General features: G+C 64.7%; 106 protein-coding genes and 1 other RNA gene (1 of these 107 running past the window's edge). 51 read left to right on the top strand and 56 right to left on the bottom strand.

Going from position 1 to position 114,011, the window contains the following annotated elements:
* Positions 1-358: 358 nt before the first annotated feature.
* From E5162_RS13060 to E5162_RS13080, 5 genes are all read right to left on the bottom strand, one after another.
* Positions 359-1,006 (bottom strand): ABC-type transport auxiliary lipoprotein family protein, encoded by a 648-nt coding sequence (locus E5162_RS13060; RefSeq protein ID WP_158291308.1) that lies wholly within the window; start codon positions 1,004-1,006, stop codon positions 359-361.
* Between the two features lie 8 nt (positions 1,007-1,014).
* The gene (locus E5162_RS13065; RefSeq protein WP_135945724.1) at positions 1,015-1,971 is read right to left on the bottom strand and encodes an MlaD family protein; all 957 of its coding nucleotides are present in this window, start codon (positions 1,969-1,971) and stop codon (positions 1,015-1,017) included.
* Between the two features lie 20 nt (positions 1,972-1,991).
* Positions 1,992-2,756: an ABC transporter ATP-binding protein gene (locus tag E5162_RS13070; protein WP_135945725.1), complete on the bottom strand. Its 765-nt coding sequence runs from the start codon at positions 2,754-2,756 to the stop codon at positions 1,992-1,994.
* Positions 2,753-3,904: an ABC transporter permease gene (locus tag E5162_RS13075; protein WP_135945726.1), complete on the bottom strand. Its 1,152-nt coding sequence runs from the start codon at positions 3,902-3,904 to the stop codon at positions 2,753-2,755. Before E5162_RS13075 ends, E5162_RS13070 begins: the two co-directional genes overlap by 4 nt.
* A gap of 112 nt (positions 3,905-4,016) precedes the next feature.
* Positions 4,017-5,186: an MFS transporter gene (locus tag E5162_RS13080; protein ID WP_233342095.1), complete on the bottom strand. Its 1,170-nt coding sequence runs from the start codon at positions 5,184-5,186 to the stop codon at positions 4,017-4,019.
* 134 nt (positions 5,187-5,320) lie between these two features.
* Here E5162_RS13080 and E5162_RS13085 point away from each other — a divergent pair, with 134 nt between their 5' ends.
* From E5162_RS13085 to E5162_RS13095, 3 genes are read left to right on the top strand one after another with little or no spacing between them, the layout of a single operon-like run.
* Positions 5,321-6,592, top strand: coding sequence for a glycosyltransferase family 4 protein (locus tag E5162_RS13085; RefSeq protein ID WP_233342096.1), 1,272 nt, complete (start codon positions 5,321-5,323; stop codon positions 6,590-6,592).
* The gene (locus E5162_RS13090; RefSeq protein ID WP_135945728.1) at positions 6,589-7,308 is read left to right on the top strand and encodes a class I SAM-dependent methyltransferase; all 720 of its coding nucleotides are present in this window, start codon (positions 6,589-6,591) and stop codon (positions 7,306-7,308) included. The genes E5162_RS13085 and E5162_RS13090 overlap by 4 nt, the downstream gene beginning before the upstream one ends.
* The gene (locus tag E5162_RS13095) at positions 7,305-8,411 is read left to right on the top strand and encodes a prenyltransferase/squalene oxidase repeat-containing protein (protein ID WP_158291309.1); all 1,107 of its coding nucleotides are present in this window, start codon (positions 7,305-7,307) and stop codon (positions 8,409-8,411) included. The genes E5162_RS13090 and E5162_RS13095 overlap by 4 nt, the downstream gene beginning before the upstream one ends.
* On the opposite strand, the gene E5162_RS13100 is transcribed toward E5162_RS13095, so the two are convergent.
* Positions 8,380-9,003, bottom strand: coding sequence for a class I SAM-dependent methyltransferase (locus tag E5162_RS13100; RefSeq protein WP_135945730.1), 624 nt, complete (start codon positions 9,001-9,003; stop codon positions 8,380-8,382). The genes E5162_RS13095 and E5162_RS13100 overlap by 32 nt on opposite strands.
* A 6-nt stretch (positions 9,004-9,009) precedes the next feature.
* Positions 9,010-9,660, bottom strand: coding sequence for a hypothetical protein (locus E5162_RS13105; protein WP_135945731.1), 651 nt, complete (start codon positions 9,658-9,660; stop codon positions 9,010-9,012).
* A gap of 128 nt (positions 9,661-9,788) precedes the next feature.
* Between E5162_RS13105 and pip the strand changes: the two genes are divergently transcribed.
* Complete coding sequence (gene pip, locus E5162_RS13110) at positions 9,789-10,763, top strand: prolyl aminopeptidase (RefSeq protein ID WP_135945732.1); 975 nt, start codon at positions 9,789-9,791, stop codon at positions 10,761-10,763.
* A gap of 59 nt (positions 10,764-10,822) precedes the next feature.
* On the opposite strand, the gene E5162_RS13115 is transcribed toward pip, so the two are convergent.
* The 14 genes from E5162_RS13115 to E5162_RS13180 all read right to left on the bottom strand — a co-directional run bounded on the left by E5162_RS13115 (position 10,823) and on the right by E5162_RS13180 (position 25,990).
* The gene (locus E5162_RS13115) at positions 10,823-12,163 is read right to left on the bottom strand and encodes a sodium-dependent transporter (RefSeq protein WP_135945733.1); all 1,341 of its coding nucleotides are present in this window, start codon (positions 12,161-12,163) and stop codon (positions 10,823-10,825) included.
* Between the two features lie 131 nt (positions 12,164-12,294).
* A complete protein-coding gene (gene rodA, locus E5162_RS13120) occupies positions 12,295-13,440 on the bottom strand; it encodes a rod shape-determining protein RodA (protein ID WP_135945734.1) in 1,146 nt (381 codons plus the stop codon).
* A 4-nt stretch (positions 13,441-13,444) separates the two neighbouring features.
* Entirely contained in the window at positions 13,445-15,310 is a 1,866-nt protein-coding gene (gene mrdA / locus E5162_RS13125; protein ID WP_135945735.1) for a penicillin-binding protein 2, read from the bottom strand.
* 57 nt (positions 15,311-15,367) lie between these two features.
* Positions 15,368-15,874: a rod shape-determining protein MreD gene (mreD, locus tag E5162_RS13130; protein WP_135945736.1), complete on the bottom strand. Its 507-nt coding sequence runs from the start codon at positions 15,872-15,874 to the stop codon at positions 15,368-15,370.
* Positions 15,874-16,944, bottom strand: coding sequence for a rod shape-determining protein MreC (gene mreC, locus E5162_RS13135; RefSeq protein ID WP_135945737.1), 1,071 nt, complete (start codon positions 16,942-16,944; stop codon positions 15,874-15,876). Before mreC ends, mreD begins: the two co-directional genes overlap by 1 nt.
* A 24-nt stretch (positions 16,945-16,968) precedes the next feature.
* Positions 16,969-18,009, bottom strand: a complete 1,041-nt coding sequence (locus E5162_RS13140) for a rod shape-determining protein (protein ID WP_135945820.1) — start codon at positions 18,007-18,009, stop codon at positions 16,969-16,971.
* Between the two features lie 124 nt (positions 18,010-18,133).
* Positions 18,134-18,892 (bottom strand): TVP38/TMEM64 family protein, encoded by a 759-nt coding sequence (locus E5162_RS13145; RefSeq protein WP_135945738.1) that lies wholly within the window; start codon positions 18,890-18,892, stop codon positions 18,134-18,136.
* A gap of 115 nt (positions 18,893-19,007) precedes the next feature.
* Positions 19,008-19,997, bottom strand: a complete 990-nt coding sequence (ilvC, locus tag E5162_RS13150) for a ketol-acid reductoisomerase (RefSeq protein ID WP_135945739.1) — start codon at positions 19,995-19,997, stop codon at positions 19,008-19,010.
* Positions 19,994-20,932, bottom strand: a complete 939-nt coding sequence (gene miaA, locus E5162_RS13155) for a tRNA (adenosine(37)-N6)-dimethylallyltransferase MiaA (RefSeq protein ID WP_135945740.1) — start codon at positions 20,930-20,932, stop codon at positions 19,994-19,996. Before miaA ends, ilvC begins: the two co-directional genes overlap by 4 nt.
* 9 nt (positions 20,933-20,941) lie before the next feature.
* Complete coding sequence (locus E5162_RS13160; protein ID WP_135945741.1) at positions 20,942-22,324, bottom strand: Do family serine endopeptidase; 1,383 nt, start codon at positions 22,322-22,324, stop codon at positions 20,942-20,944.
* A 163-nt stretch (positions 22,325-22,487) separates the two neighbouring features.
* Entirely contained in the window at positions 22,488-23,375 is an 888-nt protein-coding gene (gene hflC, locus E5162_RS13165; protein WP_135945742.1) for a protease modulator HflC, read from the bottom strand.
* A gap of 3 nt (positions 23,376-23,378) precedes the next feature.
* Entirely contained in the window at positions 23,379-24,524 is a 1,146-nt protein-coding gene (gene hflK / locus E5162_RS13170; RefSeq protein ID WP_135945743.1) for an FtsH protease activity modulator HflK, read from the bottom strand.
* A gap of 87 nt (positions 24,525-24,611) precedes the next feature.
* A complete protein-coding gene (locus E5162_RS13175) occupies positions 24,612-25,154 on the bottom strand; it encodes a dihydrofolate reductase (protein WP_135945744.1) in 543 nt (180 codons plus the stop codon).
* Complete coding sequence (locus E5162_RS13180; protein WP_135945745.1) at positions 25,154-25,990, bottom strand: thymidylate synthase; 837 nt, start codon at positions 25,988-25,990, stop codon at positions 25,154-25,156. The genes E5162_RS13175 and E5162_RS13180 overlap by 1 nt, the downstream gene beginning before the upstream one ends.
* 257 nt (positions 25,991-26,247) lie before the next feature.
* Between E5162_RS13180 and E5162_RS13185 the strand changes: the two genes are divergently transcribed.
* Positions 26,248-26,619, top strand: coding sequence for a VOC family protein (locus E5162_RS13185; protein ID WP_135945746.1), 372 nt, complete (start codon positions 26,248-26,250; stop codon positions 26,617-26,619).
* A 38-nt stretch (positions 26,620-26,657) separates the two neighbouring features.
* On the opposite strand, the gene E5162_RS13190 is transcribed toward E5162_RS13185, so the two are convergent.
* Positions 26,658-27,335 carry a DUF2459 domain-containing protein gene (locus E5162_RS13190; protein ID WP_158291310.1) on the bottom strand — a complete coding sequence of 226 codons (678 nt, stop codon included), beginning with the start codon at positions 27,333-27,335 and terminating at the stop codon, positions 26,658-26,660.
* Between E5162_RS13190 and ssrA the strand changes: the two genes are divergently transcribed.
* Positions 27,335-27,695, top strand: a transfer-messenger RNA (tmRNA) gene (ssrA, locus tag E5162_RS13195). The two genes, E5162_RS13190 and ssrA, sit on opposite strands and share 1 nt — an antisense overlap.
* Positions 27,696-27,919: 224 nt before the next feature.
* On the opposite strand, the gene E5162_RS13200 is transcribed toward ssrA, so the two are convergent.
* The gene (locus E5162_RS13200; RefSeq protein WP_135945748.1) at positions 27,920-29,341 is read right to left on the bottom strand and encodes a hypothetical protein; all 1,422 of its coding nucleotides are present in this window, start codon (positions 29,339-29,341) and stop codon (positions 27,920-27,922) included.
* 331 nt (positions 29,342-29,672) lie between these two features.
* Here E5162_RS13200 and E5162_RS13205 point away from each other — a divergent pair, with 331 nt between their 5' ends.
* Complete coding sequence (locus tag E5162_RS13205) at positions 29,673-30,146, top strand: hypothetical protein (protein ID WP_135945749.1); 474 nt, start codon at positions 29,673-29,675, stop codon at positions 30,144-30,146.
* Between the two features lie 30 nt (positions 30,147-30,176).
* Here the strand turns inward: E5162_RS13205 and E5162_RS13210 are convergent, their stop codons facing one another.
* Positions 30,177-31,610 carry a cytochrome P450 gene (locus E5162_RS13210; RefSeq protein ID WP_135945750.1) on the bottom strand — a complete coding sequence of 478 codons (1,434 nt, stop codon included), beginning with the start codon at positions 31,608-31,610 and terminating at the stop codon, positions 30,177-30,179.
* A gap of 172 nt (positions 31,611-31,782) precedes the next feature.
* Between E5162_RS13210 and E5162_RS13215 the strand changes: the two genes are divergently transcribed.
* Genes E5162_RS13215 through E5162_RS13225 form a run of 3 tightly spaced genes read left to right on the top strand, consistent with a single transcriptional unit; the run spans position 31,783 to position 33,854 of the window.
* Positions 31,783-32,223 carry an SspB family protein gene (locus E5162_RS13215; protein ID WP_135945821.1) on the top strand — a complete coding sequence of 147 codons (441 nt, stop codon included), beginning with the start codon at positions 31,783-31,785 and terminating at the stop codon, positions 32,221-32,223.
* Positions 32,220-32,654, top strand: coding sequence for a PaaI family thioesterase (locus E5162_RS13220; RefSeq protein ID WP_135945751.1), 435 nt, complete (start codon positions 32,220-32,222; stop codon positions 32,652-32,654). Before E5162_RS13215 ends, E5162_RS13220 begins: the two co-directional genes overlap by 4 nt.
* A gap of 6 nt (positions 32,655-32,660) precedes the next feature.
* A complete protein-coding gene (locus tag E5162_RS13225; protein WP_135945752.1) occupies positions 32,661-33,854 on the top strand; it encodes an MFS transporter in 1,194 nt (397 codons plus the stop codon).
* On the opposite strand, the gene E5162_RS13230 is transcribed toward E5162_RS13225, so the two are convergent.
* Entirely contained in the window at positions 33,851-34,852 is a 1,002-nt protein-coding gene (locus tag E5162_RS13230) for a zinc transporter ZntB (RefSeq protein ID WP_233342098.1), read from the bottom strand. The genes E5162_RS13225 and E5162_RS13230 overlap by 4 nt on opposite strands.
* 7 nt (positions 34,853-34,859) lie before the next feature.
* Entirely contained in the window at positions 34,860-35,201 is a 342-nt protein-coding gene (locus E5162_RS13235) for a RusA family crossover junction endodeoxyribonuclease (RefSeq protein ID WP_135945753.1), read from the bottom strand.
* A gap of 358 nt (positions 35,202-35,559) precedes the next feature.
* On the opposite strand from E5162_RS13235, the gene fumC reads away from it, so the two are divergent.
* The 3 genes from fumC (at position 35,560) to E5162_RS13250 (ending at position 40,156) form a co-directional block, all read left to right on the top strand.
* Positions 35,560-36,951 carry a class II fumarate hydratase gene (gene fumC / locus E5162_RS13240; protein ID WP_135945754.1) on the top strand — a complete coding sequence of 464 codons (1,392 nt, stop codon included), beginning with the start codon at positions 35,560-35,562 and terminating at the stop codon, positions 36,949-36,951.
* A 280-nt stretch (positions 36,952-37,231) separates the two neighbouring features.
* Positions 37,232-38,908, top strand: coding sequence for a methyl-accepting chemotaxis protein (locus E5162_RS13245; protein WP_135945755.1), 1,677 nt, complete (start codon positions 37,232-37,234; stop codon positions 38,906-38,908).
* A gap of 36 nt (positions 38,909-38,944) precedes the next feature.
* Positions 38,945-40,156, top strand: a complete 1,212-nt coding sequence (locus E5162_RS13250) for a hypothetical protein (protein ID WP_135945756.1) — start codon at positions 38,945-38,947, stop codon at positions 40,154-40,156.
* A gap of 73 nt (positions 40,157-40,229) precedes the next feature.
* Here the strand turns inward: E5162_RS13250 and E5162_RS13255 are convergent, their stop codons facing one another.
* Complete coding sequence (locus E5162_RS13255; protein ID WP_174235012.1) at positions 40,230-41,099, bottom strand: hypothetical protein; 870 nt, start codon at positions 41,097-41,099, stop codon at positions 40,230-40,232.
* A 166-nt stretch (positions 41,100-41,265) separates the two neighbouring features.
* Between E5162_RS13255 and E5162_RS13260 the strand changes: the two genes are divergently transcribed.
* The 3 genes from E5162_RS13260 to E5162_RS13270 all read left to right on the top strand — a co-directional run bounded on the left by E5162_RS13260 (position 41,266) and on the right by E5162_RS13270 (position 43,209).
* Entirely contained in the window at positions 41,266-41,829 is a 564-nt protein-coding gene (locus E5162_RS13260; protein WP_135945757.1) for a PAS domain-containing protein, read from the top strand.
* A gap of 76 nt (positions 41,830-41,905) precedes the next feature.
* Positions 41,906-42,535, top strand: a complete 630-nt coding sequence (locus tag E5162_RS13265) for a PilZ domain-containing protein (RefSeq protein ID WP_135945758.1) — start codon at positions 41,906-41,908, stop codon at positions 42,533-42,535.
* A gap of 185 nt (positions 42,536-42,720) precedes the next feature.
* Positions 42,721-43,209 carry a GYF domain-containing protein gene (locus E5162_RS13270; RefSeq protein ID WP_233342099.1) on the top strand — a complete coding sequence of 163 codons (489 nt, stop codon included), beginning with the start codon at positions 42,721-42,723 and terminating at the stop codon, positions 43,207-43,209.
* A 30-nt stretch (positions 43,210-43,239) separates the two neighbouring features.
* On the opposite strand, the gene E5162_RS13275 is transcribed toward E5162_RS13270, so the two are convergent.
* Positions 43,240-43,764 (bottom strand): gamma carbonic anhydrase family protein, encoded by a 525-nt coding sequence (locus E5162_RS13275; protein ID WP_135945824.1) that lies wholly within the window; start codon positions 43,762-43,764, stop codon positions 43,240-43,242.
* A 315-nt stretch (positions 43,765-44,079) separates the two neighbouring features.
* On the opposite strand from E5162_RS13275, the gene E5162_RS13280 reads away from it, so the two are divergent.
* The 5 genes from E5162_RS13280 (at position 44,080) to E5162_RS13300 (ending at position 52,432) form a co-directional block, all read left to right on the top strand.
* Positions 44,080-44,832 carry a PhoH family protein gene (locus E5162_RS13280; protein WP_135945760.1) on the top strand — a complete coding sequence of 251 codons (753 nt, stop codon included), beginning with the start codon at positions 44,080-44,082 and terminating at the stop codon, positions 44,830-44,832.
* Between the two features lie 106 nt (positions 44,833-44,938).
* Entirely contained in the window at positions 44,939-45,427 is a 489-nt protein-coding gene (locus E5162_RS13285) for a MarR family winged helix-turn-helix transcriptional regulator (RefSeq protein ID WP_135945761.1), read from the top strand.
* A 287-nt stretch (positions 45,428-45,714) separates the two neighbouring features.
* A complete protein-coding gene (locus E5162_RS13290; RefSeq protein ID WP_135945762.1) occupies positions 45,715-48,348 on the top strand; it encodes a TonB-dependent receptor in 2,634 nt (877 codons plus the stop codon).
* Between the two features lie 97 nt (positions 48,349-48,445).
* Positions 48,446-50,452, top strand: a complete 2,007-nt coding sequence (locus E5162_RS13295; RefSeq protein WP_135945763.1) for a tetratricopeptide repeat-containing sulfotransferase family protein — start codon at positions 48,446-48,448, stop codon at positions 50,450-50,452.
* Positions 50,453-50,497: 45 nt separating this feature from the next.
* Positions 50,498-52,432 (top strand): BCCT family transporter, encoded by a 1,935-nt coding sequence (locus E5162_RS13300; protein WP_135945764.1) that lies wholly within the window; start codon positions 50,498-50,500, stop codon positions 52,430-52,432.
* Between the two features lie 12 nt (positions 52,433-52,444).
* Here the strand turns inward: E5162_RS13300 and E5162_RS13305 are convergent, their stop codons facing one another.
* Together E5162_RS13305 and E5162_RS13310 are read right to left on the bottom strand one after the other, a co-directional pair.
* Positions 52,445-53,155 carry a flavodoxin family protein gene (locus E5162_RS13305; RefSeq protein WP_135945765.1) on the bottom strand — a complete coding sequence of 237 codons (711 nt, stop codon included), beginning with the start codon at positions 53,153-53,155 and terminating at the stop codon, positions 52,445-52,447.
* An 89-nt stretch (positions 53,156-53,244) separates the two neighbouring features.
* A complete protein-coding gene (locus tag E5162_RS13310) occupies positions 53,245-54,078 on the bottom strand; it encodes an aldo/keto reductase (RefSeq protein ID WP_135945766.1) in 834 nt (277 codons plus the stop codon).
* A 145-nt stretch (positions 54,079-54,223) separates the two neighbouring features.
* Between E5162_RS13310 and ruvX the strand changes: the two genes are divergently transcribed.
* The 3 genes from ruvX to E5162_RS13325 are packed head-to-tail and all read left to right on the top strand — an operon-like array spanning position 54,224 to position 56,522.
* On the top strand, positions 54,224-54,688 hold the full coding sequence (ruvX, locus tag E5162_RS13315) for a Holliday junction resolvase RuvX (RefSeq protein WP_135945767.1): 465 nt from the start codon (positions 54,224-54,226) through the stop codon (positions 54,686-54,688).
* On the top strand, positions 54,685-55,617 hold the full coding sequence (locus tag E5162_RS13320) for an AEC family transporter (RefSeq protein ID WP_135945768.1): 933 nt from the start codon (positions 54,685-54,687) through the stop codon (positions 55,615-55,617). Before ruvX ends, E5162_RS13320 begins: the two co-directional genes overlap by 4 nt.
* Positions 55,614-56,522 carry an AEC family transporter gene (locus E5162_RS13325; protein ID WP_135945769.1) on the top strand — a complete coding sequence of 303 codons (909 nt, stop codon included), beginning with the start codon at positions 55,614-55,616 and terminating at the stop codon, positions 56,520-56,522. The genes E5162_RS13320 and E5162_RS13325 overlap by 4 nt, the downstream gene beginning before the upstream one ends.
* Before the next feature lie 78 nt (positions 56,523-56,600).
* Here E5162_RS13325 and E5162_RS13330 read toward each other — a convergent pair whose 3' ends face one another.
* Positions 56,601-56,999, bottom strand: a complete 399-nt coding sequence (locus E5162_RS13330; RefSeq protein WP_135945770.1) for a hypothetical protein — start codon at positions 56,997-56,999, stop codon at positions 56,601-56,603.
* Positions 57,000-57,247: 248 nt separating this feature from the next.
* Here E5162_RS13330 and E5162_RS13335 point away from each other — a divergent pair, with 248 nt between their 5' ends.
* From E5162_RS13335 to dprA, 4 genes are read left to right on the top strand one after another with little or no spacing between them, the layout of a single operon-like run.
* The gene (locus E5162_RS13335; RefSeq protein WP_135945771.1) at positions 57,248-58,222 is read left to right on the top strand and encodes an aspartate carbamoyltransferase catalytic subunit; all 975 of its coding nucleotides are present in this window, start codon (positions 57,248-57,250) and stop codon (positions 58,220-58,222) included.
* Positions 58,219-59,481: a dihydroorotase gene (locus E5162_RS13340; protein ID WP_135945772.1), complete on the top strand. Its 1,263-nt coding sequence runs from the start codon at positions 58,219-58,221 to the stop codon at positions 59,479-59,481. The genes E5162_RS13335 and E5162_RS13340 overlap by 4 nt, the downstream gene beginning before the upstream one ends.
* A 16-nt stretch (positions 59,482-59,497) precedes the next feature.
* Entirely contained in the window at positions 59,498-60,097 is a 600-nt protein-coding gene (gene plsY, locus E5162_RS13345; protein ID WP_135945773.1) for a glycerol-3-phosphate 1-O-acyltransferase PlsY, read from the top strand.
* A complete protein-coding gene (gene dprA / locus E5162_RS13350) occupies positions 60,094-61,224 on the top strand; it encodes a DNA-processing protein DprA (RefSeq protein ID WP_135945774.1) in 1,131 nt (376 codons plus the stop codon). The genes plsY and dprA overlap by 4 nt, the downstream gene beginning before the upstream one ends.
* Here dprA and E5162_RS13355 read toward each other — a convergent pair.
* Positions 61,221-61,430 (bottom strand): hypothetical protein, encoded by a 210-nt coding sequence (locus E5162_RS13355; protein ID WP_135945775.1) that lies wholly within the window; start codon positions 61,428-61,430, stop codon positions 61,221-61,223. The two genes, dprA and E5162_RS13355, sit on opposite strands and share 4 nt — an antisense overlap.
* Before the next feature lie 161 nt (positions 61,431-61,591).
* Between E5162_RS13355 and topA the strand changes: the two genes are divergently transcribed.
* The 6 genes from topA (at position 61,592) to rpmG (ending at position 69,305) form a co-directional block, all read left to right on the top strand.
* Positions 61,592-64,303 (top strand): type I DNA topoisomerase, encoded by a 2,712-nt coding sequence (gene topA / locus E5162_RS13360; protein ID WP_135945776.1) that lies wholly within the window; start codon positions 61,592-61,594, stop codon positions 64,301-64,303.
* The gene (gene rnr, locus E5162_RS13365; RefSeq protein WP_135945777.1) at positions 64,300-66,582 is read left to right on the top strand and encodes a ribonuclease R; all 2,283 of its coding nucleotides are present in this window, start codon (positions 64,300-64,302) and stop codon (positions 66,580-66,582) included. Before topA ends, rnr begins: the two co-directional genes overlap by 4 nt.
* A gap of 58 nt (positions 66,583-66,640) precedes the next feature.
* A complete protein-coding gene (locus tag E5162_RS13370; protein ID WP_233342104.1) occupies positions 66,641-67,261 on the top strand; it encodes an NUDIX hydrolase in 621 nt (206 codons plus the stop codon).
* A gap of 17 nt (positions 67,262-67,278) precedes the next feature.
* Complete coding sequence (locus E5162_RS13375; RefSeq protein WP_135945778.1) at positions 67,279-67,869, top strand: hypothetical protein; 591 nt, start codon at positions 67,279-67,281, stop codon at positions 67,867-67,869.
* Positions 67,870-67,877: 8 nt separating this feature from the next.
* Positions 67,878-69,053 (top strand): MFS transporter, encoded by a 1,176-nt coding sequence (locus E5162_RS13380; RefSeq protein WP_135945779.1) that lies wholly within the window; start codon positions 67,878-67,880, stop codon positions 69,051-69,053.
* Positions 69,054-69,137: 84 nt separating this feature from the next.
* A complete protein-coding gene (rpmG, locus tag E5162_RS13385) occupies positions 69,138-69,305 on the top strand; it encodes a 50S ribosomal protein L33 (RefSeq protein ID WP_135945780.1) in 168 nt (55 codons plus the stop codon).
* Between the two features lie 87 nt (positions 69,306-69,392).
* On the opposite strand, the gene E5162_RS13390 is transcribed toward rpmG, so the two are convergent.
* Positions 69,393-70,757: a PleD family two-component system response regulator gene (locus tag E5162_RS13390; protein ID WP_135945781.1), complete on the bottom strand. Its 1,365-nt coding sequence runs from the start codon at positions 70,755-70,757 to the stop codon at positions 69,393-69,395.
* 11 nt (positions 70,758-70,768) lie between these two features.
* Complete coding sequence (locus E5162_RS13395; RefSeq protein WP_135945782.1) at positions 70,769-71,134, bottom strand: response regulator; 366 nt, start codon at positions 71,132-71,134, stop codon at positions 70,769-70,771.
* 183 nt (positions 71,135-71,317) lie between these two features.
* Here E5162_RS13395 and E5162_RS13400 point away from each other — a divergent pair, with 183 nt between their 5' ends.
* Both E5162_RS13400 and E5162_RS13405 read left to right on the top strand, forming a co-directional pair.
* Positions 71,318-72,235, top strand: coding sequence for an ROK family protein (locus tag E5162_RS13400; RefSeq protein WP_135945783.1), 918 nt, complete (start codon positions 71,318-71,320; stop codon positions 72,233-72,235).
* Entirely contained in the window at positions 72,232-73,500 is a 1,269-nt protein-coding gene (locus E5162_RS13405) for a DNA polymerase IV (RefSeq protein WP_135945784.1), read from the top strand. The genes E5162_RS13400 and E5162_RS13405 overlap by 4 nt, the downstream gene beginning before the upstream one ends.
* Positions 73,501-73,508: 8 nt before the next feature.
* Here E5162_RS13405 and E5162_RS13410 read toward each other — a convergent pair whose 3' ends face one another.
* Positions 73,509-74,213, bottom strand: a complete 705-nt coding sequence (locus E5162_RS13410; RefSeq protein ID WP_135945785.1) for a glutathione S-transferase family protein — start codon at positions 74,211-74,213, stop codon at positions 73,509-73,511.
* Positions 74,214-74,245: 32 nt separating this feature from the next.
* The gene (locus E5162_RS13415; RefSeq protein WP_135945786.1) at positions 74,246-75,142 is read right to left on the bottom strand and encodes an alpha/beta hydrolase family protein; all 897 of its coding nucleotides are present in this window, start codon (positions 75,140-75,142) and stop codon (positions 74,246-74,248) included.
* 125 nt (positions 75,143-75,267) lie between these two features.
* Between E5162_RS13415 and E5162_RS13420 the strand changes: the two genes are divergently transcribed.
* The gene (locus E5162_RS13420; RefSeq protein ID WP_135945787.1) at positions 75,268-75,729 is read left to right on the top strand and encodes a RidA family protein; all 462 of its coding nucleotides are present in this window, start codon (positions 75,268-75,270) and stop codon (positions 75,727-75,729) included.
* 392 nt (positions 75,730-76,121) lie between these two features.
* On the opposite strand, the gene E5162_RS13425 is transcribed toward E5162_RS13420, so the two are convergent.
* The 4 genes from E5162_RS13425 to E5162_RS13440 form a co-directional block, all read right to left on the bottom strand.
* Positions 76,122-76,376, bottom strand: a complete 255-nt coding sequence (locus E5162_RS13425; RefSeq protein ID WP_135945788.1) for a GlsB/YeaQ/YmgE family stress response membrane protein — start codon at positions 76,374-76,376, stop codon at positions 76,122-76,124.
* 566 nt (positions 76,377-76,942) lie between these two features.
* Positions 76,943-78,247 (bottom strand): EAL domain-containing protein, encoded by a 1,305-nt coding sequence (locus tag E5162_RS13430; RefSeq protein ID WP_135945789.1) that lies wholly within the window; start codon positions 78,245-78,247, stop codon positions 76,943-76,945.
* A gap of 192 nt (positions 78,248-78,439) precedes the next feature.
* Positions 78,440-79,096: a YiaD family glycine zipper/OmpA-like lipoprotein gene (locus E5162_RS13435; RefSeq protein WP_135945790.1), complete on the bottom strand. Its 657-nt coding sequence runs from the start codon at positions 79,094-79,096 to the stop codon at positions 78,440-78,442.
* Between the two features lie 171 nt (positions 79,097-79,267).
* Positions 79,268-80,020: an SDR family oxidoreductase gene (locus E5162_RS13440; protein WP_135945826.1), complete on the bottom strand. Its 753-nt coding sequence runs from the start codon at positions 80,018-80,020 to the stop codon at positions 79,268-79,270.
* 178 nt (positions 80,021-80,198) lie between these two features.
* On the opposite strand from E5162_RS13440, the gene E5162_RS13445 reads away from it, so the two are divergent.
* From E5162_RS13445 to E5162_RS13460, 4 genes are all read left to right on the top strand, one after another.
* Positions 80,199-81,212, top strand: a complete 1,014-nt coding sequence (locus E5162_RS13445; RefSeq protein WP_135945791.1) for a zinc-binding alcohol dehydrogenase family protein — start codon at positions 80,199-80,201, stop codon at positions 81,210-81,212.
* 200 nt (positions 81,213-81,412) lie between these two features.
* Positions 81,413-81,703 carry a co-chaperone GroES gene (groES, locus tag E5162_RS13450; RefSeq protein ID WP_135945792.1) on the top strand — a complete coding sequence of 97 codons (291 nt, stop codon included), beginning with the start codon at positions 81,413-81,415 and terminating at the stop codon, positions 81,701-81,703.
* Between the two features lie 92 nt (positions 81,704-81,795).
* Positions 81,796-83,433: a chaperonin GroEL gene (gene groL / locus E5162_RS13455; protein WP_135945793.1), complete on the top strand. Its 1,638-nt coding sequence runs from the start codon at positions 81,796-81,798 to the stop codon at positions 83,431-83,433.
* Between the two features lie 130 nt (positions 83,434-83,563).
* Entirely contained in the window at positions 83,564-85,021 is a 1,458-nt protein-coding gene (locus E5162_RS13460) for an amidohydrolase family protein (protein WP_158291311.1), read from the top strand.
* Here E5162_RS13460 and E5162_RS13465 read toward each other — a convergent pair.
* Positions 85,018-86,124 (bottom strand): glycoside hydrolase family 3 N-terminal domain-containing protein, encoded by a 1,107-nt coding sequence (locus E5162_RS13465; RefSeq protein ID WP_135945795.1) that lies wholly within the window; start codon positions 86,122-86,124, stop codon positions 85,018-85,020. The two genes, E5162_RS13460 and E5162_RS13465, sit on opposite strands and share 4 nt — an antisense overlap.
* Before the next feature lie 182 nt (positions 86,125-86,306).
* Between E5162_RS13465 and E5162_RS13470 the strand changes: the two genes are divergently transcribed.
* Positions 86,307-87,251 carry a hypothetical protein gene (locus E5162_RS13470; RefSeq protein WP_135945796.1) on the top strand — a complete coding sequence of 315 codons (945 nt, stop codon included), beginning with the start codon at positions 86,307-86,309 and terminating at the stop codon, positions 87,249-87,251.
* A gap of 265 nt (positions 87,252-87,516) precedes the next feature.
* On the opposite strand, the gene hisS is transcribed toward E5162_RS13470, so the two are convergent.
* Positions 87,517-88,983, bottom strand: a complete 1,467-nt coding sequence (hisS, locus tag E5162_RS13475; protein WP_135945797.1) for a histidine--tRNA ligase — start codon at positions 88,981-88,983, stop codon at positions 87,517-87,519.
* 126 nt (positions 88,984-89,109) lie between these two features.
* On the opposite strand from hisS, the gene E5162_RS13480 reads away from it, so the two are divergent.
* Positions 89,110-89,568: a hypothetical protein gene (locus E5162_RS13480; protein WP_135945798.1), complete on the top strand. Its 459-nt coding sequence runs from the start codon at positions 89,110-89,112 to the stop codon at positions 89,566-89,568.
* Positions 89,569-89,578: 10 nt separating this feature from the next.
* Here E5162_RS13480 and E5162_RS13485 read toward each other — a convergent pair whose 3' ends face one another.
* The 6 genes from E5162_RS13485 to E5162_RS13510 form a co-directional block, all read right to left on the bottom strand.
* Positions 89,579-90,562, bottom strand: coding sequence for an NAD-dependent epimerase/dehydratase family protein (locus tag E5162_RS13485; RefSeq protein WP_135945799.1), 984 nt, complete (start codon positions 90,560-90,562; stop codon positions 89,579-89,581).
* A 5-nt stretch (positions 90,563-90,567) separates the two neighbouring features.
* Positions 90,568-91,185 (bottom strand): redoxin domain-containing protein, encoded by a 618-nt coding sequence (locus tag E5162_RS13490; protein ID WP_206751127.1) that lies wholly within the window; start codon positions 91,183-91,185, stop codon positions 90,568-90,570.
* Complete coding sequence (locus tag E5162_RS13495) at positions 91,182-93,332, bottom strand: protein-disulfide reductase DsbD family protein (RefSeq protein WP_135945800.1); 2,151 nt, start codon at positions 93,330-93,332, stop codon at positions 91,182-91,184. The genes E5162_RS13490 and E5162_RS13495 overlap by 4 nt, the downstream gene beginning before the upstream one ends.
* A 153-nt stretch (positions 93,333-93,485) precedes the next feature.
* Entirely contained in the window at positions 93,486-94,286 is an 801-nt protein-coding gene (locus tag E5162_RS13500; RefSeq protein ID WP_135945801.1) for a SapC family protein, read from the bottom strand.
* A 156-nt stretch (positions 94,287-94,442) separates the two neighbouring features.
* Positions 94,443-95,081, bottom strand: coding sequence for an OmpW/AlkL family protein (locus tag E5162_RS13505; protein WP_135945802.1), 639 nt, complete (start codon positions 95,079-95,081; stop codon positions 94,443-94,445).
* 115 nt (positions 95,082-95,196) lie between these two features.
* Positions 95,197-97,311 (bottom strand): TonB-dependent receptor, encoded by a 2,115-nt coding sequence (locus E5162_RS13510; protein ID WP_135945803.1) that lies wholly within the window; start codon positions 97,309-97,311, stop codon positions 95,197-95,199.
* A 154-nt stretch (positions 97,312-97,465) separates the two neighbouring features.
* On the opposite strand from E5162_RS13510, the gene E5162_RS13515 reads away from it, so the two are divergent.
* Both E5162_RS13515 and E5162_RS13520 read left to right on the top strand, forming a co-directional pair.
* On the top strand, positions 97,466-97,897 hold the full coding sequence (locus E5162_RS13515; protein ID WP_135945804.1) for a helix-turn-helix domain-containing protein: 432 nt from the start codon (positions 97,466-97,468) through the stop codon (positions 97,895-97,897).
* 30 nt (positions 97,898-97,927) lie between these two features.
* On the top strand, positions 97,928-98,851 hold the full coding sequence (locus E5162_RS13520; RefSeq protein WP_135945805.1) for a thioesterase family protein: 924 nt from the start codon (positions 97,928-97,930) through the stop codon (positions 98,849-98,851).
* Here the strand turns inward: E5162_RS13520 and E5162_RS13525 are convergent.
* Positions 98,848-99,744, bottom strand: coding sequence for a tetratricopeptide repeat protein (locus tag E5162_RS13525; RefSeq protein WP_135945806.1), 897 nt, complete (start codon positions 99,742-99,744; stop codon positions 98,848-98,850). The genes E5162_RS13520 and E5162_RS13525 overlap by 4 nt on opposite strands.
* A 185-nt stretch (positions 99,745-99,929) precedes the next feature.
* Here E5162_RS13525 and E5162_RS13530 point away from each other — a divergent pair, with 185 nt between their 5' ends.
* Positions 99,930-101,105 carry an FAD-dependent oxidoreductase gene (locus E5162_RS13530; protein WP_135945807.1) on the top strand — a complete coding sequence of 392 codons (1,176 nt, stop codon included), beginning with the start codon at positions 99,930-99,932 and terminating at the stop codon, positions 101,103-101,105.
* On the opposite strand, the gene E5162_RS13535 is transcribed toward E5162_RS13530, so the two are convergent.
* Complete coding sequence (locus tag E5162_RS13535) at positions 101,102-102,013, bottom strand: LysR family transcriptional regulator (protein ID WP_135945808.1); 912 nt, start codon at positions 102,011-102,013, stop codon at positions 101,102-101,104. The genes E5162_RS13530 and E5162_RS13535 overlap by 4 nt on opposite strands.
* Positions 102,014-102,314: 301 nt before the next feature.
* On the opposite strand from E5162_RS13535, the gene E5162_RS13540 reads away from it, so the two are divergent.
* Entirely contained in the window at positions 102,315-102,836 is a 522-nt protein-coding gene (locus tag E5162_RS13540) for a fasciclin domain-containing protein (RefSeq protein ID WP_135945809.1), read from the top strand.
* Between the two features lie 132 nt (positions 102,837-102,968).
* Here the strand turns inward: E5162_RS13540 and rimK are convergent, their stop codons facing one another.
* Positions 102,969-104,414, bottom strand: coding sequence for a 30S ribosomal protein S6--L-glutamate ligase (rimK, locus tag E5162_RS13545; protein ID WP_135945810.1), 1,446 nt, complete (start codon positions 104,412-104,414; stop codon positions 102,969-102,971).
* A gap of 217 nt (positions 104,415-104,631) precedes the next feature.
* Between rimK and E5162_RS13550 the strand changes: the two genes are divergently transcribed.
* Positions 104,632-105,462, top strand: coding sequence for a pirin family protein (locus tag E5162_RS13550; protein ID WP_135945811.1), 831 nt, complete (start codon positions 104,632-104,634; stop codon positions 105,460-105,462).
* Positions 105,463-105,622: 160 nt separating this feature from the next.
* On the top strand, positions 105,623-106,651 hold the full coding sequence (locus E5162_RS13555) for a glutathione S-transferase family protein (RefSeq protein ID WP_135945812.1): 1,029 nt from the start codon (positions 105,623-105,625) through the stop codon (positions 106,649-106,651).
* A 251-nt stretch (positions 106,652-106,902) separates the two neighbouring features.
* Here the strand turns inward: E5162_RS13555 and metH are convergent, their stop codons facing one another.
* The 5 genes from metH to E5162_RS13580 are packed head-to-tail and all read right to left on the bottom strand — an operon-like array spanning position 106,903 to position 112,955.
* Complete coding sequence (gene metH / locus E5162_RS13560; RefSeq protein WP_135945813.1) at positions 106,903-109,581, bottom strand: methionine synthase; 2,679 nt, start codon at positions 109,579-109,581, stop codon at positions 106,903-106,905.
* Positions 109,578-110,009, bottom strand: coding sequence for a gamma-glutamylcyclotransferase family protein (locus E5162_RS13565; protein ID WP_135945814.1), 432 nt, complete (start codon positions 110,007-110,009; stop codon positions 109,578-109,580). The genes metH and E5162_RS13565 overlap by 4 nt, the downstream gene beginning before the upstream one ends.
* On the bottom strand, positions 110,006-111,070 hold the full coding sequence (locus tag E5162_RS13570) for a homocysteine S-methyltransferase family protein (RefSeq protein WP_135945815.1): 1,065 nt from the start codon (positions 111,068-111,070) through the stop codon (positions 110,006-110,008). The genes E5162_RS13565 and E5162_RS13570 overlap by 4 nt, the downstream gene beginning before the upstream one ends.
* Positions 111,067-111,957 (bottom strand): methylenetetrahydrofolate reductase [NAD(P)H], encoded by an 891-nt coding sequence (gene metF / locus E5162_RS13575; protein WP_135945828.1) that lies wholly within the window; start codon positions 111,955-111,957, stop codon positions 111,067-111,069. The genes E5162_RS13570 and metF overlap by 4 nt, the downstream gene beginning before the upstream one ends.
* A 5-nt stretch (positions 111,958-111,962) precedes the next feature.
* Positions 111,963-112,955: an ArsR/SmtB family transcription factor gene (locus tag E5162_RS13580; protein WP_135945816.1), complete on the bottom strand. Its 993-nt coding sequence runs from the start codon at positions 112,953-112,955 to the stop codon at positions 111,963-111,965.
* Between the two features lie 224 nt (positions 112,956-113,179).
* On the opposite strand from E5162_RS13580, the gene E5162_RS13585 reads away from it, so the two are divergent.
* Together E5162_RS13585 and E5162_RS13590 are read left to right on the top strand one after the other, a co-directional pair.
* Positions 113,180-113,953: an MlaA family lipoprotein gene (locus E5162_RS13585; RefSeq protein ID WP_135945817.1), complete on the top strand. Its 774-nt coding sequence runs from the start codon at positions 113,180-113,182 to the stop codon at positions 113,951-113,953.
* A gap of 37 nt (positions 113,954-113,990) precedes the next feature.
* A protein-coding gene (locus E5162_RS13590; protein ID WP_135945818.1) for an MlaC/ttg2D family ABC transporter substrate-binding protein crosses the window boundary here: on the top strand, positions 113,991-114,011 show its 5' portion. It continues 621 nt past the right edge of the window; 21 of the gene's 642 nt are visible here — the first part of the coding sequence; the start codon lies at positions 113,991-113,993; the stop codon falls past the right edge of the window.

Consider the following 114,011-nt stretch of genomic DNA (forward strand, 5'->3'; position numbering starts at 1 on the left):
CTGATTAAGCTCAGCGCGAAGGGACCGGGCCGGATCGCGACCTCCCCAAAGGGGGTCAGGAACCCAACGGTCTCCTTCGCGCCCCTAATCTGGCACAGCTCCAACACACAGGAACCCAGAGTGGACAGGGTGCCCCTCCAAGGCCGCCATCCCACACTGAAAAACCAAAGACTGTCATCCCGGGCGAGTGAAACGAAGACCCGGGACCTCGTGAGGGGTGCAGGCTCGCGCCCGTCACGCGCACGAGGCCCCGGATCGGCCTTCGGCCGTCCGGGGTGACACGTTTGGGTTTTTCTCTGCCGGTCCAACCTCCACGCCTCTTTCCCAGCGAAGGCGGGAACCCAGAGTGGACAGCCCGCTACCCTTGCGGCCCAGCTTCGTCTTCGAGCCGGGAGAGGTGAGCGCGCGTCCATTGCGCCAGCTCCGCAGCCGCAGCGCCGGCCGCCTGAGAGAAGGCCTCGACGATTTCGGTCTGCCGGTTGGCGCCCGCGCGCGCCGAGCCCGACACCGTGGTCACGCCCACCATGGAGTGCGTGTCGCTATCGACCAGGCGCGCGCGCAGCGTGACCCGCGCCTGGGGCGCGCGGCCCTGGCCCTCGTCGTAGACGGCCTCGAAATGGCGCATGTCGACGCGCAAGGTGAAGCGCGAGGAGACGCCATCGCCCGGGCGTGTTGCCAAATAGCCCGGCAATTCGCGATCGACCGTATCCAGAAGCAATTCCTGCAGCAGGTCGGGTGCCGGTGAAATCCAGTTGGCCCCGGAGATATAGGCCAGCTCGCCATCGCTGCCGACAGTCGCGATCCGGTTACCGGCCAGCGCCCGCGGCGCGCCCGGACGTTCGATCAGGATCACCTCGCCCACCTCGGCGGTTTCCGCAGACGGGGTCGCCTCATGACCCAGACGATAGATATTGGCCGGCTGGCTGTCGGGAAGAAGCTGGATGCACCCCGATACAAGCAGCAGTGACAAACCGGCCCCGGCGGCCCGGCCCAAACGCGTCAGCATGTTCGATGTCATTGCGGTACCTCGATTTCACGGCCGCGTGGCTCGCTCAGGAAGCCGGCCGGATCCTCTTCCAGCTGGACGGCGATACGTTCAAGCGCCGAGATCAGGACGCGAAGATCGCGCGCAGCGGTGGTCAGCGACTCCAGCCCCTCGTCGGCGAAGGATTCAAGCCCCGGCCGGATGTCTTCGAGCATCTCGAACGTCTCGACGGAGGCCTGGTTCACGGCGATGGAGGCCGCCGTGGTCTCCTCCACCATTGGCGCGAGCTGCTCCACCACGAAGGAATCCGCCGTCGTGCCAAATTGCTGCAAGGCCTCCGCGGCGGAGGAGATATCCATGGCCGCCTGGTTGAAATTGTCGATGGCCAGGCTCAGACGCTCGATCATGGCGTCGTTTTCGGCCCAGGCCCGGCTGACGTCTTCGACATGGTCGAGCGTCAGGGTGAAATTCTCGATATTCTCGTCGCTCAGCAGGCGGTTGAAGCGCGTCAGAGTGATCTGCGCGTTCTCGATCACCGTCTCGCCGCCCTCGACCAGGCCTTCCAGCTGGGCCTGCCGCGCGAAGATGCGTGCGGGCCGGTCGCCCGACCGGCTTTGCAGCGCCTCCGCCCCCGGCGACCCGCCCGAGAGCTGGATGTAGGACAGGCCCGTCAGGCCCTGGGGTTCCAGCTGGGCAAAGGAATCCACCTTCACCGGGGTTGCGGCATCCACCCGGATTCGCGCGATCACCTCGTTGGGATTGTTCGGGTTCAGTCCCAGATCGATGACCTCGCCGACCTGGATGCCGTTAAAGCGCACCTCGCTGGATTCGCGCAGGCCGCGTACCGGGCCGTCGAAGACGACATCGTATTCCTCGAACTCGCGGTCGAACTGGATTTGCGAGATCCACAGCGTGAACAGGGCGGCGGCCGCAGCCAGGAAGACCACGAAGAAACCGACGAGCGCATGATGGGCTTTCGTTTCCATGGAGACAGGCTCCCTCTTTCCTAGCCGCTGCGGGCCGCGCGTCCGCGCGGACCGGCGAAATAGTCTTGCACCCAGGGATGGTCGAACTCCACCAGCTCCTCGATCGGCGCGGTGACGATAACCTTCTTCTCGGCAATGACGGAAATGCGGTCGCAGATCGCATAAAGCGAATCCACGTCGTGCGTGATCATGATGACGGTCAGGCCCAGCGTCTCGCGAAGCTCGTTGATCATTTCGTCGAACTTCGAGGCGCCGACCGGGTCTAGACCTGCTGTCGGCTCGTCGAGAAACAGGACGTCGGGATCGAGCGCCAGGGCCCGGGCAATGCCGACCCGCTTCTTCATTCCGCCGGACAGTTCGGACGGCATCTTGGTCGCAGCCTCCGGGCCGAGGCCGGACATGCCGAGCTTGAGATCGGCAATCTCGGCCATCAGCGAGACCGGCATGTCGATATGCTCGCGCAGGGGTGCCATGATGTTCTCGCGCACGCTGAGCGAGGAGAACAGGGCCGAGCCCTGGAACAGGACGCCCCAGCGCCGCTCCAGCACCGCGCGGTCGCGGGCGCTCATCTCACTCATCGCCTGGCCGTCGAAATATATCTCGCCGGCGTCGGGCTTTCGAAGGCCCAGAATGGTGTTCACGAGCACCGACTTGCCCGAACCGGACCCGCCGACAATCCCGTGCACCTCGCCGCGCCGCACCGTCATGTCGAGATCCTCGTGGACGACATGGGTGCCGAACTGGCTGCGCAGCCCCTTCACCTCGATGATCGGCTCCGCGCTCATATCCCGAGCTCCAGGTAGAGCATGGCAAACAGCGCATCCACGACAATAACCGCGAAGATGGCATGGACCACCGAGGCGGTCGTGCGTTCGCCCAGGCTTTCCACGTCGCCGCCGACCTTCATGCCCTGGTGGCAGCCGATCACCGCGATGATCATGCCGAAGACGGGCGCCTTGGAAATGCCGACGAAGAAATGCTCCCAGCTGATCGAGGACTGGAGCCGGTCGATGAAGAAGTTGGGCGAGATGTCCAGCACGCCCCAGCTGACCACCATCCCGCCGAACAGGCCCGACAGCATGGCAGCGAATGTGAGCAGCGGCGCCATCAGCACGCAGGCGATGACACGCGGCAGAACCAGCACCTCGAACGGGTCGAGGCCGAGCACGCGCATCGCGTCGATCTCCTGCTGCATCTTCATCGAGCCGATCGACGCGGTGAAGGCGGAATCCGACCGTCCCGCCAGCATGATCGCCGTGATGAGCACGCCGAACTCGCGCAGCACCGCCACGCCGACCAGTTCCACGGTGAAGACCGAGACCCCGAAGGTCTGCAACAGGTCCGCGCCCATATAGGCGACGACCGCGCCGATGAAGAAGGCGAGCACCGCCACGATGGGCAGCGCGTTCACGCCGGCGGTTTCCATGACCGAGACGGTCGCCGTCCATCTGAGCCGCCAGGGCTGGACAAGCGTGCGTCCCGCCGTCGCGACCGTGCGGCCGAAGAAGTCGAACGTGTCCACCGCGTCCAGCACGAAGCTTTCCAGCGCCTGTCCGATGCTGGCGAACACGGCTACCGGGCCGCGCCGCGCCTCGTGCGTGGACGGGCAGTCCTGGAATGCCTCACGCGTTTCCTCGATCAGACGCCGCGCCGTGCGGTGTTCGCCGCGCACCCGGCTCTCCTCGAGCTCGCGCCCGGGGCCCAGAGTGCGTCCCAGCAGATAGGCGCCGGCCGTGTCGAGCCGGTCCAGCGCGCTGACATCGATCACGATGGAGGCCGCGTCCTCGTCGCGGGCGAGCTTGCGCAAGGGCCGGTCGAAGCGACCGATCTGTTCCACCGTCCAGTCGCCGCGCGGGCGAACCACGCACAGGCCGTCCTCTGCCTCGATGGACAGTCCGGCCAGTTCCTCCTGCTCCTGCGCGTGACGGGCCATCCGCCCTCCTCGGCTTCGATCTGCAACTTATGGGATGGTTCGCCCGGCGGCCCAAGTAGAAGAAGCGCCCGGCACGGCAGAAGCCCCGCCTTTGACACGAAAATGCAACGCTTCAGAACCGGTTTCGGCGCTGCAGACACACCGCCGCCACCAGCCCCGCCCCGGCCGGCACAAGCATAAGGGCAAAGCCGCGCGTGCCCATGGACGCATACGCATAGCCCGACGCCAGTGTCGCCAGCGCCAGCACGATCCCGCCCGACAGCGCGGAATTGACCACCTGCACCGTGGCGGCCAGACGCTCGGGCATGGCCTGGCTGGCAAAGCGCAGAAAGCCCAGATAGGTCGCCGCAAAGCTGCCCGCATGCAGGATCTGCAGCGCGAACAGCGCCATCAGCGGCGGCGCCATCGCCAGCGCGCTCCAGCGGATCAGCGAGCACACCCCGCCCAGCACCAGCAGCCCGGCGGGCGTCCAGTTGCGCATCGCGCGCCCGACCAGCATCAGGAAGACGATCTCGGCCGCCACGCCGGTTGACCACAGCGCGCCCACCGCCTCGCCGGGAATGCCCTGCGCGCGCCATGCCACCGCCGAGAAGGCGTAGTAGAAACCGTGCGCGCCCTGCAGGAAGGCCGACGCGGCAAAGGCCAGCGGCAGACCGGCGCCGGCCAGCAGTTTCAGGTCCGCCGCCCTCATGGCCGGCCGTGTCTGGCTTGCCGTCCGGCGCCGTCCCGGCGGCAGCAGCATGGCGGCAGCCAGCGTCAGCGCCGCCCCGCCGAGGATCCAGGCGAGCGCCGCCTCCCCGCCTGCGCGCGACACCCAGTAGCCCGCGCCCAGATTGCCGAGCACGAAGGTGAAGGAGCCGATCGCGCGCGCCGGGCCGAACTCGAAGCGCTTGGCGCGCGCCTGCGACATGGCGAACGCGTCCACCAGCGGGATGATGCCCGTCATCGACGCGCCCGCCAGCAGGGCCAGGACCAGGATCGCGCGCGGGTCGATCGCCGGGATGTGCAGCGCGAACGCCAGAAGGTTGATCGCCGCAAACCCGATCAGCGCGTCGCGCCGGCGCGCCGCGCGGTCGGCCCACACCGCGCCCAGCGGGGCGGCGATCAGCCGGCCGATCATGCCGGCTGCGGCGGCCAGCCCGATCTGTTCGGGCGCCAGTCCGCGCCCTTCGAACCAGACCGGCATGTAGGGCAGATAGGCGCCGAAGGCGAGATAGAACGCGCCGTAGAACAGGGCGAAGCGGCCCTGCCGCGCCGTCATGGAGAAGTGTGGAACTCGCATGCTCGCGCGCTTACAAGCTTCCCGCCGCAACGCCAAGCATCTTCAGGGTGAAAGCTCAGCGCGCACGCGCAAAATCGCTTGGAGCTGCCGGGGCCTGCGGCTAGCTTCCCGCCTCGATGAGAGACGCCGACGACATGAGTGCGGGCCCGCGCGCCGCGCCGCCCTTGCGGGTATTGCTGACCAGCTACCGGTCCAACCCCCATGTCGGCGGACAGGGCGTGTATGTACGCGAGCTGAGCCGGGCCCTGACGCGACAGGGATGCGAGGTTTCGGTCGCCTCCGGCCCGCCCTATCCCGAACTCGATCCCGGCATCGAGCTGATCGAGCTGCCCTCGCTCGACTTGTTCAGCGAGACCAATGCGCTTCTCGCCCTGCGATGGCGCCATCTCGCCTCGCGTGCCGACCGCGGCGAGTGGCTGGCCCATAATAGCGGCGCCTTCGGCGAGATGACCGCCTTTGCCCGCAGGCTGAGGGCGTTTCTCGAGCGCGAGGGCGACCGCTTCGATGTCGTGCACGACAATCAGACCCTGGCCATGCCGATGGTCGGACTGTCACGCCGCATCCCGCTTCTGACCACCCTGCACCACCCGATCGACATCGATCGCGACTTTGCCATCGCCGGCGCCGGCTCATGGTGGAAGCGCCTGCTGGTCGCGCGCTGGCATGATTTCGTGAAGACCCAGGCCGCCGCCGCGCGCCGCCTTCCCGGCTTCATCTGCGTGTCCGAAGCCTCGCGCCAGGCCTATGCCGCGCGCTGCGGCGTCGATCCCGCCCGCATCGCCGTCTCTCATAACGGCATCGACCACGCCGCCTTCTATCCCGATCCGGCAGTCGCTCGCGATCCCGGCCTGATGGTGGCGATGGCCAGCGCCGACGTCCCCATCAAGGGGCTGGACGTGTTGATCGAGGCGATGGCCAAAATCGCCCCGGCCCGTCCCGACCTGCGTCTCGTCGTCGTCGGCACGCTGCGCGAAGGACCGACCAAACGCATGCTGGACCAGACCGGCCTGACCGGACGGGTCGAATTCCGCTCGGGCCTGGCCCAGTCGGAGATCGCGGCGCTCTTCCGGCGCGCGGCCGTCTTCGTCTCCGCCTCCCGCTTTGAAGGTTTCGGCTTCCCCCCCGCCGAGGCGATGGCGTGCGGCGCGCCGATCATTGTATCGACTGGCGGGGCCTTGCCCGAAGTCGCGGGTGATGCCGGCATCGTCGTTCCGGTCGAGAATGCCGATGCGCTGGCCGCGGCGATCGAAAGCGTGCTCGACTTTCCAGACCGCGCCGAACGCATGAGCCGGGACGGTGCCGCCTGGGCGCGGACCGCCTTTGTCTGGGACGATCATGCCCGCGCCTCGCTCTCGCTCTACCACGAGCTTATCGCCACTCACCCCCGGACCCAGGCTGCCTCATGATCACACTCGACCTCGATGCGCTCGACCTTGAAGACGGCATGCGTGTGCTCGATCTCGGCTGTGGCCGAGGACGCCACCTGCATGCGCTGTACTGGCATGAGCGCGCGCTCGACGTGACCGGGCTCGATCTCGATTTCGACGATCTGGACGCCGCCATTGATGGCTTCTTCGAGCTGCCGCCGCCCCCGGCCGAGCCGCCGCGCACGGCGGTCTTCTCGGTGGGCGACGCGGGACGTCTGCCCTTCGCCGATGACAGCTTCGATGCCGTGATCTGTTCTGAAGTGCTCGAACACCTGCCCGATGTCGATCTGGCGCTGGCCGAGATCGACCGCGTCCTGAAACCCGGCGGCAAGTTTGCGCTCTCGGTCCCGCGCTACTGGCCGGAAGCGATCTGCTGGAAACTCTCCACCGGCTACCAGAACACGCCCGGCGGTCATGTGCGCATCTTCAAGGATTCCGAGCTGCGCGCCCGTGTGGAGCGCCAGGGCTACCGCTTCTTCAAGCGTCACTGGGCCCATGCCCTGCACAGCCCCTACTGGTGGCTGCGATGCGCCAAGTGGGACCGCCAGGAGGACAGCCGGACCGTGCGCGCCTATCGCAAGGTGCTCGAATGGGACCTGATCGAAGCGCCGCGCCTGACCCGCTGGAGCGAGAAGCTCCTCAATCCGGTCCTCGGCAAATCGGTCGCGCTGTATTTTGAAAAGGCCGCAGCATGAGCGCGCGCACTCTCTCCGGCCTAGATCTGGGCGCCTGCGCGGACCGGATCGAACAGCTTCAGAACCGCGATGGAATGATTGACTGGATCGAGACCGGGGTCTGGGACCCGTGGAATCACGGCGAAAGCGCCATGGGTCTGGCGGTCGTCGGACGCGAGGAGGCCGTTCATCGCGCGCTGGACGCGCTCGCCGCGCGCCAGAACGCCGATGGCAGCTGGGATGGCGAGCTCGGCGCCGGCATCCCCATGGATGAAAGCGGAGAGCGTATCGCGCCGCCCGCGATACCGGCCACTGCGCGCGATACCAATTTCAACGGCTATGCCGCCGTCACGGTGCTGCGCTGCGCGCTCGCCCTGGATGAGCCGCGCCTGATCGCGCGCCATTTTGCCATGGTCGAACGCGCGCTCGACTGGGTTCTGGCCCACCAGAGCGAGCACGGCGACATCGTCTGGCGCGCGCCGGATACCGGTCAGCCGCTGGACAGCGTGGATTCGCTGCGCGCGGGCAATGCCTCCCTGTTCAAGAGTCTCGAATGCGGGCTGCGCCTGGCCGATGCGCTTGGAAAGCCGCGTCCTCAATGGGCCACCGCCCGCCAGCGCATCGCGGACGCGCTGATCGGCCGCCCCGAGCGCTTCGACCGGGAGATCGACCGCTCGGCCTACGCCATGGACTGGTATTATCCGGTCCTGGCCGGCGTGGTGACCGGACGTACCGCGCGTGCCCACCTGGAAGAGGGCTGGTCGCGCTTTGTGGTGGAGGATCTGGGATGCCGTTGTGTGACCGGCGAGCCCTGGATCACGGCCGCCGAAACGGCCGAACTGGCGCTGGCCTGCCTCTCGGCCGGGCGCACCGAGACGGCCCGCAGCCTGCTTGACGATCTGTCCCCGCTGGCCTCGTCACAAGGCGGCTACTGGATGGGCTGGCAGTACGAGCTGGGCGCGGTCTGGCCGCGCGAGTCTCCGAGCTGGACGGCCGGAGCCATCCTGCTTGCCGCGGACGCTCTGTACGCCCTGAGCCCCGGCAGCGATCTGCTGATCCGCCATGCGCGCGCCGATGCCTGGACCGCAGGCGCTAGAGCCGGCGCAGGATCTCAAGCGAATTGACACGCTCGACCGGCTCGAACAGGCCTGAGCCCACCGCCAGTTTCCAGATTTCGTAGGGAGGCCGTCCGCCGTCGGCAGGGTTGGGGAATACGTCGTGTATCGCCAGCACTCCGCCGGGCGCCACATGACCGGCCCAGGCCCGATAGTCGCCGAGCGCCGTCTCCATCGCATGGCCGCCATCGATGAACAGGAAGCTGACCGGCCCCTGCCACCAGCGGCCCAGCAGGGCCGACGGTCCGACCAGCGCCATGACCGTGTCTTCAAGACCCGCCCGAGCAATCGTGCGCCGGAACTCGGGCAGCGTGTCGACCCGGCCCAGCTCGACATCGAACAGGTCCGGGTCGTGATACTCTTCTCCGGCCTGGTGTTCTTCCGAGCCGCGATGGTGATCGACGGCGAACAGCACCTTGCCGGTCTCGCGCGCCGCCCATCCCAGATAGACGCTTGAGCGCCCGCACCAGGAGCCGATCTCGACCAGCGGACCCGGCGCACGCACGCCGCTGGCATGGCGGTGCAAGGCATCGGCCTCGTCGCGCGCCAGAAATCCCTTGATTGTTTCGGGGTCGAAACCCGCCTCGGCCGTATCTCTCACCGCGGGTCAGCCCACATTGGCAGAACCGGACGCCCAGCGCCGTTCTGCCAGCCGGTCGGCGCTTGCAGCCAGCCGCGTGATTTCAGTTTCCAGTCCGTTCAATCCGGATTCGACCGGGGCCAGGCTCGTGCCGTCGCCCTCCTGGGTCACCAGCTGGCCGGACACATCGGAGAAATAGCTCTTTGCCCGGCGCGCAGCGGTCAGCGCCGCTTCGGCGCGGGCAATATCGCGATTGATAGCATCCTGTTCGTAGGAGGTGTTGCTGCTTGCGACGCGGTCGGCCGCGTCGGCCACGTCCGCCGTCAGCCGGGTGGCCCGCTCGATATCGCTCTGCAGCAGGCTGACGGCATCCGCCTCGTCGCTCGTGATGTAGGCCATGGCCGGAGTCTCGGCCGGGTTCTCATTCGCCTCGTCGCCTTCACCGGTGACAAGACGGCTGAAAAAGCCCAGAGCCCCGGAATTGCCTGCGGTTTCGACCCGCCAGCCCTGCTCGGCCACGGTGTCGCGCAAGGTGCGCGCCGCGCGTCTGAGCGCCTGTTGCTCGGATGTGCCGAGCTCCACCTGCTCGCTGCCGCCCAGGTCGAACGGCGCACTGGCGCAGCCCTGCAGCACCAACGCGCACCCCAGTGCGGCTGCAATCGCATGACTTGTCGGCATCCGCCTCACCCGGTCTGCTCCATGTCGCGAGGTCAGCGACGCCCCCCGCGTCGCTTTATTTCTCTATCAAAACGCATAAGCTGGTCAAACACCAAGCGTTTAACAGCATCATTAGCACAAGTTTGACGATGGACGCCCAGAGAAGCCGCCACCATCGCGTGGGTCTCTACCCGCATATCGAGCCATTCCGCACCGGAATGCTGGCCGTCGGTGACGGGCACACCCTTCACTATGAAGAATGCGGGCGAGCCGATGGAGTTCCCGTTGTCGCGCTGCACGGCGGGCCAGGCGGCGGGGCATCTCCCGCCATTCGCCGGTTTTTCGACCCCGATCGCTACAGGATCGTCGTGTTCGACCAGCGCGGATGCGGACGCTCGCGCCCTTTTTCCTCTCTGGAACACAACACCACGCCTCATCTGATCGATGACATCGAACGTCTGCGCGAAGCCTTGCGCGTTGACCGCTGGGTGGTCTTCGGGGGCTCATGGGGCGCGACCTTGTCACTGGCCTACGCGCGCGCCCATCCGGACCGCACACTCGGCATGGTGCTGCGCGGCGTGTTCGCCTGCACCAAAGCCGAGCTTGACTGGTTCTACCGCAGCGGCGCCAACCATCTCTTCCCCGACATGTGGGAGCGGTTTGCCGGACGCCTGTCCGCGCGTGAACGCGAGGACGTGCTGAACGCCTATTACCGGCGCCTGAACGGCGACGATATCGCCGCGCGCCGGGACGATGCGCTGGCCTGGGCCTCGTGGGAAAGCTCTCTCATCGCCATGTCCCCTGCCGGCGATCTGGCCGCGCCCGATCCGCGCCGGGCCGATGCGATCTCACGCATCGAAACCCATTACTTCGTCCATGGCGGTTTTCTGGAGCGCGACGGCGTCCTTCTGGAAGAGACCGCGCATCTCAAATCCATTCCCGGCGCGATCGTCCAGGGCCGCTACGACATGGTCACCCCGCCCAAGACGGCCTGGACGCTGTCCCAGGCCTGGCCGCGCGCGCGGCTGGAATTCATCCACGACGCCGGCCATGCCGCGGGCGAGCCGGGCATCATCGACGGCCTGGTGCGCGCCACCGACCGGCTCGCCGACACGCTGGAATAGCAAAAACCCTCCGCCAGGTGGCGAAGGGTTTTGCGTCGTGCCGTGGTGGCAGCTCGGGCCTAGCCGCCGAAGACGCCGAAGCGCGCATTCAGGCCGAGCACCAGAATGGCGCCGATCACGATCGGGCAGACATAGCGCAGCAGGAAGCGCCACAGGCTGAACACGCCTTCGCTCATCTCCGAATTCTCGTGACGCATCGTCGCTTTCGGGATCACCCAGCCGGCGAAGACCGCGACCAGGAAGGCGGTGATCGGCAGGAATATCTCGCCCGACAGCACGTCCACGAAGGCGCCGCCGAAGACCGGCGAATAGACCGCGCCGACACCGACCATCCAGACCAGCGCACCGGCCACCGTCGCGGCCATGCCCGCGCTCATGTCGGTATGCTCCTCGGCCCAGGCCACGATCACCTGCAACAGCGAGATCGACGAGGTCAGCGCCGCGATGAAGGCGAGGAAGAAGAAGGCTCCGCCGACCATATTGCCGAACGCCATGTCGGCGAAGACGGCCGGCAGCGCGTTGAAGATCAGGCCCATGCCCGAGGCCGGATCGATACCGACCAGGAAGACGATCGGGAAGATCATCAGGCCCGCGATCAGCGCGACCAGCGTGTCCGACCCGGCGATGATCGCCGAGGACGTGCCCAGATTCTCGCTGCGCGGCAGGTAGGAGCCGTAGGTAATCATGATGGCCGAGCCGACCGAGACCGAGAACAGCGCCTGTCCCAGCGCCGCCAGCACCACGCCCGGCGTGATCTTGGTGAAGTCCGGCGCGAACAGGTAGTTCAGCGTCTCCAGCGCATCTCCGCGCAGCAGCGAGAAGACCGACAGGCCGATCAGCATCACGAAGAAGAGCGGCATCAGGATGGTCACCGCCTGCTCGATCCCGCCTTTCAGTCCGCGCGCGACGATCAGCACGGTCAGCACGATGAAGAGGGAGTGCCAGAAGATCTGCACCGGAATGGAGTTGTAGAGCGAGACCGGAGCCTCACCCACCGGGCTGGAGCCGAACTCGCCCAGGAAGCCCATCGCGGAGAAGGCCATGACCTGGCCGGCAATCACCGAATAGGTGCACAGGATCAGGAAGGCGCCGATCATGCCGAACCAGCCGACGATCGACCAGCGCGTCGAGGCGCCCGAATTGTGCGCCATCTTGCGCGTCGCGCCGACGGCGGAGAGCTGGGCGTTACGCCCGATGCTCAGTTCCGCGTTCAGCACCGGATAGGCGACCAGCGCCACGCAGAACAGATAGACCAGCACGAAGGCCGAGCCGCCATTCTCTCCGGTCTGGAACGGAAAGCGCCACAGATTGCCAAGCCCGACCGACGACCCGACGGCCGCCATGACGAATGCAAAGCGCGACGACCAATGGGCATGCTGCCCGGGCGATAGCGAAGCCATGGATGTCTCCTCCCGCTGCCGGCTCTGGACGCCGGCTTTTTCCCCTGTCTGCCCCCTCGGGCAGGCTGGCGCGGAACGTTATCCAGTCCGCCGGTCCGGTCAAGCGTGCTGTCACAACATTGCCGCAATGGCTAGCCGAACAGGCCCGCCCCCTTGGGCGGCTCGGCGCCGCGATGCACGTGCGCGCACAGGATGAGGCCAAGGCCGAACAGCACGGTCAGCATCACCGTCCCGCCATAGGAAATCATCGGCAAGGGCACGCCCACGACCGGGACCAGCCCCATCACCATTGCCACGTTGATGAAGACGTAGAGGGCGAGCGTCGTGGTGATCCCCATCACCACCAGGCGCAGGAAAACCGACTTGCACGACATGGCGATCGCGATGCAATTGGCCAGCAGCAGGCCGTACAGCCCGATCACGAAGATGCCGCCGACAAAGCCCCACTCCTCGCCCAGCGTGGTGAAAATGAAGTCGGTCTGGTGTTCGGGCAGATAGTTCAGCTGGCTCTGCGTGCCCTGCATGAAGCCCTTGCCGGTAAAGCCGCCCGATCCCAGCGCGATCTTGGACTGGATGATGTTGTAGCCCGCGCCCAGCGGATCGGCTTCGGGGTCCAGGAAGGTCGTGATGCGCTGCCTCTGATACTCCTCCAGCCCGTAGCGGATCGCCAGCGGCACGCCGACCGCGACCGCCACCGCTCCGCCGGCGATAATGCGCCAGGACAGCCCGGCCATGTAGACGATCACGCCCCCGGTCGCCGCGACCAGCAGCGCGGTCCCCAGGTCGGGCTGTTTCAGGATCAGTACGGTCGGCAGGCCGATCATCGCGGCCGGCACCAGGAGCCCGCCCAGCGAGGAGACCTTCTCCTGCGGCAGGTCGTGGTAATAGCGCGCCAGCGCCAGCACGAGCGCAATCTTCATCACTTCGGACGGCTGCATGCGGATCGGCCCGATATCGATCCAGCGCTGGGCGCCCATCACGACCGCGCCCATGAGCTCGACGCCGATCAGCAGGACCAGGGCCGCGAGATACATCGGATAGGCGACGCCCATCCAGAAGCGCGGCGGAAACAGCACCACGGCCAGCATCACCGCGAAGCCGAGGCCGAAGCGCACGGCATGGGTGATCGCCCAGGGCGTCCAGGATCCGGCCGCGACCGAATAGAGCATGCCCACCCCGATGCTGCCGATCAGCACCACCAGAAGGACGAACGCCCAGTTCACCTCATAGAGTTTGGCCCGGAAGCCGCGCGGCACGGCCTGCGTGAAAACCGCCATCGGGTCAGCTCTCCTGCCCGGTGCCGGCCATCGCCGTCACCGTTTGAAGACGCTGCGCAGGATCGCGCTCGATCAGGTCGCGCAAAAGATCGCGGGCGGGCAGCGCGGCCGCGCTCCCCCCGCCGCCGTGCTCGACCACTGCGGCGACGGCGTATTTGGGATCGATGGCCGGGGCATAGCCGATGAACAGGCCGTGATTGCGCAGGCGCCAAGGCAGCTCGTCCTGGCTGCGCAAGCCGGAGGCGCGTTCGGCGGTGGTGATCGAATAGACCTGGGCCGTGCCGGTCTTGCCGGCCATCTCCACGCCCTCCACGCCCAGTCCCTGCAGCGACCAGTAGGACGTGCCCCCCGGCTCGTGGACCACGGCGCGCATCGCCCGGTGGATTCGTTCGCGGTGTTCGGGGTCGAAGCCCATGTCGGCAAACGGAGCCGGATCGGTCCGGCGCAGCAGGGTCGGCGTCACCGCGCGCCCGGTCGCCAGACGCGACGTCATGACCGCCAGCTGCAGCGGAGAGGCCAGCAGGTCGCCCTGACCGATCCCCACATTATACGTGTCGCCCGTCGACCAGCCCCGGTTACGGCGCGCCCGCATCCATTGCGGATTGGGCACCAACCCGTCGGCGCGGTCGGGGATATGCATGCCGATATCGTAGACTTCGCCCAACCCCATGCGGTGGCAAATCTCGTTGATGCGATCGATCCCGAGCCGGCGCGCCACCTCGTAGAAATAGATGTCGCACGACGTCTTGATCCCTTCGTGCAGGTCGACCGAGCCATGGCCTTCGCGCCGCCAGCAGTGGAAGCGGCGATTGCCCAGTGTCGTGTGGCCGACGCAGCGAACCCGCTCGTCCGGCTCCATGACGCCGGCTTCCAGCGCGGCCATGCCCATCATCCCCTTGACGGTGGAGGCCGGCGCGTACAGCCCCGTCGTCGCCTTGTTGAAGAGCGGGCGGTATTCGTTCTCGTTCAGCGCGCGGAAATCATCGGTGCCGATCCCGGTCACGAACAGGTTCGGATCGAAGCTCGGCGCGGAGACCAGCGACAGGATTTCCCCCGACTGCACGTCCATCGTCACCGCCGCCGCGCTTTCCCCGGCCAGGCGCTGCATGCCGAAGCGCTGGGCCTCGGCGTCCACGCTCAGCATCACATCCTGGCCGCGCACGGACGGGTTGGACTGGGCGGGCAATTCGCGGATGACCCGGCCATAGGCATTGACCTCGACCTTCAGCTGGCCGGCAGAGCCGCGCAGCGTCTGGTCCTGGGCCGCCTCGACCCCGGCCCGGCCGATGCGGAAGCCGGGATGGAGCAGCAGCGGATCGTTGCCTGCCGCCGCCTCGGATGCGGCCTGAACATAGCCGGCCACGTGGGCGAAGGCCTGGGGATGGGGATAGGTGCGCACTTCGCCGACATCCGGGCTGATCCCCGGCAGGTCGGGCAGGTGCAGATTGACCCGCGCGAATGTCTCCCAATCCAGATCCTCGGCGATCTCGACCGGCTGGAAGCGCGGCGAACGCTGGATTTCGCGCAGGATTCGCTCGCGCCTTTCGGGGGACAGTTCCATCAGCCGCGCGAGCCGGTTCAGAGCCGCCTCCGCATCGCCGGCCTGCTCGGGAATCAGGACGATGCGATAGCTGTCGCGATTCTCCGCCACCGCTTCGCCGAACCGGTCGAGAATCCGTCCGCGCGTCGGCGTCTCGAGGCGGAAGTTGAACTGGTTGTCTTCCGCCATCAGGCGGTAGCGTTCCTGCTGGTGAACCTGAAGCGTGTAGAGACGCGCGCCCAGGCCTGCGAACACGGCGCCGCCAGCCCCGGCCATCAAGATGGCCCGCCGGTTGAACTGCGCCTGATTTTCCTGCTTGTCGCGCTTCATTCCTGGTCCCGTTTCCCGGGCTGGACCGCCCGGTTCACTCTCGCCTCGTCTGCCCGGTCACGAGAAGGTCGAGCGTTCCTTCCGGCGGGCGAAGAAAAAGGCGAACACAGGAAACAGTATGATGGTTAAAACACCTTCCGTCACGAGGTCGGCTGTTCCTGCCGGCTGGCCGAGCGCAACCGAACCGGCGCCCCAGGCGACGGCCAGCGCGATCAGGGCCAGCACCGCAAAGCGCAGGGAAACCGGGCCGATCTCGCCTCCGCCTTCCTCGTCCCGCGGACGCGCAATGGAAAAGGCGACCAGGTAGGCCAGCGCCCACACGCCCATCGGTCCGCCGATCAGCAAATCCTGCAGCAGCCCGATCAGGAAGATGAGCCAGGGCGGCACATAGCGCGGCCGGCGAACCGCCCAGATGAAGAGCGTGATCAGCGGCAGAAGCGGCAGCAGGTCCATGCCGGTCGGCAGCCGGGTCGGCGCCGCGTGAAGCAAAAGGCTGGGGATCAGGGTCAGGGCCATGCCGGCGAGCGTCGGCCAGGCCGAGCGGCGTTCCAGGGGTGCGCGCATCAGTCCTCGCCTCCCGGCTCGCCATCCGCCGCGCCGTCTGCTGTGCCGTCCGATGAGCTCGTCTGCGCGATCGCCGCCGGCGCGCCACCCGGCCCGGAGGTTTCAGGCTCAGACCCCGTCTCGCCATTCTGCGGTGTGCCGGCATCCTGCGGCGCGTCACCGGTGAGATCTCCGGTCAGGTCTTCGGCATTCAGCCCCGGCAGCGCGTCGACGGAAAGCGGATTGGCTTCGGGCGGCGCGACCGGCTCGAACGGCCAGATCCACACCAGGTCCAGCGGCGCGGCATCGGAATAGAGCGCCACGCGCCAGCGCCCGTCGCGGTCGCGCACGGCCTCGCCCACCGGCAGGCCGCGCGGCAGCACATTGTCATCGCCGGACGTCACGATCCGGTCGCCTTCCTGGATATCGGGATCGGTTCCCAGATACTCCAGGCGCGGAAAGTCGGTATTGTCACCGGTCAGCATGGCGCGCGCATTGGAGCGGTCGGCCATCACCGCCACCCGGCTGTTCAGGTCGGTCAGAAGCAGAGCACGCGCGGACCGCTGGCCGACATCGACCGTGCGCCCGACCAGGCCGTAAACGTTCACGACCGGATAGCCTTCCCTCACCCCGTCCCGGGCGCCCACCCCGATCAGGCGGGAGCGTACGAACGGACCGGCCCGCTCGGCCACGGCCCAGGCAGTGATTCGCTCGCGCACGGCCGGTGTTTCAAGATTGAGGGCTTCTTCGTAGAGCCGGGCCCGGTCGCGCAGGGACAGCGCCACATCGCGCCAGGCGCGCAGCTCGGCGAGGTCCTCGCGCAATTCGCGATTCTCCTGGGCCAGCTCGAACTGGCGCCGCCACCACGGGCCGACATTCTGAACGCCGCGAAGCGGCCAGGCGGCCAGTTCCAGCACGGGCATTGCCGCGTCGTTGAAACCGGCGCGCACTCCGCTCAAGACCTGGGGCCGGTTTTCCGGACGGTCGGATGCGACAAGAATGCAGGACACGAGAACCAGAAAGATGAACAGGGCCGGCGAGAACCGCACACCCTCTTCATTATCGCGCCGCGAGGATCGCCACTGCGCCAAGGTCTGGTCCCCCGAGGTGCGCGGTTAAACGGCTTCGGACAGGATGGGCCGCCACACGCGCAGGTTTTCAACCGCTTTTCCACAACCCAGCACCACGCAGGAGAGCGGCTCGTCTGCCAGGCTCACCGGCAGGCCGGTGCGGTCGCGAAGCTCGGTGTCCAGATTGCGGAGCAGCGCCCCGCCCCCGGTCAGCACGATACCCTTGTCCACGATGTCGGCGGCCAGTTCCGGCGGCGTCGCTTCCAGCGCCTGCTTGACCGCCTCGACGATCTGTTCGACCGGCTCGGACAGCGCATCGGCGATCATCGCCTCGGTGACCACGATCTCGCGCGGCACACCGTTCATCAGGTCGCGGCCCTTGATCTCCAGGCTCAGCCCCTCGCCTTTCGGCGGCGGCGTCGCGGAGCCGATTTCCTTCTTGATGCGCTCGGCGCTCGTTTCCCCGATCAGCAGGTTCGCCGAACGGCGGATATAATTGATGATGGCTTCGTCCATCTTGTCGCCGCCCACACGCACCGAGCGTGAATAGACGATGCCGGACAGGCTCATCACCGCGACCTCGGTCGTGCCGCCGCCGATATCCACGATCATCGAACCGGTCGGCTCGTCGATGGGCAGGCCCGCGCCAACGGCGGCCGCCATCGGCTCGTCGATCAGGTAGACCTTGCGCGCCCCGGCGCCCAGCGCACTCTCGTGGATCGCACGGCGCTCCACGGCGGTCGCGCCGGAGGGCACGCAGATCACGACTTGCGGGCTGACGAAGCTGCGCCGGTTGTGAACCTTGCGGATAAAGTGGGCGATCATCTCCTCGGCCACGTCGAAGTCGGCGATGACTCCGTCGCGCATGGGGCGAATCGCTTCCACGTTGCCAGGCGTCTTGCCGAGCATGAGCTTGGCTTCCGCCCCGACCGCCTGCACGTGCTTGCGGCCCTTTTCTATCTTGTAGGCGACAACGGAGGGCTCATTCAGCACGACGCCGCGTCCACGCACGTAAACGAGCGTGTTCGCAGTCCCGAGGTCGATGGCGATATCCGCAGAGAGAAGGCCGAACAGGCTTGAGAACATGGAAAAACCGGTGTCAGCAAACAGGAGCAAAATTTTAAGACTGCGACCAAATGGTCACAGAGCGAGTCTTGGTTTCTTGTGCGATGCCTCGCGCCATATTGCAAGCGCGCGAAGTCTCTCAAACTCAGCGTTCTGCGGCGTCATCGCCCGTATGTGCGTCTTGTTTCAACTCTGCCGCCTCCATTCCGAGATCGGAACCGCGCAGCCAGCGGCGCGCAATCAGCATGAAGCCGATCCAGGCGGCACCGGCCGCGACCAGAGCCGCGATGGCCCAAGGCCCTCCGCCGGAGAGGATCGCCATCAGGCTCCCGCCGAAAAAGGCCACGAGGGCGGTCTTGGGAATGATGCCCAGCCCCATGCCGGACGCAAAAGCGAGAAATCCCATGTGCGAGATTCCCGCCGCCATGTTCACGACGATGAAGGGGGCGGAGGGCACGATGCGCACGATGAAGCTGGCCCAGAAACCATTACGTCCCACGAAGTCGGAGATCCGGTTGACCGTCTGCCCGCCATAGCGCCGGACGATCTTCGCTCCCAGCAGCCGGGCGAGGTAGAAGTTGAGCGCGCCGGAGACCATCGTGGCGATCCAGGAATAGAAGAAGCCCTGAAGCGGTCCGAAGGCGAAGACGGCCGCGCCGATCAGCGCGAACTGGGGAAAGCCGACAAAGGCAAGCGCCGTGAACGCCACGATGGTGGCCGGGATCGCGTACCATTCCTCGGCCGCGTGCTCGAACCATTCGCCAACCGCGCCCGGCTCGAGATCCAGCACGAACTTGCCGATCAGGAACACGATCGCCACCGACAGGAACAGCGCCAGCGACACCCAGACGGCGCGGCCCGCGCGCAAATCCATTCGCATGAAAAATTTGAGAAGCGCGTTCATCGATACTCGTTCAGACAGGGCTGCGGCTCAACGAACGCGGACGCTCGCATATTTGATGCCGAACTAACACGCCATTGGTCCCCTTTTGTCAAAACCGGCCGGCAGGCGCGGCGTCTTACTTCGATCCCTTGAGCAGGGCGCGCAGCTCCTTGCCGGCGTCCTCGAGCGGATGCTCGCCGGCTTTCGCCCGCGCCGCTTTGAGCCAGGCCCGGTCATTGGCGTAGTCGGCCACCCAGCGCCGCGCGAAATCGCCCCGCGTCACATCCTCGACAATGGCGTCGAAGACCGGTTCGACCGCCCTGGAAATCTTCCCCTCCACCTCGTGGGCGCCGAACTCGGCCGTATCCGAGATCGCCTCATACATACCGGCTATTCCGCGATCGTGGATAAGTTCGGCGATATACTTCAACTCGTGGACCGTATCGATGTAGGCCATGCGCGGTCCGATTCCGGCCGCGGTCAGGCGCTCGAACCCGGTGCGGGCGAGCGCGCACATTCCGCCGACCAGGACGGCCTGCTCGCCTAAAATGTCGGCCAGGGCCTCTTCGCGGAAGCTGGATGGGAAAATACCGGCTCGCCCGCATCCGATTGCATTGAGATAGGCCTTGGCTAATGGTTCGGCAGTGGTGCTCGATCCCGGGGTTACTGCCCAGAAACCAACAAGTCCTCCACCCTTTTCAAAGCTGGAGCGCACCGCCCCGCCCGGTCCCTTGGCCGCCGCCAGGATGACGTCGCAATCGGCCGGGGGCCGGAGCACGCCATACTCGATCGAGAAGCCGTGACACAGGATAAGTGCTTGTCCCGGCTTGCGGTTTTCCGCGATATGGTCGGCCCAGATCTGGCCGTGCGCCTCATCCGCGGCCAGCAGCGACAGCACATCGGCTTCGCGCGCCGCCTCTTCGATGGAAACCACAGTGAATCCATCAGCTTGCGCCTTCGCAATCGAGGCGGACCCGGGCCGCAGCGCAATCGAAATCCGCTCCCCCCCCATGTCGCGCATGTTCAGCGCATGCGACCGGCCGTGATTGCCGTACCCGATGATAGCCACATGGCGCGACCGGATCGGCTCGAGGTCGATATCGGCTTCGTAGAGCGCGTCGGTCAAAGCCCAAACTCCTTGTCTATAAAGCGGTTAAGCTCATTTCTCTGATCGTCCGGGTCAAGGCTGGAAATGCGCGCCCAGCCTGGATGCTGGTTGGCAAACCACGTGTATTGCCGCTTCGCATACCGGCGCGAATCCCGCTTCGCGGTCTCCACCGCCTCCGCCAGCGTCAGCTCGCCGGCCAGATGGTCGAGAAGCGGCGGCAGGCCCACCGCTTTCATGGCCGGCAGGTCGCGATCCAGCTCCAGGCGGAAAATCGCCTCGGCCTCCGCCAGCGCCCCGGCGGCCATCATGGCGTCGAAGCGGGTTTCAATTCTCTGGTAAAGCGTTTCACGATCAGGAGAAATCACGACACCGCGCCAGCGGTCTTGCGCCAGGAGCGGCACGGTATCGGCCTGCAGCGCGCTCAGCGCCTGCCCGGTCTCCCGGCCGATTTCCACGATGCGCTGCAGGCGCTGGCGGTCGCCCGGCTCAACCCGGCTTGCCGCCACCGGGTCATGGCGCATCGCCTCTTCACGCAATGCCTCAACTCCGCGCGCCGCGACTAAAGCATTCACCGCATCGCGCACGCGGGCCGAAATCTCCGGCGTCGGCGCAAGTCCCTCGGTTAGAGCCTTGAAATACAGACCGGTTCCTCCCACGAAGATCGCACGCTTTCCACGCGCTTTCACCGCCTCCAGGCGCGCCAGCGCCCGGCGGCTCCACTCGCCAACCGAGCAGCGCACAGCCGGGTCCACCTCGCCGAACAGGTGATGGGCAATCCCCGCCATCTCCGCGCGATCAGGGCGAGCGGACAGAATCGCAAGCCGGTCATACACTTGCATGGAATCGGCGTTGATGATTTCCGCGTCCAGGCGCCCGGCCGCGTGCAGGCTGAGCGCGGTCTTGCCCGAAGCCGTGGGGCCGGCCAGGAACAGGATGTCTGGCGCCGCGACCACCGCGACCGCTTACTGGCGAATCGTCTGGAAGATGAACTGGCCGGCACGGTTGATCGTGAACAGGACCGGCTCTTCTCCCCCGCCGGAGGCCTGCTCGGCGACCTGGCGCGCCTCGACGACATCGCTGACCGGCGTCCAGGCGATCTCCTCGATGACATCGCCCTCGCGCACTTTTCCAGCCGCATCGCTGTTCGGGTCCACCTGCGTGATCAGCAGCCCTTCCGCGTCGGGATGCACATTGTAGCGCCGGCGCAGGGGGTCGGTCAGCGGCGTAACCGCCAGGCCGAAGAAGCTCGGCTCGCTCTCGGCCTCATCCGGCGTGCCGCCCTGCGGCGTTCCGGTCGCGGCAATCTCTTCTTCCAGACGCGCAATCTCGACGGTCAGTGTCATCGCTTCGCCGCGGCGCAGAATATCGACAGCCGCTCGCGTACCGACCGCCGTCTCTGCAACGATGCGCGGAAGCCGGCGATCGTCGGGCACCGGCTCGCCGTTGAAGGCCAGGATCACATCGCCACGGCGGAGCCCGCCTTCATCGGCCGGCCCGCCCTCCTCCACACGGCTCACGATGGCGCCGCGCGGGCTGGCAAGGTTCATCGCCCGCGCCATGTCCGGTGTCACCGGTTGCACGTTCACACCGATCCACCCGCGGCGCGTTTCGCCATACTCGAGCAACTGGTCGACCACGACGGTCGCGATGTTGGAGGGAATGGAAAAGCTGATCCCCACGCTCGCGCCGGTGGGGGTGAAAATCGCGGTGTTCACGCCGACAACCTGGCCGTCCATATTGAACAGCGGACCGCCGGAATTGCCCTGGTTGATCGCCACGTCGGTCTGCAGATAGTCGTCGTACCGCCCGCCAATCTCACGCCCGCGCGCCGAGATCACACCGGCTGTCAGCGAGCCCCCGAAGCCGAACGGGTTACCGATCGCGACCACCCAGTCGCCGACACGCGCCGCGTCGCTATCGCCCCAGGGAACGGGCTGGAAACGATCCTGCGACTGAATGCGCAGGACTGCGAGGTCGGTGGCCGGGTCCCGGCCGACGATATCAGTCGGATAGGTGCGTCCGTCAGGGAAGGTCACCTCCACCTCGTCCGCATCTTCGATCACATGGTTGTTCGTGACGACCACGCCTTCTGCACGAATGACGAAACCAGACCCGAGCGAGTTCGCGATTCGCGGTCCGTCGCCCAGCAGGTCGTTGAAGCGCTCCAGCGGCGATCCGGGAGGGAAGGTCGGCATCGCATCGTTCTCGGTCATGCGCTGCACGGCCGAAATGTTGACCACGGACGGTGACAACGCCTCGGCGAGATCGGCGAAGCCCTCGCGCGGCTGCGCATGGGCGGCCGCCGAGACGGCACAAAGAACAAGAGCGGCGAACAGGGCGCGCATCGGCGTCTCCTTCGCTAGAGCGGCAGGCAATCACGATCCGGGTGTATCCGTCCCCCCCGCTGGCCGCAAGACGGCAGCCAGCGACGGCACGAACTCAATTCCCGATATGAAACGGCCCGCGCCGATCAGAACGCGGGCCGTTTTACTGCTTTGACATCGATTACTAGTTCGACGTTCCGCTTTCATTGCGGAAGTAACGGAAGAACTCCGAATCCGGCGGAAGGATGATGGGAGTCCCGTCACGCAGCGCGTTCTCATAGGCCTCCATGGACCGGTAGAAGGCGAAGAATTCCTGGTCCTGGCCATAGGATTGAGCGTAGATTCGGTTGCGCTGAGCGTCGCCTTCACCGCGAATGCGATCCGCTTCCGCGCGGGCATTGGCCAGGATGACGGTGCTTTCGCGGTCCGCACCGGCGCGGATCTCCCGGGCCCGCTCCTCGCCTTCGGCCCGAATCCGGGCGGCTTCCTGCTGACGCTCGGAGCGCATGCGCTGGAACACCCGCTCTTCGACCTCATCGGGCAGGTCTGCGCGCAGAATCCGCACATCGATGACCTCAATGCCCAGATTGGCACGCTGGACAGACGCGCTGACCATGCTCTCCACCCGGTCCATAAGGGCCGCGCGCTGGCCGGAAATGACGTCCTGGGACGGGATCGAACCGACAACGGCGCGCAGGGCGTCCTCCATGATCGAGCTCAGACGTCCCCGGGCAACAGCCTCTGTCCGCACCGATTCGTAAAACCGCCGCGGATCCACGATCCGGTAGCGAAGGAAGGCATCGACCTCGAGCCTTTCCTGGTCTCCGGCCTGGAGCTGCTGAGGCCGCATGTCGAATTCGACGTTGCGGCGATCAAACCGCGTGACTTCCTCCCAAGGGAGCTTGAAGTGGAGCCCCGCCTCGTCCTCACCTTGAGCGTTGATCGTGCGCACCGGATCGCCGAAGCGAAGCACGAGGGCCGATTGGGTTTCGCTCACTGTGTAAGTGGCGGTAAACACGCCGATCAATGCGGCGACGATCAGGATCAGAAATCCGATTCCAACAATACGCATGGCTTAGCCTCCCTGTCCTGAACCCTGGGCGGTGGTCCGAGCCCCGCGGTTTCGACCCAGCTGGTCAAGCGGCAGGTAGGGGACCGCCCCGTTGCCTTCTCCCTGCTGATCGAGAATGATGAGTTCGGAACGTCCGAGCACACGCTCCATCGTTTCCAGAAACATCCTTCGGCGTGTGACATCGGGCGCCTGACGGTACTCTTCGTAGATCGCATCGAACCGGTCGGCCTGGCCTTGAGAGACCGCAATCACCTGATCGCGGTAGCCTCGCGCCTCTTCCAGCAGCCCCACTGCCGTACCGCGCGCTTCAGGCACGATCTGGTTGGCATAGGCCGTGGCTTCCAGCGCATTGCGCTCTGCATCCTGTTCGGCCGAGATCACGTCCTGGAAGGCCGCGATCACGTCGCCCGGCGGGGCAGCTTCCTGAAGCTGCAAGCCGACGATGCGGATACCCGACGCATAGAGATCGAACGTTTCCTGCATGATCTGGTCTGCGCGATCGGCGACTTCGCCCCGGCCCGCACCGATTATCGGCTGCAGATCGGAGGTGCCGACGACTTCGCGCATCGCGCTTTCGGCCACGGTCTGAACCATGCTGGCGGGGTCGCGCACGTTGAAGACAAAGGCCTGGACATTGGCCGGATCAACTTGCCACTGAACCGTGAAGGACAGATCGACGATATTCTCGTCGCGCGTGACCATCAGCCCCTCGGCGGGCGTTTCACCAATCGTGACCGTACGAATCTGTTCCACATCGACGATTTCGACCGTCTCGATCGGATAAGGCAGCTTGAAGCGCAGACCGGACCCGGTCGTGCGCGAGTAGTCGCCGAAGCGTGTGACGACCCCTGCTTCACCCGGCCCGATCTGGTAGACCGACGCGACGATCACGGCGAGCAGCGCAACGCCGATCACGATCAGACCGACGAGGCCGCCGCCCTTGCCGCCTTTACCGCCCTTGCCGCCGCCGAACAGCCCCTTGAGCCTGTCCTGCAGCTGACGGATCAGATCTTCGAGATCCGGTTCGCCGGCAGGACCGCGTCCGCGATTTCCGCCTGGCCCGCGGCCCCACGGGTTATTGTCATTCTTGCGGCCGCCCGAGCCCCAGGGCCCGTTGCTACCGCCACCGGTATTGTCATTCCAGGGCATGCACTCTCCCCGATTGTCCCTTGAAGTGTGAAAGTCACATCACGGTTGTATGTGGACGGCGCGACACGCCGGTTCAAGTAAAACCGGTCAGTCCGGCTGTGCGCGACCGGTTTGCCGCACCCGGTCCAGGATGGTGAGCGTGAACGGGGCATCATCCTCCGGCCCGGCCTCGAACCGTTCGCGGTACACCTCCGTCCACTCCGAGCCATCAAGGTCGGGATAGACCGTTCCGCCATTCGGCTCCAGCTCGACCTCGGTCAGGTACAAGCGGTCGGTGCGTTCCAGTGTGAGAGAATAGAGCTGCGCTCCGCCAATGATACAGACCTCGTCGACGCCCGCCTGCAGCGCCGCGGCACGTGCGGCCTCCAGCGCATGCCAGGGATTGTCGAAGACCTCTGCGCCCTCTGCCGATGCCAGGGAGCGGCTGACCACTAGGTTAGGTCGGCCCGGTAGCGGCTTGCGCGGCAGGCTCTCCCAGGTCTTGCGGCCCATCACGACCGGTTTGCCTAGCGTAACCTGCTTGAACTGTTTCAGATCCGATTTGAGGCGCCAGGGAAGCTCTCCGTCTAGGCCTATCACCCCGTTACGTGCGCGCGCGACCACATGCACGAGCTTGACTGGGTCGGTCATCACACCGCCACCGGTGCAGCGATCCGGGGGTGCGGGTCATAGTCCTGGATTGCGATGTCCTCGTATTCGAAGGCGAAGAGGTCGGTGATGGCCGGATTGAGCGACAGGGTCGGCAGCGCTCGTGGCGGCCGCGAAAGCTGCTCGTTCACCTGATCCATGTGATTTGAATAGATGTGAGCATCGCCAAACGTGTGGACGAATTCGCCCGGCTCATAGCCGGTCACCTGCGCGACCATGGCCAGCAGGAGAGCATAGCTGGCGATGTTGAACGGCACGCCGAGGAACATGTCCGCGCTGCGTTGATAGAGCTGGAGCGATAACCGTCCGTTTGCAACGTAGAACTGGAACATCGAATGACACGGCGGAAGCGCCATGGACGGGACATCCGCCGGGTTCCACGCCGAAACGATGAGGCGCCGTGAGTCCGGCGTCCTGCGGATCTGATCGAGCACATTGGCGAGCTGATCGACTTCCTGACCATCCGGCCCCGTCCAGCGGCGCCATTGTTTTCCGTAGACCGGGCCGAGTTCGCCGTTTTCGTCAGCCCACTCATCCCAGATCGTGACGCCGCGTTCCTGCAGCCACGTCACGTTGGTCAGCCCCTTCACGAACCAGAGCAGCTCCACGGCGACAGACTTGAAGTGGACCTTCTTGGTCGTCAGCAGCGGGAAACCGTCAGACAGGTCGGCGCGGATCTGACGGCCGAAGACCGACCGCGTCCCTGTGCCCGTGCGATCGGTCGTATCCGTGCCGTTGGCCAGGATGTCGCGCAAGAGGTCGAGATAGGCGTGCTCGAGCGGCGAGCCGGTTTCGGCATGCGTCTCTGCGATGGCCATGATGTCCTCCCGTGAAGCGCGTCCTGGGCGCGCCAGTCTGCCCGATTCGGTCCGGCGAGGTCCCCGCCGAAAGTGCGAACGCGACTCCTACTACCACGACTACCATCACCACCACACGCGACGAGACCACCCGATTGCGCCGGACCTCGCAGCAGCCAAGCGTGCGGGGACGCTCCGGCGATATCATCGAGATTTTACTTGCGCGCTCGGCGAAGCGGGAACATGGTGACAAAATCAGAACATAAGGAGAACTCTCGATGATTGGTTATGTGACCCTTGGTACGAATGATCTGGAGCGCGCGGCCAAGTTCTACGACCGGCTTTGCGGGCTGCTCGATACGGGGCGGATGATGGAATTCGACACCTTCATCGCCTGGGGCAAGCCGGGCGGCGGAGCGGGCATCGGCCTGACCAAGCCGTATGACGGAAAGCCCGCCACGGTCGGCAATGGCGTGATGGTCGCTCTTGCCGCGCGCGACAAGGCGCATGTTGACGAGATCTACAATGCAGCCATCGAGATGGGCGCAAAGGACGAAGGCGCACCCGGACCGCGCGGCGATGACGGCTTTTATGCCGGCTATTTCCGCGACCCGGACGGCAACAAGCTCAACGCCTTCGTGATGGGGTAAGCACGCCTTCTGCGCAGCAGCGCTTCCAGATCCGTCGCCTAGGGACGCCCGGGGCAGCCCGCCTGGCCTCGGACATTGAGCTCGCCGGTCAACGTCCACGGGAGCAGATGCACCGCCGGCACCCCGACTGGGGCGCCGGCGGCGCGCAGTCTCGCGCCGGTCCACACATTGCAGGTACGCAGGAGATGATAGCTGGGCCTCGCCTGCGCGAACACGCTTCGCGGGCCGCGCTTGCCGCGTCCGGCATGAATCGGCCGACCCGCCTCACCCGGGACGAAGGCCGCCTCGATCTCTCGGACAAGCGCTTCCAGGCCCTGCCGCGAGACCGCAACCGTCACACCTTGCCGCCCTTCCAGCGGCGGGTGGTCCAGCGCGTGAACGTGCAGCACGGAGGGCGTGGGCCAGACAAGCGCGGTAACCGCCTGGCCGGCCGTCAGCGCTCCAGGATAGGCGCGCCGGTCTCCCCAGCCGATGGCGTAGCCGTTGGCCTCGGGAAAGAGCGCGCGTACGGGCGAGTCAGGATCAAAGGCGTCTGCCGGCAGCACAATCTCGGTGTGCAACATGACGCGCTGTACCCCGATCAGTTCACAATCGCCGGGCGAGTCAGGCCGGGCTCCAGGCGGGGCGAGCATTGCCCCCAGCGCGCTCGCCAGCACGCAAAGACCGATCAATACCGCCAGAAGCGCCAGCCCGGCTGCAGCGATGTGGCGAACCATCTCTTTAAACTCCGGCCGAATGAGCTTATGTTACATGTGTCTCTTCGGAGACTATGGCGATAAATGCGCGTGTAATAACCAGACCGGACCCGGGTGCGAATCCCGGCGGCTCCACCAACTTCTCTTCCGCGGCGTTGCGCGGTGTGTGAGGGGCCGAATTAGGATCGACGGATGGCTAAAGACGTAGCGTTCGCCCGAATGGGCTTCGTTACCAGCCCGTTTACAGTAGTTGCCAACGACAACACTGCTGAAGAGTTCGCCCTCGCTGCGTAACGCAGCGCGAGCAACTCGCTTGTTAAGTCCTGTCCTCTAGCAAGGTCAGGCGGGGTTCGGGGGCGCCTGGCAACAGAAGCCCCCACTTTCCTTCTATCGCGAGCTCTCCATCACCTGATTTTTTCTGCCGGAATTTCCCTCGATTCGACCCAAGCGATCAGACGAGCTGACATGCTTTCGGCGTGTCCCTGCCAACGCTGCACTCGCCGCAGTCCGGCCGCGCCCGCGGGCATGGACGAGAAGCCCCAACACTGCCCTTCCAGGTTGCGCTCGTCTTCGCCGGAAAGCGCCTCGCAACGGCGCACGGTCCTTCAGGACTCGGAGGCGCGGGCCGGCGTGCAAGGCTTGGTATAGAAGCCCATCGAATACCCGAGGTAGGACTGCAGCGTGCTCGTGGCGAGTGTGTCGAATGGACCGCGATAGGTGGCGACCGGCTTGAAACCCGCGCTCAGCAACATCGCCTCGTAGCGGCGCGTCCGCACGTGGTCCACCTGCGTGACCGCAAGATCGCCACATGCCGGCGGCGGCACAAGCAAGAGGGTCTCGCCGGTCGGACGCATCTGGAATTCTTCAAGCCCGTTGGCCTGGACAAAGGCGTCGCGCACATCGCCTTCATGATGGCCAGCCTGCGCGATCTGCATGGACCAGAAGAGTGCTGGCAAAACAAGAATGGTCAGCGCAAGCCCGGCCAGCGGCTTGGCGATGCGCCGCGCCAGGATCTGAAACGACAGCGCACTAGCGACGAACAAAAGCGGCATCGCATGCGCGAAATTGCGCTCGAAAAAGACAGTCTTGGTCGAGAAATATACGACAAGCAAAAGAAAGGGCGCCGCCAAACAGGCGATCGCCGTCCGCTCGCGCCTGTCGCCGAGGATGATGCCTGCACCGATCAGGAGGAACCAGGGCCAGTAGAGCTCGGCAAAAAAGCGGCAAATCCAAAAGAAATAGGTCAGCACCCATGGATCGGGATGCGAATGCGGCGGATGGGCGGAGTCGTACTGATTGGACAGTGCCGAGAGTCCGTTCAGGAAGACGTCGAAATTGAGGAGTGCGTAAGGTGCAGAGACGCCAAACCCCGCCGCGAGCCCGACCAACGCCACTGCGCCGGCGCATGCTGCGACCCTCCAACCCGGCCAGGATAAAAGGATCAGCGCAAGAATGCCGGCAACGCCGATAACCGGATAGGTGATCTTAACCGCTGCCCCGACCCCGAGAACGAATGAAACGAGGCCGACCCGGACGAGGAGGCCGAGCGAAAGCGAAGAGACCCAGAACGCCAGCCCGGTTACCAGATAAAGCAAGCTCTCTGGACGAGCCATGAGCGCGTCATGAACGAAAGTCGGCGCCGCGATTATCGAAAATGCGAGCGCGCCATTGGCGAAATTTGAGAGGCAGTATCTCCTTGCCCCATCGATCAGCAGCACGACGGCAGTCAGTTGGTAGATAATGTTGGCGACGCGAAGCGCGGTGAGCCTCTCAGCATCGAAATTGTCACCAATATTGATACTGACGTGTGAGAGGATGTTGAAGAAATAGAAGTTATACTGATCGTAGCGAAAAAATTCCGGGAGGTCGGCATGACGCCAGTTCGGGTCGAGCTTGCCCAGAGCGGTCATCGATTGAGAAACCGCTAGCGGTATCAGCTCGTCCACGTTGATGATCAGGTCAGGCTGAAGGGGAAGCCGGAGCCAGATCCCGAGACCGAACGCCGCCAGGGCGCAGAGTGCCACCAAGACGTATCTTTGAGACGGTAAAGCTCGCCGCGCCATCCTGATGGTCCCGAATTACGACTGGAGATATCTCAATCCCGTCCACGACGCTCTCGCCTCTACGCGACTTCATCAGCGTATTCAATCGTCAGACGCCCCCCGGAGGAAAACAATCAGAGATATGCATGGCATCGCCCCACCGCACCGGTCTTTCGCGAACCGGCGCGCCCGCCTATAGCGTCGTTTTCCTCGTTCTTCACATTTATCCACGCCAAGCCACAGACCCTAATATCCCGACTTTACAAAGGACAAGAACCCTGGGCTGCAATCTGGAAAGGCCTGTTAACGATTTTATTTGACGTCACTGAATGCGTTCATCATTATCCGTTTCATGGAACCCTTGCACTTCATAGAATTCGACCCGGCGCGGAATTTTCTTCGGATATCGGTCTGTGGCGACCGGAGTCCCGAAGCCAGCGCGGCTTTGGTCGCGGACATGTACAAGGCGGCCGAGCGGTTCAAGACACGATCCTTTCTGATCGATCTGCGCGCTGCTCGGTATAACGGACCGGCGACAGAGCTTGTCGCCCGCTTTTCTACCATGGCTAACGGAAGCCGCCGTTGCCGGCTGGCGTTCCTTGTCCATTCGCCAAACGATCCGGCCGGCGTTTTGCTGAATCACGCCAATCGGGCCGCGTGGCACGACACGCTTTTGACAGCGAACCTGCAGACTGCCGAAACATTCCTCGCCAACCGGCAAACGCCGAGAGATCGCCTCCCTCTGCCGGCCAGCCGAACAACACGCATGGAAATCCCCCTCAATCTCTGACCCTGCGAGATTGGAAGCCTCCCCTCCCGGCTAGTTTCGGAGCGTCTGAATGTTCAGCGCCATCCCCCCGCGCGGCCGCAGCGTAACCTGCATCACCGGATAGACGTCATGGCCCTCGACCGGTGTGAAACCAAGTTTCGCGACCAGGGTCGAGAGGAAAATCGTCGCCTCCATCAACGCGAAATTGGCGCCGATGCATGCGCGCGGTCCGCCTCCGAACGCCATGAACTGATAGCGGTCTTTCGGACGCCGCTCCGGGCTGAACCGGTCCGGATCGAAATGATCGGGCTGGTCCCACAGCGTTTCGTGTCTGTGCAGAGCGTAGAATGCGAGCAGCGCAACATCGCCCTTCTTTACCGGATGGCCGCAAATCTCGGTCTCCGCAATGGCGCGCCGGCCCAGGATGGGCGCAGGCGGGTAAAGCCGCATCGCCTCCTCGATCACCTGACGCGAGAAGGTGAGACGCGGCAGGTCCGCAGCGCTGAGCGCCCGCCCATGTGCCATCGCTTCGGCGGCCTCGGCGCGTAGCCGCTTCTGGGTCGGCGCGTCGCTCGCGACCAGGTAGAGCGCCCAGGTCAATGCGATGGCCGTGGTCTCGTGGCCGGCAGCAATGAAGGTCATCACCGTATCGCGAATATCGCGGTCGGAGAGACCATCGCCTGTCTCCGGGTCGCGCAACTCCAGCAGGAGCCCAAGCAGGTCATCCCCGGAATTGCCGCTCTCGCGACGCCGGCGGATCTGCGCCATCGCGGCCTTGCGAAAGACGTGACGCGCGCGCAGGGCGCGAGCCGACATCAGACGCGGTACCCACTCGGGCGCCGGCAACAGGTCGCTCATACGCAGCGTGCCGGTTTCGGCCAGGATCACCTCGATCGCGCTGCGAACGCGTACCCGGTCGAACTCCTGCGCATCGGAAAACAGCACCCGCTCGATCACGCTGAACGTGGCGTCGTTGAGCACGGCCTGAATTTCAACCGGCTGATCCTCGGCGGACAGACGAAGGGCGGTTGTTTCCGCCACCTCCGCCATGATCGGCGCGAAGCCTTCGATCCGGCGTCGAAGGAAAGCGGGCTGGAGGCTTTTGCGCTGGCGATGCCAGTTCTCGCCATGGGCCGTCAAAATGGCCTCGCCCAGGATCGGACGCAGCATGCGCATGATGAGGGGTGATTTGCGCCAGGCCTCGTAATTGTCCAGCAGGATGGACTTCATCTCGGCGGGGCCGGAGACTTCGTGGATGGAGCGGCCAAAATGCGGGCCACTCAGCCGCGTCTGGCGGAATAGCGCCCCAGGCAGGATCGACATGGGATTTTCGCGCATCAGCCGTCCGGTCTCCACCAGTCCGACCAGACGCGTCAGAGGCTCACACGCGACCGGACGCAACAAGGGCTCGCCGTTTCGCCACGCATACGAGTCACCGGGCGGCGAAGAGCTCGCCTCGTCCAGACAACCAGTTTCCTCAACCATGGATCACATTCCTGTATCTTTACACGCGAGCGTCGCGCGCAGACCTTAACTCTTGATCAACTTTCGCCGCCCTGCGCGCAGGCGCGGCGTGAACAGCGTTGCGAATTGACGCGGGCGCGGTGATGGATACTCTCGCCTTCAACTCGGGGAGGGATTTGTGACCAAGGATTTGATGGGGTACGGCAAGCTGGCGCAGGAGGCCCTGCGCGGGGTCGTTCGCGAAGCTGTTGCGCGCGCGGCAAGTCCCCAAGGCTTGCCGGGCAGCCATCATTTCTATGTCAGCTTCAAGACAACCGATCCCGATTGCGACCTCGACGAGGCCCTGATCAAATCCTATCCCGACGAGATGACGATCGTTCTGGAGCATCAGTTCTGGGACCTGTCGGCTGACGATGACGGCTTTGAGGTGACCTTGAAATTTGGGGGTGTGCCCAAATATCTCAAGGTGCCATGGCGCGCGGTCACGCGGTTTCACGATCCGGCGGTCAATTTCCAGCTCTATTTCGAGTATGAATCGCCCGGGCCCCAGGACGAGAGCGACGGCAATCCGTCCGGTGAAGAGGGCGACGAGAATACTGTGGTCAGTCTCGACGCCTTCCGGAAGAAAGATTGAAGGGCAATACGACAGAGCGGCTGCGCGCCTTGTTCTCCGACCCTGGACAATTGCCCGGGGTGACACGCCATTTCGGGTTCTCGCTGATCGATCTGGATGCCGAAGCAGGCTGGGTCGAAGCTCATTTCATCGCCCGCGACGAATTTCTCAATCCCAACGGATCGGTCCAGGGCGGCATCGTGACCGGATTTCTGGATGAAGCCATGTCGCTGGCCGCCCTTATTGCCAGCGATCTTCAAATGGCCGTTCCCACGCTGGAGATGAAGACCAGCTTCCTGCGTCCCCTGTTCAAGGGCCGGTGCCGGGTGCGCGGCCAGGTCAAGCGGCTCGGGCGCAGCGTGGCCTTCACCGAAGGCGACCTGTTCGACGCCGATGACCGGCTGTGCGCGAGCGCGACCGCGACCGCCGCACTCCGGCCTCTGGACACCTAGCCGGCCGTGAAGGCGAAGAGCCTTGCGCTGATTGCCCTGTGCCAGGTCCTGGCCCTGTCCTCCTGGTTTGCCGGGGCCGCCGCCCTCCCCGCATTGCAGGCGGCTGCCGACCTTGGCCCTTTCGCCCGGGCCGCCCTGTCCAGCAGCGTTCAGATCGGTTTTGTCGCCGGAGCGCTTTTCAGCGCCGGTCTTGGATTGTCCGACCGGTTCGATCCGCGCCGCGTCTTCGCCGCGGGCGCGGGACTGGCCGCGCTGACGACCCTCGCCGTGATCGTCACGCCGCCCGGCAGCCTGGCCATGGCGGGCCTTCGCCTGATGACCGGAGCCTCCCTTGCGCTGGTCTATCCGGTCGGCATGAAACTCGCGGCGAGCTGGGCGAAAGGCGATGCGGGCCTCCTGATCGGCCTGCTGGTCGGTGCCCTCACGCTGGGCTCGGCCCTGCCCCACCTGTTCGCGCTTAACGGCGCAGGTGTGAACTGGCGCACCCCGTTCGTGTGGGCCGCTGGATTGTCTGCGGTCTCGGCCGGGGCGATCGGGTTATGCCAAGCCGGACCAGCCTTCGTTCGCGCCACGGCGTTCCATCCGCGCGCCTTCGTTCTGGCGATCCGGCGCCGCGATCTGCGCTACGCCAATCTCGGCTATCTCGGACATATGTGGGAGCTCTACGCTTTCTGGGCCTGGGCGGGCGCATTCCTGCTGGCCTATTTCCAGACCCGCGCCCTTCCCGCCGGCGCGATCGGGGGACTGACCTTCGCCATCGTCGCGTCCGGGGCTCTGGGCGCGCTGGGCGCAGGCTGGCTCGCCGACCGGGTCGGACGGACACCGGTTGCGGCGGGCGCAATGCTCGTCAGCGGCTCGTGCGCCCTGCTGACGGGCCTGGCGTGGCCACTAGGTCCCGCGGTGATGGTCACGCTGCTTCTGGTCTACGGCGTCAGCGTCATTGCCGACTCCGCGCAGTTTTCAGCCGCGATCGCCGAGCTCGCTCCGCGCGACCTGGCCGGCTCACTTCTGACCTTGCAGACCGCGCTGGGCTTTGCGCTGACCGCTGTCAGCGTTCAGGCCTTGCCCTACTGGGTCGGTGTGACCGGTTGGCAGTTCGCCTTCGCGCCGCTGGCAATCGGTCCGGCGATTGGCGTCTGGGCGATGCTTCGCCTTCGCAGCCATCCCAATGCCAGCCAGCTCGCCGGCGGACGCGGCTAGAGCAGCTTCAACCGCTTGAACAGCCAGACCTCCACCCCGCCGGCAAGCACGATGAGCCCGGTCACAACGGCGAACGCCCAGGGCGTCTGGGCGCCGGGTATGCCTCCGACATTGATGCCGAGAAGCCCGGTCAGCAGGCTGAGCGGCAGGAAGATCGCAGCCACGACCGACAAGAGCAGCGTGTAGCGGTTCATCTGCTCGGCCCGGCGCTCAAGCAGTTGATCGTGCACGATGGCCGCGCGTTCGCGCACGGCCTCGAGTTCTTCCAGCACACGCGTGGTGCGGTCGCCCGCCTCGCGAATCCTGGACCGGTCGCGATCGTCCAGCCAGGCGAGGTCCTCAATGGCCAGCGTGGTCAGTGCGTCGCGCTGAGGCCCGATGAAGCGGCGCAGGATGATTGCCTGGTGGCGAATATCGGCCAGCTCCGCGCGCGGCTCTGCGGTCGTTTCAGGGGCATTGATCTGGTCTTCCAGCTCGTCGATACGTTCATGGAGCTCGGCAACCGTGGGCTCCATGCGATCGGCGAGGCGCAAGGCCAGCTTGGCGATGAGATCGCCGGGGCTGACGGGGGCCACGCCGCGTTCGATCGCGTCGAACACGTCGACAATCGCGAAGAGCGGACGAAGCCAGACGCCGACAACGCGCTGTCCGTCGATCCAGAACCGGACCGAAATCATGTCCTCGACCTCGGCACCTTCGTGCAGATTGACTCCGCGCAGATTAACTATGGCACCCTGGCCATGGACCGTGCAGCGCGGCCGCGTGTCCTTGGCCAGGAGGGCCTGAACCACGAAGCTGTCCAGACCGCTTTCTTCCTCCAGCCAGGCCCGTGTGCGTTCGTCATCGCGCTGGAAGTGAAGCCAGACAAAGCTCTGACCAGGCCCGGCCTCGCGCGGGTCCGGAGCATCGGGCTCGGGAATCTCGGCGAGACTCGCATTCTCGCCGGAACCTTTTCCGTCCAGAAGGAAGACACGTACAGGATCGATGATCAGAGCCACGGCGCGGCTAGTGCGTGGTCTCTGGCAGGATCGGGCGGGCCCGCACCTTCACCCGGGCGCGCTCGCCTTCCACTTTCTCCACCAGCAGGCGTTCCACCTGGCTGTCATCGTGGAACACCACGCCAGTCAGCGCGTCGAGCACGGACATGGCGACACTGTCGACGTCCTCGGTCGGGCTCCCCGGCGTGCGCTCGATGATGATGGTGACCTCGTAAGGACCCCATTTGGGCCTGACTCGCTTGAACTCAGTCCGGAAGAAATCGCCGATCAGCGACTTGAAGCGGCGCGACTGGGTCGTGACTGCGTCCACCCGCAGATGAAGGGAATCTCGAACATTGGCAGGTTGCACGCTACCTCTCCCGACCCGGCACAGGGTCTGCGATGTCTATTCGGTCGGTCAGACATAAAGCTTCAATCCGCGCCGAATCATTAATCATAGTGTCGGCGCGTCAACGACTTTCTGCAAGACTCACCGCCCTTTGAGCCGGGCCGGCATTCAGTCGAATGCTAATCCTCCACGATTCCGGGGCCGGTTCCGGGATGCGTGCGAGCGGTCCAGAACCCGAGGCTCGCAGGGCACGCTGCGGATCTCGAGTATCTACCCGGTTCAAGGTCTTGCGCCGCGTAGCATGCTGCGTTCATAAACCGGACGAAATTTCAGCGCCTTTTCAAGCGGCGCCGCCCTCTCGCCCAAAGGAGTCTGTATCATGACGAAGATGCGTACCGAGACCGACAGCTTCGGCCCGCTGGACGTCCCCGCCGACAAGCTGTGGGGCGCCCAGACCGCGCGCTCCTTGAACAATTTCAAGATCGGCGGCCAGACCATGCCGGCGCCGCTTGTCCACGCGCTCGGCGCGGTCAAGCATTGTGCAGCGAAGGCGAACATGGCGCTCGACAATCTGGAGCCGGAACTGGGCAATGCCATCGCCGAAGCCGCGCGTGAGGTCTTCGACGGCAAGCTTGACGATCATTTCCCTCTGGTCGTCTGGCAGACCGGCTCGGGTACGCAGTCGAACATGAATTCCAACGAGGTCATCGCGAACCGGGCCATCCAGATACTGGGCGGCGAGGTCGGCTCCAAAGACCCGGTTCATCCCAACGACCATGTGAACCGCTCGCAATCCTCGAACGACACCTTCCCGACAGCGATGCATATCGCGGCGGCGCGCCAGATCGTCGACCGCCTCGTGCCTGCTCTGAAAACGTTGCGCGGGGCATTGCAGGAGAAAGCCGACGCCTTTGCAGACATCATCAAGATCGGGCGCACCCATCTGATGGACGCCACACCCCTGACGCTTGGCCAGGAATTTTCCGGCTATGTGGCGATGGTCGACAACTCGATCCGCCGGGTCGAGGCCACGCTGCCCGCGCTGTGCGAACTCGCCCAGGGCGGAACCGCGGTGGGAACGGGGCTGAACGCCAAGCCCGGATTTGCCGAAGCCTTCGCCAAGGAAGTCGCCACTCTGACCGGCCTACCATTCAAGACGGCCCCGAACAAGTTCGAGGCGCTGGCCACAAAGGATGCGATGGTCGAGGCGCATGGCGCTCTGAACTCGACCGCCGTGTCCCTGTTCAAGATCGCCAATGATATCCGCCTGCTCGGCTCCGGCCCGCGCTGCGGCATCGGCGAACTGGCCCTGCCGGCCAACGAACCTGGCTCGTCCATCATGCCCGGCAAGGTGAACCCGACCCAGAACGAGGCCATGACCATGGTCTGTACCCAGGTGATGGGGAACAACGCCGCGGTCAGCTTTGCCGGCAGCCAGGGTCAATTCGAGCTGAACGTCTTCAAGCCGGTCATCATCTACAATGTGCTGACGTCCATTCGCCTGCTCGCAGACGCGTCGGAGAGCTTCACGGAAAATTGCGTCAAGGGGATCGAGGCGAACGAGGACCGCATCGCGGACCTGCTGGAGCAGTCGCTCATGCTGGTGACCGCCCTCGCCCCCAAGATCGGCTATGACAACGCGACCGAGGTCGCCAAGACGGCACACAAGAACGGAACCACGCTTCGCGAGGAAGCCATCCGCCTCGGCTTCGTGACCGAAACGGAATTTGACGAGGTTGTGCGCCCCGAGAAAATGATCGGCCCCAAATAATCGCCGAACGCGAATTTATTATAACCTGAAAGAAACGGGCGCCCAGGTGGGCGCCCGTTTCTCGTTTAATTCCAGATCGCTACCGGAAAGAGCTTCCACCATCGCCGCCGAGCAACAACGGAAAGCCGACGTTAACCCACTTTGTTATATCAAATATATTGAACGCGTTCACGATCAGGGTTTGCCTCTCAGTCGCACTCCGAGGCAGCCATATTTCCGGGAACGCGCAAGGGGACAGTTTCTACCGCCTGCGACCCAGGCTGAACGGGAGTACGTGACGATGGCATTCTTCAATCTCCAGCGCTTCTCGATGAGGATGCGGCTTCTCATTCTGGCTGGCGCGTCGGTCGGTCTGATGCTGGGCTTTGTGGCTGCGAACACCACGGTCGATCATGCCGGTGACAAGGCCGATGCCCGCAGCCGGCAAGCGACGACCAATCTGATCGCGGCGAGCGGTTTCGAGAAAGACCTGACCTCGCTGCTGCGTGACACCTATCTCGCGGCCGGCGCCCCGAGCCCTGAGCGGACCGAGACCGCACTCGCCAACCTGGACGATCTGGGCACGACCTTGAACGATGTGAAAGCCGTCGTTTCGAATCCAAGCTACGAAGCCACGATCGCCACGCTGGAAACCGAATACGCCGATCTGCGCGCTCTGATTTCAGCCGCGGCGCCGCAACTGGCCACGATGGACGAGGCCGCGATGAACCGGTTCTTCGACCGGCTTGCCGTATTCGACGACAGCATGGACAGCCAGATCGAGACGGTTCGCGACGGCGCGGCCGCCGATCTCGCGGCGGCGCGCGCCGAGATGGACCGGATGGAGACCGTGGCCTTCTGGGTCACGATCCTGGCCGTCATTGTCACCGTTGCCGGCCTGTTCGCACTGACCCAGATTATCGGTGGCTCGATCAACAAGGTGCTGACCGAAGCCAAGACGATCGTCTCACGCCTGGCTGCCGGCGATCGCGGGCTTGCCATTGGCGACACGAAGCGCAAGGACGAGCTCGGCGATCTCAACCGCGGCCTTGCCTCGCTTCAAGACGCGCTCGCTCAGGCAGATGAGATGCGCGAGCGTGAAGCTCGCGAGAACGAGGCCAAGACCAAGCGCCAGGTTTCGGTGGACACGGCCGTGAGCCGGTTTGAATCCGCCTCGACCGAGCTTCTGTCCAGCGTCATGGCCGCCTCTCAGCAGCTCAGCGCCTCGTCTTCCCAGATGCAGTCTACGTCAGCTGAAGCCGCAGGGCGTTCCGAGACCGCACGTTCAGCTGCCGAGTCGGCGGCCAACAGCGTTCAGGCCGTCGCGGCCGCCGCCGAGGAGCTTGCCGCGTCGATCACCGAGGTTTCCGAACAGGTCAACCGGACCAGCGAGCTGTCCAAGGTTGCCAGCAGCGAGACCCAGTCCAGTGCGACGGTGATGAAGGAACTCGCCGAATCCGCTGACGCCATTGGCGCCATTGTCGACCTGATCAACACCGTAGCCGAACAAACCAACCTGCTGGCTCTCAACGCGACCATCGAGGCGGCCCGCGCAGGCGAAGCCGGCAAGGGCTTTGCCGTCGTGGCCAGCGAAGTGAAGGCACTGGCCAGCCAGACCGGGAAAGCGACGCAACAGATCGCGGAGCGCATTGAAGCCATCCAGAGTTCGTCCAGGCGTTCGGCTGAATCGGCTGAAAAAGCACTCGCTGCCGTGTCCCAGCTCGGAGAAATCGCCGTGGCGTCCGCATCGGCGATCGAACAGCAACGTGCCGCGACCTCCGAAATCGCCCAGTCGGCCCAACGCGCCCAGGACGGTTCAACCGAAGCGGCCGAAGGCGTCGGGCACGTGTCCGAGACCACCCGGCAGACCGATGCGGTTTCGCGCTCGGTACTTGAGGCCGCCGGCGAAATGGATAAGCGCCACGAGGCCTGGAAAACCGAATTCGAAACCTTCATCGCGGCACTTCGCGCTGCCTGATCCCTCCCACGGTTAGAACAACCAAGAGACCCAAAAATGAAACTCTATCTCCTTTCCGCTACGGCGCTGTGCGCCGCAGCCAGCGCCCCTTCTGTGTCCGCTCAAGAGCTGCCCGGCACCCTGCTTCTGGATGTTCGCGCCCGCTACGAGCATGTCGAACAGGCCGGCAAGGACGATGCCGAAGCCGCGACGGTCCGTACCCGGCTCGGCTGGCAATCACCGGAACGCAACGGTTTCTCCGTTCTGGCTGAAATCGAGAATGTGGCCGACCTTACCGACGGCCTGCGCAATACCAGCCAGACGTCGCGCCCCGGCGTTGCGACGATCAATGACGAGGCAATGACCGAGTTGCAGCGTCTGGAGCTGCGCTTTGCTCCGAACGATCAATGGTCAGGCAGCCTCGGCCGCCAGCATCTTGGGTTTGACGGCAGCCGCTTCATCGGCACGCCAGGCTGGCGTCAGGACAAAAATTCGCACGACGCGCTTGCGCTGCAGTTCGAAAACGGGCCGGTCACACTGGACTATGTCTACCACTGGCAACTCAACCGCGGGCCGGGCGACCTGAGCTGGGATACCGACGCCCACCTCTTCCATGCCGGCTGGGCTGCCACGGAAAACGTGACGGTGTCCGGCTTTGCCTACCTGATCGACCTGACCGATAGCAGCGCGCCGCAGAACCGCTCCAACAGCACGGTCGGCGCCGAGATCTCCGGAACCCGAAGCTATGGCGAGACCGCCCTGGCTTATTCGGCGATGATCGCTCAACAGAGCGACTACGGCTCCGCACAAACCGATTTCGACCTGACCTTCTATTCGGGCGAGGCAAGCGTCTCTCGCTTCGGTGGCTCGCTTGCTGCCGGATACGTGAATATCGAAGGCGACGGATCGACCTCGATCGCCAACCCCCTCGCCGCCAATCACAGCTTCCAGGGCTGGGCGGACACCTTCAGCGGCGGCAGCGCCATGGCGGGCCCCGACGGCCTGGAAGATCTCTACTTTGAAGCCGCTTACGGCGGCGACCTGAACTCTGCGGTCTTCACCGGCTGGTCGGTCTTCCTGGCCCGTCACGAGTTCAGTGCCGAACGCACCGGCGTAGATCTGGGTGAGGAATGGGATTTCGAACTGGCTCTCGGTCTGGGAGAGCACGCAGAACTCGCCTTCCAGATCGCAGACTATGATGGCCCGGGCGGCGCGGTTGCACCCGCGGACCGAACGAAGCAATGGGTCGTGCTGTCCTACAAATACTAGGACCAAACACCCCTGCAGAAACAGCAAAGCCCCGGCACATGGCCGGGGCTTTTTTGTTATGCGATCGCGCGATCTAGTAGCTGCCCACACCGCCATCGAGCATGATGGTCATAGACTGGGCCGATACCCGTTCCGAACGGCGTTCCACCGTCTCGGTATAGGTCTCTTCATAGCGGTAATACACCAGCTTGATGCCCGGACCGTAGCGGCGTAGCAGCGACCGCTCGTTGCAATTGCGCCTCGGTTCCTCGGTCGCGCAGTAGAGCCGGCCGCCCGGCGCATGGCGAAGCGCCTCGCCCTTTTCGCACACCAGAGTCTGGCCGTCCTCAAAGCGATCGACGCCCTCTTCGCGCCAGCCAATGCTGGTCTGCATCCAAGTGCCAGCCATGCAACGATAGATTTCGCCGTCAAACTCTCGCGGAACGCGCTCGTCAGGATCGGGGCGCGAAGCGGGGTGTGGCGTACCCGTATCATCAAGGCACACTGCACGAACCACGCGCCAGCCCTCGACATAGCGGCTTCGTTCTTCTTCTACCTGCTCGTATTCACCGGCGAGGCGCAGACCGGCAATGGCCGCACCTCCGCCGCCGCGCGAGACCGGCGGCATCCAGGTGCCGCCGCCATAGACCACGGTGGAGCTGTTGTTGATCGCGCTCGCACGTGCCATCGCGCTAGCCGACGCATTGGCCTGGACGTTCACGTTCACAGAGCTGTTCACGTTCACGCCGCCGATATTGATGTTCGGACCGCCGACATGAACGCTCGGGCCGCCGATATGCACGCCCGGCACGTTAATTGTCGGGCCTCCGGGATGCGTGCAGCAATGGCTGGGCGGGGCCGGGCTGACCGGTGTCGGATCGGGATTTCCCGCCGACGCGGCACTGCTGAGGAACGCGGCCGCCACGGCCGAGGCGAGAGTGGCGTATCGCTTTGAAACGCGCATGGGCGGACTCCATCCATCTTTGCCCTCACTCGTGCAAGGCGCGGGCCACCGAAGGTCCGGCGCGGTGACCCCGGCGCGTTTACGAGTTGGCAAGACCTTTGCAATCGGTCCGGAAACTGGAACCGAATTGGGGATTTAGTCCCAATCAGGGATGAGGGAGCCGGCCGTGCGGCACACGAATACCAAAACCTTGTACGAATACTGGAACACCCGCCGGCTCGGACGCAATGCGCCGGGGCGTGCCGATATCGCGCCGAAGGACGTGTCCGGCCTGCTCGGTCATCTCTTCCTGCTCAGACGCATCGACGCCGATCATCACATCTTCCGGCTCGCCGGGAGTGCGCTGTGTCAGATGCACCGGCGCGAGTTCAAGGATCAGAACTTCCTGTCGCTCTGGCGCGGGCATGACCGTCTCCACATGAGCGCCCTGCTCGAAGGCGCGTTGACAGCGCCTGCGCCGGCAACGGCCATCGTGGAAGCTCATTCAATCGACATGCGCTCTGCTGCCGTGGAGATATCCATCCTGCCGCTGCGCGGTCCGGAGGGCATCGTCGACCGCGTTCTCGGCCTCTATCAGCCGCTGAGCGGCGGGACGCTGGGACATCGCCCGGTGGTGTCGCACGAAATCCGCGAGATCCATCCGGCGAGCCTGCCGGCGCAGAGCGTCAACGTGTTCGCCCCCCTTGCGCAGGCACGTCCCCGGGCCCGGGCCGCCAACGACGCGATGTAGACATCCGGCAGGCCTAGCGAATTTTTAAAATTTCGCGCGGATACTCCACGCTTGTATTCCACCGGGTGGGCAGACGATGAGCACGGTTACCGACATCAAATCGCGTCTGGACAAGCGCAAGATCAAGATCGCAGCCCGCGGCGCACAGGAACAGCGCCGCTTCCGGCGGGTTCAGCTTTCCATCCCGGGCCGGTATCTCGACCCCGTTCGCGGTGAGTTTGCCTGCAAGCTGGTGGACGTGTCTCCTGGAGGCGCTCGCATCTCGGCCGAGGTCCCGCCTCCGGTCAACGATCATATTGTCATGTTGTTCGAGGGACTTGGCCGGCTGGAAGGCGATGTCGTGCGGGCCGGCCGCGCCGGCTTCGCGGTCCGGTTCAGCTTTTCCGACCGCAAGCGCGACCGTCTGGCCGACGCGATCACCTGGCAGTTCAACATGGCGCGGCTGGGCCTCAACGAGGACCGCGGCGGGGCGCGAAAGCCGTCGCGCGGCCAGGCAACCCTGACCTTGCGCGACGGCGTCGTGATCCGGGCAAACGTCATCGATGTGTCCATTTCCGGTGCAGCGTTCGCCTGTCTGGAACGTCCCAGAGTTGGAGAGTCCGTGCGTGTCGGCGGAATGTCCGGGCGAGTCGCGCGCTGGCTGGATAACGGGTTTGCCGTTTCCTTCGATCCGCCTGCATCGCCCCAGACCCCGCCTGCCGCCTGACAGGTCTGGCCCCGGGAACTGTGGCGAAACCGACCATCCCCGTTTAAACTGTCTGAGATACAGCCCATACTAAACGTGTGGCCTGAATCTTGCCTCATGACTGGCATAGCAGATGTCCTATGAAAGACCGGAGCGACATGCCGATGCCTCGTGACGACGCTAGTGCGACCTCTTGGTTTGTTCGAGTGGAGGGACGTGTCTACGGTCCCTACACTCCGGCCCAGATGCATGCCTTCGTGAAGGAAGGCCGCGTCGCGGCGCACTCGACTGTCTCCCAGAGCCGCGAAGCGGGCTGGCTGGATGCCCGTCAGGTCGACCAGTTCAAGGGCTGGTTCGACGAGGCCCGCCAGACCCCGGCCCAGCGCCGTCCGCGGCCGGCGCCCGGCGATGCCCGCACCGCCAATTTTGTCGTCATCGCCCATCTATCCCAAGAGAGCGAAGCCGAGTTCGCCGCCGCCCTGTCCGAGTTCGGTGATACCGAACAGATCGGTCATGGCGTCTGGCTTGTGCGCGCGCCCTACACGGCCGCGATCCTGCGCAACGAACTCAGCCACGCCCTGAGCCGCGATGACAAACTGCTGGTCGTGGACGCAAGCCGCGACCGGACTGCCTGGTTCAACCTGGGACGCGAAGCCGATCAGCGCATTCGTGAACTCTGGGGACGGCCGCAATAAGCTTCGGACCTGTCCGGCCTCTCATCCGGATCAGACTGAGGACAGCCCTCGCGCATAGCGGCGGGCATTTTCCACATAGTGATCCGCGCTGGCCTTGAGCATCTCCTCGGTGCCGGGTGCGATCTGCTTGACGACCTTGCCAGGCGCGCCCATCACGACAGAACCATCGGGAATTTCCCTGCCCTCCGTGATGAGGGCATGGGCGCCGATGATGCAATTCTTCCCGATCTTCGCGCCGTTCAGAATGGTCGCGCCAATGCCGATCAGCGAATAATCACCAACGCTGCACCCGTGCAACATGGCCTGGTGCCCGATCGTCACGCCTTTGCCGATATCCAGCGGAAAGCCCATGTCGGTGTGCATGACGGTATTGTCCTGCACATTGGAATCCTCGCCGATCGTGATCGTTTCGTTGTCACCGCGCAGGACCGCTCCGAACCAGACCGACGCGTTGGTCTTCAGAACCACCTTGCCGAGCAGGACTGCCGTGGGTGCCACCCAGCAATTGTCCCCACTCAAGTCGGGGCGATCACCGTCAAGCTCGAAAATGCGCATCATGGGAGAACTCCTTGGGTAGCGCGTGACGTTTTTGCGACGCGGGATGAAACTTCTGCGACGCAGGGACTCATACTTCATTCACCAGAGTAGAATGACACTGCGTATGCGATTCGAGTTCAAGGAGTCGCATCGCATCGGGTCAGCGACCGAACGGAGGAGGCGCCAAAATGGCGTTTGCACCACCGCCCCGTCCCTCAGTGGCACCGCCGAACGCGGGTCGTGCCGAGGCTTCGGCCGCTCCCCTTTCATCGCAAGCATCATCCGCCCCTCCGCTATCCAGCGAGGGGTTTTTTCTTGTCTGGAGGTCCTGCCATGGCCAAACGCGCCGCGAAACGCCGCTCGGGTGAATTCAATGCCGAGCATTACGAGCAAGAGAAAGTCCGCGCCCTCTTTCCGGGAACGGCCTGGACCCCCGACGATGTCGATCCGATGCGCGATCAGCGCTACATGAAGAATGTGAAACCGCGCTCAGACGGCCAGGCCAAGCTGATGAGCGCAATCGACGATCACAACCTGGTTCTCGCGCTCGGCCCGGCGGGTACAGGCAAGACCTATCTGGCGGTGGCCAAGGCGGTTGAAGCGCTGGAGGCGGGGGAGATCGGCCGGATCGTCCTGTCGCGCCCGGCGGTTGAGGCGGGGGAATCCATCGGCTTCCTGCCCGGCGCGATGGAAGAGAAGCTCGCACCCTATTTGCGTCCACTGTACGACGCGCTCGCGGACCGGCTCTCGCCCAAGCGGCTCAAGGCCCTGATGGCCGAGGGGCTGATCGAGATCGCGCCTATCGCCTACATGCGCGGCCGCACGCTCAACAATGCCTTTATCGTTGTCGACGAAGCCCAGAACTGCACCTACGGGCAATTGAAGATGCTGCTCACGCGCCTCGGGTGGAACTCGACGATGATCGTAACCGGCGATCCGGCCCAGACGGATTTACTGCCCGAACTCTCCGGCCTGTTCGATATCGCCAACCGGCTTGACGCTCTCGAGAACGTGGCGGTCTGCCGGCTCGAAGCAAAAGACATCGTGCGTCACCCGCTCGTCGCCGACATGCTCAATGTTCTTTGAACCCAAACTATCAAGATGAGTGAAGAGGGCCCGCCGGCTTCCCCGGCGGGCCCTCTCGCAGGTCACAGACTTGCGGAGACGGGATTGGGACGCGTAGATCGACCGCATGACCGATCACGACCAGATTCTTATCGCCCTGCGCCGAATCACCCGGGCTATCGACCTTCAGTCACGCCAGCTCGTAAAGCAGACGGGGCTAACCGCGCCCCAGCTTGTGGTCATGATGGCGCTCGACAAGGATGGGCCCCTGTGTCCAACCGATATTGCCAAGCAGATTGCAGCCAGCCCGGCCACCGTCACGACGATCGTGGATCGGCTTGAGGCCCTCGGTCTCGTGCAACGGCGCGAGAAGCCGACAGACCGGCGGGTGACACATATTCTTCTCACCGCGAAGGGAGAAGCGGCCTACCGGTCAGCACCGGAGCTGCTCCAAGCCGGATTCCTGTCTCGTTTCCGTAGCTTGGCCTGCTGGGAGCAACACATGCTGCTCTCCTCTCTAGAGCGGATCGCGACGCTGATGGACGCCCAGGCGATATCCGCCTCCCCGATCCTCACCTCGGAAGAATGGGCCACGGACGAGGATCCGGTGGGCTAACCCGCGCACCTGTCGGAAGCCTGTTTTCGCCAGACTCCAATAGTGGCAGAAATGTCACAATATTGCGGCAATGCCCCCTGGGTCATTTGAGCTCTAAGCATTTTCGGGCTAGGTCACCTCAGGCCTGCGGGGGTCTGAGGCACATCTTCGTGTCCCGCGCCACGTCTCTTTCGAGTTTCGGCGCCGCATCTATCGATCCCGGTTCACGCACGCACGCCCTTACCGATCCGGCGGGAACTCGTCCCGCTGTGACTTGTCAGCCGATCGAATAGAAAACCAGGAAGCCCATGAAAAAGAACATTCTATTGAATACCGTCTTCGTGTCCGCGGCCGCCGCCGCGGCGACGGCCGGCGTGGCGCACGCTCAAGCAGAGGGTCAATCGGCCCGCACACGCGACGTCATTACCGTGACCGCGACCAAGACCGAGCAGAGCGCCCAGGACATTCCGGTTGCGGTTAGCGCACTGGACACCGGCGATCTGCAGGAATTGCGGATCGATACGTTCAGCGATTACCTCGTCCAGCTGCCGGGCGTGAGCGCCGGCGGCAACGGCCCGGGCCAGCGCACCATCTACATTCGCGGCATCGCATCGACCACGCCGAGCCTCACCGTGGCCGGTGTCGCCGGTCTCGCGCCGAACGTCGCCTTCTATCTCGACGAACAGCCGCTTGCTCAGCCGGGCCGCAATCTGGACGTCTATGCAGCCGACCTCGAACGCATCGAGGTCCTGCCCGGACCGCAGGGCACGCTGTTCGGCGCCTCCTCTCAGGCAGGCACAGTGCGCCTGATCACGAACAAGCCGGTGATCGGCGAGTTCGAGGCCAACGCCAATTTCGGGTTCTCCTGGACCGATGGCGGTGAGATGAGCTCGAACGTCACGGCGGTGGTCAATTATCCCGTTGCCGAGAACTTCGCCGTGCGCGGCGTGGTCTATGCCGACCATGCCGGTGGCTATATCGACAACGTGGCGGGTACACGCGACCTGTCGGAATCGGCGCGCTTCCGCTCTGCCGGCACCGTGCGCTCGAACGGCGTGCCCGTCGCGCCTCGGCGCGCTGGCTTCCAGGCCGGTCAGGATTTGTCAGGCGTTACCTTCCTTGAGGCCAACAATGCCGGCCGGACCGAGGAAGACTTCAACGACACCACCTATTCAGGCTTCCGAGTGAGCGGCCGCTACGAGTTTAACGCCGACTGGCGTCTCGATGTCGCGTTCGCGCAGCAATCGCTGGACAAGGACGGTGTCTTCTTCGTTGATCCCGAGTTGGACGACTGGGAAATCCAGCGCTACGAGGACGATGAGCTCGAAGACGAGTTCACCAATATTTCCTGGACACTGGAAGGACGCGTCGGGGCACTCGAAACCGTCTATACCGGCGCTTACACCGAGCGGAACACCGATCAGACGGTGGACTACACCGACTACATGTTCGTCGGTCAGTACTTCCCCTACTATGTCTGCGACGGGTCGGTGACCTATCCGGGATCCGCGGCGCCGTCCGGCACCTGCCAGGCGCCAAACGCGATCGTCGCATCGACCTCGGAAACCACCGTGCAAAGCCACGAATTCCGGGTCCTGACCCCGCAGACGGCTCGCCTGCGCGCGACCACCGGTGTGTTCTATTCCGACACCCAGCTGGATGAACGCAACGACTTCACCTATTTCGGATCCGAGGCCGCCGATCCGTTCGGTCCGTTCGTGGACAACTATCCGTTCCAGACCGGTTATCGCTCGGATGAAGGTCCGTTCCCGCCGGCTGTCATCTTCCGTAACGATGTGCGCCGGACCGACGAACAGCTCGGCGTCTTCGGCGAGGTCACTTACGACCTGATCCCCGACACGCTGTCGCTGATCGCGGGTGCTCGCTATTACGACGTCGAAGTCGACCTGAAGGGGAGTGCGAATTCATCCTTCTTCAACTCCGGCGCGTCTGTCGATCAGCAGGCCTTCGGTACGGATATCTCGGACCTGTACAATGGCGACGGCGAATACACCTTCCGGGGCACTGGTCTGGCAAACCAGCAGACCTTCACTCTGGACGACTCGGTGGCCGACATCATCGCCGCAGGCCTCAGCCCGGCCCAGGCCGCACAAGTCTATGCCGCGGTGCGCGCTCCGAACGTGGCAGCAACCGATGGCGTGATCACCAAGTTCACGGCCAACTGGACGCCGAATACCGATCTCCTGTTCTACGCGACGTATTCGGAAGGCTTCCGTCCCGGTCTGCTGAACCGTCCTGGCGGCGCTCAGGGCCCCAACGGCTTCACTGTGCCGTTTGCTCTGGATACCGATGAAATCACGAATTACGAGCTGGGTTGGAAGACCTTCCTGTTCGATGGGGCGCTGCGCTTCAACGGCAACGTCTTCTATATCGAGATCGAAGACCTGCAGACCACGATCTTCGACCCGAGCATCACCAACCTGTTCTTCTCCGCCAACGCCGCCGATGCCGAAATCCGCGGCATTGAAGGCGACTTCAACTGGCAGGTCGATGCGGTTCCAGGCCTGACCATTGCCGGTGCCTTCTCGGCGCTCGACACCGAGATCACCGAAGTGAAAGTCCCGACCGACGACGTCCAGGTCGGCGATCCGCTGGCCTTCGCGCCGGAATTCCAGGCCAATCTGCGTGCGCGCTATGAATGGCAACTGGAAAACGGCGTGACGGCGCACGTGATGCCGCAGCTGGTCTACTCCACAGATTCGGAATCGGATGTGATCCGTATCAACCGTGCGACCGTGGAGGGTTACACCACGCTGGCGCTGGGTGCTGGCCTCACTGGTGACCGCTGGTCGGTCGAGCTGTTTGGTGAGAACCTGACCAATGAAGTGGCGATGACGAGCAACAACTTCGTCTTCGACCGTGAACGTGCGACCGTCATGCGTCCGCGCACGATCGGCGTCCGCTTCGGCGTTCAGTACTAGCCTGTACGCGCGAGCCCGGTTGAAATCGCGCCGCGCAAGCTGATGATGGAAGCGTCCCGCCTCTGGCGGGGCGCTTTCACATTTTCCATCGGAGACGATGTCCATCGTGCCGGATGATGCCCAAACCCCGCAGTCACGTTTGAAAGCGGCCCAGAGCGAAATGTACCAGGGCCGGTTCGACCAGGCCCGGGCGCTTGTCGACGAGTTGCTGGCCACCGAACCGGACAATGTCGAGGCGCTCTACATCAGCGCGGTCTGTGCCCGCTATCTCAAGGACTTCCCCGGAGCCCACGCTCGGCTCGAGCAATTGAAGTCGACCGCGCCCGATTTCGGACGCGGGTTTCAAGAAGAGGGCCACCTGTTCAAGGCCGAAGGCCAGGCAGAGGCCGCGCTTGAAGCCTACAGGCGCGCGTGCCAGTTCAATCCCGCCCTGCAGGCCAGCTGGACCGCACAGGCCGAACTTCTCCAGGCCGAAGGTCGCGAGGCCGAGGCGCGGCAAGCTCACGCCCAGGCCGACCGCATCGCCACTCTGCCTCGCGAACTCGTGGCAGTGACGAATTTTTTATATGAAAACAAGCTTCTCAAAGCTGAGAAGCTCTGCCGCGCCTTTCTGCAGAAGCACCCCAGGCACGTCGAGGGCATGCGTCTTCTCGCCGAGATCGGCAAGCGCTTCGGCGTCATGGAGGATGCCGAATTCCTGCTGGAAAGCGCGACCGAGTTCGAGCCGGACAACATCCAGGTTCGCCTCGACTACATCGACGTCCTGCGCAAGCGCCAGAAGTTCGAGGCGGCGCGCGAAGAGGCCGAAGCGCTCTACAATCGCGACCCGGAGAGCCCGGTTTTCCAGTCCCGACTGGCCGTGGAGCGGATGCAGACCGGTGACTTCGAAGGCGCGATCGCGCTCTTTGATCGCGTCCTGGAAACCCTGCCCGAAGACCCGGTCACGCTCACCTCGCGCGGCCACGCGCTGAAGACTTATGGGCGCCAGGACGAAGCGGTCTCTGCCTACCGGACCGCGGCTCGCATCAAGCCCGATCACGGCGATGCCTGGTACGGGCTGGCCAATCTGAAGACCTACACGTTCACCGACGACGAGCTGGCCACGATGGCCGCGCGCGAAGGCGAGCCCGGCCTGTCGTTTCAGGATCGCATTTATCTCTGCTTTGCGCTCGGCAAGGCGTACGAGGACCGCAAGGCGTTCAAGGACGCGTTCGCCTATTATGAGCGCGGCAACGAGCTCAAACGCGTCCAGACCCGCTATACCGCCGACCAGATGGAACAGGAGTTCGCCGCCCAGAAGGAGTTCTGCACGCCCGACCTCTTCAAGGCACAGGCCGGCAAGGGTCACTCCGCCCCCGATCCGATCTTCATCGTCGGCCTGCCGCGCGCCGGATCGACCCTGATCGAGCAGATCCTGGCGTCGCACAGCCAGATCGACGGTACGCTGGAGCTGCCCAATATCCTCTCGCTCTCCCACCGCCTGCGCGGTCGCAAGCAGATCAGCGACCGGACGCGCTACCCGCGCATCCTGCACGAGCTCTCCGGCGAGCAACTGCGCGAGCTGGGCGAGCAATACATCGAAGGCACCCGCATCCATCGCAAGGGCGCGCCCTTCTTCACCGACAAGATGCCGAACAATTTCCGGCACATCGCCCTTATCAAGCTGATCCTGCCCAATGCCCGGATCATCGATGCGCGCCGTCACCCGATGGCGTGCTGTTTTTCGGGGTTCAAGCAGCTCTTTGCCGAAGGCCAGGAATTCACCTACGGGCTGGAAGAAGTCGGGCGGTATTACCGCGGCTATGTCGACCTGATGCGCCACTGGCATGAGGTCCTGCCAGGCGATATCCTTCATGTGCAGTACGAGGACGTGGTCGATGATCTGGAAGCCCAGGTCCGCCGTATCCTTGACTATCTCGGCTTGCCCTTCGAACAGGCCTGCGTCGAGTTTCACAAGACCGAGCGCGAGGTGCGCACTGCAAGCTCCGAGCAGGTGCGTCAGCCGATCTTCAAAACGGGCAAGGAGCAATGGCGCCATTTCGAGCCCTGGCTCGATCCGCTCAAGGACGCGCTCGGCCCCGCCCTCATCGACTATCGCGACTAAAGACTTTCAAACCGACAGCCCGAAGCGGCAAGGACGTCCATCGTCATGAAAAAAATCGAACCTGCGGTGTTTTTCCCGGCAGCGGCGCTCGTCGTCATCGGCGTGGCGTTCGCCATCTTCTACTCGGAAACGGCGGAAACCTTCTTCGCCGGCCTTCAGGCCTCGATCACCACCAATTTCGGGTGGGTGTACACGATCGGCGTCGGCATCTTTCTGATCGCCTCGATCGTCGTCGCGCTGTCCGACTGGGGGCGCATCAGGCTTGGCCCCGACGACTCGGTCCCCGAATACGGCTTCGCGCCCTGGTTCGCGATGCTGTTCTCCGCCGGCATGGGCATCGGCCTGATGTTCTTTGCCGTGGCCGAACCGGTCACGCACTATCTCAACCCGCCTCAAGGCACGGGCGAGACCGTCGACGCGGCTCGCGAGTCCATGGTGCTGACCTTCTTTCACTGGGGCATCCACGCCTGGGCGATCTATGTCGTGGTGGGGCTGAGCCTAGCCTATTTCACTTACCGCCATGGCCTGCCGCTGACGATCCGGTCCGCGCTCTACCCGCTAATTGGCGACCGCATTTACGGCCCAATCGGCCATGGCGTGGATACGCTCGCCGTGCTCGGCACGCTGTTCGGGGTCGCCACATCGCTCGGCTACGGCGTTACCCAGATCAATGCCGGACTGAACACCCTGTTCGGCATCGAGATCAGCGCCCAGGTGCAGGTCATCCTGATCGCCCTCATCACCGCGCTCGCCACCGCCTCGGTCGTGGCCGGGCTCGATGCGGGCATCCGGCGCCTGTCAGAGTGGAATCTCTACCTCTCGATTGCCTTGCTGCTATTCGTTTTCATCGCCGGGCCCACGCTCTTCCTGATGGGTGCCTTCGTGCAGAATATCGGCGACTATATCGACCAGATCGCCTTCCTTACCTTCAATGTCGACGCCTATGGCGATGCGGGCTGGGTGAACGCCTGGACGCTCTTCTACTGGGGCTGGTGGATCAGCTGGTCGCCTTTCGTCGGCATGTTCATCGCGCGCATCTCGCGCGGGCGCACTGTCCGCGAATTCATTCTCGGGGTGCTGTTCGGGCCGACCCTGTTCACATTCCTGTGGATGACGATCTACGGCAATTCGGCGCTCAGAGAGATACTGGCCGGTAGCGGCGAGGCTATCCTCAACACCGTTCGCGACGGGCAAAACGAGCTGGCTCTCTTCGCCTTTCTGGACACACTTCCGCTGAGCTCCATCACGTCGGTCATGGCGGTGGTTCTGGTCACGACCTTCTTTGTGACCAGTTCGGATTCCGGTTCTCTGGTCAAGTCGACGCTCGCGTCTGGCGGTTCGCTCAACCCGCCCCTCTTCCAGCGCCTGTTCTGGGCCATCCTGGAAGGCGTGGTCGCGGCGGTCCTGCTGCTCGTCGGCGGCCTGGCCGCGCTTCAGGCCGCGACCATCGCTGCGGCGCTGCCCTTCACCATTGTCATCGTGCTCGCTTTCATAGGCCTTGTGCGCGCCTTCGACGTAGAGAGCCAGCGCAAACGCGGCGTCAAATCAGCGGCGCAATTGCCGGTGGAAGGCGCGACCGTGTCCTGGCGCGCGCGGCTGAGGCTGATGTATTCGCGCCCGAACGAGACCGAGGTCTGCAACTATCTGCGCAATACGGTGGAGCCGGCGCTGCGCGAAGTGGCCGACGAAATCAACAAGCACGGCTATGACGCTTCGGTTGAACTCAGCGAGTGCGAAACGAAGATCACCGTCCTGCATGGCGACAATCCCGAATTCGTCTATGGCGTGTGGGCCAAGGTTCACGAAGAGCCGCATTTTAACGTCGAAGGCGAATCGGTGGAGCAGTACGCACGAGCCGAGGTCTTCCTGTCAGGCGGCGGCCAGCACTACGACGTCTACGGCTACTCCAAGACGCAAATCGTGCGCGATGTGCTGCGCCATTATGAGCACCACCTGCAATGGCTCTACCATCTGAAATGATCAGGCGTCGGCCTAGTCGGCGGGCGGGTGTCCGAACCGCTCGCCGTCATTCCACGCGGGAACCTGATTGCCATAGGCCGGGATGCCGCCAGCGTCCTTGAGCATCCGCGCCAGGTGAAGCAGATTCCAGGTCATGAAGGTCGTATTACGTCGGGTGAAGTCATTATCCGGCCCGCCCGAGCCCTCGTCGAGATAGCTCTTGCCGGGACCGATCTCGCCAATCCAGCCGCTATCGGCCTGCGGCGGAATCGTGTAGCCGACATGCTGCAGGGCGTAGAGCATCCCCATCGAGACGTGCTTCACCCCGTCCTCATTCCCGGTGACCATGCAGGCACCGACCTTGCCGTAGAAGACATACTGGCCGTCTTCATTCTGATCGCCGGAATGCGCATAAAGCCGTTCGATTAGGATGCGCGCGGCCGAGCTTTCCTCGCCGAGCCAGATCGGGGTTCCGACCACCAGGATGTCGGCCGCCTTGATGATCTTCCACAGGTCCGGCCAGGCATCGCGGTCCCAGCCATGCTCGGTCATGTCCGGCTGCACGCCCTGGGCGACATCGTGATCGACGAGGCGGATCGTCTCCACGCTGACGCCCTGCTTTTCCATGATGGCCTGTGCGTTGGTCATCAGGCCTTGCGTGTTGGAGGTCTGCGGGGACCGCTTGAGCGTACAATTGACGAAGACGGCCTTCAGGTCGGTGTAGCTGGCAGGCGGGCGGGACATGGCGGATTCTCCTTCATTGCGGCCTTGGCCAAAAAAACACCCCCTGCGCCGAACGCGAGGGGGTGTTTGAGAGTTCGATCCAGTCCGCGCTAGGCAGCGGTATCCCAGGCAGGCGCCCATTTGGGATCGACGATGCGGCCATCGGGCGTGTGCAGCGCCCCGATCTGCGCCATCTCGTCATCGCTGAGTTCAAAGTCGAATATCTCGAAATTCGACGCGGCGTGCTCACGGCTGGACGAGCGGGGAATGGCAATGACCCCGTCCTGCTGGATCAGCCAGCGCAGCGCCACCTGAACCGCAGACTTGCCGTGACGGTCCGCGATCTTCTCGATCGTGTCGTTGCCGATGACATTCGCTTGGGCAATCGGGCAGTAAGCCGTCAGGCCCATGCCGTATTTCTTGCACGCATCAAGAACCGGGCGCTGGTCGATGAAGGGATGGAATTCGACCTGGTTGACGATCAGCGGCGCTTCGGAAAGCTCGACCGCCTCGCCCATCCACTGGGTCGGGAAGTTGGAAATACCGATGTTACGCGTCAGCCCTTCACGCTTGGCATTGTTGAGAGCCTCGATCGTCTCCTTCAGCGCGACCTCGTGGTTGGGCCAGTGCAAAAGCGCGAGATCGACCGTATCGGTCTTCAGCTTGACCAGGCTTTCCCGCAAGGATTGCTCCAGATCGCCCTGTTTGAAGCGGTCGAGCCACACTTTCGTCGTGAGCCATATGTCGTCGCGCGCGACCCCGGATTCCTGGATGCCCGCGCCGACATACTCCTCATTGTCGTAGGCTTGCGCGGTATCGATATGACGATAGCCGATGTCCAGCGCGTCCTTGACGCGGTCGCGTGCCGTGTCGCCCTCAAGCTGCCACGTGCCGAAGCCCAGCTTGGGGATCGTCGCGCCGTGAATTTCTTCGACTGGAACCATGTCGTGGGTCCTCCATTCGTCTCTGTTCGTGAATTTGGGCTCGGCCAATCAACGCCATGGCTGCGCGCTTGGATGCATTCGCACTGTAACCTCTCGCGCGGCTGCGCTCTTTCCTTCGACGTGTCAGGGGTGTACCTCGACGCCCATGCTGTTCCTTGATCCTGCGCATCTTCCTGCTGGTCCGCTGATGGGGGTCGATCCCGGCTCGAAGACGCTGGGGATCGCCGTGTGCAATTCGGCGCGCACACTGGTCACGCCGTTGACGACGATCCAGCGCACCAAGTTTACTGCCGACGCGCAGGCCCTGCTCGCACTCTATGACGAGCGCGGATGTACCGGGCTGGTCGTCGGCCTGCCTCTCCACATGGACGGTGGCGATGGACGGCGTGCCCAGTCCTCGCGTTCCTTCGTCACGAATCTTCTTCGCGTGCGCGACCTACCCGTCGTCTACCAGGACGAACGCCTGTCCACCTTCGCGGCAGGCGAGCGCCTGCTGGAGGCCGGGGTGAAGCATGCGGGCCACAAGGCACGCATCGATGCCGAAGCCGCCGCGATCATCCTGTCCAACGCCATCGACGCTATCGAGGCGGCAGGGGACGAGGCCCCGTGAATCCGGTCGTCACCGCCCTCATTCCGATTTTCGGGGTGATCGCGCTCGGCTGGGGGCTGCGCCGGACCGGCCTCGTGGCGACAGAGCTATGGGGCGGCATCAACCGGCTCTCCTACCAGGCGCTCCTGCCCGCCCTGCTTTTCTCTACAATCAGCCAGGCCGACTATACCGGCCTGCCCGCCGCCACCTTCCTCATCGCCGTCACGCTGGGCTTTCTCGTGATGGGCGCGATTGCGCTCGCCTTCCGTCCGCTGCCCATCGACGGCCCGGCCTATACCAGCCTGTTTCAGGGCTCTGTGCGCTGGAACGGCTTTGTCCTTCTGGCGCTCGCCGCGCCGGTCTTCGGACCGGAAGGCGCAGCCCTCGCCGCTCTCGTCTTCGCCCCCACCGTGCCGCTGATCAACGTGATGTGCGTCGCCGCTCTTTCAGTCTGGGGCGCAAGCGAGCGTCCGCTCAATCGCCGCCTTATCCTGATGCGCATTGTCACCAACCCGCTCATCCTGGCCTGCGTCGCCGGCGCCGGCGCGAACGCGCTCGGGCTCTTCCGTGACGGGCCGGTGGCCGATACGGCCGCGCTCGCGGGCCGCGCCGCGCTGCCTCTCATCCTCCTTGCGATCGGAGCCGGGCTGGACTTCTCCGCCCTCAAGGCGCGCCCGCGCCTGCTGACCCTGGCGGTCGCGCTCAAGCTTCTCGTCGCGCCCCTGGTTTTCTACGTGCTCGGCCGCCTGTTCGGGGTGGAGGGCGTTGCCCTCGCCGTCCTGACCGCCGTCGGTGCCACTCCGGGGGCAGCTGCCAGCTACGTTCTCGCGCGCGAGATGGGCGGCGATGCGCGCCTTACCGCCGGGCATGTGACGGCGACCACGATTCTGGCCGCCCTCTCGCTGCCGATCTGGATTTCCATCGCCTGGCCGGGAGGAATGGCCGGATGATCGCCTCAGTTATCCATGGCTTCCTGCCGGTCTTCGTCGTGATTGCCTGCGGCTACGCGCTTCGTACCTCGGGCATCGCGCCGGACTTCGTCTGGGCCGGGGTAAACCGGCTGAACTATCGCGTGCTCCTGCCGGCCCTGCTGTTCAGCACACTGGCCGGAGTCGATCTTCTTTCGCCGTCGGCCGGCCGCCTTGTCTTGCTGGCCCTTGCCGGGATCGCGCTGGTCGCCTTCACCGCCTTTGCATGGTCCGCCGTGCTGGGCCTCAGCCGGCGCAATCGCGCCGCAATGCTGGCGACCACTACGGTCTGGAATTTCGTACTCGTTCTCAGCCTGTCGCAAAACCTGTTCGGCGCCGAGGCCGTCGAGATCGCGATCATCATTCTGGTGCCTGGTGCGATTCTCGGGACGCTCATCAGCCGAGTTGCCGTCGCGCCTAATGCAAACCTTAAGGCCCTGTCAGGCGCAGCGCGAGATCCCATCGTGGTCGCCTGCCTGCTCGGCCTCGCCGCGAGTCTGACGCCGCTCTCCGACTTCACGCTGGTCATGCGCCCGCTGGAGATCATCGCGTCGGCCTCCATCGGACTGGTCCTTCTGACCATCGGGGCAGGACTGGACTTCGCAGCGCTGCGTGGGCGTTATGTGCCGCTTGTCTCCGCAGCGTTGATCCGGGCTGTCGTCTCTCCGATCATCTTCCTTGGCCTTGGCCTTGTGGCCCGGCTCGGCACGCTGGAGCTTGAGGTCCTCGTCCTCGCCGCCGCCGCACCGACCGCTGCCTTTATCTATGCCCTGGTAGCCGAGTCCGAAGGCGAGCACGGTCTCACTGCCGGCATGATCACTGCGAGCGTTCTGGTCAGCGCCCTCAGCGCTCCGGCGTTCATTCTGATCGCGCGGTCACTGGCATGAGGCCGGGTGCAGCGAACAAGAACCTGGATTGAGCCGCATCGCCTTCAGCACCGGCTTCATTGTCATCGCACAGGCGATCTAGCCCGATTGCGAGAGGGAATCCTCTCCGTCAGCGCAAATCCACTCGATCGCGGCGTCCGCCGCTGTGAACGCGCACGTGTCGATGCCCAGCTGTCTTGTAGATTTGAGCAGATCGCTCCACCAGACCTCTACCTCTCCGCGGTGAACCAGAGCGAAGCGGCTCAAACCGGCCTTGACCATCCCTTCGGCGAGCGCCTGGGGCTGAATCTGGACGACTCGCTGTCCCAAATCGATGTCGGCGTGGTCCAGGTCGAGCACAATCCGGTGAAGGCTTTCACCGCGGATCATCGTGACCATCTCTTCGATGGCTTCGAGTTGCTCCGGCATGGAGGCGCCGTCCTGAACCCGTCCGAACAAGCCTTCGAAATCAAGCACCCGCCAGTTTTGAAGCGACATTTTTGTCAAGCCTCCCCGCAAAAGAATTCATATAGTTTATAATTATAAAAACTCCAGCTTTATTCATTTTTATAAATAGAAACCGCTTTCTTTGTTACATTTTCGGTAGCCAACCCACCCCGAAAGAAGTTTATATTTCGCGCGCATGCACTTGCATCAGGTGCGCGCGAACGGGCACGCCCGCCCCTTGCCGCGCCGGTCCGCGCCCCCTATACCGCCGCAACGCTTTGGCTTGGAGGCATGTGCAGATGGGGCGCGCCCGCTTCGCCTATGACTTCCCGCATCGCAATCTGTTGAGCGTCGGCGCGCTCAACCCGCTGGATGTTTCGATGCTGTTCAAGCGTGCGGGCGAGCATTTCGAGCGCAACCGCACGCCGGACAAGAAAATCGACGCGCTGCGCGGTCTCAGCCAGATCAATCTCTTCTTCGAACCGTCCACGCGCACCCTGGCCAGCTTCGAGCTCGCCGGCAAACGACTCGGTGCGGACGTCGTCAATTTCTCGGCAGGCAATGCCTCCATCAAGAAAGGCGAGAGCCTCGCCGACACGGCCGAGACACTTGCGGCAATGCGCCCGGACCTGCTGGTCGTACGCCACGCCAGCGCCGGGGCGGCAGCCTTCTTTGCCGAAGTGACGGGAATCTCCACCATCAATGCTGGCGACGGGGCGCACGAGCACCCCTCCCAGGCTCTGCTGGACACTTTCACGCTAACCCGACGCTGGGGCGAGATCGGCGGCAAGCGGATCGCCATCGTCGGCGATATCGCCCATTCGCGCGTCGTACGCTCCAATGTGTCGCTGATGAATTTGCTCAATGCCGAGGTGCGCCTCTGTGGTCCCTCTACCCTGCTCCCGGCCAATGCCGACCGCTGGGGCGCGAGCGTGTTTCACGACCTCGACGAAGCGCTGGAGGGCTGCGACGCGGTCATGGCGCTTCGCATCCAGCGCGAACGCATGGGGGCAGGGCTGATCCCGTCCGAGCGCGAATACGCCGCGCTTTACGGTCTCACCCATGACCGTCTCGAGCTGGCGAATCCTGATTGCGTCGTGATGCATCCCGGCCCGATGAATCGCGGCGTGGAGATCGACGCCGCCCTCGCCGACGACCCCGAACGCTCGGTCATCCTCGACCAGGTTGAAAGCGGTGTGGCGGTGCGCATGGCGATCCTGGAAATGCTCGCCGGCCAGGCCCCCAACATGCGCTATGACGAGGGCGAGCAATGACCCGCTACCTCATCACCGGAGCGCGTATTGCCGACCCGGCGTCGGACCGGCTCTACGAGGCCGATTTGCGCATTGCCGACGGGTTCATTGCCGGGATCGGCGACCTTGACCCTTCCGGCGAGGAGGAGGTGATCGACGCGCATGGACGCCTCCTTGCTCCTGCCCTGATCGACATGCGGGCCCATAGCGCAACGCCGGGCGGCGCCGCGAGCGCCGAGCGCCTGTCCCAAACGGCCAGCGCGGCAGCCTCGGGCGGGATCGGCACGCTGATCCTCGCCCCGAACGGCGCATGCGGGCTGTCCTCGCCGGAAGATATCGACTGGCTGGACGCTCAGGCGCTGACCCTGCCGGTACGTGTCCACGGCGCCGGGCTCGCCACGGCAAACGGCGAACTGAACGAGATCGGTTTGATGCTGCGCGCCGGCGCACTTTATCTCAGCGATGGCGGCCAGCCGATCGCCGACAGCCGCCTGGTCCGGCGTGCCCTGTCCTATGCCGCCGGCTTCGAGGCCTGGGTCAGCCTGCGCCCCGAGGACGCCCACCTGATCGCCGACACGGTCGCGCATGAGAGCGACCTGTCCTCGCGCCTGGGACTGCCCGCCCGTCCCGGCGTCTCCGAACGCTTCGGCGTGGAGCGCGATACCGGCCTCGCCGAGCTGACCGGCGGACGCCTGATCCTCGATCGCATAACCACCGCTGACGGCATCGCTGCGGCGCGGGCAGCGCGCCAGCGCGGCCTCGAGGTCGCGATCACCGTCCCGGTCAGCCACCTGGTCTTCAACGAGGTCGATGCGGGCAATTTCGATGCGCGCTACCGCCTCGATCCGCCTCTGCGCAGCGAGGAGGATCGTCTCGCCCTGATCGACGCGCTGGCCCGCGGCGTGGTGGACGCCGTGGTCTCCGCACACACCGCGGTGGGCAGTGTCGCCAAGGCTAACCCGTTCGCGGACGCGGTTCCGGGAACGACCAGCCTTCATGCCCTGCTGCCCGCCCTGCTGACGCTCGTGGAGACCGGCCAGCTCGACCTGCTCTCAGCGCTGCGCCCGGTCACGAGCGGGCCTGCCGACCTGCTCGGCCTCGCCCAGGGCCGAATCGAGGAGGGTGCCCCGGCCGACCTGATCCTCATCGATCCCTCCGCCCCCGTGGTGCTGGGCGACGGCGCCGTGCGCGGCGGAGCGAAGAGTGCGTTCGCGGGCCGTCGTCTGTTCGGTAAAATCTTGATGTCTTTCATCGAAGGCGCGATTATCCTGCAACCTTGATCTCCTGAGAGGCGCAATGGCGTTCGACCCCCTCATTCTTCTGGCCGCCATTGGCGGCTATCTGTTCGGCTCGGTTCCGTTCGGCCTGGTCCTGACCCGCCTCGCCGGACTGGGAGACATCCGCACGATCGGCTCGGGCAATATCGGCGCAACCAACGTGCTGCGGACCGGGCGCAAGGATCTGGCCCTGGCCACGCTCGTTCTGGATGCCGGCAAGGCCGGCTTTGCCTGTCTCGTCTTCACCGCCCTCGTCTCCACCCCGGCCGGCCTCGTGGCAGGCGGCGCCGCCTTTCTGGGCCATTGCTTTCCAGTCTGGCTCAAATTCAACGGCGGCAAAGGCGTCGCCACCTTTCTCGGCACGCTGCTGGCCGCGGCCTGGCCGGTCGGACTGCTGACCTGCGCGACCTGGCTCGGCATGGCGCTTCTGATGCGCTTCTCCTCACTCGCCGCCCTGGTGGCGGCGGCCGCCGCGCCCCTCCTTGCGCTCGCAGCCGGACGCGCCGACGTGGCCCTCCTTGCCCTCTTCCTGGCAGTCCTGATCTTCTGGCGCCACCGCACGAACATCACCCGCCTGCTCGACGGTAGCGAGCCGCCGATCGGAGCGAAGAAAACGTGAGAATTCGCGCGCTTTCGCCGGACCAGCGTCTCGACTGGCTCCGGCTCGCGCGCACCTCCGGGGTCGGCCCGGTCACTTTTGCCAAGCTCATTGAGCGCTTTGACGATGCCGCCGCCGCCATCGACGCTTTGCCCCGCCTGGCCAGGCGAGGCGGTCGCATCGATCCGCTCAGGACGGTCAGCCGCGATGACGCCCGGGGCGAGCTCGATCGTCTCGATGCGCTCGGCGCCCGCCTCCTGTGCGCCTGCGAACCCGGATATCCGGCTCTCCTACGGGCGCTCGAGCCGCCGCCGCCCGTCGTGTCCGTGCTCGGCCCGCTCGATCCAGACGAGCGACCGGCTTGCGCCATGGTCGGCTCGCGCAATGCCTCGGCGATCGGCGTGCGCTTTGCCGGTGACATGGCCCGCACACTGGGCGGCCACGGCGTCACCATCGTTTCCGGCCTGGCACGAGGCATTGACGGGGCAGCTCACGCCGCAGCGCTGGAGACCGGTACGATCGCAGTCATCGCCGGCGGACTGGAGCATATCTATCCGCCCGAGCACGAGGCGCTGTACCGCGCCATTGGCGAGCAGGGTCTGATCGTGAGCGAATGTCCGCCGCGCTACCAGGCCGGCGCGCGCGATTTCCCGCGCCGAAACCGGCTCATCTCGGGCCTCTCGCTCGGCGTGCTGGTAGTCGAGGCCGCCGACCGTTCCGGCACGCTCATCACGGCGCGCTATGCGCTCGAACAGAACCGGGAGGTGATGGCCGTCCCGGGTTCGCCCATGGATCCCAGGGCCAGAGGTACGAACCGGCTCCTGCGCGACGGCGCCGCTCTTGTCGAAACCGCCGACGACGTGCTCAACGTGCTTCACTCGGCCCGCCGGCCCGTCCTGGAAGAACCCTCGCCACCCGATTTCGAGGATGAACGCGACATGTCCGCGGAAACCGATGCTCAAGCCGACCGCATTCGCGATGCGCTGCTCTCCCGGCTATCGACCGTGCCGGTCGCGCGCGACGAACTGACCCGGCAACTCGGTGTCCCGGCCCAAGTGGTTCTCGCCGCGCTGATCGAACTGGAGTTGGCCGGCCGGGTTGAGTTGCTGCCCGGTGCTCAGGTCTGCCTGAGCTGGCCCGAAACCTAGACCTCGTCGCCTGTCTCCACGACGCCGGCCGGAGTGACATGCTCCTGATGGACCAGCTTCGCACAGGCGGTCAGAAAGGCGCTGGAGCTTGGCAAGTCGACCGCCAGCGCCAGAATCGCCGCAGAGTCCAGAAGTTCAGTGAGATAGTCTACCGCCGCGTCCGGATCACGCTGCAGGTTTCCAATATCGCCCAGGGGATCAGCCATTCGTGGTTCCTGCTTCGATAGCAACCTTTACGGGTGTTTTATCGACACATGCCTTTCGCGTGCAAGCGCAGACCTCGGTTGACTTGCGAAGGCCCCTCGCCCAACTTCCCCCGCCGTTCGCCGGGTGTTCCGGTCGTGCCATATTTCCCGAGTCAGTATTCATGCAAGTTGTCGTCGTCGAATCTCCGGCCAAAGCCAAGACCATTAACAAGTATCTCGGCAAGGATTACATCGTGCTGGCCAGTTTTGGCCATGTACGTGACTTGCCGGCGAAAGATGGTTCCGTCCGCCCGGACGAGGATTTTGCCATGGAGTGGGAAGTCGACGCCAAGTCGGCGCCCAAGCTGAAAGCAATCGCCGACGCGCTCAAAGAGGCCGATACGCTCGTTCTGGCCACTGACCCGGATCGCGAGGGCGAAGCGATCTCCTGGCACCTGCTCGAAGCGTTGCAGAAGCGCCGCGCTCTTAAGGGCAAGCAGATCCAGCGCGTGGCCTTTAATGCGATCACCAAGAAGGCCGTTCAGGACGCCATCGCCAATCCGCGCGAAATCGACATGGAGCTGGTGGAGGCCTATCTGGCGCGCCGCGCGCTCGACTATCTGGTCGGCTTCACCCTGTCCCCGGTGTTGTGGCGCAAGCTTCCAGGCTCCCGCTCGGCGGGGCGCGTGCAGTCAGTGGCACTGCGTCTCATCACCGAGCGGGAATCGGAGATCGAGCGTTTCAAGCCGGAAGAATACTGGTCCATCGAAGCGGATATGCGATCGGGTGGAAGCGACACCTTCCGCGCCAGGCTGACCCGGTTCGAAGATCAGAAGATTACGCGCCTGTCGGTCAAGAACGAGACGCGTGCGCGCGCCGCCGAAAGCGCCATCCAGACTGCCGAGTTCACCATCGCGGCAGTCGAGGCCAAACCGACCAGGCGCAACCCGCCTCCCCCTTTCACGACGTCCACTCTCCAGCAGGAAGCGTCGCGAAAGCTCGGCTTCGATGCGGCCCGCACGATGCGCACCGCGCAGCGCCTGTATGAAGGTGTCGACATTGGCGGCGAGACGGTCGGTCTCATTACCTATATGCGGACAGACGGCGTGCAGATGGACGGCAGTGCCGTGGCCGCAGCGCGCTCCGTCATCGGGGACACCTATGGCGACGACTATGTGCCGGACGTGCCCCGCGCCTATTCGTCCAAGGCGAAGAATGCGCAGGAAGCGCACGAAGCCATCCGCCCGACCAGCTTCTCGCGCAAGCCCGGCGCGATCCGTCTGGATAGCGACCAGGCCCGCCTCTACGAGCTGATCTGGAAGCGCGCCATGGCCAGCCAGATGGAAAGTGCGCGCCTGGAACGCACCACGATCGACCTGGAGAACAAGGACACCACGCTCGCCCTGCGCGCCACGGGCACGGTCGTGACCTTCAACGGCTTCTTCGCGCTCTACCAGGAAGGGCGCGACGACGAGGAAGACGAGCAGGAAAGCCGTCTGCCCAAGGTCGAACAGGGTGCCGAGGCCACCGCAGACAAGACCCATACCGAGCAACACTTCACCCAGCCGCCGCCGCGCTTTACCGAGGCGTCGCTCGTCAAGCGTATGGAAGAGCTCGGCATCGGCCGGCCCTCCACCTACGCCTCGGTTCTCTCGGTGCTGCGCGACCGGGATTATGTGCGGATGGACGACAAGCGCTTCGTGCCCGAGGACAAGGGCCGGGTCGTCATCGCGTTTCTGGAAAACTTCTTCACCCGCTACGTCGAATACGACTTCACTGCGGATCTGGAAGACCAGCTCGACAAGGTCTCCTCCGGCGATCTGGACTGGAAGGAATTGCTGCGCCGGTTCTGGACCGATTTCTCTGCCAGCGTGGAGAGCATTGCCGACCTGCGCATTGGCGACGTGATCGATGCCATGAACGAGGCTCTGGCGCCGCTCATCTATCCCGAGCGCGAGGACGGCTCGGATCCGCGCATCTGCCCCAAATGCGGCGAAGGCGCGCTCTCGCTGCGTCTCGGAAAACACGGGGCGTTTGTGGGCTGCTCCAACTACCCCGACTGCCGCTTCACCCGCCAGCTCGGCGGGGCAGACGGGTCCGGCAACGGCATCGAAGGCGACGGCGAGCTGGGCGAAGACCCGGAGTCCGGTCAAACGGTCTATCTCAAGGATGGACGCTTCGGGCCATATGTCGAAGTGGCCCTTCCGGGCGAGGACAAGCCGAAACGGACCTCCGTGCCCAAAGGTTGGAGCGTTGAGGACATCAATCTCGACAAGGCCCTCATGCTGCTGCGCCTGCCGCGCGAAGTCGGCAAGCACCCCGAAGACGGTGAAGTGATCGAGGCGGGCCTGGGGCGCTACGGTCCCTTCGTCAAGCATGGCAAGACCTACGCCAATGTGGAATCCATCGATGAGGTCTTCGAGATCGGTTTGAACCGGGCCGTCACCCTGATCGAGGAAAAGAAGGCCAATCCGCGCGGACGCGGCGCGGCCGCTGCCCCGCTCAAGGAGCTGGGCGAACACCCTGAACAGGGCGGTCCGATCCAGGTCATGAAAGGGCGCTACGGTCCTTACGTGAAGCACGGCAAGGTCAACGCGACCCTGCCCAAGGACCTCGATCCGGAAAGCGTCACGCTGGAGCAGGCTGTCGAGATGATCGCCGCAAAGGCGGCCAAGGGCGGCGGGACGAAACGTAAAGCCCCGGCGAAGCGTTCTTCGAAAGCTGCCACCAAGGCGAAACCTGCCAAGGCCAAGAGCGCTGCGTCGAAGACGGCCAAGTCGAAGACGGCGAAATCGGCAACCGCCAAGAGTTCGACCGCCTCGAAGACCAGCGCGACGAAGAAGACTGCATCGAAATCGTCGGGATCCACGACAAAGGCAAAGTCCGAGAATTGACCGATAACCCATTCAAGGCCGGCGGATTCACCCGCGACGCGCTGATCGAGACGATCAAGCTTGGAGAGGGACGTTTTACCAAGCGCGAGATCGCTCGCGCCCTTTCGTTGAAAGGCGAACAGCGTGTGGCCCTCAAGGAAGCGCTGCGCACGCTGGAGGTCGAGGGCGCAATCCGCAAGACCGGTCGCAAGGAATACGTGGTCGGCGCAGACCTGCCGCCTGTGACGGTGCTTGAGGTGATCGACACCGACATCGACGGTGAGCTGCTCGCCGACCCGGTCAAGGAAGAGCTGAAAGGCCCCACCATCCGGCTCGCTCCAGGCGAGGGATCCGGCAGGAGCGGCGATGCGCTCGGGATCGGCGACAAGGTACTGGCCCGTCTCGAACGCCTTGCCGATGGCAGCTATGAAGCGCGCCTGATCAAGCGTCTGTCCGGCGAAGAGCGCGCCAATCGCATGCTCTGTGTCTTCCAGGTCAGCAGCAGCGGGCGCGGCTCGCGCCTGAAGCCGGTCGACAAGCGCAACAAGCATGACCTGATCCTCGCCCGGGACAACAAGCTGAAGCCGGAAGACGGTGACCTGGTTCTGGTTCGGATCGCCGGCGGGCGTCACCACGGACTGAAATCGGCAGTCGTCGAGGAAATTCTCGGCTCGGCCAACAGCCCGCGTGCCGGCTCCATCATTGCCCTTGAGGAACACGATATTCCCCAGGCGTTCTCTGACGCCGAGCTCGCCTATACCGAGAAGCTCAAAGAGGCGCGCCAGGGCCGTCGCGAGGATATGCGCGACATCCCGCTGATCACCATCGACCCGGTCGAGGCCCGTGACCATGACGATGCCGTCTGCGCCCTGCCCGATACCGATCCTGCCAATGAAAACGGATGGATCGTCTACGTCGCGATCGCCGACGTCGCCACCTACGTCGACGGCGGCTCTCCGCTGGATCGCGGCGCACGCAAGCGCGGCGTATCGGTCTATCTGCCCGACCGCGTCGTGCCCATGCTGCCCGAACGGCTGTCGAACGATCTGTGCTCGCTGGTCGAGGATCAGGAACGGCCCTGTCTCGCCGTGCGCATGGTCTTCGATGCCAAGGGCCACAAGCGGGCCCACCGCTTCATTCGCGGCTGGATGAAAAGCCACGCGAAACTGGCCTATGAAGAGGCACAGGCAGCAATTGACGGCCGGGGCAAGGGCCGGGCCGAAACGCTGCGAAAAGACGTGCTTGAGCCGCTCTGGGGAGCCTATGGGGCTCTGAAGGCGGGCCGAGAGCGTCGTGAGCCGCTGGAAATCGATGCCCCTGAGCGCAAGGTGAAGGTTGGCGAGGATGGCCGCGTCACCGGTATCGAGACTCGCGAACGCCTTGATGCGCACAAGCTCATCGAAGAATTCATGATCCAGGCCAACGTCGCTGCCGCAGAGGCCCTGGAAGAAAAGCGCATGACGCTCATCTACCGGATCCACGACGAGCCGGGATCGGAAAAGCTCGAGAACTTCTCCGATTTCCTTCCCACTGTCGGTCTATCCTGGACCAAGGGCGACCGCGTCACCCCGGCCCGGTTCAACCGCGTGCTGGATGCCGCGCGAGGCGGCGATCACTACGAGACCGTGAACGAGGTCGTTCTGCGCAGCCAGTCCCAGGCGGTCTACGACACCCAGAATATCGGCCATTTCGGACTGAACCTTGCCAAGTATGCGCACTTCACCTCGCCGATTCGCCGCTATGCTGATCTGACTGTCCACCGGGCGCTGATCCGCGCTTACGACCTGGGCGACGGCGGGCAGAGCGACGAGGAACGCAGCCAGCTTCAGGCGATCGCGGAAGAGACCACCTCCAACGAGCGCCGCGCCATGGCGGCAGAGCGCGATGCGACCGATCGCTTCATCGCCGGCTGGCTGGCCGACCGGGTCGACCAGGAGTTTTCCGGGCGCATTACCGGCGTCACACGCTTCGGCGCCTTCGTGCGCCTGAAGGATACCGGCGCCGACGGGCTGGTGCCGATATCGACGCTCGGCAACGAGTTCTTCCGTCACGACGAGAGCGCACACGCCTTGGTCGGAGACCGGACCGGGGCCACCTACAGGCTGGGCGCAGAGGTGACCGTGCGTCTGGTCGAGGCGACCCCGCTGACCGGCGGACTGCTCCTTGAAATCCTCACCCCCCCGGAATCGGGTAAAGGTGGTCGTGGTAAGAGTAGTAGTAGGAGTCGGCGCGGCCCTCCCGGTTCTCAGAAGAAGAAGCCGGGCTCACGGCCGCCGCGACGATCGAAGCCCCGACGGTAGCCCCATCGCCAAGACGACCGCACAACCGCGCGCCCTGCGCCCCAAGCTGGCAGCCTCGCTGATCCTGACGCGCGAGCGCCATAACGGCGAGACCGAGCTCCTTCTCGGCCGGCGGTCGGGAGGCCACGTCTTCATGCCGCAGAAATACGTCTTCCCTGGCGGACGTGTCGATCGGCGCGATGGCTTCGCCCCCCTCGCCCGGGAACCGGGAAGCGAGGTCATGGGTGTACTGACGCGCGTGCTGACGGAGCGCCGCGCCCGCGCTGCGGCGGCCGCCTCCATCCGCGAAACTGCCGAGGAGACCGGGCTGCTGCTCGCCGAACCGCGCCCGATCGAAAAGCCCTCGCGCGACTGGGCGCCGTTTGCAGAAGCCGGCGCGGCACCGACCGCCGCGCCGCTCCAGCTAGTCACGCGTGCCATCACCCCGCCGGGCCGCCCGAGACGGTTTGACGCCTTCTTCTTCCGGGCCGATGCAGAACACCTTCACGGCAGCACGGCACTCGCCGGCTCAGGCGAGCTGGAGGATCTGCGCTGGGTCTCCCTGGACGACGCCCATGGCCTGGACATTCCGATGGTCACCCGCTTCGTTCTGGGCGAGTTGAGTGAACATCTCAAAGGCAAGGCTCCGATCCGGTGGGCACGCCCCACCCGCTCCGGCCTCGCACTGGAGGAGCTGTGAGCACCCGGCCCAGAGACATGAGCGCGCTCATCGTGGGCGACCCGCATTCGCGCAAGCTCGCCTTGGGCCGGATCGGCGACCGCCTGATGCTGCCCATGGTCCCGCTAGAGGCCGCCGACGGGCGTCAGGCCGACTCTCCGCGGATCAGCCGCAAGCGCCTCGGCGCCGCTGAATTGCGCGCCGGTGCCTTCATGGATGCTGCGCTGCGGTCCGGTTTCGAATGCCTCGGCATGCTCATTGCCCGGCCGGTGCTTCACCCGGTCGGCCCGCGAACCCGATCCGGCCTGTGGTCGCGCCTCGCGCGCCACCGGCTTGAACCTGACCGAAGCGCGCTGACCTATCTGGGGCGGATGATTTCGCCGACCGACGCACAATCGCGCCAGCATGTTCGTGTCTTCGCGGCACCGGTTGCCCGGGTGACCAACTCACTGAAGATTCGGGGCAGTTGCGACCGCACGATATGGATGACCCCTGAAGCAGCCGACAGGGCTCTCAACGGGACGGGGCTGGAGGCATTTGCCTCAATGTCGTTATCGGCCATGGGTGGTCGCCCGAGGCCTCTCCTGGTGTCATGGCGGGAGGGACGCCAACGCCAGTCCCGGTTATAAGCGCGCGGATGATGCTGCGCCGCCTGACCGATCCTGCCTATGGACGTGCCCGCTCGCTGGCCGCGGCGATGCTTGCCGCAGCCTTGTCGGGCTGCGGTTTCGGCCTCTTGATGCCGCTGGTCGCGCTCAATCTGGAAATGATGACAGGCTCGGCCGTGGTCGTCGGCACCAACGCCGCTGCGGCGGCGCTCTCGACCATGGTAGCAACGCCCTTCATCCCGGCCCTCCTGTCGCGCTTCAGGGCGCGCGGGGCCATGGTCGTCAGCCTCGTACTCAGCGCTGGCGTCCTCGTTCTCTTTCCGCTCATGCGCGACGTGACACTCTGGTTCGTGCTGCGCTTTGCGGTCGGCGTGACGATCACGGTCGTGTTTGTCGGTAGCGAAACCTGGATCAATCAACTCGCTCGCCCGGAACGCCGTGCAAGCCTGCTCGCTGTCTACGCCACCGTGTTGTCGGGCGGCTTCGCAGTCGGCGGTTTGCTTCTGGCCACGCTGGGCGCGTCGGGCTGGCTGCCCTGGCTCGTGGGGGGCGCGATCTATCTCTTCGGCGCGATCCCGATCCTGCTCCTGCGTGGGCCGGATCTCATGGCACCGGACATGAAGGAGGCCGGCCCGCGCGCCATGCTCGCCGCTGTACGCCTCGCGCCCATCGCAATTCTGGCCGGGCTGCTCTTCGGCGCACTGGAGACCGGAATATTCTCGCTCTTGCCCGTTTATGCAGAGCGCCTGGGCCTCAGTGTCGGCACGGTCGGTCTGCTCGCTTTCGCCGGTGCCGCAGGCGGAATCGCCTTGCAAATCCCGATCGGCCAGCTTGCCGACCGGCAGGGTCGTGCCGCCACCCTGCTGCAGGTGGCGGCGATCAGCGTCGCGCTGCCACTTGTCCTGCTCTGGGTCGGTGCGTTCAAACCGCTGCTTTTCCCGCTCATCTTCGTTTATGGCGGGATCGCCGGGGCGTTCTACACGCTTGGCCTGGCCATGATGGGTGAGCGTCTCACCCCGTCCATGTTCGCCATGGGCAATGCCGCCTTCATTTTCTCCTACGGCGCCGGGCAGCTGGCAGGTCCCCCGGTTTCCGGCACGGCAATGGAGCTGATGAACCCCGGCGGCCTCATGATCGCCTTCGCGGCAACCGCGGCACTGTATCTGGCTATCGCCGGGCTGGTATTCACGCGTCGGCGGCATTGACACAACAGGCTTTGCGGGTATGTTCCGCGGCTCGCAGCGCCGGATCAGGTTCGGCGCGCCCAGATTTTCTTTAGGTGCGCGACAATGGCTAAACCTACCACGATCAAAATTCGTCTGAACTCCACGGCGGGCACGGGCTATTTCTACGTGACGAAGAAGAACGCGCGCACGATGACCGAGAAGCTCGTCCTGAAGAAGTACGACCCGGTCGTTCGCAAGCACGTCGAATTCAAAGAAGGCAAGATCAAGTAAGATCTGCGCCTTTCACAACGCCTGATCAAAAAGGCCGCAGCGCCCGCTGCGGCCTTTTCGCATGTCCAGGACTCTGGGGCAGTGAAGTCAGGCCGCCTTTGCGCGTGATAGGACGATCTGATTGCGCCCGCCGTTCTTGGCGTCGTACAGCGCCGCGTCGGTCCGATCGAGCAGCTGGCCGACCGTTTCCCCGTCCCGCATCTGAGCGACACCGGCACTGACCGTGACGTTGAGCGTATCCCCAGTCGCCTTGACGCTGAAATCCTGGCGCGCCACGGCGGCCCGGACGCGCTCGGCCGCATCCGCAGCACAGTCGGCCGCCGTATCCTTCAAAATAACGAGAAACTCCTCGCCGCCAAAACGGCCGGCGATATCGATCGCGCGAAGCTGGCTCTTCAACGTGTCGGCAAATGCCTTGAGCACGAAATCGCCGGCGGCGTGACCGTGTTTGTCATTGACCTCCTTGAACTGGTCGAGGTCGAACAAGATGACGCTGAGCGGTTCGCCCACACGGGCGAACCCCTCCGCCGCCTGATCCAGACGCGAGGCGAGGTAGCGGCGATTGAACAGGCCGGTCAACGGATCGGTGACGGCGAGTTCGAGACTTTCGTCGAGCCGGTCACGCAGCTTGTCGGCATACCGCGCGCGGCGCAGCTGGGTTCGAATACGAGCCGCCAATTCCCCGGCATCCACCGGACGGGTGACTACGTCATTCACACCAAGATCGAGAGCGCGCACCATCTGATCGCGCGCATCCGGATCGACCACGGCCAATATCGGCGTGTTGCGCGTGGCGGCGTCTGAGCGCACGCGAGCACACACGCGCAAACCGTCAAAATGCTTCGAGGTCAGATCGACAACAACGAGGTCCACGCCTGCCCCGATTGCCTGAACGGCATCTCGCGGGTCACCGAAGCTCTGAGCGGCGACATCGTCAGGCAGCTTCGCGGCCAGGCGAGCCGCCGTTCGGTCGTCAACGGCAACAACTGCGATATGCGCGCCCGACGGCACTTCGACATCAAGAACGGGCTCGCCCTCGGTATCCAGGCTGCGCTCGCGCACCCTTAACTCGTCGGTCAGCTGCTTGAGACGCAGAAGGGATCGCACACGCGCAAAAAGCGCGACATCATCGAGCGGCTTGGTCAGGAAGTCGTCGGCTCCAGCCTCCAATCCCTTGATCCGGTCCTCGCGCTCGTCGAGCGCCGTGACCATGATGACGGGAATGTGCCGGGTGACCGGATTATTCTTGAAATGCCGGCAGGTCTCGAACCCGTCCATGCCGGGCATCATGACATCGAGCAAGACGAGGTCCGGTGTCTGCTCGACACACAGATCGAGCGCCTCCTGACCGTCGGCTGCGCAAAGAACTTCAAAATACTCTGCCGAGAGCCGCGCTTCGAGGAGCCTGCGGTTTGTCTCGATGTCATCGACGATCAAAATCCGCGCGCTCATGCTCGCTCCTGTTAGTCGAGAAAGCTTCGGACGGTGGCGATGAATGTGCTGACCGTAATCGGTTTCGACAGATAGCCCTCGCACCCGCCCTGACGGATTCTCTCCTCATCGCCCTTCATCGCGAAAGCGGTGACCGCAACGACAGGAATCTCGGAGAGTTCGTCGTCATTCTTGATCCACTTGGTCACATCCAGGCCCGAGACTTCGGGAAGCTGGATGTCCATCAGGATCAGGTCGGGCTTGTGTTCACGCGCCATGTCCAGCGCCTTGAGCCCTTCACGAGTCTGATACGTCTCGTAGCCATGGGCTTCGAGCAGGTCACGAAAGAGCTTCATGTTAAGCTCGTTGTCTTCGACAATCAGAACTTTCTTGGTCATGACCTGCAGCATGGCGCTCCCGCACCTCCCCGTGTCACCCCGCCCGTTTTTGGCGTTGGCTGTCTACCCATCCACGAGGGATTAAACACGATCTTCCTTAATCAACGATGAGTCCGATGCTTCCGGTTGGTTAAGGAACAAGATAAGAACTGTTAAGGTTTTTCACAAGCAGGAAAGCGGCTTATGGCGCGTCTCGGCGTGGATCTTGGAGGCACCAAGATCGAAGCGATCATTCTGGGCGATCAAGGTCAGATTATGGCCCGCCGCCGGGTCGCGACCCCGAGTGACTATCTGGCCAAGCTGGACGCCATACGATCCCTGGTACACGCGATCGAAGCAGAGGCCGGAGTGGCAGCTCCGCTACCTGCCGGGATCGGGCATCCCGGTTCGCTCAATCCGCGCACAGGGCTGATGCGCAACGCCAACTCCACCGAGCTCAACGGCCACCGTCTGGACGCGGATCTGGCGCGGACACTGGAACGGCCGGTGCGTCTCGCCAACGATGCAAACTGCTTTGCGCTCTCGGAAGCCCGCGATGGCGCCGGTGCCGGAGCGGGATCAGTTTTCGGCGTCATCCTCGGTACGGGCGTGGGTGGGGGCATGGTTCTGAATGGCCAGTTGATTGAAGGAAGCGGCCGGCTCGGCGGCGAGTGGGGCCATACCGGTTTACCCTGGTCATCTGCGGAAGAGACGCCCGGGCCGAGCTGCAAGTGCGGCCGCGATGGCTGTATCGAGGCCTGGTGTTCGGGCCCCGGCCTGTCTGCAGACCACCAGCGTGAAACCGGAGAGACCCTCGCCGCCGCCGAAATCGCCGGCCGTGCATCGACCGGAGACAGAGCGGCTCTGGCAACGCTTGAACGTCACCACGATAGGGTAGCGCGGGGGCTCTCGAGCGTGATCAACATCTTCGATCCAGAGGTCATCGTGCTTGGCGGAGGTCTGTCCAACATCCCGGGCATCGATACGGCGATCCGCGACGCTCTGCCGCGCTATGTCTTCTCCGACGAAGTCACCACACGCATCTGCCGTCATGCGCATGGGGATTCGTCCGGCGTGCGCGGTGCGGCCTGGCTGTGGCCGGACACGAGGGGCCCCTCATGAATAGCGCTGCAGGCTGGTGCCGGCGTTGCTTCAACCCGGTGTCCGGGCAGGACCGGGCTTGCCCAACCTGCGGATCGAGGCGACTGGTACGCCATGCGGAGGCCAGCACACTCTCCATCGCGCATATCGATTGCGACGCGTTCTATGCGGCTATCGAGAAGCGGGACAATCCTTCGCTGGAAGATCAGCCCGTCATAATCGGCGGAGGACGCCGCGGCGTGGTCTCGACGGCCTGTTATGTCGCCCGCCTGTACGGCGTGAAGTCGGCAATGCCGATGTTCAAGGCGCTCAAGCTGTGCCCGGACGCGGTCGTGCTCCGTCCGCGCATGAACGTTTACGCCAGCGAGGGGCGGCGCATCCGCGAGATGATGCAGGACGTCACTCCGGCGGTGGAGCCCCTGTCCATCGATGAGGCCTTCCTGGACCTGACCGGAACGCAGCGTCTGCATGGCGCGGCTCCCGCCCTGACCTTGATCAAACTCCAGTCCCGGGTCCGTGAAGAAGTCGGCGTCACGGTTTCGGTGGGCCTGTCGTTCAACAAATTCCTGGCCAAGACAGCGTCCGACCTCGACAAGCCGGACGGCTTCGCGCTGATCGGAGAGGCGGAGGCACGGGCATTTCTGTCACCGCGTCCGGTTGGCTCGGTCTACGGGGTCGGGCCGGTCTTTGCGAAGAAACTCGAACGTGAGGGGCTGAAGACGCTCTCTGACGTCATCAAGGCGGGCGAGCACGCCATGATCAAGCGCCATGGCGAGACCGGACAGCGCCTCTGGCGCCTGGCCCAGGGCATCGATACACGCCCGGTCAACCCGGAGCGCGAGCGCAAGAGCGTTTCGGCCGAGACCACGTTCGACACCGATATCTCGAATCTGGACGAGCTGGAGAACCGCCTCTGGCCGCTTTGCGTGAAAGTCGCCGACCGGATGAAGGACAGCACAATCGCCGGCCGGGTCGTCACGCTCAAGCTGAAAACCGCCGACTTCAGAACGCTGACCCGCCGGCGCACGCTGCCGGACAGCGCACAATTGGCCGACACGCTATTCCGTCATGCGCGCGAGATGCTGGCGCGGGAGAAGCCGGGACAGCGCTACCGGCTGATCGGGGCGGGCTATTCGGAACTCGAGCCGGCCCACGGCGATGCCGGCGATCTGCTGGACCCCAACGCATCCCGGCGCGCCGCGGCGGAGCGGGCCATGGATGCTGCGCGCCAAAAATTCGGCAGTGCCGCCGTGCAAAAAGGCCGGATGCTCAAGCGCGATCCCTGACCGGGCGCCTATTCGGTCACGAAGGCGGCAGGCACGCGCCGGTCCTCGACCAGCTCGCCCACCCGCGCGATTTCCGCATCGTGGCCCGGCTCGCGGTAGGGCTCGCTCAACGCATCCGACGCCCAGTCGGTCATCGCCGGACGGGCCAGGACATGCTCGACCCAGCCCATGGCGCGCGGCGAGACCGACAGGCCGTAGCTGGCAAAGCGGAAGGCGACCGGGGCGAACATCGCGTCCACCGCGCCGAATTTTGAACCGGCCAGGAACGGACCGCCGAACCGCTCGAGGCCTTCGCTCCATATCTCGTCGATGCGGTCGAGATCGCGCTGTAGTGCCGAGGTGACCTGGTGAAGGCGCACGCTGACGCCCACGCTCATGGAACACAGGCTGCGCAGCGCGGAAAATCCCGAATGCATTTCACACGACACCGCCCTCGCCCAGGCCCGGGCCTCGCGTTCGACAGGCCAGACACCCTCATGGACCTCGGCCAGATACTCGGCGATGGCCAGGCTGTCCCAGACGCGCAGCGCGCCGTCCTCAAGGCAAGGCACCATCCCGTTCGGAGAAAACTCGCGAAACCGCTCGAAGCTGGAACCCTCCGGCGTGAACGGATGGAGCCGTTCCTCGAAGGCGATGCCCAGCTCCTTCATCAATATCCAGGCGCGCAGCGACCAGGAGGAGTAGTTCTTGTTGGCGATATTCAGGACATACATGCGCCTGTCTCCTCCCGGTTTTGCGCGCCGCGTCAGGCGGCGCGCCGCGCCTCTTCGCACGATAGCCAGCGCCAGATCTGCGGCCAGAACACGTCGGCCATGGCCGGGTGGAAGAGGCCGTGATGGCCGATCTGGCCCCGGCCGAGATCGGACCGGCTGACGATCTTCATCTCGGTCGGCGCCGTCTCGTACTGCTCGAGCAGCCAGCGCGAGGTGGCCGGGTTGGCGATCGGGTCGTCATCGGGCACCCAGGCGCGGATCGGATGATCGAAACTGGCATATCGGCTGAGCAGGCCTTCCTCGGCCAGCCTGTCGCGGAAATAATCCGGGCGCACGCCCCAGTCGCGCCAATCCTTCCAGACCCCCGGCGGCAGGGCTTCGCCCTTCCACAAAAGACCCTTGGGGATGTATCCGTGCGTCGCCAGGAAGGCCGGGCCGAAGATACGCCAGAAACTCCAGGCGAACGTCTTCATCATGCCGCTATGCTTGGCCCAATAGCCTGAGGACGAGGAAAGCAGCGCCACGCGCCGCAGCGGCAGATCCTCGGGCAGCAGCGCCACAAAATGGCCGCCGACCGAATGGCCGATCACGTCGAGCGGCTTGCCCGGAAAGCGCTCGGTCACCGCCCGGGCGGCCGCGGGCTGGTCGAACCGGCCCCAGTCCAGCATCGTGGCCGGATCCTGCGCGACCGGGCCGGACAGCGAGGCGCCCTGACCGCGATAGTCGTAGGTCAGAACCGCCCAGTTGCAGCGCGCCGCCGAGCGGGCGAAGGCGTCGTAGAATTCCTTGCGGTAGCCGGTCGCGGCATTCACGGTCATCACCGCGCGCACGGTTTCGGGCATGTAGAGGCGGCCGGCCAGCAGGCGTCCGTCGGCGGCGGCAAACTCGATATCGGTCACTTCCAGTTGCGGTTCGGCGAAATCGCGCATCGACGCCTCCACTCCTTCGCCCCCTTCGCTTCGGCCCTGCCCCTCACAGCGGTCAGCGTGCATTGCCGCGTACCGCCTGCCAAGGATATGAAGGCTATAGCCAGCAAACTCAAGGAGTGACCGCCATGTCGACGATTGACGCCCGCCTGCGCGAACTGGGCATTGCCCTGCCCGAAGCCGCCGCGCCGGTAGCCAATTACGTGGCGTTCGCCAGGACCGGCAACACGGTCCACGTCTCCGGCCAGATCGCGTTCGGCCCTGACGGGCTGATGACGGGCCGGGTCGGCGACGAGGTCGACCTGGCAACCGCGCAGAAGGCCGCGCGCCTGTGCGCCATCAACCTGATCGCCCAGTTCAAGGCGGCGTGCGAAGGCGATCTCGACCGGGTGGTCCGGGTCGTCAAGCTGGGCGGGTTCGTCAATGCGGATCCTGGCTTCACCGACGTGCCCAAGGTGATCAACGGGGCCAGCGACCTGATGGTGGACGTCTTTGGCGAAGCCGGCCGTCACGCCCGCAGCGCGGTCGGATGTTCGGTCCTGCCGCTCAATGCCGCCGTCGAGGTCGACGCCGTCATCGAAGTGCAGTGAGAGTCGAAACCGCCGGAAAAGCGACTCCTACTACTACCACGACTCTCATCCTGCCGGAGGATGCGCGGGGGACCTATACGGATTGAGAAAGAGCCGGCGCGCAGTGTGGGGGCGTCAGGGGCGGGCGGGGATAAGCCCGGGGAGCGCGGTGCCGATCGCCGTGTTCGACGGAAACAGGCGTGCGTCCCCATTTTTCCAGTGTCCCCGTTTTCCCCTCCCCTCATGCTGAGGCGGCCGCGAAGCGGCCTCGAAGCATTGGAAGGCGAGCGGAAAAAGCCTCCCGCCTCTTCCCCGGCGGAAGCCGGGGTCCAGAGATCGTGAGGTTCCGCCTGTCCTTCCTTGGCCCTGACTTTCGTCAGGAAAGAGACGAAGCAGACGGCCAGAGAGCGCCGTCAGGCGCGCCGGACCAGGCGGAGCAGGAGCAGGATCACGACGGCGCCGGCGGTCGCGCCGATGATCGAGCCGACGATACCTGAACCGATGGCGATGCCGAGCTGTCCGAAGAGCCAGCCCCCGACAAAGGCGCCGACAATCCCGACGACGATGTTTCCGACCAGGCCAAAGCCATAGCCCTTCACGATAATTCCAGCCAGCCAGCCGGCAATGGCGCCGATAAGCAGCCAGATAAGCAGCGCTTCAATGGTCATGATGATCTCCCCGATGCCGCATCGAGCAGGACTGCACCGGCGGCGAAGAAAGGACTATGTGAACATTGAGGTTTAAGCGGGGCATCGGGTCAGGAAGCCGGGCGCGACGGGTTTGTCTGGCGAAGCCTTGTCTGCAAGTGCGCCCGCGCGAGCAGCCTCCAAGAGATGCTTGTGCGTTGAAGCTGTGCTCCGGGATTTCAGTGCTTATGGCTGAAACCGCGGCCAACGTCAGGAAGAGCGGGGCTCGGGGCAGACAGGATTGTCTTTCTTTCCTGACGAAAGTCAGGACCCAGGAGAGGACGGGGCTGTGTCATCGGATGACAGCGCTCCACGAGCTCTGGGTCCCAGCTTTCGCTGGGAAAGAGAAATTTGGATCGGTTTTGAAAACCCCAACCCCCGGTCCTTCCAGGCCCGCCCATTATGCCACAGCACGCACATACAAGGATGAGGGTGTCGGGCGACATCGCAGGATCGAGAGCACGGGCCGTTAGGACAATCTCCCTGCCGTCCCGGATCTGCGCTTTGCTGCGCCCGGAATTTCAGAGCGTGTGATTGTCTGAAAGACCCTACCCGGCGCGGCGGTGGCCGGCGCTGGCGTAGTCGGTTTCGGCGATGACGTCCTCGCGCACCGGGCGCGGGGCGCCGAAGAGGTGGCCCTGGGCGTAACCGACATCGAGGTCGAGGACTTCGACGACCGTACTTTCGGTCTCGATCTTCTCGGCCACGAGATCGACGCCGTAGCGCGCGAACAGGCCGGCAATGTCTTCGGACGCGATGGCGCCGGGTTCGCGCCCGGCAATCGGCTCAGCGCCATGGGCGGCATCCACCAGGCGGCGGCCCTCCACCTTGGCAAAGCGCACGCCGGCGCGCTGCAACTCAGCCAGGTCCATGGAGAGGTTGGAGACCTGATCGATGGAGAAGCGGAATCCGTAATCGGCCAGGCGCGCCATGTTGCGCGCCGCAGTCGCCGAGCGGCCCTCGAAGGCGGCCTGGGTCATCTCGAAGATCAGCGAGCCGGCCAGATCCGAATTGCGGCGCAGGAAATCGAGGAAGGCGGGGAAGAATTCCTCGTCCGCGATGGAGCGCAGCGAGACATTGCAGAAAATCCCGATCCGGCGGTCGGACTTGGTCAGGCGCCGGATGATCTGCACACAGCGGAACAGCATCAGATTGTCGAGATCAGTGATGAGATTGGCGTCCTCGGCCGCCTGCAGGAAAGCCGCGGGTGCGAGCACCTCGCCCTTCTCGTCGCGCAGGCGGGAGAAGCCTTCGTAGAAATACGTCCGCCGCTGGGGCAGGCTGACCACCGGCTGCAGGTAGAGATCGATGCGGTTGGCATCGAGCGCCGCGCGTACGATGTCGGGATCGGCCGCATCGGTGAGATTGGCCGCGGTCGACTGCCCGGCACGTTCCAGACGGCTCATCAGGTCCGCGATCAGGCGCTCGTCCTGCGGGTTTTGCGCGCGCGCGGCGCTGGCGGGAATCGAATAGCCCTCAACGCCCTCGACCGCATCGGACAGCTCGTAGGCTTCCTCCGCGTGATCGCCGTCCTCATGGCGAGACGCAGCCGCCCCTTTGCGCTGCGGACCGGTTCCTGTCTCGACGGTTTCGAGACGGGTCTGGACCTCTTCGAGCTCTTCAAGCAGGGACATGTTCGCGGCGCGCAGCTCGTGCAGGTCGCGCGCCAGCGTGCGGCGTTCTTCCGCGCGTGCCGCGGCGGCGTGAACCTGGCCGGCGATCAGGAAGACCACCGCGCCCATGATCCAGGCAAGGCCCGAGGACAGCAGTCCGAAGCGCTCGAACGCCAGCGATGCGACGACTGCAATCATCGCATAGGTCAGAACTACCAGAACATCGCTGACGCGGGGCATGGGTCTTACCGTCACTCTCGTTCAAGTCTGGGTCCGCACTCGCGACCAGGTCTTCGGTCCTGGCCGGCGAGTCACTTACCCGGTTCGATCCTAAACTGAGTTAACCGGACTTGACAGGTCGTTAACGAAACGGCCCGCCGGCGAGCGCCGGCGGGCCGTCAAGACTTCGGTTCGAACGCTCGAACCCGTCTATCAGCTCTGCGTGTGCGGCGCGATCTTGATTTCCACGCGGCGGTTGGCTGCCCGGCCCGCATCGGTGTCGTTCGTCGCGACCGGCGAGGATTCGCCCATGCCCGCGACATAGAGACGGTCACGCATGACACCGCGCTGGATCAGCGCCTGGGCCACGGAGGACGCCCGGCGTTCGGACAGAAGCTGGTTGTAGTCGGCCGCGCCCACCGAGTCGGTGTGCCCGATCACGTCGACATAGGTCGCCGGATAGGTTTGCAGCACATCGGCCACATCGTTCAGGATCGGACCGAAGCGCGGCTCGAGTGCAGCGGAATCGGTCGCAAACGTGAGATTGCCCGGCATAACCAGGACCAGCTCGTCGCCCACGCGGCGCACGGTCACACCGGAATCGCGCAGACGCTGGCGGAACTCGTTTTCCTGGCGGTCCATGTAATTGCCCGTGGCACCACCGGCCAGCGCGCCGACACCCGCGCCGATCAGCGCGTTGCGGCGATCGTCGCCGCCCGCCAGCGTGCCCAGCAGGGCCCCGGCAGCCGCGCCGGCGAGGACGCCCGTGCCGGTGCGATTCTGATTCACATTGCCGTACTGGTCGGTGGTGGTGCAGGCGGCGGCAAAGCCGAGCGCCAGACCGGCGGCGAGAATGGAACGAAATTTCATGGGATAGTCCCTCCTGAAGGCCAATAACTCAGCCGGATAACCCCCGCCTTCGCCAAGGGTTCCGTGAAATACGGTTCTAACAAGCGCGCACCATAATGAACTGCGGCTGAATGCCTACGCATTCCGGCCGTCTGTCAAAAAAAGTTATCGCGAACGGGAGCGGCGCGCGGATCAGAACTTGGAGACGGAGTGGCCGCCGTCAACGATCATCGCACTGCCGGTTGCAAAGCTTGACTGATCGGACACCAGGAAAAGCGCCGCGCGGGCGATTTCCTCCGGCTCGGCCATGCGTTTGAGCGCATGAAGACCAGCCACAAACTCATGGTATTCCGGGTCATTCCCGGCCATCTCCGTCTTTGTGCCGCCGGGAAGAAGGGCATTGACGCGAATCCCGTCGGCCCCGTGTTCGACCGCCAGGACCTGGGAGAGCCCGATCAGCCCGGCTTTTGCCGCGGCGTAAGCTCCCATACCCGGCAATCCCGCCGTGTAACCGACGAAGGATGACGTAAACACGATCGATCCACCGCCTCTGCGCTTGAGCGCCGGGACCTGACTCTGCGCACAATGGAATGCACTGGTGAGATTCGTCGCGAGAACCTCGTGCCAGTTGCCTGCCTCCATTTCGGCGATCGGCCCGAGAGCACCAGTTGTACCGGCGTTGTTGAATGCGGCGTCGAGCCCACCAAACTCGTGTTCTGCTCGCTCCACGAGCCGCGCCGCATACCCCGCATCGCGTACGTCGCCCGCTTCGACTATGACGTGCCCTCCTTCCTCTCTGACGATCCTGGCGACCTTCTCCAGAAGCTCCCCGCGCCGCGCGCCGAGCACGAGGTTGGCGCCATTCCGGGCAAAGAGTTTTGCTGAAGCCGCACCGATGCCGCTGCTGGCACCGGTGATGATCACAGTCTTGCCTTCAAGCATGATCAGAATCTCCTTTTTGCTGACACAGCCCAAACTGAGGACATTGCCGGCTCGGCTCGACCCGATCCTTGCTCAGGCGTTCAACGTTGGCAGGAGAGCGGATCGTCCAACCCTTGTTCTGCCTCCGGCCATCGCCATATCCCGAGCACCCTTTTCCCTTTCGCCACCTCTGGAGCGCCCCATGAAAGCCGTCGGTTACACCAATCCCGGTTCGCTGGAGCGCGCCGATGCGCTGATCGATTTCGAGACCGGACGCCCTGCCCCCGGGGCCAGGGATCTTCTGGTCCGGATCAAGGCGGTTTCGGTCAATCCGGTGGACACCAAGGTGCGCGCCAACCGCCCGGTGGAAGGCGATAGCCCGGTCATCCTGGGCTGGGACGCAGCCGGCGAAGTGGTGGAAACCGGATCGGACGTCACGGATTTCAGACAGGGCGACCGGGTCTGGTATGCCGGCTCCATCGACCGGCCGGGGACCAATTGCGAGTATCATCTGGTGGACGAGCGCATCGTCTCGCGCGCGCCGGTCAGCCTGAGCGATGCGGAGGCCGCCGCCATGCCGCTGACCTCGCTCACCGCCTACGAGATGCTGTTCGACCGCCTGCGGGTCGAGGACGAGGTACCGGGCGCGGCCAGGGCCGTGCTGGTCATCGGCGGCGCCGGCGGTGTCGGCTCGATCACGATCCAGCTGCTGCGCGCGCTGACCGGCCTGACCGTGATCGCCACCGCCTCCCGGCCCGAAACCAAGGCCTGGGCCGAAGAGCTGGGCGCCCACCACGTCATCGATCACAGCGCGAATCTGGCCGAGCAGGTGGAGGCGCTGGGCATCGGCGCTCCCGGCTTCGTCTTCTCCATCACCCACACTCACGAATATATCGACCAGATCGCCGAGCTGATCGCGCCACAGGGCCGCTTCGGACTGATCGACGATCCCGAGACGCTGGACATCAAGGGCTTCAAGACCAAGGCGGTTTCGGTCCACTGGGAGCTGATGTTCACCCGCCCCCTCTTCCAGACCGCGGACATGGCGCGCCAGGGCGAGATCCTCGCCGAGATCGCCGGCCTGATCGAGACGGGCAAGATTCGCTCCACCCTGACCGACACGCTGGGTCCGGTCTCGGCAGCGAATGTGCGCCGCGCCCACGAGATACTCGAAAGCGGCAAAGCGCGGGGCAAGCTGGTTCTGGAAGGCTTCTGATCGCCTGTTTGCGCAAGCAATTGCGCCAGGGTGCGGAAAAATCGATCCCGGTGACGTTCCTGCCTCTTGACGCGTATGCCGCGCCCTCTTACCTCCGCCTCTGTTAGCAGTCGGCCCTGGCGAGTGCCAGTGCGCTGACGGCTAGATCTGACAACCCTGAAAAGAGCCATTTTCGGCTCGTGGAATGGAGTAGAGAAGCGATGGCATTTCGTCCTCTGCACGACCGTGTGCTGGTCAAGCGCATCGAAGAAGAAGCCAAAACCAAGGGCGGGATCATCATTCCCGACACGGCGAAGGAAAAGCCGCAGGAAGCTGAAGTCGTGGCCGTCGGCTCCGGCGCCATCAAGGAAGATGGCAGCGTGCGCACCCTCGACGTGAAAAAGGGCGACCGCGTCCTGTTCGGCAAATGGTCCGGCACCGAAGTCACGGTCGACGGCGACGAGCTGTTGATCATGAAAGAGTCCGACATTCTGGGCATCATCGAAAACTAGTCGGTTTCTCCAGGCGATGGCCGCGCGATACCCGCGCACATCCCCCGGCACGAACCGATCCTTCACTTATCTAGACACAGAGGTTTGCACTCATGGCTGCCAAAGAAGTCAAATTCGGCGCTTCCGCCCGCGACAAGATGCTCAAGGGCGTTGATACGCTTGCCGACGCGGTAAAAGTCACGCTCGGCCCGAAAGGCCGCAACGTCGTCATCGAAAAATCCTTCGGCTCTCCGCGCACCACCAAGGACGGCGTCTCCGTCGCCAAGGAAATCGAACTGGAAGACAAGTTCGAGAACATGGGCGCGCAGATGGTCCGCGAAGTTGCATCGCGCACCAATGACGAAGCCGGCGACGGCACCACGACCGCCACGGTTCTGGCCCAGTCCATCATCCGCGAAGGCATGAAGTCGGTCGCGGCCGGCATGAACCCGATGGACCTCAAGCGCGGTATCGACACCGCCGTGAAGAAGGTCGTCGAGCAGATCAAATCGATCTCGACCCCGATCAAGGGCAGCTCTGAAATCGCCCAGGTCGGCACGATCTCGGCCAATGGCGAAAAAGAGATCGGCGACATGATCGCCCACGCCATGGACAAGGTCGGCAATGAAGGCGTCATCACGGTCGAGGAAGCCAAATCCCTCGAAACCGAGCTCGAAGTCGTCGAAGGCATGCAGTTCGACCGCGGCTACCTGTCGCCTTACTTCGTGACCGACACCGAGAAAATGCGCGCCGAGCTCGAAGATCCGTACATCCTGCTGTTCGAGAAGAAACTCTCCTCGCTCCAGCCGATGCTGCCGGTTCTGGAATCGGTGGTTCAGTCCAACCGCCCCCTGCTGATCATCGCTGAAGACGTCGAAGGCGAAGCGCTGGCCACCCTCGTGGTCAACAAGCTGCGCGGCGGCCTGAAGATCGCAGCGGTCAAGGCGCCGGGCTTCGGCGATCGCCGCAAGGCGATGCTGGAAGACATCGCGGTCCTGACCGGCGGTCAGGTCGTGTCCGAAGACCTCGGCATCAAGCTGGAAAACGTCACGCTGGACATGCTTGGCACTGCCAAGAAAGTGTCCATCACCAAGGACGACACCACGATCGTCGACGGTGCGGGCGAGAAAGAGGCCATCGAAGGCCGCGTCAACCAGATCCGCAAGCAGATCGAAGACACCACGTCCGACTATGACAAGGAGAAGCTCCAGGAGCGCCTTGCCAAGCTGGCCGGCGGTGTTGCCGTGATCAAGGTCGGCGGCGGCTCCGAGATCGAAGTCAAAGAGCGCAAGGACCGCGTTGACGATGCGCTGAACGCCACCCGCGCTGCGGTGGAAGAAGGCATCGTGCCCGGCGGCGGCGTCGCCCTGCTCAAGGCTGCCAAGGTGCTTGAAGGCCTGAAAGGCGAGAACAACGATCAGACCCAGGGTATCGCCATCATTGCGCGCGCCCTGCAGTCCCCGATCCGTCAGATCGCCCAGAATGCCGGCGTGGAAGGCTCCATCGTCGTCGGCAAGGTTCTGGAAAACTCCAGCGCCTCCTTCGGCTACAACGCCTACACCGAAGAGTATGGCGACATGCTCGACTTCGGTGTGATCGACCCGGCCAAGGTCGTGCGTCATGCGCTGCAGGACGCCTCCTCGGTGGCCGGCATGTTCATCACGACCGAAGCGGCCGTGGCCGAGAAGCCGAAGAAAGAGTCCTCGGCTCCGGCTCCGGACATGGGCGGTATGGGCGGCATGGGCTTCTAGGCCCGAGCCTCTCAAACGGCACAGACAGGAAGGGCGGCCCTCGGGCCGCCCTTCTTTTTTGTCGCCGCGCAAGGCGCGCATGCTAGAGGTTCGTGCGAGACAAATGATGGGATATGGGAGGGAGGCAGCAATGCTTGGCCGGATTGTAATTGCGGCGCTGGGTGCCCTGGTTCTCGGGCTCGTCGCGCTTGTCGCGGCATCGCTCGCGCCGCCTCACGGGCTGCGCCCGCCAGCCACGCGTCCAGCCGCCATCCTCATCGAACCGGTGCGCCTCGTCACGATGGACCCGGATGCACCCGAGAGCGAGCCGGACCGGGCAATCCTCGTGGTCGGCGGCGAGATCGCCGCTGTCGGACAGGCAGGCGAACTGACCGTGCCCGCCTCGCTTTTAGCCGGCGACGTCCTGCGCATTGACGGCCAGGGCCGAACGCTGCTTCCCGGGCTCATCGATGCACACATCCATCTATGGGACGAGGCGGAGCTGGCGGGCTATCTGGCACACGGCGTGACCGGTGTCCGCAACATGTCCGGCATGCCGTTCCATCTCCCCCTGGCGCGGCGTATCGAAAGCGGCCGCCTTCTCGGCCCCTCGCTGATAACCACAGGCCCGATCCTCAACAGTCCCGGCCCCAATCAGCAAGACAACCACATGCTCGTCACCACGAGCGAAGAGGCGCGCGCCGCAGTCCGCCGGCAGCACGATCAGGGCTATCGAGCGCTGAAAGTCTATTCCAACCTCGAACGCGACGCCTACCTGGCGGTGCTGGACGAGGCGGCGCAGCTCGGCATGACGGTGAGCGGACACACTCCGGAGGGGTTTCGCGGCGAGGGCATACCCTACGACCAGCCGTTCGAGATCCGGTTCGAGGACGTGCTCGACGACGGATTCCTCACGATCGAGCACACCGAGTCGATCGTCTGGCACGGCCTGCGCGATCGCCTGGACGCAGAAGCGATGGTGCTGCTTGCCGAGGAGATGGCCTCCCACAGCGTAACGGTCACCCCGACCCTCATCGCCCACGACAATCTGATCCGGGTGGCGCAAAGCGAGGGCGCCTATCTGAGCCGGGAGGGGACCGGCACGCTCAACCCGCTGATCAGTCGTCTGGAATCGGGTGTCTACGACTTCTGGAGCGGAGTGGACCCGGAGCCGCGCGAAGTGCCTCGGGCCGCCTTCTACCGCGACGCGACGCGGCAGATGCACGAGGCCGGCATTGTCCTGCTTGCCGGCAGCGATGCCGGGATCTTCACCAACCTGCCCGGCCGGTCCCTGACGCGGGAGCTGGAGCTTCTGGTCGAAGCCGGACTTTCGCCGCACGACGCCTTGCGGACGGCGACGATCAATCCGGCGCAGGCGCTGGGCTGGACCGACCGCGGCCGGATCGCGCCCGGTCAGCGCGCCGACCTCATCCTGGTCGATGGAGACCCTCTGACCGAGATCAGCGCGGTAGAATTTCCCGCAGGCGTGATGGTGGGCGGTATCTGGCTCGACCGCACCCGGCTCAACGCCCTGGAGCGCGCCGCCACGCACACATCCATACCGCGCACGGGCCGCCGTGTGGCCGCCAGTCTGATGGCGCAGAACTAGGCGCGCAGGATTCGCCGGTCGAGCGCGTCCAGGCGCGCCATCGCCGCATCGATCCGTTCGGCCGGCAGGGAGCCGTCTTCGATCGCCTCTTCCACCCACCCAAGGATATGCTGCGGCAGCTCGGGATCGGGATCGGCCGAGTTGGAGATCAGCAACAGGTCGTTGCCGGCCTGGATCGCGCCGAGTACCGCGTCGCGGCGCGAGTAGTTGTCACGGATCGCCCCCATGTCGAGATCGTCCGTAATGACGGCGCCTTGATAGCCGATGACATCGCGCAGCAGACCCTCAATGGCCCGGCGCGAGAAGGTTACCGGTTCGCCGGACGGGTCGATGCGCCGGTTGATGAGATGCCCGCCCATGATCAGATGCGCGTGGCCGGAACGCACGAGATCGGCGAACGGGACCAGCTCCTCGTAGCTCCAGCTCTCCGTGATATCGACGAAGCCGTCATGGCTGTCGCCCTCCGATCGGCCGTGGCCGGGAAAATGCTTGACGGCGCACGCAATGCCCTCCGCCTCGAACGCCTCTATGAAGGCGGCACAATAGCGGGCCACATCGTGAGGGTCGGTGCCGTAGGCGCGGCCATAGCGGCCGATGACAAGGTTGGCCTCCTGGTGGAGATCGGCGACCGGGGCGAGGTTGAGGTTGAAGCCGGCCGCCTTCAACTCGCGCGCGGCATCCCGGTAGGCGAGCGACGCCGCCTCGATGCCCGCGCCGGCGAGATCCATCGCGCGCGGGATATCGCCATAGCCCATCTCCTCGTTGAGACGCTGCACGAGTCCGCCTTCCTGGTCGATGGTCAGCCAGGCATGGGGGGCGGCGGCGCGGAAGCGGGCAGCAAGCCCCTCCACTCCGGCGCGCTGGCGCGCGTTGTGGCGCAGAAACAGGACGCCGCCAATGCGCCCTTCGCCCAGATGCGCCTCGATCCGCGCGGCATCACCGGCCGTCTCGTCCTGTCCCAGGAATCCGAGGATCAGCATCCGGCCCAGCTTTTGGGCAAGGCTGGCGTCCTGCCAGCTCGACCGGGCCATCCCTTCACCGGGCAGGGCCAGTGAAACGCCGGCAGCGGCTGCCGCCGACAGCAATGCGCGCCGGTCGATCATGGAATGACCCCTTCCCCTCAATTCCCTGTCAAAGGGCTAGCCGGACGCGGCCGCACTGTCCAGTACGGCCCGGCAATCGCCACTCAGACCCGGCATTACATGGACAAGTTTTAAGTTCCGTGACGCACGCGTGTAATCCCGGCAGCGGCATGGTGAGCACCATCACGGACGGGAGATATCTGATGAAAACCCTATTTCTGGCCGCGGCCGCCATGCCCGCACTCATGGCCTGCGCCAGCGCTTCGGCCGACGAGGCCCGCCAGGCCCGCCAGGCCCAATCGGCCAATGTGCTGACGATCAACGGAAAACCCTACGTCGTCGAAAGCGGCGCCGATGTGGCCTCACTGATTTCGGAGGTGACCCAGGAGCGGGGAGCGGGCAATTCTGACTTCGATTTCGACTTTGATATCGAGTTCGACAATGGCGACTGGACGCCGCGCGAACGCGCCGAATTCGAACGCGCCATGGAGGATTTAAGCGCCTCGATGGCCAGCATCGGCCAGGACATGATCATCGTTTCCGAGTTCGACGAAGAGCGCGTTCGCGTGCACGCCGCTCATATCGAGGAGATGGCCGAAGCCCATGCCGAGCGCATCGCGGCCCGCACCGAAGCCATTGCCGCCGAGGCGGAACGCATGGCCGAATATGCCGAGCTGCGTACCGGCGACATCATGGATGAGGCCCTCGCCGCCGGTCTGGTGGGGATGGAGGCCGGTCTGCTTTCGATGGACGCGGCGCTGGAGCGCGGCTGGGTGGAAGAGGACGGCGAACGCCGGACCCTGACACGCCGCGAACGCGAGGAGTTGCGCACGGCGCGCGCTGGCCTGGCCGAAGGTATCGCCGAATTTCGCGCCGAGCACCGCGGGCGGCTCGCCGACCTGGACAGGCGCGCCAGCGAGATGCGTGCGCGAGAGGGTGACGCGCGCAGTATTTTGATCAATGAGGGCTCAGGGCCTCAACGGCGCCATATCCGCGTCGAGGACGAGGATGGCCAGCGCCGCGTCTGGGTCAACGGCCGGGAGCTGGAGGGCGACGCGCTCGAGGACTTTCTGGACGGATTCAGCTACACGCACCCGGCTCCGCCCGATGCGCCACGAGCCCCGGAACTGGAAGGCGGACACCGCTAGACGATTGACGCGAAAAAAAGCCCGGCATCGAAAGATACCGGGCTTAAGCGTTCGGTTGGTCGATTAAGAGACGTCTCCTCCCCAGAAACGCCACTCAAGAGACAAGACGGTCAGGCCCTGTCGTGAAAACAACATGACCTAAATGTCATAAAGGCGTCAAGCCCTTCGAACTGTCCAAGATCAGATACTTAAGACTAGCGGCCCGTTGCAGGCCATACCGCCCGGTCATGAAGACGGGTATCGCAGCGGTTCGGGCCGGGAACAGCTAGTCGCGCGACAGACGCGCCTTGATCTCCGACACGAGCGACTCGCGCGGGACCGTGAATTGCTGGCGCTGCTCGGCCCATTCCTCGCGGTCGGTGAGTTGCGCCGCGATCTCCGCGCCCAGCGCCAGGTCCTTGACCGACACTGTCCCGGCTTCGCGCTCCTCGCTGCCGACAATGACCGCGAAGGCCGCGCCGCGCCGGTCGGCATATTTCAACTGCTTGCCCATATTGCCTCCGCCCACGAAGGCCTCGGCGCGCAGGCCCGCGGCGCGCAACTCTGCGGCCAGCGCGAAATATTCGGCCATCTGGTCCTTCTCGGCCGCGACCACGACGACCAGCGGATCCGGCCGGGCCGCATCCAGACGGTCCAGCGCAGACAGGGCTGCGGCAAAGCGCGAGACACCAAAGCTGAAGCCGGTCGCCGGCACGGCCTGTCCGGTAAAGCGGGCAACCAGATCGTCATAGCGTCCGCCGCCGCCAATCGATCCAAATCGAATCGGACTGCCATCCTCATACTGGGCGGTCGCCAGTAGTTCGGTCTCGAAGACCGGCCCGGTATAATAGCCCAGGCCTCGAACAATGGATGGATCGAAGGCCGCACGCGTCTCGTCGACGCCCAGAGAGCGCAGGATCGCGTCAATCTCGGTCAGGGCTTCTACGCCCTGCGCCCCCGCCGTGTCGCCCACGACCGCTTCTAGCCGGGCGATGATCTCGGCGCGCGAGCCGCCTCCGGCCTCGAGGAAATCGAGCACGCGGGTGCGCTGGCCGGCATCGAGGCCCGCGCCCTTCGTGAAGTCGCCGCTTTCGTCCTTGCGTCCCTCGCCCAGCAACAGCTCGACGCCCTCGCGGCCCAGACGGTCCATCTTGTCGATGGCACGCAGCACACGCATGCGGGCCTCGCTGGCCGAGGCACCGAGGCTTTCCAGCACGCCGTCCAGAAGGCGGCGATCATTGACCCGGATCACGTAGTCGCCCTGCCCCAGACCCGCCGCACCCATGACCTCGCTGGCCAGCGCGATGATCTCGGCGTCGGCGGCGGGACCCGGCGCGCCCACGCTGTCCGCATCGCACTGGACGAACTGGCGGAAGCGGCCCGGTCCGGGCTTCTCGTTGCGCCAGACTTCACCGAACTGGTAGCGGCGGAACGGCTTGGTCAAGTCCTGGAAGTTTTCGGCGGCGAAGCGGGCGAGCGGCGCGGTGAGGTCGTAACGCAGTGCCATCCACTGCTCGTCCTCGTCCTGCATGGCGAAGACACCCTCGTTGGGGCGTTCCTCGTCGGGCAGGAATTTGCCGAGCGCGTCGGCATATTCGAAGGCGGGCGTTTCCAGCGGTTCGAAGCCCCATTTCTCGTAGACGTCGGAGGCCGCGCGTACCAGTGCGCGCTCGGCGCGCAGAACGTTCGCGGAGCGATCCTCAAACCCGCGCGGACGCCGGGCTTTGGGCTTGAAGGCTTTGGTCTTCGCCATCGTCTGTGTGTCTCTTGGAGATGAAAAGGGTCGGGCCGGACTTACGCCGAGACGGGCAGGCGATCAAGCGGCGCAGGTCTTGCGTGGCAGAGCCTTGATTGGCCTGAATCGATACGGGAGACAGACATGTTGCGCATATTGGTGACCGCCACGCTGATCCTGCTTGGCACAGTAGCCAGCGCGGCCGCCCAGGATGCCGCCCGCGTGGCCGAACTGGCCGACACCCTGAAAGCCGAAGCGGAAGGACGTGCACAGACGCTGGCCCTGACGCCGGGCGCACCCTCGGCGGGGATCGACCCGCACGACCCGTTCGCCACGGGCGTGCAGGACTTTGCCGGCGAGGCGATCCGCCTGTCGCGCCATATCGAGGCCGTCGGGGGACCGATGGACCTGAAATGCATCTTCAAAGGCATGAGCGAGGATGCGCTGTCGCGGCTGGACGCGCTCGCGGAGCCGGCGCGCAATGGCGAGCGTGCGCGCACCTATCACGAGTTCGCCGGCCTGTTCGAAGACGCGGCGATCATCGCACGCGATAGCGAGACCCGGGCCGTGGCCAGCCTGCCCTGCCCTGTCGAGGCCGAGTAGGCATGCCGGGTCAGGCCACGGGGTAGAGGCCATCGGCGAAGGCGTCTCCGTGATAGCCCTTGACGCCGACCTCGCGTGCCAGCGCGCTTCCGATCGGGTCCCCGGCATCGAGCTGGCGCAGGATGCGGGCGAAATCATATTCCGGCTCCCAGCCGAGCTCGCGGCGCGCCCTCGCGTTGGAATAGACCCTGTCTATCGAATCGAACATCTCATATCCGCGCGACTCGTAGATTGCCTTGCCACTTGGGAAGCGGGACCAGACGGTCGGCGGCGCATCGTCGCGTAGCCCCGCCACGTCATCCCGGTCGAATGGCGGCGTGGCGCTGATGATGTATTTCGCGAAGCCGATCTCTCCGGCCCGCTCGAGCGCGCAGACATGCGCACTCGCCGCATCGGCGAGATCGACGCGGCGATAGAGGAACTCGTTGGCCTTGGCGTTCTCCGGCCGATAGCGCGCACGGACCTGCGGATTATCGTCCTCTTCGGGGAAAAAGCGCGAGGTGCGCAAGACCAGAACAGGCATCGCGGTCTGCCCGTGCGTCAGCTCGCACAGATCTTCCGCCGCCGTCTTGGTCGCGCCATAGATATTCTTGACGCGGCCGGAAACCTCTTCGTCGATCCATGCAGCCGGCGCGCCGGCCGGGGGCCGGAGCGCGCGGCCGAACGCGCTCGTCGTCGAGGTAAAGAGAAAAGCTCCGACCCCGGCTTCGACCGCCGCTTGCAGAAGGATCCGCGTGCCGGTGATGTTCGTGTCCACGAAATCGGCCCAGCTATGGGTGGCGACGTGCGGCTTGTGCAATGTGGCTGTATGAATAACCGCATCGGCACCTCGAATCGTCGACCGGACGAGGTCCATGTCACAGATCGAGCCGGTATGCCGTGTAAACGCGCCCGGTCTGGCATCGAGCCCGACGGGCTCATGACCGGCAAGAGGAAGCGTGCGCATCAGGGCTTCGCCCAGATGGCCGGAGCTTCCCGTGACGAGGACTTTCATCGCCCCTACCCAGGATATTTCACGTTACAGCCATAGGCGACCGTCTGATCGGGATCGATCGGCTCGCCTGCTTCCATCGCGTCGAGCGCGGCGGTGACATAGTTGTGCGCGCCTTCCAGGCTGGACGAGCGCGCGCTCGGCTGATCGTCGATCGCGCCGGCATAGCGCAGCGTGCCCTCGGCATCGATAATGTACATGTGCGGGGTCGTGGCGGCCTCGTAGGCGCGTCCGATCGTGCCTTCCGGGTCGAGGACGACATGAGCCGGCGCAGCACCACGCGACTGGTTCAGGGCGAGCGCTTCCTCGGCGGAAACATGGCCCTGCTTGCCCGGCGCGGACGAGATGATCTGGATCCAGGTGATCCCGTCGCTGGCGGCGTTTGCCTGCAATTCCTGCATGTTCTGGCCGTCATAGTGCTTTTGCACGTACGGGCAGCCATGATTGGTCCACTCAAGGATCACGGTCTCGCCGGAAAAATCTGACAGGGCGATGGCCTCGCCGGTGGCCGTGCTGGCTTCGAAGGCCGGGGCCGGTTCACCCACGACCGGGTCGGCATGCGCCATGCCGGCCAGAGCCAGCAGGCTGGTACCGGCTGCGAGCGTGGTCAGGAAACGCGTCATCATGAGGCATCACTCCCGTTTGCGGTGGCCGCGCGGATTGCACGCAGCACGGTGTCTTCGGTCAGAAGCGGGGGAAGCTTCTGCGGCTCTCCGCCCGATCTCGGGTAGACAAGATACATCGGAACGCCTGCCGATCCATGGGTTTCCAGTGCGGCGGCAATCACGGGATCGCGATTGGTGAAGTCGGCGCGCAGCAATGCCATGCCTGCGGTATCGAATGCTTCGCGCACGTCGCGGTCGGACAGCGTGCCCAGCTTGTTGACCTGACAGGTCACGCACCAGGCGGCGGTGAAATCGACAAAGACCGGGCGCCCTTCACTCTGGAGTTGGGCCACGCGCTCGGGACTCCACACTTCGAAATCGGTCTGCGAGGAGGCCTGCGCGCCCGGCTCGAGGCGCGCGGTCATGACCAGCGCGCCGGCAACCAGGGCGACACCCAGGACGCCGCTGACCCGGCCGAGACTGCCCCCGGCCTGCCAGGCCCAGATCGCGAACCCCGTGGCCAGAAGGGCGACAAGCATCCACACCATGCCGGTCGCGCCGGTCTGCAGGGTGAGCACCCAGATCAGCCATATGGCGACCGCAAACATCGGGAAGGCCAGCACCTGCTTGAACCGCACCATCCAGGGCCCCGGCCTCGGCAGGCGCGCCAGCAGGCCCGGGCTGAAGCTCACCGCAACGAAAGGCAGCGCCAGTCCGATGCCGAGACAGGCGAAGACGACAAGTGCAATCGCCGGCGGCTGGGCGATGGCGAAGGCCAGCGCGCCGGCCATGAAGGGTGCCAGGCAAGGCGCCGCGACGAAGACGGCCAGTACGCCTGTGAGGAAGGAGCCTGCCCGTGTATTGGGATTCACCTCGCCGCCAACACCTTGCAACGAGGTTCCGACCTCGAAGGCCCCCAGGAAATTCAAACCGATGAGGAACATCAGCAGGACCAGACCGGCCACCACGCCCGGGACCTGAAGCTGAAAGCCCCACAGATCGGGCATGCCGGCGGCCCGCGCCACGACCAGGGCCGCGCCCAACGCCACGAAAGTCGAAATCACGCCGGCGCCGAAGATCAGGCCGAGCATGCGGGCCTGCGCGGGATCGCTATCGCGTTTCTGAACCAGGTGAAGCGCCTTCATCGAGAGGATCGGGAAGACGCACGGCATCAGGTTCAAGATTAGACCGCCGAGGAGTGCGAAGAGTACGGCCTGCCAGAGGCTTATGCCCGGGGGCGCCGTCGGGCCTGTGCGGCCGGCCTCGGTGCCCGCCGCCGCAGCCAACTCCACCACCTGCAAACCGGGCTCAGGCGCAATCGTGTAGGCCCGCAACTGCCACCGCCCGTTCTCGCGAAACTCGGCGGTCAGCACGCCGGGATGCACCTCGTCGACCGGATCGCCGGCCAGGAAGCCGGGCGCCAGACGCAGGGCCAGGCCGGAGGGGGCAAAGATGGCTTCCTGATCCGCGCTATGCTCGATCAGCCCGCCCTCATGGGGAAAGAAATAGACGTTGCGGACACCGCTTTCCCCCGCGGCAAACGGGCCGCCGGCAACGCTCAGCTGGAGACGGTCGCCCGCGCGCACCAGCCCGGCGGACACGTCCTGCGGTGCCGCGACGGGCGCACGCTCCAGCGCCGTGTCGATCAGACGGGCGCCGGCGCGGTCGGAAACGCTATCGCCGACAGTCAGTGTGAGCGCCAGCTCGGCGTCTTCGGGGATGCAGATTTCCTCGCAGACCAGCCAGGTGGCTTCGGCCTCGATCGTTACCGGGCCCGGTGTGGCGCTTTCCGGCACGGTGACAGGAACGGGAAGGGTCACCTCATCCGCATACCCGTAATTGGTCAGCGGCCCGAGCGCATAGGTGGCCGGCGCCGGCCAGATCAGCTCACCGGCCTGCCAGCCCTCGGGCAGTGTCAGGGAGAGCCGCGTCGGCTCTCCGCTATCGCCGGGATTTTGCCAGTAGGTGTGCCATCCCGGCGTGATGTCCTGATGCAGCGCGATGTGGAAGGTCTCGCCCGGCGCGACGGTCTCGCGCTCGCTGACCAGGCTCGCATCGACCATCGGATCGGCGTTGTCCCATTGCGCCTGGGCAAGACCGGCCAGAGCCAGCGCGCACGCAATCGGGGCCAATACATACCGGCAGAACAGATCGGGGCGTGCGGTCACATAAGTCTCCGTTCGGACAAGCGGCTTTAGGCCGGATATATCGCGCGGCGGCGCGCGGTGAAACCGCCCTGACGCGCATGTGATCGCAGGCTGGAACGAAAACAGCCGGCGCAGGGCGCCGGCTGTTTGCAATTCTCGACTGGCGGACCCCGATCAGGCCTGCGCGGCCTGGGCCGTATCCTGGGCTGCGGCGCGCTGGATGAGCGGGTCCCAGTTCAGCTGGGACAGCATCGCGGCGTACATGCCGCCCAGATAGCCGTTATTACGCAGACCCGCGAAGGTCTCGGTGTCGAGCTCCATGAGCTTGCCGCCATCAATGCCGAAATAGGTGGCGACGACTTGCGGCTCGCCGACCGGCTCGCCCTTCTCGTTGCGCGGCTGGAACTTGGATTCCTGCTGGGTCAGCAGGCCGAGTTCTTCGCACCGTGCGGTGAACTCCTGGGTCTGGCGCACATCCGCCTCGAAACGGCGCACATAGTCGATCGCGCGCTGCGTGAAATCGGTCAGCTCGCCCTTGTCGTCGAAGAAGTGCACGTCCGGCTTGTCCGAATACAGGTCAGAGCCCTCATCGACGCACACCGTGAAGCGATCCTTCTCCTGACCGTGCGAGGCGGAGACGAACGGGTAGCGGCGCACGAACGCGGGCAGATAGGTGAATTGCTCGAACCGGCCGGTTTGCGGGTCCACGAACAGGTTCTGCCCCTTGCGCAGACCCATCGCGGCCACGGCGGTCTTGTTCTCGCCGAGGAACAGGATCGGGAAGCGGCTCGCCACGGATCCGAACTCACCGAAGGTCACCGGTACGAAATGGGTATCCTTGAGGAAGTCGAACTGGCGATCGGAGAATTTCAGCCCCTTGCCCTTGTGACGATCCTTATTGAGCGGGACCGGGTTGTTGTAGAGCGGAAGGTTGCCCGAAACGGCAGCATTTGCGGAAGGTGTAGCGTCGGCCATGGTCTATCCCCAGATTGTCACTTTGCGCGTTTGGTAGCGGAGCGGGCCTGAAAGGGCAACACGGCCCCTCACCGCCCCGGTGCAGTTAGGACAATGCAAACCGGGGGCCGCTTTCGCAGCCCCCGGCCAGTGGGATGATCTGTGAGAGGATCGAGCCTAGTAGCGGTAACCGAAGCCCAGTCCGAAAATCCACGGGTTGATGTCGACATCGGCCTCCACGAGACCCAGTCCGCCGGCATCGATGGTAACGTCGGTATTGATCCAGACTTTCTTCAGGTCGGCATTGAGGAACCAGCGCTCGTTGAGCCGGTAATCGACACCGGCCTGGAGCGCGCCGCCGAAGCTTTCCTCGTAGTCGATGCTGGTCAGCGGACTTCCGCCGGGAAGGTCTTCATCGAAGAAGATCGTGTAGTTCACGCCGGCCCCGACATACGGGCTGATCTGACCGTCGGGATTGAAGTGGTATTGAAGCGTCAGCGTCGGCGGCAGCAGAGTCACATCGCCGAGATCCACATCGCCAAGGGCCGTGCCAGTCGCGGTCACATCATGCGGCGTCACGCCCAGGATGAGCTCGGCCGCGATATGGTCGGTGAAGAAATAGCTGATATCCAGCTCGGGCATCACCGACGTGTCGATATCGACACCCCCGCCGATCGGCGTGATATCCGCGCCTTCATCGGGAACGACATTGATCGCGCGCAGACGGAAGAGCCAGTCGCCCTGCTCGGCATGAGCGGGCGCGGCTGCAAGCGCGAAGATGCCGGCAGCCAGCGTAACTTTGAGAAGCGTTTTCATGGGATTACCCCTTTCCCTTACATTCGGTAGGGGCTTTCTGCGCCCGTTCCGGCCGCTTGGGGAGAGGTCATCCTGCCGCGCGGCGCCCTGCCGCGCGGCAGGGCGCCGCAGGCGGCTAGAACCGGACGCTCACCGCGGCGCGGTACGAGCGCCCCGGGAGCGGAACCTGATCCTTCAAAAAGGAAGTGTGCAGGCGGGCTTCCTCGTCGGTGATGTTGCGCACGCCCACGATGAAGGCCACGTCATGCTCGTCGAACGGCGTGATGCGGGCATCCGCGTTGAACAGGGCGAAGCCCTCGGTCGATGTTTCGAAGCTCGCGACCTCGTCTTGCTCGGCCACGAAGCGGCCTTCGGCGCGCAGGGATACCAGGCGGTGATCGGCGATCAGCGCCAGCGTGCCTGACAGGGGCGGAATGCGCGGCAGATCGCCGCCATTGTCGAGCTCGCCACGGACATAGTCGGCCGTCGCTTCCGCGCTGAGGTCGAACATCGCGACCCGGCCCAGCTCGGTTTCAAACTTGGCTTCGAACCCATAGAGCGCCGCGTCTTCCTGCCGGTATTCGAACACGTCCAGACCGTCTTCTTCTTCGCCTGTCGGGAAAAGACCGATAAAGCCATCATAATCGGCGTAGAAGGCCGTGGCTTCGGCGCTGAAGCGGCCAGCCTCACGGCGCAGCGTGGCCTCGCCGGACCAGGCCGTCTCGGTACCCAGATCCAGATTGCCAACCTCGAAGGCCCGGGTGGCAACGTGTGCCCCGTTAGAGAAGACTTCCGCGTCGGTCGGCGCACGTTCGGTGTGCGACAGCGTGATGCCGGTGAACCACCCGTCAGCCGGTCGCGCGAAAAGTGAAACTGACCCGGACACCGTGTCGAAATCGCGCTCGGCCCTTAGTCCATCGAGATTGCGGGTGTCGTAACGCAGCCCGCCTTCGATACCCCAGCGATCGAAATCCCAGCGCTCCGCGACGAAGAGACCCCAGTCCTGCGTGACGACCGGCTCCAGGTACGCCTCCGCCCCGGCTGAGTTGAATTCCTGCGTCAGCATCTGGGCGCCGATGGCGCCCTGGCGCGGCCCGCCGTGCTGGTGGCGAACTTCCAGGCGTCCCTCGACGCCCTCCTTGTCGAAGACCGTGCCGATTTCATCGCCTTCGAATTCGGTATGCACGTAGTCGGCGTGGGCGAAGGACCAGCGGATCCGGTTGAAGAAGCCTTCGCGTTCGAACGCGCCGCGAAGATCGACCCGCTTCTGGTCGAGTTCCAGGCGCACGTCTTCCTCGCCGTGCGCATGGCCTTCTTCCTCCTCGTGGTCTTCGTGATCCTCGTCCTCGTGATCTTCCTCGTGATCTTCCTCATGGGCATGGCTGTGACCAGGCAGGCCGTAGCTGGCGTCGGTCTGCTTGTAGCCAAGGCCGACAAAGCCCCACTCGCCCACGATGGAGGCGCCCACGGAGCCGGTCTCGAAGGTGTAGCCGGAGTTCTCGACCTCGCCATAGGCGAGTTCCTCTTCGTCTCCGTGCTCTTCGTGCTCGTCGTGATCCTCTTCCTCATGCTCGTCGCCATGCTCGAGTTCTCGCAGCGCGGCGGATTCGGCATAGCCCGGGATCTCGAAATTATCGGCCTCGCGGCGCTGGTAATCTCCCTGGAGCACCAGCGCGCCGAGATTGCCCAGTACGCGGCCGGCCACCTGCGTGCCGTCATTCACGCTGGTCGTGCCGCCATAGACGAAACCATCCAGGCCATCTTCGGGCAGCGCGGTCGGGATGCGGCCGTCCATGACGTTCACCACACCGCCGATCGCACCACCGCCATAGGCGATCGCGGCCGGACCACGCAGCACCTCGACCTGCTCCGCGCCGATGACCTCGGCGGTCACCGCATGGTCGGGGCTGGAAGATGAGGCATCGAGCCCGCCAAGCCCGTTGATCAGCACACGCACCCGGTCCGCGCCAAGGCCGCGCACGATCGGACGCCCGGAGGCAGGGCCGAAATAGGTCGAGGTCACGCCGGGCAGATTCTCCAGCGTATCGGCCAGGTTGCCGTTCAGATTGCGAACGAGCTCGTCGCTTCCGACAACATCGACGGAGCCGACGACTTCGTCGGCGCGCGTTTCCAGCGGCGCGGATGTCACGCGGATCACGTCTTCAGGCTCGGACTGGGCCTGCGCGCCAGCGCCGGTCAGGGCGATGACACTGACAGCAAACATGAGGGAGGATGGGTTGAAGCGGCGCATGACAGGTCTCCGAGCGTCTCTGACGATTTAGTAATGTTATAATGTTGCATTCGCTAAAAGCACGCCTACCCCAAGGGTTCGGCGATGGCAAGCCACTTTCCTGCAGGCTGCGGGCTCGCGCTGGCGCGCAGAACACATTAACTTTCGACTCGTGATGACCCAGAATCTGACCATAAACAGCGCCCTGACCCAGGCGGAGAAGGTGTGCACGCGTCGCGGCCTTTCGCTGACGCCGATGCGGCGCCGCGTGCTCGAATTGCTTCTGACGGCCGGTGCGCCGGTCAAGGCATATGATCTTTTATCGAGCCTGAAACCGGGCGGCGGCGCGCAGCCGCCCACCGTGTACCGTGCGCTGGATTTCCTGACCGCGGCAGGCCTGGCCCACAAGGTCGAGGCGCTGAATGCCTACATGGCGTGCGTGCGCGGGGATGAGTGCGGCGGAGCCGAGCTCTATATCTGCGAAGGGTGCGGCGCAGTCACGGAGCGACACACCTCGCCGGTTCCGACCGAAACCCCCTCGGGTTTCCAGGTCGATCGATCGGTGATCGAGCATTACGGCCGCTGTGCGCAGTGCGCGCAGTCCTGAGACCGGATTCACGCCTGGGGGGCGACCAGCATGCATGAATTATGGCGCGGCAACGCGAATGCGTGGGAATGCGACGAGCTCGGTCACCTCAATGTCCGCCACTACATCACCAAGGCGATGCAGGGGATTGGTACGCTGTCCGACCTCATCGGGATGCGCCGCGCCTTTGGCGGCGACGCGAGCGCGACACTGATTGCGCGTACGATGCACATCCGCTTTTTCGCCGAATCCCGCCCCGGCGCGCCGCTCCATATCCAGGGCGGTGTTCTCGACGTCCGTCCCGACGGGCTGGATGCGGTACTGATGATGTACCATTCGGCCACGGCCCGGCTGGCGGCGAGCTTTGTCATCTCTCTCGATCATGCGGCGCCGAGAAGCGGTCAGCCCTTCACCTGGCCCGATCGCATGCAGAGCCGTCTTGATCAGCTGCTCGTGCGCTTGCCCGACGAGGCGGGGCCGCGCGGCATCGAACCGGCCGAGCCCGCGAGCGATCTCAGCCTCCAGCGCGCCGACGCGCTGGATCTGGCCTGGGCGGGGCGGGGCCGCTTCCTGCCGGAGGATGCGGACATGTTCGGCTGGATGCGGGCCGAGTGCGCCATGGGAAAGGTCTCCGACAGCGTCATACACTTCAAGGAAGGCTTCCCCGAACAATGGGCGAGCCATGCCGGGAACGGTCCGGCGCGCCGCGCGAGCGCCCTTCTCGAAGTGCGCATCGCGATTCGCAACTATGCGCGGCCCGGCGACGGCTTTGTCATCCGCTCGGGTCTGACCGGGGTCGGGGAGAAAGTCCGGAACCTCGTCCACTGGGTGCTCGACCCGGTTACCGGGCGGCCCTGGTGGAGCGTGGAAGGCGTAGCGTGCATCATGGATCTGGATGCCCGCGAGCTCGTTCCCACCGAGGCGGATACGCTCGCAAGCTTGCGCGATCAGGTCCGCGAGGAGCTGAAGCTCTAGCCCTCTTCCAGAGCGCGAGCGGCGCTGCGTGCCTGCAAGGCCTCGCTGTCGGTGCGCGCATTGTCGGCAGCATCCAGGAAAAGCTGGCGCGCGACCTCGTTCGAACCGTTCGAACGCCGGATTTGGCCCAGCCCCATCGCCGCAGAGAAATGTCCCGGTTCGAAGGCCAGTACCCGCTCGTACAGGCCGACCGCCTGAGCGGTGAGCCCGGCTTCGGCCAGACAATCGGCGTGGCTCGCCAGCGCATCGAGATCCCACGGGCTTTCGGCCACCGCCGCTTCGGTTTCGCCGCAGATCACCGTGTCTGTCTGGCCAGATTGCGTCAGATCGGCCGGTCCAGGCCGCGCCTGGTCAGCCTCGCCAGAATTGCTCTCGCGTGGAGCGGGAACCGCCGCGGAAGGGTTCGCCGGCACTGAGTCCGGCTCGTCAGACGATTCCGGCTGCGGCTCTGCCTGTGCCGGCTCTGCCGGACGCGGCTGAGCCGAACGGCGCGTGACAACCGGGCCAGGCACCGGGTCACCCTGGTACAGAATCGCAATGCCGCCCTGGCGGATCTCGGCCTGGACCGTCTCGAACATGCCGGACAGAATAATCTCGACGCCATCCTCTCCGGTCGGGTTCAGCTCGATCACTGAAATCGCGCTCGGGACCGCAATTTCGATGCGGCGATCCGCGCTGGATACCCCGGTCACGAGCAGCCTTTGCGTATTCAGAGAGCTGTCCATCTCCAGCCCGCCCGGCTGAGTGTCGAACGCCAGCCAGAGTGTCCCCTGCCCGTCCTGCTGGTGCACACGCGCATCGATCAGCTCGGCAGATGCCGGCGCGGCCGCACACACGGAACCGGCGGCGGCCAGGAGACTGGCGAAAACAATGGACGAGGCAGATCGGTTCATTGGCGGGCTCATCCTTCAACGGTCAGGCCACAGAACTAGCGCGAACACGGTAAACGCCATCATAGCCAAGCTGCCCGCCTCGCCTACCCCGTGCCCGGGCCGAATATTGCGCGCCTTCCACCTATTGGAGCCCGCCTCACAACCGCTTAATCAGGTATCGAGCCGGGCTCACGGGGGAAGCGGCGATGCACATTGCGATTATCGGAAGCGGCATCGCCGGACTGGCCAGCGCAACCCAACTGGCGCGCACCGGACATCGCGTGACCGTCTTCGAGCGATTTGAGTCTCCGCGCCCGCTCGGCGCGGGGCTGCTGCTCCAGCCCTCCGGACTGGGTGCGCTGGAAACGCTCGGGCTTCGGCAGGAGGCGCAACGGCGTGGCGCGCGCATCTCACGCCTGATCGGCCGGACTCCGAAGGGGCGCACGGTGCTCGATCTTCGCTATTGTGATGGCCGCCCGGGCGATACCGGCTACGGCATTCACCGTGCGAGCCTGTTCGACATGCTCTACCAGGCCGCGCGCGAGGCCGGAGTGACCTGGCGATCAGGCCGCGAAGTCACTGGATTCGACGGGTGTGACCGCCCCCGGCCTATTATCGACGGACAGCCCGAAGACGCGTTCGACCTCGCGCTCGTGTGCGACGGCTCGGCGTCCGGCCTGCGCGACCAGGTTTGTCCGCAGGCGAGCGCGCCAGTCTATCCCTGGGGCGCGCTGTGGCGGATCGCCCCGGAGCCGGATGGACGGCGCGAAGGCGAGCTGGAACAAGTCTATGAAGGATGCCGCATCATGGTGGGCCTGTTGCCGGTCGGGGACAATCCTGCCGATCCGTCAGACAGACCCGGAGTGAGCTTCTTCTGGTCAATCCGGCATAGCGAACTGGACGCCTGGCGCGCGCAGGGTCTCGCGCCCTTTCGCGAGGAACTCGCACGCATCTGGCCGAAAGCCGCCCGTGTCGACGGCGACGTCGCGGAGCCCGGCGAGTATGCCCATGCGGTGTACCGCGATGTACGCTGTCCGCGCTGGCGGCGTGGTCACGTCCTGCTGATGGGCGATGCCGCGCACGGCATGAGCCCGCAACTGGGTCAGGGGGCGAATCTGGCCCTGTGCGACGCGGTGGAGCTGGCCCTCAGCCTGCGCGATCATGCTCCGCTTACGCACGCCATCCGCCACTGGGAGGCGCGCCGCAGACGGGCCGCACGCTATTACACCTGGATGAGCTGGGCGCTGACGCCGGTCTTCCAGTCCTCGTCAAGGCTTCTGGGCCGGGCGCGCGACCTGGCCCTGGGGCTGGGCTGCCGGATGCCGGTCATTCGCGGCTGGATGGCGTGGACGCTGACCGGGCGGGGACGCACACCGTTCTAGCGCTTCGCCCCGCCCTGCTCGAACCCGTCCTTGAACCAGTCGACGAGAAAATCGACGAAAAGCCGAACGCGGTGGGCCAGGTAGCGATTGGACGGGAAGACCGCCCACAGGTCGCGGTGATCGGGCTCCCACCCGTCCAGCAGCGGCACGACCTTGCCCTCGGCCAGCGCCTGCTCGGCTGCCCAGGCCGGTGAGCAGGCAATGCCCGCTCCGGCCGCTGCGGCGCAGACCGCAGCCCTCGCCCCGTTCAGGGTGAGGCGTCCATTCACCCGCGCCTCGACGATTTCGTTACCGCGCGTGTAGCGCCACTGGTTGGGCGCGGGCTTGTTGCGGTCGATGATGCACAGATGGCGCGACAGATCGTCGGGGTGCACGGGGGCACCGTGCTCGCCGAGATAGTCCGGACTGGCGATCGTGGTCATGCAGGCGCCCGCGAGGCGTTTGGCAATCAGCGAGGAGTCGGTGAGATGACCGATGCGCACACCCAGATCATAGCCCTCGTCCACCAGATCGACCATGCGATCGGCAAGCTCCAGCCGGATTTCCACTTCGGGCCATTTCGCCATGAAGGCCGTGACCGGTTCGATCAGACGCGCCGCGCCGAAATCGACCGGTGCCGAGACACGCAGCAAGCCGGCAGCCTTGCCGGTCTCGGTCACCAGCCCGTTCTCGATCGCTTCGTATTCGATCAGCCAGGGACGAACCCGGTCGAGCAGAGCCTGGCCGGCATCGGTCAGGCGAACCGACCGCGTCGTGCGTTCAAGCAGACGGGCCTGCAAGCGCTCTTCCAGAGCCGAGATCTGCTTGGAGGCCGCGCCCGGGGTCATTCCCATGCGGTCGGCGGCTTTGGTGAAGCTCTCCAGCTCCGCCACGACAGAAAACAGCCTCAGGGAGTCAATTCGGTCCATGTCGTTTCCGATGCGGAAATAATGAGCAGGCTCTCTCTTAGATTAGCCCGGCAACGCAGTCATCCATCTTTGTGCGATCCAGGCGTGTGGAACACAGCGTAGACAGGCCTGTACGGGCCGTGGTCGGCATCTGCGCCCCGATAAAAGTTAAATTTTTCTGCTTCTAAATTATTATCTTGCGATCCAGTTGCGGGGCTGCGCCGTAGGAGTGTGTGTTCCGCACGATGCGGAGCAGCCGGCCCGATATGATTTCGTGTCGGCCTCCCCACCAAGACGAACCCCTCCAAGGAGGAGATTTACAATGCGTCTTACCGCCCTTCTTTCGACCGCCGCCCTCGCCGCCACCGCAGTGGCCGCTCCGGCTCTCGCCGATCATCACGGCTCGTCCGATCATGACGCCATGCAGGCCGACATTGTCGACACCGCGATCAACGCCGACGATTTCAACACGCTGGTCGCTGCGGTTCAGGCCGCCGACCTGGTCGACGCCCTCAAGGCTGACGGCCCGTTCACCGTGTTCGCACCGACCGACGCGGCGTTTGCTGCGCTGCCGGCCGGCACCGTCGACACGCTTCTCGAACCCGAGAACAAGGACCAGCTGACCTCGGTTCTGACCTATCACGTGGTCCCGGGTGAATACATGGCGGCCGATACCGCGGCCGGAACGTATGAGCTGGACACCCTGCAGGGCGACAGCGTCACGGTCGTCGTCTCCGACGACGGTTCGGTCACGGTTGACGGCGCCAATGTCGTGTCCGCCGATGTGGACGCCTCCAACGGCGTGATCCACGTGATCGACGCCGTGATCATGCCGGGCGAATAAATCGCTCGCTTAGCCTGACGCGCAGCCGGCCGGTTCATCGTCCCCTCGATCGGCCGGCGCGCAAAAGAGCCCGCGATCCGCATGGATCGCGGGCTCTTCTATGCGTTCGACAGACTTCGGTTCCGGGTGAAATCACCCCCCCTGGTCAGGAGTGCCACCGCCAGCTCCGCTTGCCGCCGATGCCGAGGATTTGGCGCGCGTGCGCCGGCGCGGCACGCTGACCGCGCGCACATGGGACTCGATATGGTCGAGCAGGATGCCCGCAATATCCTTGCCCGAGCTTTTCTCGATACCCTCCAGACCCGGCGAGGAGTTGACCTCCAGCACTTTGGGTCCGGTCTCCGAGCGCAGCAGATCGACCCCGCACACGGCCAGTCCCATGGACTTGGCGGCCCGTATGGCGGTCCGGCGCTCTTCCTTGGTGATGCGCACGCGGGTGGCTTCCCCGCCGCGATGAAGGTTGGAGCGGAACTCGCCGGGCTGCGCCTTGCGCTTCATCGAGGCGATCACCCGGCCGCCGACGACCAGGGTGCGGATGTCCTCGCCGGCCGCTTCCTTGACGAATTCCTGCACGATGAAGTTCGCGTCCAGCCCCCGGAACGCATCGATCACGCTCTCGGCCGCCTTTGTGGTTTCCGCCAGCACCACGCCCTTGCCCTGGGTACTTTCCAGCAGCTTCACCACAAGCGGCGCCCCGCCGACATGGCTGACAAGGTTCTTGGTATCCTTGGGCGAGTGGGCAAAGGCCGTCGTCGGCATGCCGATCCCGGCGCGGGCCAGGATCTGGTGGGCGTAAAGCTTGTCCCGGCTGGCCCCGATGGCTTCGGCGTTGTTGAGGATATAGGCGCCGGTCATCTCGAACTGGCGCAGCACCGCCATGCCGTAATTGGTCATCGACGCACCGATGCGCGGAATGATGGCATCATAGCGCGGCAGCTTGCGGCCATCGTAATACACCGCCGGGGAGAGCGCATTGATCGCGATGGTGCAGCGGGCCGTGTTGATCATCTCGGCGACGTGTCCGCGTGCCTCGGCGACCTCCTTGAGGCGCTGGGAGGAATAATTCTTCGGCTCGCGCGTCAGGATTGCGATGCGCAACGGGCGCTTGACCGGCTTGCGGCGCGGAAAATCCTTGTACAGCTCGAAGCTGAGCGCATTTTGCGCGCACGACGTGGTCGGACTGACCACCATATCGTCCAGAATGGCGGCCCGGCCGAGCAGCATGCGGTACTGCATCGTCTCGCGATTGGTCAGCGTGACCTCGATCGGCCACTCGCGCTCGCCTATTCTGACGCGCGCCTCGATGACCCAGCGCAATTCTGTTTCGCCGTTCGAACTGGTGACCTCGCGCCGGTCGACCACGGGCGCCGCGCACGTCACCTCGACCTCGGGATCCTCGGGAACGGGGTGCATGACGAAGCGGACCTGCAGATTGTCATCGGGTCCGAACGGCTCGATGGAAACCGCATGCAGCGCCGATGTGCGCGCCCCGGTATCCACCTTGGCCTTGATGGCCGGAAGACCGAGCCCGGGAAAGGCGGCCCACTCCTCCCATCCCAAAACGAAAGGATCACTCATATCGCGTGTCAGGTCCTGTTCTGCTGACGGGAATGCCGGCGGCCTTCGCTTAGCCCGGCGCCTATGGCGGCGTCTACCGGCCTGTACCGGACGAAACGCTCCCGCCGTTCGAGCGTTTCCATTCAGGAAACAGAGCTCGTCCACGCCGGGGCTCGATACCCGCGCCAGCCTGCCCCATCTCATAGGAAACGCAATACCGGCCAGGGAGACCCGATCAATGGCAATCCGGACTTTGAAGCAAATCACCAGAGGCATGCCGGCGTCCGACGGCGCGGGCGTGAAGCTGACGCGCATGCTCGGCACGCCCTCGCTGCGCACGCTGGACCCGTTCTTGATGCTGGACCATTTTCATTCGGACAATCCGGGCGACTATCTCGCCGGATTCCCGTCCCACCCGCACCGCGGGTTCGAAACCGTGACCTACATGATCGCGGGCAAGATGCGCCATAAGGACAACAAGGGTCATGAGGGCGTGATCGAGCCGGGCGGCGTGCAGTGGATGACCGCAGCAGGCGGCATCATCCATTCCGAAATGCCCGAGCAGGAAGACGGGCTGATGAGCGGCTTCCAGCTCTGGATCAACCTGCCCAAGGCCGAAAAAATGAAACCGGCCGGCTATCAGGAATTCGACGAGGCCGGGATTCCCGCCGATGAGCGCGACGGCGTCGTCGCCAAGATCGTCACCGGCAAGACCTCGACCGGTGTCGAAGGTCCGGTCGGCGGCGTGACGGTCGAGCCCTTCTATGCCGAATTGCGCATGGAAGCGGGCGCCGTGTTCGAGGAGCCGATCGGCGATGAGAAGACGACGTTCGCGGCCGTCCATACCGGCTCGATCAGCGTGGAGGGGCAGACACTGGACACGTCCGAGCTCGGCGTCTTCGGCCCCGGCAAGACGGTCCGGTTCACGGCAGGCCCCAAGGGCGCACGCGTCATGCTGGCCGCCGGCAAACCCATCGGGGAACCGATCGTGTGGGCCGGCCCGTTCGTCATGACCACCGAGGGCGAAGTGCGCCAGGCCATGGCCGATTTCCAGAACGGCCGCTTCTAGAGCCTTTTTAGTATGGCGCTGAACCCGCCTCGGGTTCGATAGCGTTCTCAAACACCCCATTGGAGCATCTTCATCGAGTCTGAAAACCGATGAAGATGCTCTACCCGGAGCCCTCCCCGGGACTACCCCACGCAATTAACCGACATTGAAAGGAAGACTCATGGGCCTCCTGATCGACGGCGAATGGCACGACAAATGGTATGATACCGAGTCAACCGGCGGAAAATTCAAACGCTCCCAGAGCAAGTTTCGAAACTGGGTCACCGCCGATGGCGAGCCCGGCCCCTCCGGAGAGGGCGGTTTCAAGGCAGAGCCGGGGCGCTATCATTTGTATGTCTCGCTCGCCTGTCCGTGGGCTCACCGCACGCTGATCTTCCGCCGTCTGAAGGGGCTGGAAGACATGATCTCGCTGTCGGTCGTCCACTGGCTGATGAAGGATCAGGGCTGGACCTTCAAGGACGGGCCGGGCGTAATCCCCGATCCCATCCACGACGCCGACTATCTGCGCGAGGTCTATCTGGCCGCGGAGCCGGAGATGACCGGACGGGTCACCGTGCCTGTCCTGTGGGACAAGAAGCGGGAAACGATCGTCTCGAACGAAAGCGCGGAAATCATCCGCATGTTCAACTCCGCGTTCGACGAGGTCGGGGCCGCGAAGGGCGACTACTATCCGGAATCGCTTCGCGCCGAGATCGACCAGGTCAATTCGCGTGTCTATGACGACATCAATAACGGCGTCTACAAGGCGGGCTTCGCGACCGGCCAGGACGCGTATGAAGAGGCCGTGACGACCCTGTTCGACGCGCTCGACTGGCTCGAAGACCGGCTGTCGGACGGGCGTCCCTACCTGATGGGCGAAGCGCTGACCGAGGCCGACTGGCGTCTCTACACGACGCTGGTGCGTTTCGATCCGGTCTATCACGGCCACTTCAAGTGCAATCTGAAGCGCCTGACCGAATACGAGAACCTGGCGGCCTACGGGCGGCGGCTGCACGGCCATGACGATATCGGCGAACTCTTCAATCTCGAGCACGCCAAGCGTCACTATTACGAAAGTCACGACATGGTGAACCCGACCGGAGTCGTACCGCTCGGTCCGCGCAACCATATTGCCGATGGACAAGAGAGTTCAGGCCCGCATGTCCGCGAAGCCGGGCCGCGCAAGATGCGGCCGGGAAGTGCAATCTAGAGGAACCGGGGCGGGAAAGGTTTCGTTAATACGCTGACCACACCGGGCCGCATGGCCCACCCGCCCCGGGACGAGGCGGCGCTGGATTTGGCGGACATCTCGCAGCGAGATCGTCGCCCTGGCCGCCGCGGAACGCCAAAGAGCCCCGCTCTTGAGGCGCCGTCCCATGCACAGGACGCGTTATCATGTTTATCCGGCTTACCATCATGGCTATGTGCGCGATGTTCGTCATCGTCACGATGTAAGACCGCCTACTCGGCCGCATCCATGACATCCGCCTTCTGGCTGTCCGGGTCATAGCCCAGGATCGGCGCCAGATGGCGTTCGGCCTCCTCCAGGCTCCACCCCTTGCGCGCGGCATAGTCTTCCACCTGGTCCTTCGCAATCCGCCCGACCGCGAAGTAAGCACTCTCGGGATGGGCGAAGTACAGCCCGGCTACCGAAGCGGGCGGATTCATCGCCCGGCTCTCGGTCAGGGCGATCCCGGTGTGCTGCGTCGCCTGAAGAAGCTCGAACAGCACATCCTTCTCGGTGTGGTCGGGCTGGGCCGGATAGCCGGCAGCCGGACGGATACCGGCATAGTTTTCCCCGATCAGCTGCTCGGTCGTGAGCGACTCCTCCGGCGCATAGCCCCAGATTTCCTTGCGGACGCGTTCGTGCAGATACTCGGCGAAGGCCTCCGCAAAGCGGTCGGCCAGCGCCTTGAACATGATTTCCGAATAGTCGTCCTTGTCGGCCTTGAACCGGGCGATGATGTCGTCCTCGTCGGTCCCGGCCGTGACGGCGAACCCGCCCACATAATCGGGTTGGGTCTCTGAGACGAAGTCACAGATCGTCAGATAGGGCCGGTCGCCGCTCTTCTCGCTTTGCTGGCGCAAGCCATGGAACTTGCCCGCGACCGCCTTGCGGTCCTCGTCGGCAAAGACCTCGATATCGTCGCCGACGCGCTGCGCCGGCCACAGGCCCACCACCCCCTTGGGATGGAGCCAGTCCTCGTCGACCATCTGGCGCAGCATCTTCTGGCCATCCTCGAACAGCTCGCGCGCGGCCTGTCCGCGATTGGGGTCGTCGAAAATCTTCGGATAGGTGCCCTTCATGTCCCAGGACATGAAGAAGGGCGTCCAGTCGAGATAGGGCTCGAGATCCTTCAGGCGCACATCCTCGATCGCGGTCACGCCCATCTGCTTCGGCTTGACCGGCGTATAACCGTCCTTGTCGGGGTCGAAGGCCTTTTCGCGCGCCTTCTCGAGGGGCAGCCGCGTCTTGGCATTGCGGTTGCGAGCGCGGGTGACGCGGATTTTCTCGAATTTCTCCCGGGTCTCTTCCCAGAACGCCTCGCGCTTGTCCGACAGCAGCTTGGACACCACGCCGACCGCGCGGCTGGCATCGTGAACGTGGATGATCGGCGCGCGGTTATAGGCCGGTTCGATCTTGACCGCGGTGTGGGCCGGGCTGGTCGTTGCTCCGCCGATCATCAGCGGCAGGTCGAAGCCCTCGCGCTGCATCTCGCTGGCGACGATCACCATTTCATCCAGCGACGGGGTGATGAGACCGGACAGGCCGATGACGTCGGCCTTCTCCTTGCGCGCGGTCTCCAGAATCTTGTCCGGCGGCACCATCACGCCGAGATCGACGACGTCATAGCCATTACATTGCAGGACCACGCCGACGATATTCTTGCCGATATCGTGCACGTCGCCCTTCACGGTCGCCATCACGATCTTGCCGGCCGGCTCGTCGGCCAGACCCATCTCCTCGCGCTCTTTTTCCATGTAGGGGAAAAGGTGGCCGACCGCCTTCTTCATCACGCGCGCCGACTTGACCACCTGGGGCAGGAACATCTTGCCCGCGCCGAACAGGTCGCCGACGACATTCATGCCGTCCATCAGCGGGCCTTCGATGACATGAAGCGGGCGCTCCGACTTCAGGCGCATCTCCTCGGTGTCGTCGATGATGTGCTCGGTGATGCCCTTGACCAGCGCGTGCTTCAGGCGCTCCTCGACCGATCTGGAACGCCATTCGGCGTCGACCTTTTCCTTCTTCGAGCCGTCGCCGCGATACCCTTCGGCCGCTTCGAGCAGGCGCTCGGTGGCGTCGTCGCGCCGGTTCAGGATCACGTCTTCGACCAGATCGCGCAGCTTGGGGTCGATCTCGTCATAGATCTCCAGCTGGCCGGCATTGACGATCGCCATGTCGAGGCCCGCCGGAATGGCATGATAGAGGAAGACCGAGTGCATCGCCTGACGCACGGGCTCATTACCGCGGAAGGAGAAGGAGATGTTCGACAGGCCGCCGGAGACATGACAGCCGGGCAGGTTCTCGCGAATCCGTTTGGTCGCCTCGATGAAGTCGACCGCGTAATTGTTGTGTTCCTCGATGCCGGTGGCGACCGCGAAGATGTTGGGGTCGAAGATGATGTCCTCGGGCGCGAAGCCGACCTCGTCGACCAGGATCTTGTAGGCGCGTTCGCAAATCTCGTACTTGCGGTCGGCGGTGTCGGCCTGGCCGACCTCGTCGAACGCCATCACCACGACGGCCGCGCCATATGACTGGCAGATGCGCGCCTGCTCGCGGAACTGGTCCTCGCCCTCCTTCATGGAGATCGAGTTGACGATGCACTTGCCCTGGACCCATTTCAGGCCGGTCTCGATGACGTCGAACTTGGACGAGTCGATCATCACCGGCACGCGGGCGATATCCGGCTCGGTCGCGGCCAGCTTGAGAAAGGTCTCCATCGCCTCGGCCGAGTCCAGCAAGCCCTCATCCATGTTCACATCGATGATCTGGGCGCCGTTCTCCACCTGCTGGCGGGCAACATCCAGCGCCGTCGCGTAGTCGCCGTCCTTGATCAGCTTGCGGAATTTGGCCGAGCCCGTGACGTTCGTGCGCTCGCCGACATTGACGAAATTGTTGGAGGCTTGCGTACTCATATCCGTGCTTTCCCCGCTTCCAGCGGCCAGTTGCCCTCGGCGACGTCGGGTGCGCCCCCGGCGGGCTTGGCGTACCAGTAGATCCAGGCGCTCTGCCCGGTTGGCTTGGCGTCGTCGTCCAGAATTTCAGTGCGGCGCCGGACATAGAGCGAGCGGGCCGGGTCGCCGGCATCCACGCCTTCAAATTCGTCCAGCGCGCCGATCAGACCTGCGTCGTCCAGGCGGTAGACTTGGCCGTGGCACAGCGTGTCTCCGTCCATCGCGCCCGGAAATCCGCCGAGATCCACCAGGCGCCCTCTGAAACGGCATGCCTCCTGGAAGGCACCGCCGCCCTTCAGGTCGATATGCTCGGGCGCTCCACGCGCCCCGCTCTTCAGCAGCCCGTAGAAGATGAACAGATCGCCGCTCTGGACCGGTCCGTTGATCATGATGCCAGCTCGAACGGTTCCAGGCCGGACAGGCGCATGGCGCGGGGGCGTTTCGGGATTTCGCGCGCCGGGTGGCCGCGTGCGGCCTTCGCGATGGCGGCAATATGCTCAGGCGTCGTACCGCAGCATCCGCCCACGATATTGACCAGGCCGTTTTCCGCCCAGTCGGCGATGAAAGCCGCGGTCTCGTCCGGCGTCTCGTCATACTCGCCCATCGCGTTGGGCAGGCCGGCATTGGGATAGGCCAGCACGCGTGTCTCCGCGATGCGGCTCATCTCGCGCACATAGGTGCGCAATTCCTTGCCGCCGAGTGCGCAGTTCAGACCGACCGCCCAGGGTTTGGCATGACGCACCGAATTCCAGAAGGCTTCGGTCGTCTGGCCCGACAGGGTGCGTCCGGAGGCATCCGTGATCGTGCCTGAAATCAGAACCGGGATATCCGCGTCGATCGTGCCCGCGCTTCGAAGATCCAGCAGAGCCTTGATCGCCGCCTTGGCGTTCAGCGTGTCGAAGATCGTCTCGATCAGGAAGAAGTCGACATGCTCGGCCATGGCCTCGATCTGGCGCGAATAGGCCGCGTGGACGTCATCGAAGCTGACATCGCGATAGCCCGGATCTTCCACGTCGGGGGAAATCGACAGCGTCTTGTTGGTCGGCCCGATGGCGCCAGCGACAAAGCGCGGCGACCCGGTTTCCTCGGCCACCTGGTCGGCGGCAAGCCGGGCCAGGCGCGCGCCTTCGGACGCAATCTCGTTGGCCAGATCCTGCATCGAATAATCGGCCTGCGCGATCGTGGTGGCGGAGAAGGTGTTGGTCTCCACCATGTCCGCCCCGGCCTCGAAATAGGCGCGGTGAACCTTCACCACCGCATCCGGGCTGGCCAGGTTGAGCACATCGTTATTGCCCTTCAGCGGAGAGTCCCAGTCGGCAAAGCGCTCGCCCCGGTAATCCTCTTCCTCCAGCCCCAGGCGCTGGATCTCGGTGCCCATGGCCCCGTCCAGGATGAGAATGCGTTCGCTGGCCAGCTCTTCTGCGGCCTTCAGTCGGTCCTGACGGGTCATGCGTCCTCCAGCTCGGCCGGTTTCAGGCCCAGGAGACGGCAGGTGGACAGCGCCATTGCCGCCTTGTTGAGCGTGTAGAAGTGGAATTGGTCGACGCCGTCCTTCTGCAGGGCGGTGCACAGATTGGCCGCGAGATTGGCGGTCACCATCTCGCGCGTCTTCACATCGTCATCCAGGCCTTCATAGAGCTCGTCCATCCATTGCGGGATCGACGCGCCGCACATGGAGGCCATCCGCTTGAGACCCTTGAAGTTGGGTTGCAGCATGATGCCGGGCACGATCGGAATATCGATCCCGGCCTTCCGCGCCCGGTCGCGATAGCGGAAGAAGACCTCCGGATCGAAGAAGAACTGCGTGATGGCGCGCGTCGCACCGTTGTCGATCTTCTGCTTGAGCAGGTCGAGATCGTACTCCCACGTCGCGCTTTCGGGATGCTTCTCCGGATAGCAGCCGACCGAAATCTCGAAATCGGCGACCTTCTTGATCCCGGCGGCCAGCTCCGCGCCGTTGGCGTAACCGCCCGGATGGGGCGTGTAGCATTCGCCGATGCCCCCGGGCGGATCGCCGCGCAGAGCGACGATATGGCGGACGCCCGCCGCCCAGTAATCGCGGATGACATCGTCGATTTCCTCGCACGTCGCCGACACGCAGGTCAGGTGCGCGGCCGGTTTCAGCGAGGTTTCCGTCACGATGCGCCGAACCGTGCGATGGGTGCGGTCGCGCGTCGAGCCGCCCGCGCCATAGGTCACCGAGACGAAGGCCGGGTCCATCGGCTCCAGCCGGCTGATGGAATCCCAGAGCCGGGCCTCCATCTCGTCATTCTTCGGCGGAAAGAACTCGAAGGAGACTTTCGCAGGCGCGAGAGAATCGCGCGGGGGTTGAGTCATCCAGCTCATTGGACAGGCTCCGTTGATTGCGCAGTGAGCCCGGCCGCCGTGCTGGCGGCAACGCGCTTTTCCGCAGTCCAGATCAGAACAGTAAGGGCCGCTGCAGGATCGTCGGGCTCCAGCGTCGTGACGTTCGCCGGGCCGAGCCCGGACTCCTCGAGCCAGCCGGCAATCTCGTCCGGCTCGAAGCCGAGCCGGCGATGATGGTGTTCGGCACGCAGCACTTCATGGCCGTGGGGCGCGAAGTCGACGACGATCAACCGACCGCCCGGCGCCATCACCCGGCCGCACTCGTGCAGCGCCCGCTGGGGGTCGTCGAGATAGTGGAGCACCTGGTGCATCGTCACCAGGTCTGCCGTTCCCGTATCGATCGGCAGCGCGCCGGCATCGGCCTGGCGCACGAAGCGGTCGGTCAGCCCGGCATCGGCGATTTTCGAACGGGCGACGTTCAACATTTCGTGAGAGAGATCGATCCCGATTCCGTCGCGCGCCACGTCCGCAAACAGCTCAAGGATCCGTCCCGTCCCGGTCCCGACATCGAGATGCAGCTTGAACGGGCCGGGACCGGCCGCAGCGCGCAGCGCCTCCTCCACCTCGGCTTCGGGAAAATAGAGCGCGCGGATCTTCTGCCAGTTATCGGCCGCGTTCTCGAAATAGCGCCGGGCCGCGTCCGCGCGAATCTGTTTCACCTTGGCCAGACGCTGCAGGTCGCGCGCGAGGTCGGCATCCTCGGCGTGGGCCATCTCGTCGATGAGGGCGGCCAGCTTCTCGCCCACGGCGTTCTTGGCCAGGCGGTAGAACACCCAGGCGCCTTCGGGCAGGCGCTCGGCCAGGCCGGCATCGACCAGCATCTTCAGATGACGGCTGACGCGCGGCTGGCTCTGCCCGAGAATCTGCATCAGCTCGCTGACGGTCAGCTCGCCGCGATACAGCAAGGTCGTGATGCGCAGCCGGGTTGGCTCGGCCAGGGCGCGCAGCTTCTTGAGCAGGTCTTCCATCAGATGCAGATCCGGATAAACGACATAAAGATATCTTTATGCCATTATCCGATTTCATTCAACGTCTCACCTTTGTGCCGCGCTGTTGCGCAAATGCGCTTGAAATCATCCGCCGGCGAACCGAATTCTGACAAAAACGTTGGTTAGTTCACCCATTCGCCGCGCGCGGCCCAGGTTAGACCCAGGTGGGGACGGGCGCGGACAAAGGAATTTGGAGACTTTGAATGTTAACGACTTTTGTCGGGCGAGCGCGGCGCGCCATCAAACCGGCGCTTGTGATAGGCGTCGCGGCCCTGACCACTGCTTGCGCCAGCCGCGAGCAGGCGGCTGAGACCGGAGACCCGTTCGAGCCGCTCAATCGAGGAATCTACACCGTCAACATGGCGCTCGACGATGCCGTTCTGGAACCGGCTGCCAATGCCTATACCACGGTTACACCGGGGCCGGCCCGCGATGGCGTCCAGAATTTCATGACCAACCTCAACCAGCCCGTGGTGTTCGCCAACACGCTGCTGCAAGGCAATGTGCGCGCCTCGGTCGAGACGTTCGGCCGTTTCACGGTCAACACGATCTTCGGCATTGGCGGCGTATTTGACGTGGCCAGCGCGGCCGGCGTCGAGCAGCACCAGGAAGATTTCGGTCAAACGCTCGCCGTCTGGGGCGTGGCTGACGGGCCCTTCATCATGCTGCCCGTCCTCGGTCCCTCCAGCCTGCGCGACGGCACCGGGCGTTTTGTCGACCGCTACCCGCACCCGCTCAACTGGAACGCCGAATACAGCCAGTCCACCTGGGCCTGGGGCGTTCGCGGCCTGAACGGGCTCGATACCAGAGCCCGCGCCCAGGGCGTGTTCACGACGATGGAGAGCACCGCCATCGATCCCTACGTGCAGGTCCGGTCCGCCTACCGCCAGCTACGCGCCAGCCAGATCGCCAACGAGAATGGCGACGCGTTCGGCGAACTTCCCGATTTCAGCGCCGACTACGACGAAGACGAGTAGGCGCCCCGCCCCCGCTTCTTTCCGAAAGGACATCCCCATGTTCAAGACAACACTGCTT

This window comes from Marinicauda pacifica (genome assembly GCF_004793635.1).
Lineage (GTDB): Bacteria > Pseudomonadota > Alphaproteobacteria > Caulobacterales > Maricaulaceae > Marinicauda > Marinicauda pacifica.

Bases quoted from the DNA above. Each gene is read 5' to 3' on its own strand.
- E5162_RS13340 (WP_135945772.1), top strand. From the start codon at position 58,219: ATGACCCGCTACCTCATCACCGGAGCGCGTATTGCCGACCCGGCGTCG.
- E5162_RS13060 (WP_158291308.1), bottom strand. From the start codon at position 1,006: ATGCTGACGCGTTTGGGCCGGGCCGCCGGGGCCGGTTTGTCACTGCTG.
- E5162_RS13530 (WP_135945807.1), top strand. From the start codon at position 99,930: ATGCACATTGCGATTATCGGAAGCGGCATCGCCGGACTGGCCAGCGCA.
- groL (WP_135945793.1), top strand. From the start codon at position 81,796: ATGGCTGCCAAAGAAGTCAAATTCGGCGCTTCCGCCCGCGACAAGATG.
- E5162_RS13335 (WP_135945771.1), top strand. From the start codon at position 57,248: ATGGGGCGCGCCCGCTTCGCCTATGACTTCCCGCATCGCAATCTGTTG.
- topA (WP_135945776.1), top strand. From the start codon at position 61,592: ATGCAAGTTGTCGTCGTCGAATCTCCGGCCAAAGCCAAGACCATTAAC.
- E5162_RS13295 (WP_135945763.1), top strand. From the start codon at position 48,446: ATGTCCATCGTGCCGGATGATGCCCAAACCCCGCAGTCACGTTTGAAA.
- E5162_RS13290 (WP_135945762.1), top strand. From the start codon at position 45,715: ATGAAAAAGAACATTCTATTGAATACCGTCTTCGTGTCCGCGGCCGCC.
- E5162_RS13420 (WP_135945787.1), top strand. From the start codon at position 75,268: ATGTCGACGATTGACGCCCGCCTGCGCGAACTGGGCATTGCCCTGCCC.
- E5162_RS13355 (WP_135945775.1), bottom strand. From the start codon at position 61,430: ATGGCTGATCCCCTGGGCGATATTGGAAACCTGCAGCGTGATCCGGAC.
- E5162_RS13460 (WP_158291311.1), top strand. From the start codon at position 83,564: ATGCTTGGCCGGATTGTAATTGCGGCGCTGGGTGCCCTGGTTCTCGGG.
- E5162_RS13275 (WP_135945824.1), bottom strand. From the start codon at position 43,764: ATGCGCATTTTCGAGCTTGACGGTGATCGCCCCGACTTGAGTGGGGAC.
- E5162_RS13265 (WP_135945758.1), top strand. From the start codon at position 41,906: ATGAGCACGGTTACCGACATCAAATCGCGTCTGGACAAGCGCAAGATC.
- E5162_RS13095 (WP_158291309.1), top strand. From the start codon at position 7,305: ATGAGCGCGCGCACTCTCTCCGGCCTAGATCTGGGCGCCTGCGCGGAC.
- E5162_RS13070 (WP_135945725.1), bottom strand. From the start codon at position 2,756: ATGAGCGCGGAGCCGATCATCGAGGTGAAGGGGCTGCGCAGCCAGTTC.
- E5162_RS13190 (WP_158291310.1), bottom strand. From the start codon at position 27,335: ATGGTTCGCCACATCGCTGCAGCCGGGCTGGCGCTTCTGGCGGTATTG.
- E5162_RS13405 (WP_135945784.1), top strand. From the start codon at position 72,232: ATGAATAGCGCTGCAGGCTGGTGCCGGCGTTGCTTCAACCCGGTGTCC.
- metF (WP_135945828.1), bottom strand. From the start codon at position 111,957: ATGACTCAACCCCCGCGCGATTCTCTCGCGCCTGCGAAAGTCTCCTTC.
- rodA (WP_135945734.1), bottom strand. From the start codon at position 13,440: ATGGCGGTTTTCACGCAGGCCGTGCCGCGCGGCTTCCGGGCCAAACTC.
- E5162_RS13510 (WP_135945803.1), bottom strand. From the start codon at position 97,311: ATGCGCCGCTTCAACCCATCCTCCCTCATGTTTGCTGTCAGTGTCATC.
- E5162_RS13445 (WP_135945791.1), top strand. From the start codon at position 80,199: ATGAAAGCCGTCGGTTACACCAATCCCGGTTCGCTGGAGCGCGCCGAT.
- E5162_RS13410 (WP_135945785.1), bottom strand. From the start codon at position 74,213: ATGTATGTCCTGAATATCGCCAACAAGAACTACTCCTCCTGGTCGCTG.
- E5162_RS13145 (WP_135945738.1), bottom strand. From the start codon at position 18,892: ATGAACGCGCTTCTCAAATTTTTCATGCGAATGGATTTGCGCGCGGGC.
- E5162_RS13540 (WP_135945809.1), top strand. From the start codon at position 102,315: ATGCGTCTTACCGCCCTTCTTTCGACCGCCGCCCTCGCCGCCACCGCA.
- E5162_RS13075 (WP_135945726.1), bottom strand. From the start codon at position 3,904: ATGGCCCGTCACGCGCAGGAGCAGGAGGAACTGGCCGGACTGTCCATC.
- E5162_RS13115 (WP_135945733.1), bottom strand. From the start codon at position 12,163: ATGGCTTCGCTATCGCCCGGGCAGCATGCCCATTGGTCGTCGCGCTTT.
- E5162_RS13280 (WP_135945760.1), top strand. From the start codon at position 44,080: ATGGCCAAACGCGCCGCGAAACGCCGCTCGGGTGAATTCAATGCCGAG.
- E5162_RS13300 (WP_135945764.1), top strand. From the start codon at position 50,498: ATGAAAAAAATCGAACCTGCGGTGTTTTTCCCGGCAGCGGCGCTCGTC.
- E5162_RS13375 (WP_135945778.1), top strand. From the start codon at position 67,279: ATGAGCGCGCTCATCGTGGGCGACCCGCATTCGCGCAAGCTCGCCTTG.
- mreD (WP_135945736.1), bottom strand. From the start codon at position 15,874: ATGCGCGCACCCCTGGAACGCCGCTCGGCCTGGCCGACGCTCGCCGGC.
- E5162_RS13520 (WP_135945805.1), top strand. From the start codon at position 97,928: ATGCATGAATTATGGCGCGGCAACGCGAATGCGTGGGAATGCGACGAG.
- groES (WP_135945792.1), top strand. From the start codon at position 81,413: ATGGCATTTCGTCCTCTGCACGACCGTGTGCTGGTCAAGCGCATCGAA.
- E5162_RS13465 (WP_135945795.1), bottom strand. From the start codon at position 86,124: ATGATCGACCGGCGCGCATTGCTGTCGGCGGCAGCCGCTGCCGGCGTT.
- E5162_RS13105 (WP_135945731.1), bottom strand. From the start codon at position 9,660: ATGCCGACAAGTCATGCGATTGCAGCCGCACTGGGGTGCGCGTTGGTG.
- E5162_RS13395 (WP_135945782.1), bottom strand. From the start codon at position 71,134: ATGACCAAGAAAGTTCTGATTGTCGAAGACAACGAGCTTAACATGAAG.
- E5162_RS13425 (WP_135945788.1), bottom strand. From the start codon at position 76,376: ATGACCATTGAAGCGCTGCTTATCTGGCTGCTTATCGGCGCCATTGCC.
- E5162_RS13065 (WP_135945724.1), bottom strand. From the start codon at position 1,971: ATGGAAACGAAAGCCCATCATGCGCTCGTCGGTTTCTTCGTGGTCTTC.
- E5162_RS13550 (WP_135945811.1), top strand. From the start codon at position 104,632: ATGGCAATCCGGACTTTGAAGCAAATCACCAGAGGCATGCCGGCGTCC.
- E5162_RS13430 (WP_135945789.1), bottom strand. From the start codon at position 78,247: ATGCCCCGCGTCAGCGATGTTCTGGTAGTTCTGACCTATGCGATGATT.
- E5162_RS13505 (WP_135945802.1), bottom strand. From the start codon at position 95,081: ATGAAAACGCTTCTCAAAGTTACGCTGGCTGCCGGCATCTTCGCGCTT.
- E5162_RS13245 (WP_135945755.1), top strand. From the start codon at position 37,232: ATGGCATTCTTCAATCTCCAGCGCTTCTCGATGAGGATGCGGCTTCTC.
- E5162_RS13210 (WP_135945750.1), bottom strand. From the start codon at position 31,610: ATGGTTGAGGAAACTGGTTGTCTGGACGAGGCGAGCTCTTCGCCGCCC.
- E5162_RS13185 (WP_135945746.1), top strand. From the start codon at position 26,248: ATGATTGGTTATGTGACCCTTGGTACGAATGATCTGGAGCGCGCGGCC.
- pip (WP_135945732.1), top strand. From the start codon at position 9,789: ATGGACGCCCAGAGAAGCCGCCACCATCGCGTGGGTCTCTACCCGCAT.
- E5162_RS13160 (WP_135945741.1), bottom strand. From the start codon at position 22,324: ATGCGCGCCCTGTTCGCCGCTCTTGTTCTTTGTGCCGTCTCGGCGGCC.
- E5162_RS13490 (WP_206751127.1), bottom strand. From the start codon at position 91,185: ATGATGACGCGTTTCCTGACCACGCTCGCAGCCGGTACCAGCCTGCTG.
- E5162_RS13515 (WP_135945804.1), top strand. From the start codon at position 97,466: ATGACCCAGAATCTGACCATAAACAGCGCCCTGACCCAGGCGGAGAAG.
- E5162_RS13500 (WP_135945801.1), bottom strand. From the start codon at position 94,286: ATGGCCGACGCTACACCTTCCGCAAATGCTGCCGTTTCGGGCAACCTT.
- E5162_RS13180 (WP_135945745.1), bottom strand. From the start codon at position 25,990: ATGGCCATCGCAGAGACGCATGCCGAAACCGGCTCGCCGCTCGAGCAC.
- E5162_RS13285 (WP_135945761.1), top strand. From the start codon at position 44,939: ATGACCGATCACGACCAGATTCTTATCGCCCTGCGCCGAATCACCCGG.
- E5162_RS13555 (WP_135945812.1), top strand. From the start codon at position 105,623: ATGGGCCTCCTGATCGACGGCGAATGGCACGACAAATGGTATGATACC.
- ruvX (WP_135945767.1), top strand. From the start codon at position 54,224: ATGCTGTTCCTTGATCCTGCGCATCTTCCTGCTGGTCCGCTGATGGGG.
- E5162_RS13400 (WP_135945783.1), top strand. From the start codon at position 71,318: ATGGCGCGTCTCGGCGTGGATCTTGGAGGCACCAAGATCGAAGCGATC.
- fumC (WP_135945754.1), top strand. From the start codon at position 35,560: ATGACGAAGATGCGTACCGAGACCGACAGCTTCGGCCCGCTGGACGTC.
- E5162_RS13090 (WP_135945728.1), top strand. From the start codon at position 6,589: ATGATCACACTCGACCTCGATGCGCTCGACCTTGAAGACGGCATGCGT.
- E5162_RS13580 (WP_135945816.1), bottom strand. From the start codon at position 112,955: ATGGAAGACCTGCTCAAGAAGCTGCGCGCCCTGGCCGAGCCAACCCGG.
- rimK (WP_135945810.1), bottom strand. From the start codon at position 104,414: ATGAGTGATCCTTTCGTTTTGGGATGGGAGGAGTGGGCCGCCTTTCCC.
- hisS (WP_135945797.1), bottom strand. From the start codon at position 88,983: ATGGCGAAGACCAAAGCCTTCAAGCCCAAAGCCCGGCGTCCGCGCGGG.
- E5162_RS13325 (WP_135945769.1), top strand. From the start codon at position 55,614: ATGATCGCCTCAGTTATCCATGGCTTCCTGCCGGTCTTCGTCGTGATT.
- E5162_RS13390 (WP_135945781.1), bottom strand. From the start codon at position 70,757: ATGAGCGCGCGGATTTTGATCGTCGATGACATCGAGACAAACCGCAGG.
- E5162_RS13175 (WP_135945744.1), bottom strand. From the start codon at position 25,154: ATGACCGACCCAGTCAAGCTCGTGCATGTGGTCGCGCGCGCACGTAAC.
- E5162_RS13255 (WP_174235012.1), bottom strand. From the start codon at position 41,099: ATGCGCGTTTCAAAGCGATACGCCACTCTCGCCTCGGCCGTGGCGGCC.
- E5162_RS13570 (WP_135945815.1), bottom strand. From the start codon at position 111,070: ATGACCCGTCAGGACCGACTGAAGGCCGCAGAAGAGCTGGCCAGCGAA.
- E5162_RS13310 (WP_135945766.1), bottom strand. From the start codon at position 54,078: ATGGTTCCAGTCGAAGAAATTCACGGCGCGACGATCCCCAAGCTGGGC.
- plsY (WP_135945773.1), top strand. From the start codon at position 59,498: ATGGCGTTCGACCCCCTCATTCTTCTGGCCGCCATTGGCGGCTATCTG.
- E5162_RS13085 (WP_233342096.1), top strand. From the start codon at position 5,321: ATGAGTGCGGGCCCGCGCGCCGCGCCGCCCTTGCGGGTATTGCTGACC.
- E5162_RS13435 (WP_135945790.1), bottom strand. From the start codon at position 79,096: ATGAAATTTCGTTCCATTCTCGCCGCCGGTCTGGCGCTCGGCTTTGCC.
- metH (WP_135945813.1), bottom strand. From the start codon at position 109,581: ATGAGTACGCAAGCCTCCAACAATTTCGTCAATGTCGGCGAGCGCACG.
- rpmG (WP_135945780.1), top strand. From the start codon at position 69,138: ATGGCTAAACCTACCACGATCAAAATTCGTCTGAACTCCACGGCGGGC.
- E5162_RS13415 (WP_135945786.1), bottom strand. From the start codon at position 75,142: ATGCGCGATTTCGCCGAACCGCAACTGGAAGTGACCGATATCGAGTTT.
- E5162_RS13250 (WP_135945756.1), top strand. From the start codon at position 38,945: ATGAAACTCTATCTCCTTTCCGCTACGGCGCTGTGCGCCGCAGCCAGC.
- E5162_RS13080 (WP_233342095.1), bottom strand. From the start codon at position 5,186: ATGCGAGTTCCACACTTCTCCATGACGGCGCGGCAGGGCCGCTTCGCC.
- E5162_RS13525 (WP_135945806.1), bottom strand. From the start codon at position 99,744: ATGAACCGATCTGCCTCGTCCATTGTTTTCGCCAGTCTCCTGGCCGCC.
- E5162_RS13305 (WP_135945765.1), bottom strand. From the start codon at position 53,155: ATGTCCCGCCCGCCTGCCAGCTACACCGACCTGAAGGCCGTCTTCGTC.
- E5162_RS13330 (WP_135945770.1), bottom strand. From the start codon at position 56,999: ATGTCGCTTCAAAACTGGCGGGTGCTTGATTTCGAAGGCTTGTTCGGA.
- hflK (WP_135945743.1), bottom strand. From the start codon at position 24,524: ATGCCCTGGAATGACAATACCGGTGGCGGTAGCAACGGGCCCTGGGGC.
- E5162_RS13215 (WP_135945821.1), top strand. From the start codon at position 31,783: ATGGGGTACGGCAAGCTGGCGCAGGAGGCCCTGCGCGGGGTCGTTCGC.
- E5162_RS13585 (WP_135945817.1), top strand. From the start codon at position 113,180: ATGTTAACGACTTTTGTCGGGCGAGCGCGGCGCGCCATCAAACCGGCG.
- E5162_RS13485 (WP_135945799.1), bottom strand. From the start codon at position 90,562: ATGAAAGTCCTCGTCACGGGAAGCTCCGGCCATCTGGGCGAAGCCCTG.
- E5162_RS13140 (WP_135945820.1), bottom strand. From the start codon at position 18,009: ATGTTCTCAAGCCTGTTCGGCCTTCTCTCTGCGGATATCGCCATCGAC.
- E5162_RS13535 (WP_135945808.1), bottom strand. From the start codon at position 102,013: ATGGACCGAATTGACTCCCTGAGGCTGTTTTCTGTCGTGGCGGAGCTG.
- hflC (WP_135945742.1), bottom strand. From the start codon at position 23,375: ATGCGTATTGTTGGAATCGGATTTCTGATCCTGATCGTCGCCGCATTG.
- E5162_RS13565 (WP_135945814.1), bottom strand. From the start codon at position 110,009: ATGATCAACGGACCGGTCCAGAGCGGCGATCTGTTCATCTTCTACGGG.
- E5162_RS13380 (WP_135945779.1), top strand. From the start codon at position 67,878: ATGATGCTGCGCCGCCTGACCGATCCTGCCTATGGACGTGCCCGCTCG.
- mrdA (WP_135945735.1), bottom strand. From the start codon at position 15,310: ATGAAGCGCGACAAGCAGGAAAATCAGGCGCAGTTCAACCGGCGGGCC.
- E5162_RS13480 (WP_135945798.1), top strand. From the start codon at position 89,110: ATGTTGCGCATATTGGTGACCGCCACGCTGATCCTGCTTGGCACAGTA.
- E5162_RS13470 (WP_135945796.1), top strand. From the start codon at position 86,307: ATGAAAACCCTATTTCTGGCCGCGGCCGCCATGCCCGCACTCATGGCC.